Origin of the sequence: Candidatus Cytomitobacter primus (assembly GCF_008189405.1) — a bacterium.
In the GTDB taxonomy this organism is placed as follows: Bacteria; Pseudomonadota; Alphaproteobacteria; order CAJXXZ01; family 1604HC; genus Cytomitobacter; species Cytomitobacter primus.
The window spans coordinates 230,687-346,029 of sequence record NZ_CP043316.1 but is presented as its reverse complement, the minus strand read 5'-3'; the positions used below and the strand labels follow the sequence as shown (position 1 = coordinate 346,029).

Genomic DNA, 115,343 nt, shown 5'->3' with positions numbered 1-115,343 from the left:
GAGTATATGCTGCTAAATAATCGCCATAGGCCATGGGCTTTTCATAATGATATATTTTGGTTATTTAGAGAAGGCAATGTTTGCTTGATTGAAGGTTGTGAACTTCAATTTAATGGAGGATATTTTGATTATACAATTCATGCATCACATTTATTATCAGAGGAAATATTAGGTTATAAATTTATAATGCAAGATAATGTATTGTTGCATAATATACCATATAGCAATAACCAAAGAAAATTATCACAAAAAATACGTAGCAAAATGCGTGAATTTACATCTAATCTGCAGCAATAATAGCAATGTAGTAGAATTTTTAGCAGAAAGTAAAAAAAGAAAAGAAGCAAACATGAAAGAAATGCATCAAATGATGGAAAATATGAATGCAATTTTATATCCTAAGACAAGTCATAGAAATCAAGAATCATCTTGCTCATTATGTGCTCAGATTTGTATTATAGCTTGATGACAAATTGTTGATTAATTTATATGCATAATAAATTATATGTATAATAAAATCAGAATTTTACTATTAGCTCAACAACAAACCATATTGAGTTTGTATGCATAATAGAATAAGAATTTATTTTATAACTAATATAAATTAATAGAGTTTTTGGTTGAATTAATCATACTTAAGACATAGACACCACTTAATAATGCGCATATAATTCTATGTATATGAACGTTGATAATATAGACAAACCCACACAAAAAGTTTTTGAAGATGAATTACAATCTTCTTATTTAGATTATGCTATGAGTGTGATTGCTAGTAGGGCAGTTCCAGATGCGTATGATGGATTAAAGCCAGTTCAAAGGCGAATCTTATATTCAATGATTGAAACAAATTGTGTGCCAGAAAATCCCCATAGAAAATCTGCTCGTATCGTTGGTGATGTTCTTGGTAAATATCACCCTCATGGTGAAGCTGCAATTTATGATGCAATGACTAGAATGGCTCAAGATTTTTCTATTTATTCACCATTAATTGATGGGCAAGGTAACTTTGGTTCTATTGATGGAGATAAGCCTGCTTCTATGCGTTATACTGAGGCCCGTTTATCAAAAATAGCAAAATATCTTTTGGAAGATTATGATAAAAACACAGTTGATATGCATCCTAACTATGATAATACATTAGAAATTCCTGAAGTATTGCCTGCACGATTCCCAAATTTACTTGTAAATGGTGCTAGTGGAATTGCTGTTGGTATGGCTACATTTATCCCAACACATAATTTGTCTGAAGTGATTAATGCTACATGTGCATTGATTGATGATAGAACGTTAAACTCAATAGATTTAATGCAATACTTGCCAGCTCCAGACTTTCCATTAGGTGGAATAATTTTCAAAAATAGTGGTTTGATTGATGTTTATACAAAAGGCAGAGGAAGCTTTACTGTAAGAGGTAAAATGCATCATGAGCAAGTAAACAATAGAAATGCATTGGTTATTACTTCAATTCCATACCAGGTAAATAAAGAGAATTTGATGGATAAGATTGCAGATTTAATGCAAACAGAGATTCTTGGACCTATTCACACATTTCGTGATGAATCTAATAAAGATGGTATGCGTGTTGTTTTGGAATTAAAAAAAGATGCAGAACCAGAATTAATTATGAATAGGGTATATAAATTTACTCAAATGCAAATTGCAATGCATGTAAACATGCTTGCTTTGCATAATCATAAGCCAAAGCAAATAAGCTTGAAGAGCTCTCTTAACATTTTTCTTGATTATAGAGAGCAGGTCTTAATTAGAAAAACAAAATTCTTTTTAAATCAAGATAGAGTTAAAGCACATGTAATATGGGGATTATCTTTAGCTGTGAAGAAGTTGGATGAAGTTGTTTATTGTATAAAAACATCTCAAGATTCTCAAGAAGCACAGTTGCGTTTACAAAAAATGGAATGGTCTTGGGATGATATTAAGGGTTATTTAAATTGTATTAGTGAGAATTGTGAACCTGTAGATAAATATTTCTTTTCAGAAGAGCAAGCCAAAGCAATATTGAATTTAAGATTAAGCAGATTGACAGGATTAGAAAGAGATAAACTGTGGAATCAATTGCAACTGCTTGGTGAAAATATTACAAAATATTTGCATATACTAAATAATGAGAGTGAAAGATTTAAAATTATCAAAGAGGATTTAGAAGAAATAAATAGATTGTTTGGTACTCCAAGAAGAACTGAATTAGAAATTAATTTGGAAGAAACAACTGATGAATCTTATATTAAATCTGAAGAAATGGTTATTACATTGAGTACTAAAGGGTATGTAAAAAGCATGCCATTATCATCATATAAGCTGCAAAAACGTGGAGGAAAAGGAAAAGTTGGTATGGATTCTGATGATCCTGTAGAACATATGTTTGTAGCAAACACTCATCAAGAAGTTATTTTCTTTAGTAGTTTTGGATATTCATATTCAATGAAAGTTTATAAACTACCTGTAGTAAATGCTGGTCAGAGTAAAGGAAGGGCGCTTGTGAACCTATTTCCTATTGATACTAATGAGCGTATTATGAGCTCACTTGCATTGCCGTTACAAATTGATGATAAACAAACAATTATTTTTATTACTTCTAAAGGATATGTACGAAGAAACACAATTAAAGATTTCCAAGGCATTAGGTCAAATGGAAAAATTGCCATGAAGTTGGAAAGTGATGAAAAATTGATTTCTGCTATGATTTGTAGTGAAGAAGATGATATTCTATTAACTTCATCACAAGGTAAAGTTGTAAGGTTTTCTATTAAAGATGTAAGAGTATTTAATAGTAGATCTTCACATGGTGTGATTGGTATGAATTTAAGTGGTATAGAAGATAATACAATTGTATCAGCAACACTTATTAATGAAAAAGACAATTCTATGATTTTGACAATTAGTGAAAATGGATATGGTAAACGTAGCACTGAAAGTAACTATAGAAGATCCAAACGTGGAGCAAAAGGTGTTTCTGCATTAGATGTCACTAAAAAAACAGGAAAAGTGATGGGTGCATATAGAATTGATAATGATAGTGAAATTTTAATGATGACTGAAAATGGCCAGATCATTAGATGTAATTCTGATGATATACGTGTAGCTGGTAGAAAAACACAAGGGGTACGCTTAGCTAGATTAGATGATGATAAGTTATTTAAAGCTGTAGCTATGAATGAAGTGGATACTGAAGAGGAGGAGGATGTTTCTCAAGAAACTTAATAGAATATAGATAAAAGCTTCTGGCATATTTTATATAATAAAATGTGTTTAAAGCTGTAGCTATGAATGAAGTGGATACTGAAGAGGAGGAGGATGTTTCCCAAAAAACTGAATAGAATATAGATAAAAGCTTCTGGCATATTTTATATAATAAAATGTGTTTAAAGCTGTAGCTATGAATGAAGTGGATACTGAAGAGGAGGAGGATGTTTCTCAAGAAACTTAATAGAATATAGATAAAAAGCTTCTGGCATTTATAACATAAACATATTCAAATCTTAGGATAATTGTTGACAAACGGAAGCGATATTGTCGAATAAAATAATGTAATGATGAAGTTGTGTGTATTTTATAATATTCAAATGATCGGTGCTTTCAAATTAATAATTGCTGAACTTTGCACTAAATTGTTAATCAAAATTATGTGAATATGCAATCTGAAGAAGCTACTAATCATATATTTTATATTCATTTTTCAATTTCACCTGTTATGCTAATCGTAGTGTATTATTATTTCTTCTCTTGATTGTATTATTTAATAGATTTTTTTTGCTGCTATATAAGGAAAATAATGAACCTTAATTATAGGACAATCTATAAGCATCAAGCCCATTACCATTAAAATATTTAATAATATAGTTTATGTTAATCATATTTAGCTCTTTTGGAAGAGGTTGCATGTAATTTAATATATAAATCATAGTAAGAAATATGAAGCTGTAAGGAGTAATGCAGTATATCCCATCATGTCAGTCATAGCAGTTAAAAATGATGCTGTGCTTAATGCCGGATCTAAACCCATTTTATCTAACATCATTGGCAAAACCATTCCTATTAAACTGGACCATACTATGTTAAGCATGATCGCTATACTTAGTACGAACGCAATTTGTTTGGATATGAAAAAATATGAGATCAATCCAAATAGAATTGCAAATATAAACCCATTATGTAACCCTACTAATACTTCTTTTCGTAAAACACGCCATACATTAATCGTGCTAATCTGTCGGTTGGATAATGCTCTGATAATCACAGCAACAACCTGCATACCAGAATTACCACCCATCGCAGCAGTCATTGGCAAAACAATACTAAGTTGATGATGAGTAGATATTACGCCTTGGAACATACCAATAACACTAGATGATAACATTGCTGTACAACTAGATACAAATAGCCACTTAAATCTTGCTCTTGCAGTTTCTATGATATTTGCATGGAATCCAGTGTCTTCCACACCAGCCATATGCAGAAGATCTTCTGCACTTTCTTTAAAGATAATATTTACAATTAAGTTTGCATTGATCACACCAACGATTCGTCCATTCTTATTTACAATAGGGGCATTAATTGCAGAATATTGCTTGAATAATAAAGCCAATTCTTCTTGATCTGTATCTGTAGATGCTTCAAATAAAACATCCTCCATACAGCTAGATAAAACAGTTGATTTAGCATATCTGTAAACATCCTGTAATTTTATAAATCCTACTGGCTTATTAAAATTATCCACAATAAAAATAGAATAAAACTCTTCTGGAAGGTGCTTTGCTTTGGCTAAAAATGATTTTGCCTTTTCCATAGTCCAATACTGAGGCAGTGCGACAACTTGATAACACATTAAACGTCCAGCACTTTTTTCTGGATAGCTTAATCCTTCTTCAAGAAAAATTCTGATTTCAGGACTAATTGACTTTAAAATTGCTTTTCTTTGTTCTGGATGCAATTCAGATAGAATCTCTAAAGCGTCATGTTCATTTAATGAACTTAATGCCTTACCTAACTGATCATTAGCCCAACTATCTACAATTTCTTCACGAACCTCATCATCTAAAAATGCTAATATATAAGGATCAAAATCTGAACCTAAAATATTGATTAACTTTTCTCTCTGAGATGGAGATAAAAAATGCAATACTATAGCAGCTTCAGAAGCATGTATATGCTTGAAAATATTTCTAGTAGTAATTACTGAATTGCTATTTAAGCTAGATATAATAAACGCTATTCGGCGTTGTGCAGTTTCATATCTATGAATCTCAATAGGTAATTTTGACATTTGCAATACCACTTAAAAGCAATGTAAGGTAGGCTATATTTCTTAATCCTGGTTTGAATTCCATTTTTAACCCCTCATTTAATGAAATTCTACCACAAAAATCATTTCTTTTTTCTAAATCTCTACATTGTTTTATATCTACTACTGGAATATGTGGCATGTTAGACAAGCTTAATATTGATCTAATATCCTTAATTATAGAATTTTCACTAGTGCTATATGCTATCCAAGGATTAGATGATTCTAGGCCAAAAATCCAAACCAATTTTTCACCATTACAAGATTTTTCCATAGGTTTGATAACATATTGTGAATTTGAATCTGATTTGATTGGAGTTTCCCATGCATTTAAAAATGATTGAATATCCGTTTGAATGTTATCAATATTTATAGGATTAGATCCATTATATATATTAAAATATCGCTCTGAATTTATATTAAGCATTTTCTCTATATATCTTCCATATAAATTAGGCACTGATTTACCAGCACCACTTTCAATTGCTGCTTGAGCGACAGCGTTTGATACAATCAAGCCTAATCTTTCATCTAATGAATTAGGAATTATATGACTAGTACCAAAGCTTTTATCATTTCTTGCAATTTCAGCAATTGCTTTGATACATGCTTTTTTCATCTCATTATTAATGCTTTTTGCTTGAGAGTCCAATGCTCCTCTAAAAATATATGGGAAGCATAAAATATTGTTGACCTGGTTTGGATAGTCAGATCTTCCTGTAGCCATTATGCAATCTGGTCTAACTTCTTTTGCTAATTCTGGCATTATTTCTGGTTCTGGGTTTGCTAGTCCAAAAATTACAGGATCTTTTGCCATATTTACTATCCACTCTGGTTTTAATGCTTTTGCTGCGGACATTCCCAGAAATATATCAGCACCATTTAATGCTTCTTCTAATGTGCATGATTTTTTATTTATAGCATATTTCTGCTTATATTTGTTTAGGTCAGAACGTGTATCATTAATCAATCCTTTTGAATCAAAAAGCATAATATTGTTAGGATTTAAACCCATATTAACCATAGAATCTAAGCATGCAATACCAGCAGCACCAGCACCATTTGCCACAACCTTAACAGAGCCCCATGACTTTCCTGATAGCTTTAATGCATTTTCAATTCCAGCTGTAGCAACAATTGCTGTCCCATGTTGATCATCATGAAATACAGGAATATCTAAATCTTGTAATGCTTCTTCAATTATAAAGCATTCAGGAGCTTTAATATCTTCTAAGTTAATTGCACCAAATGTAGGAGAAATTTTTCTAATAATCTCAATGATTTTATCTGAATCTTTCTCATCAACTTCTATGTCAACACCAAAAACCCCTGACATCTTATTCATCAGAATGCATTTCCCTTCCATCACAGGTTTTGATGCAAGTGCTCCAATATTTCCCAATCCTAATACCGCTGTTCCATTGCTAATAACAGCAACTAAATTTTGTTTTGCTGTATATTCTTTAGCAGTTTCTAAATCACGCTCAATTTCTAGGCAAGGATCAGCAACTCCAGGAGAATAAGCTAATGCCATATCTTGCAAAGTTAAAGGTTTAGTGGCGTGCATTCCCCATTTCCCTTTAGGAAAATTTGAATGATATTTTAAAGATTTCTTAATTTGGTCCATAGGGTTCGTTCTCCTTCTAATATAACAACAATACAGTAATATCTTATTTACACAACACTTATCAAAATCATTAAAACAAGTATACGTAAGAAAATTGTATTTCTAAACTTAATACGGTTAAGAAGATTTGAACTTCCACGGATTTTCATCCACAACGACCTCAACGCTGCGCGTCTACCATTCCGCCATAACCGCTCATCCAATCATATTATATTTATCAATTAATTAGAATAATTTATCAATCAATTAGATAAAAACACACTTTATTTTCCTGCAACAAATAAGAAGGTGAATTTTAGAAACATATACACTTTAATGGAATATATGATTTATTTTAACGCTATGGATTAATATATAGCTTTAATGTACGTTTTACCAATTGTTTTTTTACTATGAATTTGTACAATATATATGTTACAGCTTGTCTGTAAATATAGTGATAAACATTAAACTGACTAAATTTAGCGGACTCGGGGGCGGAGCCCGACATCTCCACCAATGGGGATGAATTAGGATCGACGTAGGTTGAAAGGTTTGATTTTTACTCGGTGTTGTTTGCCGTAATAGAACTAAAAAGATAAATGCAAATAATAACGCATTTGCACCTGCAAATGGTAATAGCTTACAAGCTGTTGCTGTAGGTGCATAATTTATAATATCTATATAATTTAAAATTATATTTTTATTATAAATGAGCGGCTTGTAGGGTGCCGGGCAACAGAAACCTTACGCTTCTTTTGTAGATTATTCATATATTTTTATATAAATTAATTTATTTGGCTTTTTGATACGTATCACTGCAGTGATTATTCTGTTTGATTAGTTTCTATTTCAAAGAACTTCAGAATTATTTGATGATTAAGAAATAATTGAATGATATCAGGTCAATTAATCATTAATCGCAATAGGCATTGCTATGTATAGCAAATTTGCGTAATTTTCGTGCCTCATTAATATTGGTTTGTTTTGCCCATGATATTCTAATTTGATATTTCCATCATCAAATAATCTAAGAAAATCCAGCCAAATATTACAGTCTATTCCGAAATTGAATTCAGATCCTTGGTATGTTCCAGATAACACTTCTTCTCCAGATCCATAAGATAAATTATCACACTTTATAGTAGATTGATCTGATAATTTCACAGTAACAATTTTAGATAATTGTGATGATAAAATAGAAATTCTGTCCAAAGATTCTTTAAGATTATCTGTACTATCTTGAAAAATACCATCTATTGAATTAGGTATCAGATTTTTGTAATTTGCTGGGAATGCTCCATTTACTAGTCGGCTAATAAATGAAAAATTCTTTGATGTAAAACGAACTTGATTGTTTTCTTTATAACATTTAATTTCTTCTTCAGAAGTGATCAATGCACATAAAGTTTCTACACTTTTTCTAGATAAAATCATATTAAATTCAGAGAACTTAGATGATTTTGTAAACATAGCCATTCTGTGTCCATCAGTTGCTACAAATCTAATTTCATTTCCATCACTTTCAATGTATATTCCATTAAAATGCACTCTAATTTCATCATTGGCCATAGCAATCTTAATCATCTTAATACAATCTAGAAATTCCAAAGCACTAATATGAAAAGCTAAATTTTCAGAAATTTGTGGTATTTGAGGGAAAGATTCATAATCAAGAACGCTTAGCTTAAATGTTCCAGACCCATAATCAATAGTTACAATATCTTCATTACATTCTAGCGATATAAATTCTTTATTTGACTTACGCACTAAATTATACAAAATATGACCAGGCAATGTTATTATACCTTCTTCAATTATTTCGCAATTGATAGCATATTGTAACATGAGATTTCCGTCAGATCCTTCAATATTCAAGTTTTTCCCTACATTTTGTTTGTTTGCAGTTAATTTTACATGTGAAAATATTGGCTGAGTTGCTTTTCGATCTATCACAGATTGCTGACATCGAAGTGCTTCCATAAAATCTGTTCTTTTGACTTTGATTTTGAACGACATACGTAATTTTAAACTATTTTAAATATAATTGCTAATATTACATGAATTTTGATAGAATGTTCAGATAAAATTTAGTTGATTATTATGTGGAAAGTAATGTTCAGATAACTTAATGCTATTTTAAAATATATTTGTTTAATGTTTGAAAAGTTAGATTTAAATTATTTTATTAACCATTTAAAGTTTAACCAAGCTTATTTAGGTGTGGAGGAGGGCATGGTTTTGTATTTTGTGCAGATGCAGATTGTCGTACTGGACTGACATATTCATTATTTGTTTTATTGTTTATGTCCATAATCCTATATAAATGGGCAAAGCCTTCTGAGTGCTGCTTGTTTCTAAATAAGGATATAGCTTCTTCAATATCTTCATTGAGAGCACGGCTTGAAGACTGTACATTTTTATAAGTTTCTACAATTTGTTGCAATTTTTGATTTTTGTTAGCAAGTCTATTAATCTCTTTTCTTTTTAAATTATTCTGGATATGATATTCAAATTTCAATTGGATCTTAGAATATTCAAGGTGATATTCGCTTTCAATTTCTTGTCTAGATAATACTTCATCATGATCATTTTGAAGGTGTGCTATTTCATCAATTTTATCTTTTTGTGCTTGGGCAGCAGACTCAATAGCTGTTTGCATATTAGATTGAGATTCACTTAATTCACCTTTCAGTGCATTGGTTTCCGTAATCTTATTTTCCAAATTTGTTTGTACAGCATTTAAATCATTTTGAAGTTTTTTTATTTCTGCTTCTGCATTTTTATGCATCGTAACACTAACTTCATCTTGTCTAATAGAATCAGCTAACTTACCTTCAAGTTTCTTGGTTTGGCTATGCATAGCAGCTATTTTATCTTTTGCTATTTTAGCAGTAGATTCAATATTAGCTTGATCTTGAGTTGATTTTTCTTGCATTGTTTTTATTTGAGCTTCAAGTTCAGATTTTTCTTGTTGTGTCGTATTTAGTTGAGTTTGCAGTTGAATTTTAGTATTCTCAATATCTTTAATGCTTTTCTGTAAGTTATCTCTACTCATGCCTGCATTAACCAATAGATTATTAAGCTTATGCTGCTCATTTATTGCTTTTTGTATCGCATCTTCACGTGCAGATAATTGATTTTGAGATTCTAATAACCTTTCATTTTCTATAGTATCGAGTTTATTTTGAAGCTCTATCACTTGATTTTGCAGTTCATTCTTTTCTTCAGCATCTATATTAGAAGCAACTTGCATATCAGATTCGATTGAATTTACTGTTTCTTGCAGTTCACTCTTTTCTTGCATTATACTTTCTAAATTTTCTTGTAATGTTACTTTTTCAGTATTTGCAGCATTTAGTTTGAATTCAAATAGTTCATTTGCTTTTGTTATTATATCTATTGCATTTGTAAGTTCAGATTTTTCACTCTTAAGCTTATTTATATTATTTTTAAAATCTGTTTTTTCTTGCTCAGCTTGCTGTACGTTCTCTTTATATGAGTTTAGTTTTGATGTAAGCTCAGTTATTGCAGCATCTTTTTGGTTCAAAGATTCTTCTAGCTCTTTTTTGATTTTTTGCATATCATCGATGTTTTCTTGCGTAGTATTCACAGAACTTAATTCGTTTTTTACTTCTTCTACTTCTGATTCTAGTTCAGCTTTTTTATTTTTCAAAGTTTCTAAAGCACTCTGAAAATCTATTACTTCTTCAGCTTTTTCCTTTTTAATACGATTTAGGTTTTCCTGCATTTCTTGCATTTTGATTTCAAGTTCATTTTTTGCAATATTATCAACTGCAGCAGTATTTTCCAATTCTTTGATTTTATTTTTAGCAATAGTATTTATGTCGATAGTTTTAGAAAATCCTTTAGTAATAGATTGTAAATTATCTTTGAGCTCTTGTTCAGTTTTCTTCATATTCTCAATGACATTGAATTGACTAACTTCATATCCACATAACTCTTGATCAGCAATATAACCTACTAATGTGTTTAATCCACTCTCTAACATGTCATCTATTGCTACTTTTAACTCAATGCTATCTTTTTGCTCTTTAGTTATTTTATTCCATATATTTTGATTTAATTGATATATTTTAACCTTTTCACTACCTTGTAAAATGTATTTTTCTTGCATTAGCAATTGAAATAAATCTTCATTTGCTAAATCATATATACTATTTTTATCTACAAATACTTTATGTTCTTCAGAGTAATATCCAACAATATTCACATTTTGTTTTCTTAGAATATTAAAGTTTTTTGTATGAGATTCAAGAAAATCAGTTGAAATATTATTAAGAAAATCTTCACCCTTAAACTTATCCATAAGCGAACTATGAACGTCACCATCAAATTTTAACATTGCTTCGTTAATTTTTTTATCTTCTGCATTAATAACAAAAGAAAAAAACAAAACAGAAGCTAACAAACTACTTTTCATCGTTGTATTGTACTAAAGAAAATTTAGTTTTTCAATGTTTTTATTTGAACTTATTATGCTATGTGTTTATTGCTTGATTATATTCTTGATCAATTTATGTACGAACTAAATGTTTGGAGCATTGATTTTTTACGTGCATTTTATATTATTTTTTATATTTTAAGTTTGATTTAATTTTGAATCTGAATTTTATATAATTCTTGGTATAAACCATTTTGTAAAATCAAAGAATCATGACTTCCTTGTTGTACTATCTTTCCATGCTGGAACACTAGAATATGGTCAGAATTTTTAATTGTATATAATCTATGTGCAATAATAAACTTAGTTTTACTAGAATCTATTTCTTCAATTGCATTTAAAATATCTTTTTCTGTGATTGTATCTAATGCTGATGTTGATTCGTCAAAAATAAACACTTTTGCATTTCTTAACAACCCTCTAGCAATCATTAATCTCTGTCTTTGACCTCCAGATAATGATGTATTTTTAATCATAGTTTCATATTGATCAGGCAAAGTCATTATAAAATTATGAATTTGAGCTTTTTTAGCATACTCAATTACTTCTTCTCGTGTAGCACTAAATGAACCATACCTGATATTATTAAAAATTGTATCTTCAAACACTTTAGGGTCTTGAGGAATTAAAGCAAAATTTTCTCTGAGATCATACTCATTCATATATTTTGTGTTGTTTTGGCCAAGAAAAATTTCTCCTTTTTGCGGGTACTCTAAACCAAGCATTAGTTTTACAAATGTACTTTTACCACTTCCGGATGATCCAACTAATGCAATTTTCTTTCCTTGAGGTATGTTTAAAATACCATCATGTGAAAAAACCTCTTTATCACTATATGCAAATGATATGTTTTGAATTTTTATATCATGATTTTTGAAATTAATTTTTTGTATTTCACCATTTCTTTGTATAGAGTCACTTGTGCTCATATCCAAACCTTGTTTGATTCTCCCTATATCTGTAACTAACCAAGAAAGATCTTGTGCAAATTCCCATAAATTATGTGAAATATGGTGGATAGTTTCTCCAACTAATAAAAAATCACCAGGAGTAATAACTCCCTTTTTAAACAAACCAATCATATATAAAAATGCAATTCCAGTAATTCCAACAACAACAGATCCTTGTACAGACATTACTTTGAATATATATTTAGAAAGTTTTTTATCTTGATTCATTACATCAGTAGAGTTTTTCTGATTTTTTGCTAATTCATTTTCTGATCCATTATACACAAACACAGAATCTATATTATCAAATGTATTATTCCACTTAGCAGATAATGAACTTCTTAAATCTGCAAGCTTGTATGACATTGTATGTGTTTTTTTAGATAATAGAAATCCAGCAAACATCCATATTGCAATCCAAATCAATCCTAAATAACCTAGATATATATCTACATAAAACAAACTAACACATGCTAATGAAAGGCTAAAAATAGTCTTAAGAAAATCTACAGCATAATCTATAAATATATCTGCTGTTGATTCTGAAGTTTGAAGTACAGCATATACAAATTTAGCTGGTGTAAAATTTTGAAAAAAATTATAAGAATAAGCAAAAGTTTTCCCTGATAAAGAATCTATGATATTTTTTTTCATTTTTGGTATCATCTGTAATTGTAAGTATTCTCTCAATCTAGCAGAAGTTTCATAAATCATAATTGTTGAAATGACAAATATAGCATATTTATAAACATCTCCAATTTTAGACATATCTGTAGAACATACAGTTAAAGCATCTACTAGATATTTCATAAACCAAAAAAAGCTGTATACAGATAGCGAAGTTATCCCAACACATATAATAATGCCAAAAAACACCCATTTAAATGGCCTAATAATATTATAAAAAAAACTCAGCATATTAACTTTATTTTTTATTTTCACTTTTTTCTCCTCAATTCTTCTGACTTAAAATATACATTCCTAACGCTGCTGCAACTGATGCATTTAGCACAGGAAATTCTGGATTTGTATCTATTTTTATAAATCCATCACATTCAGATCTTACGCGATTTCTAATTCCTTTTCCTTCGCTACCTATTACAAGTACAAATCCATCTTTTGTTAGATTGTTAAAACAGTTACTTCCGTGTTCTTCAAGTCCAAAACACCAAAATCCCTTTTTCTTCAAATATATTAAACCATCAGCCAAATTTGTAACTTTTATAACATGAATTTGCTCAAGAGCTCCACATGCATTTTTAGCAACAGTTCCATCAAGAGATGGAGAATGATCTTTAGTCATGAGTAAATGCTTGAAACCAAGTGCTGCCATTGATCTTATTATTGCTCCAACATTATGCGGATCTTTAATATGATCTAATGCTATTATTTTATCTGTTGGCTTAATATGTGTACATAAAGACAATTTGCAACAAGATAATGAAGAACAAGTTAATAAAATACCTTGATGTTGAACTTCTGGTAATTTTCTATTCAAATAATTTCTTGTGACGGTTTCAATGTTAATATATGGATTTATATTCATAACTTCATCTTTTACTGATTCTATACATTGTACGTTTATAATTTTCCTTGTGCCATGTTTAAGCGCAGAAAACACTGCATGCTTTCCCCATAAATTGACATAACCGTTCATGGTAAATAATATAACATTTTTATACTAATGTATAAAGCTGATGCATAAAGTTATATAAATAAATAGGTGAAAATTATAGAATATTTTAATGAGTATTATTCTAACAGGAGATAGACCAACTGGTAAATTGCACTTAGGGCATTATGTTGGATCTTTAAAATCACGTGTTGAATTACAGGAAAAGCATGAACAGTATGTGATGATTGCTGATTTACAAGCCATGACAGATAATAATGCAGATATTATATCAACAAATATCTTAGAAGTTATGAAAGATTATATTTCTATTGGATTAAATCCAGACAAAACTACTTTCCTACTGCAATCTGCAATTCCAGAGCTAACAGAGTTAACATTTTATTATATGAATTTAGTGACCTTAGGTCGTTTAGAGAGAAACCCAACTGTAAAGACTGAAATTCAACAAAAGAATTATGAAAATTCATTGCCTATGGGATTTTTATGCTATCCAGTAAGTCAGGCAGCAGATATCACGATATTTCAAGCTGATTTTGTGCCTGTGGGAAATGATCAGATCCCTATGATTGAACAAACAAATGAAATTGTAAGGAAGTTTTCTGCAACTTATGGTGAAGGAATTGTGAAAGAAGCTAAAGCAGTTCTAAGTAATACGCAAAGATTGGTTGGTATTGATGGTAAGGCTAAAGCAAGCAAATCTTTGGGTAATGCAATTATTCTGTCAGATTCAGAAGAAGAGATAAGGCGTAAAGTTTTTGAAATGTATACAGACCCAAATCATATACATGTTAGTGATCCAGGAAAGGTTGAAGGTAATGTTGTTTTTGAATATTTAGATGCGTTTTATGAGGATAAAAACCACCTAGAAGATCTAAAAGCTCATTATGCAAAAGGTGGGCTAGGTGATGTGAAATTGAAAAAGCTGTTAAATCAAACATTGCAAGATTTCATCGCCCCTATTAGAGAAAGAAGAAATGCATTAAATGATGCTGATATGAAAAATATCCTATTATCAGGGACAAAAAAAGCAAGAGAAGTTGCAGTGCGCACAATGAAAAATGTAAGAAGCGCTATGAAAATCAATTTTTTTGAACAACACTAACTATCTAATATTATAATAGAATTAATTAATATGAATAGAAGAAGCGTAAATGGTCGCATGTGAAATATATAAATAAATCATGCAAAGTATAGCAGAGAAAACATAATATATGTAAATTCTTAAATAGAAATAGAAAACCTTAAGAAGAATTAAAGCCATATTTATTTGCATTTAGTTGTTTTGAAAATTCTGATTGATTTTTCTTTAATGCTGGATAAGAATAATGCTATGTCTTTACCCAATGCAATTACAATATTTCGTATAATTATAGCTCCTATAATTTGTGTATTAATTTCTTATGAATTATCAATATATGCATGTGTATGTTTTATTGCTGCATGTACTTCTGATTTTTTTGACGGATATACTGCAAGATTATATAAGCTTTCATCTAAATTTGGACAACATTTTGATTCATTTGCAGATAAGTTTCTCATTACATCTATATCTATTGCTTTGGTACAAAATCAAATTGTAAGAGGGGTTAATGTGGTTCCGATATATGTTATAGTTTCTAGGAATTTAGCTATGTACTTCATTAGAAATTATGTGAATGAAGTGAAACACAAAAATATTATTGTAAATTCATTTGGTAAGTTTACTACATTTGCGCAAATGGTTAGTATATCTTTATTGATTGTTGGATTTGCACAAATTGGTAATTATATTTTATGGTTTTCAATGATTAGCTCGCTGTATAGTTTTGGGATATATTTTTATTCTATTTGAAGGATTGTTCATAAATTTTATAGAAGTAAGATTATGATTCAATAGAAGATTTTGCTATAATTTTTTCATGAAAATAAATATAAAATTACTAAATAATAAATGCATGCCTATTCAAGCAACTGCTGAAAGTGCAGGTTTTGATTTATATGCTAGTATAGATGAAAATGTGACTATCAAGCCAATGCAAAGAGTGTTGATTCCAACAGGATTTTGTATAGAATTACCTGAAATGCATGAAGCTCAAATTAGGTCTAGATCTGGGTTAGCATATAAAAATGGAGTTTGTGTATTAAACTCACCAGGAACAATTGATTCAGATTATAGGAAAGAAGTTAAAGTGATTTTGATTAATTTTAGTGATGCAGAATTCATAGTTGAACCATATTTTAGAATCGCGCAAATGATTATTAATAAGTTGAATTCATATAAATTACAATCTGGAGATATAGAATTGAATGATCGAGGTGGATTTGGCTCTACAGGAATCAAATAATGTGCTTCATTCATTAAATAATATGTTTAATTAAAAATCATATGCAAATCACTAAATAATCCATCATTTTACATGCAAATTAATGTAATGGATGGCAAAACTTTAATAAATATTAAAAAAAAGTTGATTTTTAATATCTAAGTATGCTATGTATGTAATCATGAACAAAAATAATATATTATTAGGTGGTTTATTGCTTGCTTCTTTATATGCAAAAGTAGACATTAATGAAACAGTTAATAAAGCGGTTGAATCATTTTTTCAAGAAGACAATCTTAAGAAATATAAAGGTGTTGATGCTGTTGCACTATTTATTCAAAGTGCAGATAAAAAAACTAATTATTTATTGAATATTAATAAAAGCGATAATGCAATTGGTGACTTTGCTTTAGGAGAGTGCGTTGAATTAACACAAGAGCAAACAGAAGCATTAAAAAATGCTAAAACTTCAAAAAATGAATTAAGTTATGCAATTTCAATTAGCAATCTTGTAGATATTATTAAAAATTCTAAAAAAATAGAACAAAAAGCTTCTGTAGTTGATAGTATTAAAATGCATGATGAGATAAAAGATGCTCAAAAACTATCTAATGAAGATGTGGTTAAGTCATTAGCATCAGATGATACAATTCTTGCTAATGAAATTAAAATTACTGAAGAGGATGTAAAATTATTTGCAGGGTTACAAGTATCAAAAGAAGAAGTGAGTGAAATTATTGAGAAAGGTGCCGAAAAAGGAACTTTGGCAAGCATTGTAATTGGTTTTTTTGATTCTTTTAAAGAGAAGAGTTTTGATGGAAACTTAGATGAACAAGAAGTTTTTGATGTATTAAATTCATTCAAGACTGTGACTGAATCAGATAATGAAAAAGAATCATCATTAGAAGATCATGAAGGGACAGAATCACCAAAAATAACTCCTATTGAGACTGTTTCAGAAGAAAATCTAAGTGCTGAAGATATTAATAATATAGAAGTTAATATAGAAAATGATAAACAATTTATAGCTGAAAAAGAAAAAAAATTAATTAATTTGAAAAGTGCAATAAATAAAATCAAACCAAATGATCGTAATATAAATAATACAAAATATCAAAATGCACAGAAGGAAGTTGTAGCATGTGAATTATCAATTGCAGAATTGAATCTAAATATAAGTGAAAAACAAGAAAAAATAGCAGGATATAATTTGAATCATGCAAGTGATGCAGATAAACCTAATCTTGAAGGTCAGAATACAGAAGCGAAAATCACAGTATTAGAAATGAAAAAAGCACTTGAAGTTGCCAAGAAAAAATTAAATGATATACAAAAACTTATTCAGTAAATTCTGATAGGTCATATGATCACCTATTATTTTTTGTTATAAACTCCCAAATACTAAAACACTAAATATTGAATCAGAAATATTATTGATTTTTAAATTTTAATGTTATAATTATACTATGTATATGTATAATATTATTATCAGTTTGTTTGTTGTGCTTATATTAAATGCTAAGGTAAATATTAATGAAACTGTTGATAGAGCAATTGAATCATTTTTTCAGGAGCACAATCTTGAAAAATATTCAGGTAAAAATATCGATGCTTCTGCATTGTTTATTCAGAATCCAAATGGTAAATCTAATTATTTATTAAATATTATTAAAGAATATGATAAAAGTATTGATCATTTTTTTTCTTTGGGTGAATGTATTGAACTTACAGAAGAGCAAACCAAACTATTAAAGAGTTCAAATGTGTCAAGAGATAAATTGTACTATGCAATTTCAATTTCAAACCTTACGAATATAATTAAAAATTCTATAAAATCAGATCAAAAGGCTTCTGCAATTGAAAGTATTAAAATGCATTATGAAATAGAAATAGCTACGGGAATATCTGATTTAGAGACAATTTTATTAATTTTAGAAAGGAAAGTTAAATATATTCAAATTACTGAAAAAGATATAGAGATTATTTATAGTATAGTGTGTGAAAATATAAAAAATCAACAAATAATAAGTTCACTTTGCTTAATTAAAGTAGAAGAAGGAACTTTATGTGAAAATATTATTAATGCTTTCCAATGTTTTTCTTTATTTAATTTTAAAGAATTAAAAAATATTAATCAAAATAATATGAAAAATATAGTGAGTGACAGTGTATTAGCATCACAAGAAACAAATATTATTTCTGATGTAGATAATAATATGTATGCAAAGTATAAAAAACTCCAACAAAATTCAATTAAATCTAAAATAGGTTATGAAAAGATGATTAAGGTGAATTGTAGCAAAGCATATGATATGACATATAAATTTAATACGATCATTCATAATATTAAAGTAAGTTTTTTGATTTTAAATATAATAAAAGCATCTAATGGTCAATCACAACATAATAATATATTAGAAATTATTTTATGTAGTATTAGATCTCAACTGCTATATCTAAGTGAGTATATTGATGATTATATAGCACTTGATAGTTATTATGTGATTGATTTGCATGATTCCAAACAAAACAATGTTACATATGCTAACCAGCATTCTAAATGTATTGATAGGTTTATGAATGAATATAATGATTTTATAGAACAGTGTAAAAATTCTATTGAATATAATGAATTGATTGATAAGCATGAAATATTTCAAAACAATGCAATAATAGATATACAACAACTCATAAATATATATTTAGAAAATAAAAGTAGTTATAAAGTGAATCAAAAAAATGCATATAACACATATGATGATTTGCAAAATCATGAAATTATACAAGAAATCAAAAGAACAATACAACAGGAGCATATTGCTAAAATTCTGTTATTATCTTGTGAATCTGTAGATATGAATTTATATTTTAATGCTTTGAATTTAAAGATAGAGAAAAAATCAAACTAATTACTAATTTATATAAGAATTATATGAATCTTTTGCAATTTATCATAATATAAGCTCAAACCTAGATTAGAATGGTTCTTTGAGTTAAAATAAGCTCATGTCTATTTTTAGTAAAGAGAATATAAAATTTGCAAAGAGATGGATAAAAAATCCTAGTAGGATGGGGACATTTTTACCTCTGTCACCAAAAGTAGGGAAAAAATTAATAGATAATATGCCAGAGATTTCAGATAACGGATATATACTAGAAATTGGGAGCGGATCTGGTGCTCTGACAAAATTTTTATACCAAAATGAAAAAATTAATAAAAGAATTATTTGTATAGAAATTGATAAAGAATTATGTAATATTTTACATAGTAAATTTCCAGAATTATCTATAATTAATCAAAGTGCTGCTGAATTAGAACGCTATATTGATCATGATTTATTAAATAAAGTAGAGATCATTGTTTCATCAATTCCTTTTTTATCTATAAATAAATCTATTACAAATGCAATAATAAACTCATGTGTTAAAATAATGAATTTAAATCATGGGAAAATGCTGCATGTTTCCTACACCCCATTTGTTCGTATTAAATCTTCAAATTATGGTATGAAAAAGATATTTTGTAAACCTATTTGGGGGGTGCCAATCACTTATTTAAATTGCTATGAAATTAATAATGATTCATAAGAAAGCAAGCAAAAAACTTTATAAAAAATAATTAATCAAAATAAGTAATAATTTCATAAAAGCTGATCATTCTGCATTTTTGACAGAAATATTGTGATTTGGTAAAATATCTTGTGAGTAAGAGAATATTTCTAAAAAAATGGTTTGCAAATCCATTTAGAATGGGGTCTATAATTCCTAGCACATCTTCTGTTGGGAAGTGTTTTGCTAAAAATATAAATCTAAATAAAGATGGCTTTATAATTGAAGTGGGATCAGGAACAGGAACAGTTACAGAATCATTAATCAAACATGGAGTGCCAGAAGAAAAAATTATTTGTTTTGAAATAGATAATGAGTTTTGTAGCGTTTTAGCTAAAAAATTCCCAAAGGCTAAGGTTCTAAACAGAGATATTTTACATATTGATGATATATTGGTGGAATTAGGTATAGATACAATTAATAGCTTTGTTTCTACATTACCATTAATATCATTAGGAGCTGAAAAATCAACACAAATCATGAAATTATTTGCTAGATTTGTAGATTCTGGTGTAGATTATTTACAAATGTCATATAGTCCATTTTTTAAAAAGAAATCAAAAAAATATGGGTTAAATGCCAATAAATGTGGATATATATTGAATAATTTCCCACCTGCTTATTTATATTTATGTAATAATACTTAAGTATTACATATAAAATCATCTAACTTTAGCTTATGCTTTGTATAATCTGAAGAAACTATTTGTAAATCGCCATTTTTATCTATATTTTGTATTAGAAAAGGTATATTTTCATATTCTTTCTTTTTTTGCCTGATTAGTGCTTGGATTTGGTTTATAATATAATGCTTCCCAATCATGCTAATTTGGTGCAATTTAAAGTTCATTTGTTCGCATAGTTTAATTAAGATATGCTTATTACTTATTATAGATTTTATTTTTATTTTAACTATTTGCATACTATTCACACTTTGAGTATTACATTGTGCAATAATTTTATTTTGGATAACTAATTTATTTGGCCAGATTAATTCACACTTTATATTTATATTAGATAACAATTTATGTATGGAAATAATAGATATAAATAGCAATTCTGATTTAGAAAATCGATTAAATGCAAAATATACCTCTAAATTATTATGGTTTTTTAATGCATCTTCAGAAATAAACACAGTATTATTTTCTAGCTTATTTGCATTTGCATATTCTATAATATTATTATTGATTATCAATTGGAACCCTAAAGGTAAGTTAATAGACATGAGTTATAATATCAATGTTAATTTAAAATTATACTAAAAACATTTAAATTTTATTTTACTTTATTTAAATGTATCAAAATTATAATAAGTATATTAAATGATATAAAAGAGGGCATAATTATGGAAAGAAAAGGTTTTAATATATTATTAGAACATATTATTAGATTAAATAAAGTTGTGTTTAGTACTATGAAAAATAATATAAAAAATATTAATATAAATGATCTATCTGCTACACAAGCTGTACTATTATTATTTATATCAGAAAATAAATTTGGATTATTAGAACTATCAAATAATTATTTTTTACCTAATATTCCATACAATATTAAACAAATGAAAAAGTATGGTTATATCAAACAAGAAAAATCTAAATATGATAAAAGAGCATATGAAATTACATTGTCAAAGAAAGGGTTAGATACTCTTAATAAATTACAATATGAAATTGATAAATACCTAGAAGGATATGAAAAATTCCTTACATTATCTTTCAATGATTTGATCTTATCTATGCAGCAAATTGAAGATTTATTCAAGCATTCTAAAAATGGATAAATTATTAAAAATACCCATAATCAAATAAATAATTTTATTTATAATAAAGCTTCAATATATAATTATGCAAATTATTTGTTAGCTCTATATTTTTTATGCCTGTATCAAGTTATATAAACTACCTTGTATTAGAAGTGGTATTTATATAAGTTACTGTAGTACATTCCTATATTGCTTAATATAAGTTCAGCATTCTTATAAAGCCTTATTGGAGATTCGCTATCTGTTACACCTTCACCTCCTATAACTTCAATTTTATTAGCATCATAATTTGAATATGTATTCCATTTAGATTTATAGTATGGAATTGTAGGGTTAATTTGAATATCAATTGCTTTGGTATTATAATTATCTTCAATCCAATTTTCCATTAATTGATTAATTGATTCTTGTTTAACATAAAAGTTTATCTGCTTAGATAGTGCAGGGCTAATTTTCATTTGTTCCAATATGTATTTTACAATTTCAAGATCATTGGATGGTTTATATGATGATTTATCTATTTTGATGTTTGTATTAATTGGAAGTTTTTTTGATTTATTATTTAAGATTGAAAGGGTTTCAAAGCTATAATTTTTCATTTTCGAACTAACGATAATATCAATTTTGTCCCAAGAATATCCTTTTGAGTGTAATGTTTCTAAAAATATTAATTTAGCTCTAAATACTTCGATATTTTGATCTTCATCATATAATAAAATAGCTTTATCATATTTACGATGCTTAGGGTAAACCTCTCCAATCATATTAGATTTCTCAAGGTTTCTTTTATTTGCATTATATTTATATATAAATCTTTTTACCGTATCTGTTTTTGCAGATTGTGCTAATCTGTTTATTTCATATTTTTTAGTTGTGATTAAATCTAAGATACATTTATTGAGATTACTTTTTGATTTATAACAATTTTTATCATGAACCACATCAGCTATTACGCGTGCAATATTTCGATCTTCTGTATTTTTTTTGAAAAATGGAAAATGTGATAATAATATAATTAGCTTTTTACTAAATTGCATCCCTTATAATATCTATAAATTGGTTAATATATGATTGAATTTTATCTATAGTGGGCCCAATCCAAAATCTCCAACATGGAGTATCTTCAGGATGTCCTGCTATATCAAATATTCCGAATTGCTCAGATTGTTTGGCAACTTTATGTATGATTCGCCATTTTTCTTCATCTATTATATTTTTACTTATTTTATCACTATATATATTATGATTAATGAGATTATTTCCCCATTGACTCATTTCCATGCATAAAATTGCATTTGCATTATGATTTGTATTGATGTGATTGCAGTTTATACACTGTAATGTTGGAGATAAAATATCCATAATTTGACTTTGATTCAACTTGCATTGCTTGATTGCATTTGGTAACCCACCTTTATTTAAAAAAATGCTTAAGTTAATCGCAATATCATTTAATGAAATAAGTGATGGGGTATTATTAAGCTTTCCTTGGAAAATACTATGATTGATTTGTAGAAATCGTGGGGTTGGGAATTTAGGATTATGATTATTCATATGATCGATAGCTTTAGGGCTTAATACAACACATCCTATTCCAGCTTCTGCACCTAATGCTTTTTGAAATGAAAAAGCAGTATAGTCTAATAAATTCCAATCTATATTCTCACAAAAGACTGCAGAGGTTGCATCACAGAACTTTAATCCTTGAATTTTATTTAAAACATTTTTATCAAACCACCTAGATCCATTTGTGGTTTCTACCATAGTAAATACGAAATCATAATTATAATTGAATCTGTTATTTAGAACATTAGGACCATAATTAGTATTATTTAGATTATCAAAATTATTTTGATATGAGTTAGTTTGCTTGATTAAGTTGATGGGCTGAATTGATTTTCCAGGGATTTTTAGTACATTAAATATCTCATTTCCCCATCTTTTACTAAATACTCCAGTCTCTAGCACATGACATGGTTTTGAACCTAAAAAATTCCAAAACAATGAATCTATTGCTGCTGTTGCTGATCCATTGATAAACCCTATTTGGTAATTATCTGGGATTTGTAATGATTTTTTAATTAAAGAATATATATCTTGAATTTTATTTTCCCATAAATCAGATCTATGAGATCTACCTAAACCTTCTAATAAATTATAGGATGAAAATTCTGCATATTTTTTTGTTGGGCCAGAGCAAAACATAAAATAATGTTATATTGTAAGGTATCTAATAGCAATATTTAGGTAGGTTTTATTTTTAGTAATATAAGCAATTAATAATAAAATACAGCAAAATATATGCTAAATTTACATAATGTTAATAATAAACTGTTTTAATTTATAAAAATATACGGAGGAATAATGAATAATAGAAAATTATTACCATTGCTAACTATTTGCATGTTGCAAACATCATTTGCAAGAAAGGAACAGCCTACTGATTATAGTAAGCTAAGTACTTGCCCTGGTTTAATAAATAATGAATCAAATTGCTTGAGATCTTGGTTACATGGTATGGATAGCGATGCAATTAAAAACTTTTTAATCAAAGATGAAATTGAATTTGATGGAATTAATTCATTGGAATCTAGATCTACTGGATATGTTGCTTACAGATTAAAGTGTAATAGGAATGGGAAAGCATTTGATGAAGTTTTTAGCTATGATTATACAAAAAATGAATTACATCACTTTGGTAACAATTTTAATGTCAATACAGATTTGGCAGATGTGCAAGATGATGATATACATCATGTTGCAAAAGTTGATCTAACAACTGATCATCTTGTAAGAGATTTACTATCTGATAAAAATAAGTTATCTGATGATCAAAGATCTTACTACAAAGATGCTGATAAATTTTTCCATATTCTTAAGTCTTATAAATTACAAATTGCATTACTAAAAGATAATAAATTAAAAAGTTCACTTGATGATACACATAATGTAGATACAATGAAGCGTATTTGTTTGGAAGTGAATTCAAGGCATTCTATGAATGATTCTATAATCAGTATTATATCTTTTGCTCAATTGCAACATAATTGTGCAAATCTTAATATACTTATACGCCCAGAAAGAAATCCAGAAATCTTAGGTATTGTAGGTGAGTATCAAGTTAAATGGTTGAATGAATTACAAGATGGAAGTATCTCAGCTACACAATTCGTGAATCATTATATTTTTGATAAAAGAAATAACCCTGTTCCAATTGAATCTTCAGTACATGCAATGTGGTTAGTAAAAACTATTATAGAGAAATCTTCATGTGGTTTTACAAATCCATCTCAAAATGTGATAGATGCGATTACGATGATTATCAATAATATTTCTGATGATGAAGCATCAATTCTTAATGATGATAATTTTGATACATTATACTCTGAATTTATGCTTGGTCAATTTAATCAATTTCAACAACCTGAACGCAGAGTGCTAAGTTACCGTAATGATCGAATTAATCTACAATTTGATAATTTAGCATCTGATTATCTAAGATACATGATGCCATTATGGTTCCCAACTCTTGAATCATTTACTAAAGAAAATATGCTGAAGCATGATGATTTAAAAAGCATAATGTCTGCTAATATGTACCTTGCTGATCCAGATAAACTAGAGCTGATTAACGATACAATACATCATATAACTAGAAGATACTCTATTTTAAGTTCAGATATTAATAATATATCAGAAATATATGCTTTGCTTAATGGTGCTGAATTTAGTGATGGCAACCCATTTGTAATGCAGAATAAATATATCTTCCCTATGGCTTCTGGAGTTGTTAATGCTCACTTAGATAAAGGGCTTATATCTAATTATAAAGATATTAATGGTGGGGATTTACAATTATCTATAAAACATGTTGCTGATATATTTATGAGTGAAGAATCTAATGAGATAGGTAAACAAGAAATCAGATCTGAAGTCACAAAGTTTGCAATTGCTTTTGCTCCAGATATTATGCAATTATTTAAAGGTTTATATAATGAAGATATGAATATAACACCTTATGAAGATGGCAATGCAAATAAAAATGATTACAATATTGTGATTAATACACTAAGTGGATATGCTAATGGAATAGATAGTGTATTTAAATTAAGAGCATTGAAGAATAATTCAGTTGTTTTTGAAGATATAGCTCATAATGATGACAATAGACAAAAACGAAGAGAAATTTTGTCTCAAATCTTCAAATATGGATTCTCTAATTCAAATGATGATGTTGTATATGATAGTAGTGGAAACAAACAATCTGATACAGTATTAAAAATAGATCATATGTTTTCTCAAAGCTTTACAAGTAATGATAATGATATTAATATTGCAAAAGCATTAACTAAAAAACAAGCAATTGACTTAGCAGTCGCAATAATGAGAAATAAAGACACTTCAGATCTAGAGGCAAATAATTTGGATAATATATACGATAAAGTATTAACAAAATTATTCAGTAAAATTGCAATCGAACCAAATATGAATACAGCATTGTTTTTGAAGCAGTATGACAGCGAGCTATTCTGCTATATGAAAAAACAGATTGCAGAATTTGGAGAAAATAATCATCCAGCATATTTACATTTATTAACATTTGTTACAAATACAATTATGGATTATGAAAATATTAATATTAATAATAACAGCTTAAAATATGAGGCTGGATGTATGGTTAGAAAATATATGTCATACATAGCACAAAATGAAAATGTATTAAGATTGTTAATAAGTACACAGTCTCAATTCTTACGATTTATGCACATATACTTGATAATGAGCCCTTTCCCAGGATCTGAACATGCTTTATCAATATTAGAGATAGGAAATGGAGGTGGAGATCCTGAAGAAATCCCTATGTAATTTGATTGTTTTATCTAAAAGATCAAATATTTACAAATAGCGCCATGGCGTATAATGCCTGAATATGTAAGTTTTATATTATGTTGGTTAATTTCAATATAATTATGATCAAGTAATTTATTAATTTTATCTTGGGAGGTAATAGTACTAAATTTTACTTGAAATCTAGATTCAAAATCTAAAATACTAAATCCATCAGTGACTCTTAAACCCATCATGATAAACTCTTGGATTTGCGTATCTATATCAATATTTTCAAATACTTTTAACCCATTGTGTTTGTTTTGTACTTTTTCAAGCCATTTTTCAGGTATCTTTGAATTTTCTATTGAGTAGTAATGAGATTTTTTAGATGTAATTTCATTGCTATATGAATTATATGAATTTTTGGATTTATTTAATTCACTTTGCGGAATAATTGTAAAATCTGCAGATTGGTTAGAAGAGACATTTTTATTTACACTGGTACTTTCATTTATATTAGTAGAAGTTTGCATAATACTATATAAATCATTTTCATTTTCTATAAAAATTCGTCCATGTGCTCCAGGTCCAATGCCTATGAACTGCTTACTATGCCAATAATTTTGATTATGCCTACTTTCATAGCCAGGCAAAGAGAAACTTGAAATTTCATATCTATTATACTCATGTTTTTTACAACTTTTCAAAATCAATTCATATTCATTAGCAATTTGCTCATCGCAAGGCAAAAACAATTCTTTATTTTCAATTTGGTGGTTAAGTAATGTGTTTTTCTGAAGAGTTAGTTCGTAAATAGATATATGATGAATATTAAGCTTTAATAAATTATCAAGTGTGCTTTGTAAGGTTTGTAATGTATGAGTAGGTAGTCCATACATAATATCTACAGAAACATTATTGAATATGTCCAGGCTTGATTGAATGAACTTCAAAGCCTCTTCTGCATTATGCGTACGATTCAATAAATGTAAAATGTCATCATCCAATGATTGGACACCAAAAGAAATACGATTTATACCTGCATTTTTGAATTCTCGCAATGAATTTGCTTCCAATGATGATGGGTTAGTCTCTAATGTAATTTCTATTTCATCATTTTTATATAAATTATCTATTTCTCTACCCTTATATAAATTATTACTGCCTATATATAAGTGATTATTTTTGCTATTAGTATAAGGTTTCCATAATGTTTTTGCAGTTTTAATAATTTTTTCTATATTTTTAGGCTGTATTAATGATGGAGTTCCACCACCAAAAAAGATAGTTTCCATTTTATAGTGAGCAGTGAATTTATGCCAATAGTGCATTTCTTTGATTAGCCCATCGATCCAAACATTTTCATCAATAGAATCGCGTACATGGCTATTCAAATCGCAATATGAACATTTTTTTCTACAAAATGGCCAGTGTATATAAAGTGAGAATGTGTTTTTATTATTCATCATTATTCTACTTGTTCGTTGTTATGCTTATCTAATAAATTATCATATTCATTTAGTTTGAGCATATAATTACTTAATCTTAGCACTGATTAATTTCATACTCTCTTCTTTGCCATATAATTCAAAAAATGGACCTAATCTTGGTCCAGTTTCTTCACCAAAAAGAACTAAATATATTGTTTGAAACCATGATTTTAAATCTATAATATCTTTATTTTCTACTGCTTCATTCCCTAAAGCATATAAATTAGTTTGCATTTCTAATCCTGTAGAGAAACCATCCATATTATCAATAAATTTCTGCAAATATTTGATCATCCATGATGGGGCAGGGTGAGATTCAGTTTTATGGTGCTCTGCAAATTTATATATACATTCAACCAATTTTTCTTCAGTAGAATTAAGCTCCCCATGTTGCTTAATAATAAAATTACGAAATGTTTCATAATTAGGACTACGTAAACCTTTTTGTAAGTTTAATAAAATTGCATAAGATAATTCTGTAGGAGGAGGTAAATCATTTTCATGTGTATAGAAAATTGGATTTTCATATCTAGTTTCATCATTTTCTTTGATTTGATTATGATATCTTTGTAAATCTTTTAGGTATGCATCAACATAACGATGTAAGTCTCGTATATCAAGTTTTTTTGCTCTTTCAGGATGTAAGAATAGAAAATGCTTCATACTAGCAATTGGAGTGAAATTCATCCAATCATCTAAGCTCACACCATTTCCTTTTGATTTAGAAATCTTTTTATTATCTCCATCTAAGAATAATTCATAAACCATATTTACTGGAGCTTTTGACCCTAATGTTTTGCAAATTGGTTTGGAAACAGAAAATGAATCTATTAAATCTTTTCCATACATTTCATAGTCAACGCCAAGTGCATGCCATTGCATTCCCCAATCAACTTTCCATTGTAACTTACACTTTCCATTTATAACTTCAGCTTCTACTAATTCTCCCTCATCATAAAATGTAATTTTACCTTCATCAACTTTATATTCTTCAATTTTTACTTCTAGAACTTTACCGCTTTTCTCAGAAATTGGTAGAAATGGGCTATATGTTTTTTGCCTTTCTTCTCCTAAAGTAGGTAACATGATTTTGAGAATTTTTTCATGATTACGCAAAACATTTAGCAATGCATTATTGAATTTGCCAGATAAATACATATCACTTGATTTGATAACTTCAACATGATTTGTTAAATCAAATTGTGCAATCAGCTTGTTTAACTCATTAATATTATGATCAGCAAAATTTTCACAACATCCAAATACATCTGGTACTTTAAATAGTGGTAGTCCTAAAAATTGAGATAAATAATCTTGTTTTGGTAAGTTTAAGGGAACTTTTCTAAATCCATCCATATTATCTACAAATACTATAATTTTAGCTTCTTTACCTTGAAATTCAAGTGATTTTTGTATCATTCTTGTTCTGATGATTTCTGCAATTGTACCTAAATGTGGCAATCCAGATGGGCCATATCCAGTTTTTAAAATAATGTCATTAGAATTTCTATCAACTACTTTTTTTGCATTTTGCATTGGCCAAGAACGTGGTAACATAGGCAAATTATATTATATATATAGAAAAAAATATACAGAAAATACGAATAGAATACTATAAATAAAATATAAAAATAATTATAATTGAAAGCATATTTTCAAAACTGTTAAAGTTATTTATTAAAAATATTTCTAAAGTTAGGTAGGTAAACTCTGAAAATTAGTAGTAGGCAAATAAGCGTATAAAGTGTGATTAATATGATGTTTAAAAATTCTACAATATGTTTGAAAATTCTGTAATGTTGTGTTTATATAAAGCTGATCCGATCACAGCTCCGTTAATATTTTGATTAATATTCTTCAATTTAAGTATATTAGGATTAATTCCTCCATCAAGTATAATATTTGCTTGGGGAAATGCTGTTCTAAGTTGCTGTATCTCTTCTGTTTTATTATCTATAAATTTTTGACCACATTTGCCAGGTATTACTGTCATGAATAGTAAATTATTAATTCTTTTTCTATCTATTATATTTTGTTGTAATATCTTATTGTATTTTTCTATTTCTCCAAAATTAGAAATTGCAATTCCAATTTGAATATTATGATTATGTAAAGCTTCAATGATTTGATCAGGATTTTTAGTTGAGTCAAGGTGAAAAAAAACTAATTGAGGGCGACATGCAATTATTTCTCCAATATAAGTATCAATAAATGCCATAGCATGTATGTGAATAGGTTTGCTTGTATACTGTTGAATCATTTTTATCATATAAATTGGAAATCCAAAATTATTTGCATATTTACCATCAATAATGTCTATATGTAATCCACTTGTGATTTGGTCAAATTTTTTGATCTCATTACCAATATTCAAAGTTTGGAATGCAAAAATAGATGGATAGATTTCTACTCTATTTGGATTATGAATATTTTGACTGTAATAATCATGCTTATCGTTCATATAAATATCACTCTATCGTAAATTATTAGTTTTTTTTTAACAATACTATAGTGCGACTTCAAACAAAAATCTAGTAATTTAGTCAAACTCTTTGAATATATTATATTAATTTATAAGTTTTTAATTATGATTTCTATATGCATGATTAATCATTGTATAAATCACGAATTGCATTCATTCCTATATTAAAATGATGCCTTACTTTTGTTTGATAGAAATTCTTCGCCATTCCTCTAAGTTTTAATTTACCATGTAATGGCATATCAGAAATACATAAAAATGCAGCACATGATACAGAAAACCTAAAAGCGTTTGTTGCGATAGTTCCAGATTCCATATCAATTGCAATTGCTTTAGAGTCTATAAACTCATTAACCATATCACAATCTAATTCCCAATTCCTATCAGCAGTTGTTATTACTGTGCCTTGATAAACTTGCTCTCCATTAAATTTAAATTTCTTAACATTTTTTTCTAATTGTTTAGTTATTGCTGTTGAGCTTGGTATTGGTATTTTATTTGAAACATATTTATCCAGCACATTATCATATCTTGCATAATTTTGAGCTATTACATAATCACCAAGCTTTTGTGTGTTCTTTAATCCAGCACAATGACCAAGCATAAGCCATGACTTTGAGGGCAACACAGCCAAATGATCTGTAATATTTTTTGAATTACTAGGGCCTACACCAACATTAATAATAGTAATTCCATCTCCATTAGCTTTCTTTAAATGATAAGCAGGCATTTGTGGTAGAGATATGTTATCAGCAAAGTGATTCTGTGATTTTGAATACTCTATATCTGGCCCAATAATACAATCATATATTCCTTCATCAACCCATTTCTTACCATCTTCTATAAAAAAATCTATATACATCTTATAATTTGTAACTATAATATTATTTTGAAAATGTTTGGCATGTGAGCCGCAGTAGTGGTGTAGCCTATTTAAGCAATAATCAATATGCTCAGCATGAAAAAACCCAATTCTATTAATATCTTTACCATGCTCTATTTCTTGCATCCCTTTTCTGATTCTAGCGATACATGGCATGCTAATAGTTTTTTCTATTTTTAAGCTATTAAATAAATCTTCACATACAAAAGCTAATGACATAGGATAATACGATTCTCCAATTAAGATTTTAAATTCTGTATTTTGCTTGATGATTTTCTTAATTTGATTTAAGTATGCTTCTTTTAGCATAACTGGGTGTGTGATTGTATTCCCATAATAATGTGAATGATCACCATCTTTGATAATTAATCCGATATATGGGTAATGCACTTGTATTTGAGTATCAGGATCCTCGTTCGTACTTTCAGTCAGTAAGTTTGTTTGCTTATTATAAAAATCCGTACAATATTCAAATGCTTGCTCTATATCAGCAAATTCTTTAGCATTTTTAATGACTTGATCAAATAGTAACCCATCCATTTGATCAATAATATATACATTTTTCAGTTTTGACAATTGTTTGTAACTTGAAAATATAATATATAATCTTTATTCCTAAAACTATTAACTATTAATAAACTATTATGTTTGTTTTCTAGTATATTTATAAGTAAATTATAATCAAAATTTAAGTAATTTTATTTAAAATTATAATAGTTTTTATATGAATTTATATACAGTGAGTTATATATTAATTTTTGTGTAAAAAATAAGGAGTGAAAATGCATTGTAATAATAAAATACTTCCTTTCATGGTTATATGTATATTAAAGGTTAATAGTGCAGTTTCTGCAGAAGATTTAGAAAAAATTCAAATTTGTACAAATTTAATAGAAAATTCTACCCCATGTTTGCAAGGGTGGGTAGGCCTAGATAGCCATAAATTAATAAATTTAAATGGAGTTGTCTTTGATGGTTTATCATCTCATCTGCAAAAACAAAAAGGAATTGTTGCGTATAGACTACGATGTATTAGAAATGAAAAAGATATAGATAGGGTGTTTTCATATAATTACTCTAAAGGAGTTATCCATGAATTCGATATTGATCCAATCAGACATTTAAATACAATACAAGATGGAGAAAACCATCATGTTTTAAATATTAATGTGTCAAATCAGCAGCTTATAGAAAAACCAATTCATGGTGATTTAAATAATGATGAATTTACATATTTACAAGATGTAGTAAAGTTTTTTCAAATTATAAAATCATTAGCTATGCAGTATAAAGTGCTTGATGATAGTGGTTTGAAAAATGCATTTAGCACTGAAGATCGTAGAAAAGATATTATGGATTTTATTTGTCATGAAGCAAAAATAGATGAATCGATAAATAATTCAATGAGTAGTATTTTAAATCACTATAACCAAGAAGAAAATAAACGTGAAATTCTAGAAGGTGTTACTAATGTTAATCAGCAAAATGAAGCTATTAAATTAAGTATTAAAGAATTATCAGATAAAATAGGGGAAATATCTGTAGATAAAATGGGAGAGATTTTTGGTGATTTAGCAGAAATACTCACAAAAATTCAAAATAACAAATCTTTGAATGATGAAATATTATCAGCATTAGAAAAGTGTTGTGGAGAAATCAAGGGATTTTTTACTGATGGTATAGAAGGTCAAAATATGTTGAAAAACATGCTAGAGATTTTAGAAGGAAATGATAATGATAAAATTATGCAAGATCATATTAAAGCAGCTTTAGTTGCATTTTTCATACCTAATGGAGGTGATACAATTGATTTCCAAGCTATACTAAATCAAATATTGCGTGAGGTATCTAATATTAATGACCCAAAATTACTTAAAGGGCTTGTAAGTGAAACTTTGAAAAGAGTGAATGAGTTGCATAATAAGGCAGATGCCACACAGACAAAAGTTAATACAATATCTATAAAAGTAGATGATACGAATACTGTAGCAAAAGTAGTAAATGGTAAAATTGCTCAAACAAATACAAAGTTAGATACAGTCAGTGGAAAAACAGATAAAATAAATGAGAAGGTAACTTTCATATCACAAGCGGTAAGAGCTGGAGGGCCTTTTGATATCGCAATTAAAGATATAAGTTCAAAAGTTAATAATATTGATACACAAATGAATCCAGATCCATACTCAAGCCAAAATCAGATTAAAACTTTTAGAGAAATATTAGAATATGTACAAGATCAATTAAATAAAGAAAAAGATGATACACTAGCAAATCAAGTTGATTGTATTAAGAAAATACTAGAAATTGATGGTGATATTGGAAGCAAAATGAGCTTGATACTTCAAGCATTACAGCCTAATGGTGATATTAATGCAAATATTAATCAAATAAAAATGGACCTTCAATCTGATGGTGCATTAATGGGAGTTGCAAATTCGATTAACTATAAAGCAGGAAAAATATTAAAAGAAGCAGAAGAAATTGATAGGCATGTTGATTCTGCTTTTAATAAAAATAAATCTGGTAGCATAGCTAATGAAGTTCGTTGGATCAAAGGTGAGATGAGTAGGCCAACTGGTGCATTAAAGTTAAGGGAGTTAATTGTTGATATACGCGATCGAATGATATATGGAAATGATGCGTTAAGTGCTTATGCGATAGGTGAAAGCAAAAAGAACAATATCAATTTTACATTCACAGCATATACTGTAGAGCATTTAAAAAAATTAGGAACCAACTATATTGAACCAGAATATGCAATGAAAATAATTAAGCATATTATAATGTTGTCAAATTGTAAAATAGATAAAATAAATAATGATGCATTAGATGCAATTATGCATATAAATAGCTATGTGAGCAATGCAAATCATCAGAAGTTAGCATATGATTATTTCAGTTATATAAGAGAAATATATGGATCACAACCAATATACTCAGATCAGTTATTTAGGATTATTGCACCAGTTATAATAAGTAGCGATCTAATTAATAATGTAAACAATGGATTTATATATATTGAAAATATTTGGGATAACTATTCAGAAAGCATTTTAGAAGCATTTAATACACAAAATAATCAAATTTCTATTAAAAATTTAACTACACACCATAAAACACAATTAGTATGTGAATTAATTAATAGGGCTTTAAAGTTACATGACCAAGAAAATAATCCACCAATTTCTCAAAAAGCATTTATCACAGAATTAGCTATACAGTTAGTCGTTGGACTTGAAATGTATGAAAACATTGAAAGTAATCAAAATCAATATTTAAGGGCATTAATTACGCGAAATATAGATATAGATACTAATATTATAGCTAGATATGTGAATTTGCCAGAAAACAAGCCAAATATTGCTGGATATACAACTATTAAAGATTATAATTTACTGAAAAACATTTGTATAACCCTTTATTATAATAATTCAATCAATGACATAAGAGAAGTTGTTGAAATATATGTAAATAAGTTTAATAGTTTAGTGAATGCTAATAATTCTCAAGATTTAAATAAACAAGTAGTAGATTTATTTATTAAATATGGAGCTGTTAGTTATGATGATAGTTTGAAAAAATATCTTGCTGTTTCTACTTTTGATTTGAATGAAATATCTAGCTCTGTAACAGACTTAAACTCATTAAGTATGAAATTAGGATGGTTGGATTATATGCTTATTGATGAAACTAAATCAGAAATGTTAAACAATATAGTATCATTTTTATTCACACAATATATAAGCTCTATCCAAAATGAAAACCCTTCTCAACAAATAAGTTCATCACAATTAGATCAGCAAATTAATCTATTACAATTCATTGTTAGATTTTCTAGAAGTGTAATGAAAAAATATGATCAATATGATCCACTTACTCAGAATGCTTTTTTAAAATATGCAATGAACGGAAATGATTTACTAAATAATAACGAGAATTTCTTATTTGCACTTATTAACAGTATTGATGCCCTAGAAAGATCTTTTAGGAATAATACATCAATTAGTGAGGATAAAAAGATAGGTCACATTGATTATATAATGAATGCATATTTTGAATATTTCGAATTATTTTTATGTAATACTAAAAAGCAAATTGATCAAATGAATAGAGTGAATATTTCTGATGAAATGTTTAATGCATATAAGCAGAAGTTAGCGCTAATTCTAATGAATTATTTTAGTATTTATATTTTCACTACATTATCTGATGGAGAGGGATTAGGTTTGAATATAACAGATAATTTCAAAATTCATATGATATCTAAGCTGTTACATAATAGCAATAAGATAGTTTCAACATTATCTGAGTTTGTGCAATATATACAGAATCCTGCATTACTAAATGCTGCATTTCAATTTATTAATGAAAAAAGAAGTTTTGGCGAAGGTGGATATGGCCCTGAAACTTCTAATGGTACTGATATATTGTTAAATCAACATGGAACATTAGAGTATTTCGCTCAATTATTAAATCATATATATGATGAAAAAGTAGTTGATCCTGGCTTATGGACTGTATGAAAATCTTAAGTGTTAAATAATTAATTTAATAACAAGTTATTTTTAGGTAGTTTAATTATATTATAAAAATGAGTGATTTATTTATTGTAAAAAATTATTATATTAAAACCATTAATACATAAAACTATCAATATAAAATATGAAACACATTATGTAAAAACAGTTTGTTGTATAACAAATAATTTTTATATAGATTTTTACTTTTGCCTTTCCCATATAAACTTATTGATTCAAATGGTACAGTAATATAATGAATAAAAAAGTTGCACAAATTGCTATTATAGGATCTCCTAATGTTGGTAAATCTAGCTTATTAAACTATTGGTTAGATACAAAAGTTAGTATTGTTTCTTCTAAACCTCATACAACTAGAAATGCAGTTTTTGGATCGATCACTAAAGATGATTCACAAATTGTTTTCGTAGATACTCCAGGATTCGCAAGACCAAGTGGGGTATGGGGTAAACATTTATCTTCATCTTTAAAAAATGCATTAAAAGATGTTGAAGCTATTTTATTAGTAATTGATGCTGCAAAACCACTTAAAATTGGAACTGAAATATTATTAGAATTGGCATTGAAATCTGAAAAGAAATTATTTATAACAATTCATAAATCAGATGCTGTGAAAAATGCTGATTTACTTAAAATCACGCAGTGGATTAAAGATAAAGGGTATACTGATGGAGTTCATCTTACCTCTACAAACAATCAGCATGGAGTTGATGTTTTGCTAGAAGATATGTTTAAAGAAGCAAAAGATGGAAATTGGCTGTTTGATGAAAATGAAAAAACAAACTTAACTAAAGAGTGGATTGGTGCAGAGTATGTACGAGAAAAAGCATTTTACTTGCTTCATGAGGAAATTCCATTTCATTTAGCTGTTGTGCCTCGTAAGTGGAGTTTTGACAATGAAAAAGCTTGGGAATTGTATGTAGAAATAATTATATATAATAAAAATCATAAAAAAATTATTGTAGGCAATAGAGGAAGCATGATTAAAGAAATTGGATCTGCTGCACGTGCTGAGCTAATGACTAAATGGGGGAAGGGTAGTTTGTTTGTTGAAGTAAGCGTAGACCCAGATTTCAAAGAAAATATATTACATATTTACAAATAAATGTTTATACCTAAAGCTTTAACGAATTATGCTAGTGTTTATAGCTTTCATACTCCACTCTTCTTTTATAATTTTTATAATAAATAGTGCTAATTATAAATTATATTTATACACAAATTTAAACATTTGATTTAATTTTTCTAACTAACTGTTTCCCTTATTAATTTTTATTTCCCAAATTATTATTTTATTTGGCTTATTTTATCTACTCTCCTGCTATATTTAGCATCATTTCTGAATTCTGTATCGATAAACAAATTAATCATCTCGATAATCTCATCATTATCATTTTGAGCACCTAAAATTAATACATTGGCATTATTGTGGCTGCGTGCTGATATTATATCATCACTATTTTTACAAATTGCTCCTCTAATATTTGGAAACCTATTAGCACAAATACTCATTCCAATACCAGTTTTACAAATTAATATTCCAATAGAGTCATGTGCCCATTTATCAATCATATCAAACACAATATCAGTAAAGTCTATTTCTTTATTGTCATAACATCCTATATCAATCATTTCTTTGTTTTGCGGATGCAAATCATTTTGTATAACCTTGTTTTTATTTTTTATAATATATTCTTTTAACTCAAATCCTCTATGATCTGACCCTATAATAATATTTGTTATAATAACACTCACTACAAGATTATAAATGGCATTCTTTGTATTTCCTAGCCTTTCTAATTTTATATGGATTTATATACATAAGCTATTATATGCATCAGTGAAAAAATAATTGAAAGTTAAATTTTTCTTGCAATATTAAATTCTAAGTACATAATATAAGTATGATGATTTTTATAGATTCTGCTGATTCACAAGAGATATATTCTCTAATTGATTCAGGTTTAATATCTGGTATAACTACAAACCCTAAATTATTAACAAATGATAATATGTCTCACGCTTTAGAACTATATAAAAATACAGGGTATAAAATAAGCTATCAACCAAAAACAACAAATCCTATAATGTTTGCTAGTCAGATTTCAAAAGTATTTGAGCATAAAGATAAGTTAATTCTAAAGATACCTCCATGCATAGATTGTTTTGGATATGCAAGTCAATTTATCAAAAAAGGGCTAGATGTTAATGTTACTTTAGTATTCAGCGTAAATCAGGCAATCTTAGCTGGTAATATAGGAGCAAAATATGTGTCTGTTTTTGTTGGAAGGCTAGAAGATAGAGGAGATAACCCATTTGAAATCATACAAGATATACGCAAAATTTATGATATGAATAATATTAAAACAAAAATTATTGCTGCATCAATACGTAATGTGGAGCATGCACAAAAATCAGCAGTGGCTGGTGCACATATTTCAACCATATCTCCTAAGATCATTAGAGAGCTTTTCAATCATGAATTAACAGAAAAAGGTATTGCAGATTTTGCTAAGTAAGGAATTTATTTCCAATCCTGAATATGAAAAAATATTTAAAATAATTACATCATTTAATACAAATGTGGATTTTCATGATAAAATGAAAGAGTTTGCATATAATTTAATTTATATAGAAGCAAAACAGATTAATACAGTCATGTCATATTTATATGATATTAAGTTGTCTATCGATTTTTTTATTCAATATAGAAATGAAAATATCTCTTTAGATATATTGAAAAAATTAACGAGGTTGGATTTCAGAGCTTTATACTCTGAAAGGCGTAAGATAAACTTAAGTCCATTTTCACAAAGGAGACTAATTTCAGCGTGGAGAAATTTATTTAAGTTTCTAAATTATAAAGATATTTTTATAGCATTGAGTATTAAAACTCCTAAAACATTTCCAAAATCTGTACCAAAAAAAATAATAGAGGATCTTTGTAAAGTTGATCAAACTTGGATTTCATATAGAAATAGAGCCTTATGGGGATTGTTATATGGAAGTGGAATGAGAGTGAGTGAAGCATTGAATTTAAATATTGCGGATTGGGTAAAAGCAAAAGATAATTTAGAAATTAATGGAAAAGGAAAGGTTATTAGAAAAGTGCCTATTTTTGCAATTATAAAAACATGGATGACAGAATATTTAGAAAGATATCCTATGAAATATGATCAAAAAAGCCCTTTATTTATAGGGAAACAATTGTTTAAAAGGCTTGGCTCTCAAACATGTGCACATATTCTTGCAAAATGGAGAATCAAACATAATATAGATCAAAAGATTACTCCTCACAGTCTTAGACATAGTTTTGCATCACATGTTTTAGCTAATGATTGTAATTTGAAAGATTTACAGCAAGTTCTAGGGCATAAAAACCTTGATACAACAAGTATATACACTCATATTGAAGATAAAAAATTAGAAAAATCATTTATGGATATCATGGAATAGTGATTTTATTTTTAAAATATGCTAATAATTAATTAGTTATATGCATGTATTAAATTTTGAAGAAGGGTTATACGAAATTGAGAAAAAGATTTCTGAGCTGAAATCTATTACTGATGGTGGAGATACAACATTTCTAGAAGTTATAAATTTAGAAAAACAATTGATCAAAAAATTAGAAGAATTATATAAAAACTTAACTCCATGGCAAAAGGTGCAGGTTGCTAGGCATCCTAATAGGCCTCATGGATTAGATTATATAGATACTATATTTGAAGATTTCTTTGAATTATGTGGTGATAGGTGCAATGCAAATGATAATGCTATTATAGGTGGGATAGGCAAAATTGATAATCAATCAGTTATGGTTATTGCACATGAAAAAGGTCATGACATAAAAAGTAGAGCTAAACATAATTATGGTATGGGATTGCCTCAAGGATATAAAAAAGCTTATAGATTAATGGAAGTTGCCAATGAATTAAAAATTCCTGTATTAACATTAATAGATACTAGTGGTGCATATCCTGGAGTTATTTCAGAAGAGCAAGGGCAGGGGCATGTTTTAGCTAAGTGTTTAGAATTATGCTCCAGTTTAGAAGTGCCGAATATTAGTGTTATTATTGGAGAAGGTGGTTCTGGAGGTGCAATATCTTTAGCGCTTTCTAATGTTGTTTTAATGCTAGAACATTCGATTTATTCTGTTATTTCACCTGAAGGGTGTGCTGCTATATTATGGAAAGATCAAAATTTTAAAGAACGCGCTGCAGAATCACAAAAGCTTACAGCTCAAGATTTGCATAAATTTGGCATGATTAATGAAATCATACCAGAGCCAATTGGTGGATCTCATAAATTCAGAGATCAAGCTATGAATACAACCAAAAAATATATTATGAAGCATCTTAAAAAACTGATTAAACAAGATGCTTATATGCTTAAAAAAACTAGAAGGCAAAAATTTTTAGATATGGGTAATAATATTCCTGTGCATAAAAAGGAATATTGAGGTTAATCTAAAATGAAAGAATCAATGGAGATTAATTAAATTCCAATGGGAGTAGGATAAAATTATGAAAGTAAGGTTTATTATTAAATTCGCATTTCAATTTGCTTTAATTATATTTCTTGTAATGCAGAATATTAAAATTAACTCATCAATCAAATTTACAAATACAGCGATTCATACTATTAATATAGAATTAAATAAAATAAAAAATGAAATATCACATGTAAAAAATCATATTTCACTTATGCAGAGTAATGATATTGATTTACTTGAAACTAAAGCAATGTGGACATTAGGTTATTCACCTAAAAATGCAAAAATATTATTACATTAATCTTAAAATATGGAAAATATAAACATTCAAAAGGTAAGCATGAGCAGTAGTATTAAGAAAATTAATGTTAATAATAATCCATATAAAAAAAATACTATTATCAAGCTATTACAAAAAATATGTTTTGGGTCTGGGATTGCTTGCTTAGCAAATACAGAATTTTTTAATTTATATTATACAGTGCCTATATGCTTATTTTTATATTTTTACCTCTCGAATAAATTTTTGTTTTATATAGTTGGATTCTATGTTGCTAGTCAATTTGATGTGAGTGGAGGGTTTACAGCCGGGGTTCTATTTGCATTAGGGTTTAATTTGCAAAATACCTTATCATATCTTCTGGTACAAAAAAGAATTTTATATATAAGCATGGTATGTTTTTTCTTTTCTATGCTTTTGCTTTATAGTCAACTTATTGATATTCCATTTTTAAATCAAAAATGGCTATTTGATGCAGGTGTTGCTTTAGTTATATGGTTTGGTATCTCAATTCTTATGTCAAATAATAATTACTGTGAATCATCTGCAAAAGAAAGTGATTATAAATAAATGAATATAAGCAAAATAAATGAAAATCATATAAATGCCTTAATATACATTATCAATTATAACTTACTATACTATTCATTAATCAATTCACAATTAAAATTGAAGCTGGAAAATAAAATATGTTAAGTATTTTGATTCTAATGTCTTTTGGCATCTACTTTATAAAGCAAAGAAAAACAGCTGCAGTATTGGGTTATATTCTGATTGGTCAATCCATTAACTTATTCCTATTGTACATGAATATAGGCGCAAATTTACTAGAACAATCTCTTCTTTTAACCTCGATTGTGATAAGTTTAGGCATGATAGCGTTATTGATCAAAAAATGATTATTAGTTTATTACTGTTTATTACTTATTTAATAGTTTTATTACAAATAGCTCATGAAAGTAATAAAAGCACTACTTTCAATAAATATTATAAAATTCAATGTGTGTTTATTTTATGTTCAGTATTTATGCTTGTATATGATAAATCTTTATATAATTTTGATAGTAAATATATACAAGTAGTACCACATAATATAGGTGTGTTTATTACAATTTCATCAAGCATATTAACTGCTTTTGCTTTGTTTTTGAATCCTGATTTATCAGTTGGGTTGCTTACTAGTTTATATGGAATATATAAAATCACTTCTACAACAGATTTTTTCAATATGTATGTTGGATATGAAGTGTTATTATCTGGATTTGTATTTTGTTTGATTAAATCACAATATCCTCACTGGAAATTATATTTAAAGTATCAAATGTTAGCGAGTTTTATTTTGTTTTTTGGTGTTTGCTTGTTTTATTTAGAAAATGGTCATTTAGGAATTTTTTATAACCAAAAACCATTTTTCAATGCATATATATTACTACTAGGATTCTTGATAAAAGCAGGTGCATACCCATTCGGATTATGGATTGCTCTATATTCAAAAATACCAAACCAAATATTATTCTGGGCATCTGGATTGATTACAAAAATCTCAGTCTACTCTATATTAGTATTAATGCCATGGTTATCAAGTGGAATGTATAATTTATCTAATAGTGTTAATAAAGGATTAAGCAAATCAATAGTAAACCCAATCATAATATTACTTTCAAGCTTATATAATAACCATACTAAGCATAGTGATATTATTATGCATAATCATGAGAATCTTTATGCTAATACTTCAACTATCCTAAGCTTATTATGCAGTGTTGGATTAGGAGCAATTAGTATTTTGAGCGCAATTATTGGTGCAATCTTAGCTTATAAATCTTTAAATAGTAAGAAAATTCTTAGCTTTCATATTATGAGTCAAATAGGAATTATTTTAAATATAGCAGTTTTTGAATTTCATAATCAAATGAATTTTGGCCTTACAATTTTATATTTGACTCATCATATTTGGACTAAATCAACTCTTTTTCTTATGGTTGATGATAAGCAGTCGTGGCTTTGTAAATATGCAGCATTATCTTTAATAGGTTTCCCAATCACACCAGGTTTTATTGCAAAGTTCTCAGCACTATATTTCATGATACAAAAACATTATTACATTGGAGCAATGAGCCTAATATTATCTAGTATAATCACTGCATTTTCAGTAGAAAAATTTATGAACAGTTTTGAAAAACCCACCAAAAACCTAATAAAAAATGTAAACTTAAATAATGATTTATACAAAACAAATATATATAAAAACGATTTATATAAAAAACATACTTTATCTATAATTTCATTAGTAATTCATTATATATTGATGTATTATATAACTAAAATATTTATTATTTGCTCATGATTTATGTATAAATATGATATATAATTGAGTTGAATGCATAAATATGAATATTATAATGATATATTAATTTTAAAGGGTGTATGGACTAATTCAAGCATTCCATTACTTTTAAAAATAATACAAAAAAGCAAAAAAGTAGAAAATCTTGGAAATGTGTCAATTAACGTCCAATATATTATTGATAAATATAATTCTAATGATCAGTCAAAAATTAATTATGAAAAGCATCAAATTATAAAGCCTGTAGAACATAGCTTTATGATGAAAATTATTAAAATGCAAATTAAACTACTAAAAAAAATCAGATTAACTGTTGCGCAAAAAGAAGCTTTTAAAGATTATTTTATTACAGATTTTACAGAGCTTGGGATGAATAGTGTTCTTTTGATTTCTATTATGTGCTCTGTTTTAGGAATTGCTATTGTGTTAGAAAGTTATGCACAACTTCATTATCTAGGTGTTGAAGCATTTACAATGCATTTCTTTATATCCTTTGCTTTGAGAGAAATGATGCCTATAATGACAGCAATTTTAATAGCTAGCAAATGTGTTACATCTATTACTGCAAAAATTTCAGCTCAAAAAATTAATTCTGAGCTAAAAATGCTAGAATTAATGAATATTTCAGAAAATATTGTATTAAAACCAAAATGGCTTGCTTGCATTTTGATTATGCCATTAATGAATATTTATGCATTATTTTTCTCAATTTTATTTGGAACAATAGCATATTCAACTCTATCTAATTATAATTTAATTTTTGCATTTAATCATATTATGGAATTTATCAATATGCCTAATTTTATTATTTCACAAGCTAAATCTATTATATTTGGATGGTGGTTAGGGCTTACAATGTGCTCTGCTGGAATATTATATGAATTTGGAACAGAAAATTTAGGAAAATCTGTTGTAAAAGCTGTAATATATTCAATAAGTGGAATAATTATATTTGATATGATTGTTATGTTTATATGTACGAAAATGGGAGTATAATATAATGAAATCTTTGCTAAAATGTGAGCAAATCACAACATATATGCAAGATGAAATAATTCATCAAAACTTAGATTTTACAATTAATAAAGGTGAAATCATTTCATTAATGGGTAGGTCAGGGTCAGGAAAAACATCTTTTGCAAATATATTGCTTGGTTTTATTCCAATACATTCTGGAAAAATATTATGGAAAAATGAGCCTTTTGATTTATCAAATATTAAATTGAAAATGGGGTTACAACCACAAAATAGTGCTTTATTAAGTGATAAAACTGTTATTGAAAATGTTGCAATGCCTTTAAGGTATATTTCAAATTTCAGCTGGCAATTAGCATTTGAATTAGCATTAAATAAAATATTATTAGTAGGTTTATCTGAAAAAGATTGCTATAAATACCCTCATATGCTTTCAGGAGGAATGATGAAGCGTGTTGCATTAGCTAGAGCATTATCTATAGATCCAGAACTATTAATATTAGATGAGCCAGTTTCAGGATTAGACGCAATAAGCTCTAAACAGTTTGAAAATTTAATTTGGAGCTTACCAAACTCAACTTCTGTTATATGCATAACCCATAATTTTATTAAATCTCATAAATATTATGTATTAGAAAATAAAAAAATAGTACAATTTGATGAGCAATCAATTAAGGAAAGTGATTATGTTAAATTTTAATAAAAATTTTTTGGATAAAAAAGTATTAGCTTTTATCCTATTTGCAACCGCACCGATTATACTTTATTTATTAATTAATCTTCATTATTTTCAAAAGAAATCACTATATAATATTAGTTTTGATGAAAATATTAGTGGGTTAGAAATTGGATCTTCTATACTATTTAATGGTGTAAATATAGGGCACATAAAAAATATTTCTATTAATTATGAAAATGATCAAATAGATATTAAAGCTCTAATACATAATAAAATGAATGTAGAAAATAAAGTTGCTCAAATAGAATCACAAGGATTTTCAGGACATAAATACGTTAATTTAGTTCAATCTAAAGAATATAAATTAATTCATAAAAATAATACATTGTGCATACCATCTAGAAAATCTGGAATGGTAAAAATAATGAATAATGCCCCACTAATTGCTGACCAATCATCAAGCTTAATTAAGAAATTAAATGCTATTGATTTAAAATTATTGAATAATATTCTAAAAAATATAAATAATATATCAAATAAATTTGACAAACTCATAGATAACGCAAATAAAGCGCTTGATAAAACAAACAATATATTAGGAAATATGAACTATGCAATAAAAGATAGTAAATCAAATTTACAAGATTTCTTTTTGGTTTCTCTCCCAAAATTAAATAATAGTATAAATAGTTTAGATGAGTTATTAATAGATTCAAATAAAATAATGAAAAAGTTCAAAGAAAAACCAGTCAAGTTTTTACTAGACTGGTATAATTAACCTAGACATATTCTATTTTAGTAGTAGAATTAAATATGATCGTTTTGAAGTTAGCAGTAATTGTATGGATTTAAGTAATAAAATTATCAGTGAGTCTAAAAAATTTGTTTGTTTATTGTCTATTATAACTTTAACGCTATTTAATAATGCTGTTTTAAGAGTTATTAAAGATACATTATTATTTTCAGATAACTCTAGTATTGAAGTTGTGCATTTTATAAAATCATTTTTAGTTATGCCTATCTCTATGGTTTTTGTATATTTTTATACAAAAGTGAGCCTTACAGTTAAAAGTAATAAAATCATTTATATAATCATGTTTTCTTTCATGCTTTTCTTCACATTATATGCTTTTTTACACCCTGTAAGAATGCATTTACATCCTGATCCTAACTCAATAAATTTATTAATAAAAAATAATGAACACTTAAAATGGCTTTTAATTTTATATGGATCTTGGTCTAACGCATTATTTTATATATTTTCAGAATTATGGTCATCTGTAGCATTAAATTTAATATTTTGGCAATTTGCAAATAATATTAATACAATAAAAGAAGCTAAGAAAAACTATGTTTATTTTGGAATATTTGGAAGTTTAGGAATGGTTTCAGGAGGAGGCTTAGTTTCATACCTTTTTTCATCCAACTTTCAATATAAAATATCTTTAATGAGCATAATAATATCAATTAGTATTGTGTGCATTATTTTATTATATAAATTTATATTCACAAAAGTACTACATAATACTTATGATGCAATTGAAATCAAACCAACTAAATCTAAATTTAAGTTTTATGATATGATAAATATTTTCATTAAATCAAAATATTTAAGGTATATGATGGTATTAGTTTTTTGCTATCACATGACAAGCAATTTAATTGAAGTAACATGGAAATCGATATTAAAACTATCAGTTGGAAATGCAGAATCCTATGCTAGCTATATGGGGATAATTTATATGATATCTGGCATACTATCAATACTATTATTTTATTTTCCTAAACAATTAATGAAAAAAGCATCTTGGAGAACTATCGCAATGTTAATCCCTGTTAGTTTAATAGTATTAACAACAGTCTTTTATATAGCATTATTTAATTCTGGTATTTATATGCATATATTTAACAAATCAAATTTAAGAATAATTGCAATTATAGGTGCAATTTACTATATATGTAATAGGTTTTTAAAATATGCTTTGTTTGATCCTATCAAAGAAATTGCATATATACCGTTAGGAAAAGAAGAGCGACTAAAAGGAAAAGCAATGATTGATGTATTTGGTGGAAAATTATCTAAAGCAACAAGTGGATATATTCAAGCTTTATTATTAATGATTGTTCCTTCTGGAAATCAAATATATATATCCTATTACACTATATATATTGTAGTATTTTGCATGTTAATTTGGATTATATCTGTACATAATTTATCGTATGAGTATGAGAAAATTGCAACTAAAGACTAAATATGATACATTATATGGATGAGGTTTTTATCTTTTATTTTTATCTTTTTAATTTCCTTCACTAGCGCTAAAAAGAATAACTGTATTTCTGAGCAAGAGGAATTAAATGAGGTATTATTATTAAAAAAAAGTTTTATTGATGGAGATTGGTTTGCTAAATATGTAAAGGGGTATTCTACAAGAATAATGGTCGAATATTGCCAAAAAGCTTATAAATCCTATTTAAAAGATTTAATAATGATAAGATTATTTGAATTAAATGAAGTGAGTGAAAAAACTTTACAAAATCAGCTAGATAATACTAGTCATAAATGTAAATTATGCCTTGCTTCCATTAAAATTGCATCTGACAATAAATTCATACAAGAGCATTGGATTAAATTTATCCTAAAAAATGATCAGAAAAAGCTCAATCATGCTTAGTAATTATATTAAAGCCTCTACTTGGTTTGTAATATCAATTTTATGTGGATTTTTTAATGATTTTATTTTAAGGTATATTTCTGTAAATGAAGCAATAGATATTAGTGCATTTCAAGCTATTTTTCTAAGATTCATATCAAGTGCTATGATATTATTTCCTTTTTTTATGATGCAGAAAACACGTCATATAGATAGTCATAAATTAACCAAGCACGCTATCAGGTCTGTTTTATTATTTATACCAATGGTTTTATGGACTTATGGGGTTGATAATGGAACTTTAATCTTTGCAACATTCATGGAATTTTCTATACCATTGTTTGTATCAATTATTGCATATTTATTTCTTGGAGAATCATTAAAAGGAAGATTATTATCTATATTATTAGGTATTATTGGAATTAGTATTGTTGCTATACAGTATATAGAATTTATAAATATATTAGTTATCATAGCAATGGCATTAGCTGCTATTTTATATGCTACATCTGATATCATTAATAAGCATTTATTAAATGATAATGAAGGCATTACTAATTTATTGTTTTTTTCATCAGTTGGAGTTGCATTAATCAGTTTGCCATTTGCTATTACATTATGGAAATGCATTTCATCATACCAATTACTGCTTTACTTTATTCAAGGTGTTTTAGGCAATTTATTAGTGTATTTCATATTAAAAGCGTATGAACTAACAGATATTTCTTCCTTACAATCGTTAAGATTTTTATCATTTCCAATTTCTTTATTTCTTAGCTTAAAATTAGGAGATAAATTATGTTTTAAATCATTATTCATTGGTATATCTCTATTAATTATTTCATTAAGTTATAGTATATATAATGAAACTAAAAGTAGTGATTAATAATATATTAATTATCAAGTTATAAAATAAAATTATGTTATTATTGTTTTCTATTATAGCATTTAGTAATCATGCTAATATGCAAAAACACATTCGCATAAATCCATGGTGCAAAACACATGTAGAACGAGAAATGGTTGATTCATTAAAAAGATCTAACCCATATTTAAAAATGTCATATTAATTAATATATAATATCAAGCTAATTTATTCTTTGAATAACTGAGTAAGCTTTAAATTGCCGATATATTCCAACGTAACTATCAATCATTTAAAATTAAATTAACTATTAATACAATAACTTCATAAACAAAATATTATATGATATCATGCAATTATGCAAAGATTATCATTTTTAATATTGATTTTATGTATCAATAATTTGGATGCAGTTGATACTCCTACTGCTATACCAATAGGTGCAAGAGTTCAATCTGACATGCATATGCAATCATCTGATAAAACAGATAGAGAGTTATCGTATACAGATGCACAAGATGAGCCTATACAAGAAGATCCTGAAACTCCTATTTTACAAAGATCAACTCAAACTGAACAATCTGGTCAAAGTCAAACAGTGACTCCAACTCCTGCTTCAGCTAAAAGTTCGGTGCAATTTCATACTCCAACGCAACCTATACCTACACCAGTTTCTGAAACTCCATTACAAGCATTTGCAAAAAAACAAAGTAATGATTTGCCAGATGCTAACGAATTCATCAGAATAATTGGACAAGATAAGTTTGACCAAATGGTTAATAGATTCAACGGTGGAATAAATGGATTTAATGATTTAAGAAATCCTTATATTGCGCCTGATGATCAAGCTAAAAGATTTAATTTTAAAGGGATGAGCAACTACCTAAATAGTTTATCAAGGTATAATACAAAATCAACTTTATTTGAATTAAATGGTAAAGTTAATGCATTAAAATATGAAATGGATGAGATTCCAGAAATATGGATTAAGAAGCATACTGAAGATTATTTTTCAAACTTATATAAGGGATGTAGTGTGAGTTTTCAAGAAAAAAAAGATGGAGTTCAGCTTGGGTTCAAAGCAATAGTTTCTCTACAAAATGCTGATCAAATAAAATATCATGTAAAAAGCCATGCTGCTGGATGGGCTAAAAATGAAATGGGATCTATTAATTCAACTGCAAAACCAGCAGAATTTGATGAAGTTTTTATTTTTCATGCACTTTCTATTCTAGGTAATAATGGATCATCTATAGGGCCTAATGATATACATTTTTATGGTAGAGATATAAAAAATGTATGTATAGCAACTAAAGATATTGATGAGTTTCAGACATATGATTGTATTGCAAAAAATAATGCTCTTCAAGAATTAGTTGGAAAACTGGTAGAAGAACTTAGAACTGAAAATAGGTCAATTAATAAAAATGATGATCAGTTTGAGCCAGATGCAAAAAAACGCAAGACAGCAGATCTTTTTGAGTTAACAGAAATCCCATTTGTTAATGAAAAGCAAGTTAGAGAAATTGAAGAAGATATAATTGCAAGAAATTTTTTATATGAAATGACAAAAATGGATGTTATAAATAGAATTTTTTCATTAAGAGATGTGTATAATAACACTGGCAATTTTGGATTTGTTTTCAAAGATGATAAGTGTAAATTAAAAATTATTGATTTTCGACCATCAATACATTTAAATCAAGATAACTATAATGCTGTTGTACTCAAACATGGTCATGAAAGCTCTGAATTTGATTATTTTGCTATTGGAAATGGCATTTTTCAAGGCAGTAAAGATAATATAATTCAATATGCATTCAAGCTTAGACCTGTGCACTTAAGAATAAAAGATGCTAAAAAAATACTTAATGAAATATTTAGTGATTTTGATAAAAAATTAGATGAAATTATAAATAAGTCTACTGTTCAATATAGACAACTTAAAACAGACAAAGAAGCAGAAAACCATGCTATCAACATTTTAGATAGATCATGCCGTATACTTAAAATTATAATAAAGGCAAATTATCAGAGTATGTTAGATGGTGTAAACAATGATACTATAACTTTTAAAAACAATGATATTAATACAAATTACTTAAGAGATTATTGCCGTGATGTTGAATAAATAATTACAATAAAAAAACACTTATAGAATTGCTATATGAATATCATAAATTATTGCGAAATATGTGTTAATGTTATAGAAAACTGTTACTCATTATACAAGTTTTACTAATCTATTTAATATATACCTTAAAATTGAGAATTTTAATTAATTTATTAACAATAAATTTGTACATATAAAAATATAAATTAATCTATTTTTCATTTATATATAAAACAACAGTTTTTAGGTTAATAACTTAGCTTTATATTCTTTATTACTCTTAAAAAACTTATTCCAATTTGCAATGTCTGAATCATTTACCTCAACTCCAGATGCAAAATCTTTCCATGCGACTACACTAGGATTTGGTCCTCTATTTAGTTTCATAGATTTCAAATAATCATCATTTCCACACCAAGTTCCAATAATCAAATTAGGAGTGAACCCTATAAACCAAAAATCACGATACTCTTGAGAAGATCCACTTTTTCCAGCCGCAGGGTAGGGTAATTTTATACTCTTTCCAGTACCACGTGGTGAAATAACTTGCTTCATAATAATGCCCATTTCTTTTGCAATATCAGATTTAATAATAATTTCAGCCTTACTATCTGGAATATACTTAAATAATACCTGATTATTATCTTTATCTGTAATTTTTGTAATGCCAAATGATTTGAATTTTTTTCCTTGATTTGGTATTATACCAAATGCATTTACTAATTCTAACAAGCTTGCACTTGAACTACCTAATGAAATAGATAGATTATTTTCTGTTGTATCAGACAAGCCCAAATAAGATGAAAGGCTAGTAATGTTTTCTATTCCAATATGGTTTGCTAATCTCACAGTTATTCCATTAATAGATTTAATAAACCCATCTTCCATAGGCAAAAACCCCATTTCTTTATGGTAATAATTGCTAGGAGACCATCCATTTATATTAGGGCATGAATCATCAACTAAAGTCCCAGGAGTAATATTATTTTGTAAAGCTGATAAATATACAAAAAATTTAAATATAGATCCAGTTTGCCTAAATGCTTGAGTTGCTCTATTAAAACCACCACTAGAATATTCAACCCCACCAATCATCGCTTTGATTTTACCTTGATAATCAGATGCAATTAATGAAATATGTTCAAAATTCCAATTCTCACTATTATTATTGTAAATTTGAGATGCTATTTTATCAGCGTGCTGTTGTAATTTTATATCAATAGTAGTAATTATTTCTAAATTTACTTTCATATCTGAAATCCAACTTGGTATCTGGTTTCGTACAACCCAATCTGTAAAATAATATATAGATTTATAGTTAATTTGATGAATCAATTTAGATTTATTTAATAACGCAACTTCTTTTTGATTTTCAGTAATATAACTTTGATCTACCATATTATCTAAAACATAACTGACTCTACTATTCAATTTTTCTGCGTTAAATGCATATTTTGATGGAGCTTTTAGCAAACTTACTAAGCATGCAGATTCATATAAAGTGATTTTGTTAACAGATTTTCCAAAATACTTCCAGCATGCAGCATTGATACCATATGTTCTGCTACCAAAATATACTCGATTCAAATAGAAGTATAAAATTTCTTCTTTAGTAAAATAATATTCTAATTTTAATGCTAATAAAGCTTCGCGTATTTTTCTTGTATAAGATCTAGCTGGAATCTTTCCACTTTGATGTAACAACAGATTTTTTGCTAATTGCTGTGTAATTGTACTTCCACCTTCTACTATTTTCTTTGAGGTGAAATTTTTAAATATAGCTCTAAAAATACTAAAAATATCAATACCATAATGATTCCAGAATCTACGATCTTCCAGAGCAATTAGAGCATTTGGTAAATTATCTGGAATATCTTTTATATCTATATCTGGATATTTAATATCTCCATAAGTAGCAATTAAATTGCTTTTTTCATCCTTAAAAATAATATATGGCTCAAATTTCATGTTAAACACATCGGTAACATTAGGTAAAGTTATGTTTATTACTAATAAAAATATAGTTATTCCAAAGATAGAATTAATTATAAATTTCCAAATAAGCCTCATTTGGACCTACGTAATACCTTCAGAATTGCTTTTTGAGGAACTGCAACTTTCCCTGCCATCATTTCTTTCATTTTCTTTTTTCCTTTTTTCTGTTTTTCTAATAATTTACGCTTCCTGCTTACATCACCACCGTAACATTTTGCAGTAACATCTTTTCTTAAAGCAGATATAGTTTCTCTTGCAATTATTTTGCCACCAATTGCTGCCTGTATAGGAATAGGAAACAAATGTCTTTCCAAAGAATCTTTTAATGATTTACATACCCATCTTCCATAAGATTCTGCGTTGCTCTTAAAAATCATAGTTGCAATTGCGTCTACTTTCACACCATCAACCAGAATATTAACAGGAACAATATCAGCTTCTTCGTATTTATCATCTTCATATTCAAAGCTTCCATATCCCTTAGTAATAGATTTTAATTTATCATGAAAATCAAAAATAATATCTGATAATGGGAATCGATAATTTAATATACATCTCTTAGAACTTTCATTTAACCCTTCTAAGTACTCTATCCCAATTTGTTTTCCTCTTTTTTCATCACATAATTTCATAGTAGGGCCAGTATATTCTTCATTAATAATAATACTAATTTTTACCCAAGGTTCTTCAACTTTTTCAATATAATTCTTTTCAGGCATCTCAGAAGGGTGGTTTACAAAAATTATAGATTCATCAGTCTTAGTAATTTTATATTTTACAGATGGAGAGGTCATAATCACATTTAAATCAAATTCTTGTTCTAATCTTTGCTGTATAACTTCAAGGTGCAACAAACCTAAAAACCCACATCTAAACCCAGATCCTAAGCTAGGCATATTAGTGTTTTCAACTAATAAGCTTCCATCATGTAGCTTCAATTTATCTAAAGCTGTTTTCAAAAGATTATAATCAGAGCTATCTACAGGATAAATACAGCAAAAAACAACAGGCTTTACCTCTTGGAATCCTTCTAATGGAGTCGTAATCTTACTATCTTTTTCTATAATAGTATCTCCAAGCATTACATCAGATAAAGTTCTAATATTAGCAATAATAAATCCAACCATGCCAGGACCTAAATGAGGTAAGTTTTTCTTTTTTGGAGTAAGAACACCTAGGTGATCTATAGTGAAAACAGCGTTTGTATGCATCATTCTAATATTCATATTAGGTGTTAATTTACCATCAATTACTTTTACTAATAAAACAATTCCAAGAAACTGGTCAAACCAACCATCAACAAGCAACGCTTTTAGCTCATTATTAATATTTCCAGATGGAGAAGGTGCTTTTTCTATAATTTTATGAATCACTTCATCAATCCCAAGTCCTGTTTTTGCTGAAACCTGTAAAGGGGTATCATCAATCCCAAGCACATCTCTAACTTGAGCACTCACTCCATCTACATCAGAGGATGGTAAATCTACTTTATTCAATACAGGTATTAATATTAAATCTTCTTCAATAGCTTTATAAATATTTGCAATAGTTTGCGCCTGTACACCTTGGCTGGCATCAATTAAAACTAAAGCAGCTTCACATGCTTTTAAAGACCTTTTAACTTCATAGCTAAAATCTACATGTCCAGGAGTATCAATCAAGTTTAAAGTGTATAACTCTCCATTTAAAATATAATTTAATGATACAGCTTGAGCTTTTACAGTAATTCCTCTTTGCTTCTCTACATCTAAAGAATCAAGCATTTGTTGTCGCAAATCTCTATGCTCAACACCTTTACAAAATTCAATTAATCGATCAGATAGCGTGGATTTCCCATGATCTATATGAGCAATAATAGCAAAATTTCTAATTTTTCTAGGATCAGTATATTCTATTTTCTTATTCTTGCTAATTTCATTACTCATATTTACACCCTAACTCTTCTACTAGCCTTACTAGCTCATTACATTTTTCTTCAATTTCCTCAGATGTTTTAGTTTGATCTAATTCTTCCCAAATCATTCTAATTCCTACTGATTTTTCTTCAGCAAGCTTATACGTAGGATATACATCAAATATCTTTATGCTTATGCTTTTATCAAATTTCATATTAATTATATTCATAACCATTGCAACTGGTAAATCTTTTGGCATCCTAAATGATAGATCTTTATGAATAACATTACAATTAGATAGAATATTATTTTGCATACTATTTCTATGATCTAATATAATTAAATCAAGATTAATTTCAAAGATGAAAAGTTTTTGCTTTATCTTAAAATGTTTTGCCATTTGGTTATCCAATTCTACCAACTTACAAACAGGATTGCTATTAATATGCCATTCACATCCATTTTGTAGATTTACTTGATTCTCATATTTTATATTTGCAAATTTTAAAAAGTCTTCAACTTCTTTTTTACATTCGAAGAAATCTTTTGGCTTCTGATTCCAATCATTTAACTTTGGCAACCAAACACAACTTAAATAATTATATTGTTTATCTTGTATAAACACTTTGCCAATTTCAAATATTCCATCACATTGCCAATTATAACGTAAATATTTACTTGATAAATGCAATAACCCAGAAATTAAAGATGTTCTTAAGTATGTTTGCTTAGATGTCATGGGATTATTTAATTTGATCAACCCATGGTCAAAAAACAAAGCATCTTTTTTATCCATAAATGAATTATTGCAGACTTCATATAATCCATTTTGAATCCAGAATTTACGAAAAATAAAATGCATATCATATGCAAATTTAACCTTTATATTATTTAAAGTTTGAATAGGAATATTATCCACACCATAGTATCGTATGACCTCTTCAATTAAACACGAAGAGTCAATTATATCATTCTTTCTCCAAATTGGAACTTCAACTTTAATCATGTTTGGTGTCTCAGATAAAATATTAAAATCCAGATTTGATAACGCTATTTTCACTTCATCATTAGAGTAATCATTTCCAGAAATTTCTCTCACTTCAGCAAAATTAAGTTCAATCTGCTGATTAATAGCATCATTAACTTGTTTATACCCATTTATAAAAGCATACCCACAATATTTTTCCAATAAATCGATTAAGTAATTTATAGCAATTTTTATATTAGATATATCCCCATAAGAATATTTTAAATTCTGCTCTTCATAATTATTAATAAATAAATATAGTTTTAAATTACTTATCATTGTCTCATCTATTTTAATTTCAGTTTGACAACCTAAAGCATTATTATTCAAACTATTACCATTTAGATTATTTCTATGCTCTAAAATGTCAGATTCTGATTGCAAATTCGTAATAAAAAAATTGTATCCAAATATATATTGAACATAATTTACAATATTTTCTAAACAATTTGAACTTATATTTATGCCAACAGAACTTAATCTATTAATAATAAAAATTGGAGTTTCAGGCTTTTTGCCATTAAGAGTATTTTTTAATTCTGCAAATGCAATATCATAATCTTTGCCAAAATCAGATAAAACATTTTCTCTATTTTCTAATATGTACTTATTTTCATAATGATCTATTTTTGAACCATTTTTAATCCTAAATCCAGCTGATATTTCTCTAGCAATACCAAAAATATTTAAAACATCTTTTCTATTAGCCGTAACTTCAATATCAAATAATTCCCCATTATCTAATAAATCCGATATAGATACATCTAAACTTATATCATGTAAATCTAAAATCCCATCAGATTTAATATTTAACCCTAATTCATCTGCAGAGCAAAGCATTCCACAACTTTCAATCCCACGAATATTAGCTTTTTGTAAAACCATACCTGTTTTAGGTATTTTAGATCCTACTGTTGCTAAAATCACTCTCATCCCTATGTATAGATTGGATGCTCCACATACGATATTATATGTTTCATTATTATATGTTTTTACAGTACATAGGCTTAATTTATCAGCATTGGGGTGTTTAGAAATTTCAATTATTTCTACAGATTTAAAGCCATCAAAATCACAAGAATGTTTCTGACATTCTATTTCAAATCCTCTATCAACTAACCGTATATCTATATTAGTCAAATCAAAATCATAAAAATCTTTTATCCAATTTATTGTAAATTTCATTAATTAATTCTCCGTAGAATTTCCATATTGTTTTAACCATGGGTAATGATTATCAGTTAAATCATGAATATTAGTTATTCCAAACTTAATCATTGTAATTCTTTCCAAACCAATTCCAAATGCAAATCCTTTTTTATATCCATATTTAGATAAAATATTTTTTCTAATCATACCAGCTCCAAGTATTTCAAGCCATTTTCCATTTTCGAACTTAACATCAACTTCAACAGATGGTTCAGTAAAGGGGAAATATCCCGGACGCAACCTAATTTCAACATCATCCTTTTCAAAGAACTTCTTCAAGAAATCTAACAAAAAACCTTTTAAAGTAGAAATAGAAGCAGAATTATCTATAATAAACCCTTCAATTTGGTGAAACATAGGCAAATGAGTTGAATCATCATCTCTTCTATATACATCTCCAATAGAATAAATTCTAAATTCATCTACATATTTTTGAGATTCTAAAGCTCTTATTTGCACTGCAGTAGTATGAGTACGCAATACATCATCATTTATAAAAAATGTATCTTTCTCATTACGAGCAGGGTGGTTTTTAGAAATATTCAAAGCATCAAAATTATAATATTCTTTTTCTATAGAAGGGCCATCTTCATATATAAATCCCATCTCTTGCATAATTTTGTGAATATATTCTTTAGATAATGATAGTGGGTGCAAATTACCTATAGCACTAGATACAGGAATAGAATAATCAATTTGATCTGTCGGTATTTGTTTGTTTTGAAAAGCACTGATTTTTTTTCTGTAAAAAAGGTTAAAAAAATCCTTTAGTTGATTGATTTCAAACCCAATGCTTTTTTTGTTTTCATTGCTTAATTCTGAATTTTTTAAATATTTTTTTAAGTAAGCATTTAAAATACCTTCTTTTCCAATAAACTTAGATTTTACTAAAATGAGACCTTTCATGTCTTTACATGATGAAATCTCTTCTTCAATATTTTGTTTTATACTATTAATTTCATTTTCATGAAGCATTTTGTGCAGGAACAACCTTTTTCACTAAATCTGCAAAATGATCAGGATTCATAATTGCTAATTCAGATAATACTTTTCTATTTAGCTCTATACCAGCAGTTTTCAAATGATTCATAAACTTACTGTAATTAATACCAAAAGATTTTACAGCAGCATTAATTCTTTGAATCCATAAAGATCTATAAACACGCTTTTTGTTTCTTCTGTCTCTATAAGCGTATTGCCACCCTTTTTCAACTCTAGATTTTGCAACACGATAACATGTAGATGATCTACCTTGATATCCCTTAGCAGCCTCTAAGATCTTCTTATGTCTTCTCTTTTTATTAGTTCCTCTTTTTATTCTTACCATTTTTTACCCCTTCACTTCTGCTGATTCTATAGATCTAACTCTTTTTGCTTTAATCTTAATGTATGGAGCCAATTTCTTGATCATCCTCTCATGAGAAGGATGTACATCAACTAAATCTGTAGCCTGCCTTTTCATATTTGTTGTTCTTCTTCTTAAGTTATGCCTTTTAAAAGCATTTCCTCTTTTTAGTCTAGTTGCAGATACATTAAGTCTTTTTATTAGCGCCTTTTTCGTTTTTAATTTCATATGAATCTCCGGTTCTATTGTCAATATTTAACACATTTTCTAAATTAAATCAAACTTTCTTTATTAATTAAATTTTCTTGTAAGATTATTAATGTTGCAATCCATTAACACAATTAGATAAACTAACGATAAAATTTTATGCAACTTTCTGCAATATGTAATTTTTACAAAAAAAATCGTATGATACATGCACAGGAGGTATTTTATGCATAAAGTAATAGCGATAAATGCTGAAAATATAAATAAATTAACAGAAGCGTCAGAGTGCATTGTGGATTTTTGGGCTGAATGGTGCCAACCTTGTTTAAATTTTATGCCTACTTTTGAGGAAGTTTCTAATGACTTTAACATTCCTTTTTTTAAAATCAATATAGATGATATGTCTTCAATTGCACAGAATTATGCTATCAGAAGTATCCCAACTTTAATTATTCTGAAAAAAGGTGAAGAAGAAGCAAGGCATTCAGGTTCTATGAGCTCTACTGACTTATCAAACTGGATCAAAACTATTATTTAATAATAAATTGAATTCAAAATTCAAACTACGTTTTAATATATCATGATTTTATAATCAACTATTTGTAAATTGGTCATAGTTATTCAATTGATCCTAATATTATTTTTATAAAATGATCCTAGTTATTATTCTATTAATATAATAATAATCAAATCACTACATCAATCTATATCTATGGTTATTTTTCATCAAATGCATTTATAATGCGTTATGGGATTTGCTTGTGGTTGTGTAGGTCTTCCTAATGTAGGAAAATCGACCTTATTTAACGTATTATTAAAGAAAGCTGTTGCTGAAGCTTCGAATTATGCTTTTTGCACTGTAGAGCCAAATAAGGGGCATGTAGCAGTATCTGATGCTAGATTAGAAATGTTATCTAAAGTGGAAGGTTCTAAAAAAATCATTTTCCCAACTCTGACTTGTATTGATATTGCTGGACTAATTAAAGGGGCAAGTGAAGGGCAAGGGTTAGGTAATAAATTCTTAGGCCATATAAGGCAAGTTGACTTAATAATGCATGTAGCAAGATGTTTTGATGATAAAGAAATAACACATGTAGAGGGCAAAATTGATCCAGTAGCTGATATTGAATTAGTAGAAACAGAGCTGATTTTAGCTGATATTGAATTACTTGAAAAATGGTTGAATAAAAAAGCAGATAGAAATTTGCGTACTAAAGAAGAAATGAGTTTAGCAAAAAAAGCAATTGACTTATTATCTAAAGGGATTTATTTATCTAGCGTAGAATTTGAAGATAAAGATAAAAATTGGCTGAAAACAATGGGAGTCATAACTATTTTGCCTAAATTTTATATTGCCAACCTAGCAGAAGAAGATGTTCAAAATGGTAATAATCATTTAGATAGTTTAAAAGCTGCATACCCAAATGAAATTATTATTCCTGTGTCTGCTAAGCTAGAAGAAAGCTTCTTAGATCTTGATGAAAAAGAACAGCAAGAAATGTACGAAATGTATAATTTAAAAGAAAATGGATTGAATTACGTTTTAAAAACAGGGTATAAGATGCTAAATTTGCAAACATATTTTACAGTTGGACCAAAAGAAGCAAGAGGATGGACAATAACTAAAGATTCTACTGCACCAGAAGCTGCAGGTGTAATACATACAGATTTTGAGCGAGGGTTTATTAGCGCAGATGTAATATCTTATGAAGATTTTATAGAATGTAATGGATCACAAGAAGCTAAAATTCAAGGCAAAATAAGACAAGAAGGTAAAAAATATATTGTTCAAGATGGAGATATTTGTAATTTTAAATTTAATGTTTAGTACAATACAAATCACAACCAATAACCATATCACACTATAATCAATAAGATTTATTCATTAAAAAAATCTGCATATTTACACTATATTATTAATAGTTTTACATAGATATAAAATTAATAATTACACAATTTTATATAAATATAAAATTATTTTAAACACTTTTTAGTATTTTTTTTAGATATCGATGGCAATATAGAAAAAAAAATGGAGGATGAATGAAATATAATAATAAATTCATATTATCAATAGCTATGGCATGCAGCATTAATGCTGATCAAGTATCTGACATGGCATTTTTACGACATGTAGTAGAGGTGGATATGTTTAAACATGTATCTAAAAAAGAATATACAGATAAACAAAATGCATTCTTAGCAAACTCAGATGCAAATGAAGTTAGCGCTATTATGATTAATGAGGGTGGAAGAAGTGTATACATTGAAAATAATGGAAGCGATGCATATTTAGTACCAAATACCATTCAACTTTCCTATCATACAAATCACCTACCACTAACCCCAGATCAAATTAATTTGATCAAAGATAGCAAATGTCATTACACAAATAATAATAGAATTGCTACAGTATTTGAAGCAGTGAAAAATGATCCAAATAATAACATTACAGAAAAAAAAGTTGCACGTAAGCTAATTTCTGATTATTACAATGGTGTAAACAAATTGTCTGAAAGTGCATTAGTAGCTATTATTATATCTGCTGATCTGTCTAATGATGGTGATGATAGTGATATATCAAAGATCAAATTATTAATTAATGATACAAGCAAGCATGCTTTGTTTGATAATCAATATGCTATTGCTACTAATACAGCTCAGAGAGAATTATTATTTAAAAAAGACGCAGCTATGTTTAAATTGCAAAATGCTATGGAAGCAAAATTTGGTCAAAAAGGACATGATGATCTAGCTAAATTATTAGAATATAAACCAACTGAATTGGTAGAATCATATGAGAAAATTGCAGAATATGAAATGATTGCAAATCAAATTAAAGATTTAGAGTACCTACTTGAAGAATTAAAAATATTGGAAATACATGAGAATACATCATCTAATTTATATAAAAAATTAGATGATTTGCATTTGAATGATAGTAATTCAGATTTGAATCCACAAGAAAAAGTTAAAAGGTTAAAAGATAAATTTGCCCAATATACTGTAGATGCATTCAATTCACTTAGATTAATTAGAGTGAATATAGATAGTGTCAAAGGATTTGGTGTTCTCAAAGATGAATTAGATGCATTTATAGATAAAGCTGATCCCAAACTATATCAAACTGCGCAAGCAATATATGATGCAATTAAGATTACTGCTGATGATACAATATTTAACGCAATCAAAGCAGATACAATAAAGGATATGATCAATAATCTACCTTCAAGTGATGATTTATCCACCATGTTTAAAGATTTATACACAACTATGGTTGAATCTGCTAAATATTATGAAAATATGATGATTGCAGGTGCAATTGACTTTAGCAATGATTTAGTTAAATTAAAAGATCAAGATACCAATGAATACTACAATAAATTATTTGCAGATTACTCAAGTTTCAATAGTCAAGAACTAACTGCACTAACTGCACTAACTGATGAAATACAATGTTTCATGAAAAAAGATAATCTAGAAAATTCAGGATTAGCCAAATTAAATAAAGCATTTGAATTGGCTAATAGTGAAAGAATTGATGAAACTAAAGTTGGATTCTATTACAAAAACACTCTATTAATTGACGAATTAGTTCAACAAGCTGGAGATATGCGTCATGATGAGGATGGAGCAGTACTAGGAGCATTTCATATTAATACAAATGGCATTGAAACATTGAAAAAAGAACTAATTGCACATTTTGACAAATACATTGAAAGTAAAAAAACTGTACTATTAAAAGAAGCATATATAGTGAACAATGCATTACATGCCAAGATCGATGAAATGACAAATGTTATATGGCAGATAGAAGGCACAAAAGAACCAGGTGGAGGCGAGGATCATCCTATTTTAAATATTATTAAAGATGAATTTACTGCTCTTTCAGATACTCTGTCAAGTGAAAAAACTTTTGATGGTGTATCAAATACAATCAGATCGATCGTATTTAATACTACTGGTGATCTTAAAAGCGTTATAGATGGTTCAATAGATCAATTAAATATAAATATGATTAACAAAGTAATAGCAAATTATAAGAGCATTACAGATAGTTTAAAGGCATTGGAAACTGAGAGTGTAAATCATATGAAGACTGCAAATGCTAGTACGCAATTATTAGATTCTGCTACTACTTCTTCTGCTTTATTATACAAAAGTGAATTAGAAAAGATGTTTGCAGATGCTAAGGAACTATATTCAGATGTGGCTAATGATATTAGTGCTCCAGATGGTGTTAAAATAGAGATAGGTATAAATTTACAAAATAATTTTGATGCATTATTTAAACAGGTCCCATCAAGCATACAAATCAACTTAGAGCATATGATTAATGGGCATTATCAAAATTATTTTCTGAATAGTAATATTCATGAATATATTGTAAAGAATGAAAAGAAAACCATAACAGAGCAAAAAAATGCTGTTCAAATAAAAATTGATCAATTAGTAGTAGATAGAGATGCTCTAGAAATTCTTACGAATGTAGTAGTAAAGCAAGCTAAAATTAGATCTTTATCATCTGTATCAAACTATATTAATACTGAAGATGCAGATATAAACAAACTAGCAGAAGAGTATGAAGATGCAAAAGAAGAATTTGATGCAACTCGTACCTCTATAATAATAACTAAACAAGTTACACAATAATCTGAATCATTAAGCTTTCGCTTAAAGTATATTGTTTGCTCCTAAAACATACATAGCATATCTATACTATGCAATAATTATACAATATTACAAGATTATTTAGATAATTCTATAATATTAGTGATTTGTTTGCGAATATATAGTATAATAAAGCAAAAGGAGATTGAGCAATGCAATTTATTAAACGCAGCATTATAGCCTTAGCACTATTCGCTTTATTGTACATTGGCTTTAAGGTAGGTAAACAAATAAAATCAGGGAAACCACTTATTGAATTAATCAAAAAACAAACCAATATTCAAGAAAGCAAAGCATTAAAAATCAGTAGCAAGCAAGCAAAGCCCTCACAATCTCCAGAAAAATCACAGGAATACTTATATAATAAGTCACTACAAAATCAATCGGGTGACGTGGATTTTAAAAATGTGAAGTTAATACCAAAATCACACAGTATTATATTTCATTCTACAACTCCATATATACAGTCTGCGCCATCATATAGCCCCACAATATATCCTTCACAGCATTCTTTTACTAGCAGACCAATACAAACACACACAAACCCGGCCAAATCCACTACAACATATCAAGAAACACAACAAAACACGCATGCCAGTGCTGAAATGAATCATAATATTAATAATAAAACGCGTGGAAGAGCAAAAATTATGAAGCAAAAAGCACGTAGAAAAGCAAAAAGCATAAAACAAAAAGCAAAATATATGAGAAGAAGAGCAGTTATAAATAATAGAAATGGCAAAAGAAGAGAAGGGTTAGCAAATCCTCCATATGTTTATGGCACAATTCCATCTGCTCCACTTTCTCCAAGAAATGATATATATACGCATACCATGCCACCAACCCCATCTGCTCCACCTTCTCCAAGAAGTGATATTGATACTACATCAAGCCACTCATCTCTAGGCAAGCATATTAATCCTATATACGCTGGAAGTGTAGCACCAATTCCATCTGCTCCACCTTCACCATATACTTCACCATATAATAGTCATATATCAAATTCACCTATACCACCTTCAAACCAAAATACTCAATCATCTACAAGTAGTGCACCTTCGAACAGTACACCACCTTCTATATCTCCAGACTATATACCATCAACTCCACGCAAAACTCCTTCTTCACAGCGCATCAATAACCCATCAAACAAATCACCTTCACCATATCCTCCACAAGGCAAATCAATAGATCAGCCTGCAAAACAAAAAATGGATTACTCTGCAACCAGAATCCAAGCTATATTTAGAGGAAAAAGATCTAGAAAAGAAGTTGCAAAAATAAGGTCAACATCTAATAATCAAATTGAAGTTCCAAATACTATGAATAGACCTACATATGTTAATGATTTCATATTTAATCTGATAAATGATTATATGAAATTTGAAGGTAAATATAGTGCTCAACTACAAAATAACAGCCTATCACTTTTTGAGGCTAACAATTTATTAAAACTTGCACAAACAAATAAAAATCAGTTTATAGATCGCGTAAAAAAACATTCTGAAACAGTATCTCAAATATCCACTGTTGATCTAAATAAGTATGATATTGAATATAATAATGTAATAAAAATGCATGATTACTACATAAATGAAGTTAAAAAAATCATCACTAAACTAGAGAAAGAGTTAAGCGCTCTGTTTGCACACTATACATTGCTAGGGAAGGGGTATGAGCACCAGATTACACATGCATCTTCAGTTAAGGAAATAGATATTATAATAGAATATCTTTATACTAATTTAGATCAATTTCTCAAGCAATTTAATAAGGTATCTGGAGATAACACATCATGTTGCATTGAACAATATAATAAAGTTGTTGGTATACATCATGATTATATAAAAGCTGCTCAAAAGAAACAAAAAGATAATTATGCAACCAAAATTCAATCTAGATTTAGGAGGAATAAAGCGAAAACAAAATTTGATAATATAAAGAGCGAACAAAAAAATAAGCAAAACAATGAAAATGAACAAGCTAAAGATCAGGAGCAAAATAAAATTGCAACTATATTACAAGCTGCACTTAGATCAAGAAAATCTGCAGCAATACTTGCTCAAAAGAAAGAATCGCAATATATATCAGAACATCCTTTGAATAGCAACAATGCAGATTTTCAAGAAATACCTCAAATACCTAGAAAGCGTAGTGGATCTATCAGGTCTAATTCTTCAGGATCTAAATCTATTGATTTAAGCTATTCTCCATATGATAAAAATTATATATACAATGTAATTATACAATTAGCATTACCACAAAAAGATGAAAAGGAATCAGAATACAAAATTCAAATTCAAAAATGGATTGATGAAATAATAAAGAATAAAGAAGAGAGGAATAAAGAAAAAAGTAAAATTAAGAAAGATATTTCACAACTCACAGAAGAAATGCGTAAAATAAATCAATTAATAAAACAAGATGAAGGTAAAATTCAAAATTTAAAACAGCAAATAGGCCTTAATGGTTCTAAAATATCAAATCACCACAAAATTATTAATAGCAAAAGAAACATAAAACAAGAAAAAGTAGATGATTTAAACAAAAAAATAGATGATTTAACCCAAACAAACCAAAATCTACATATTGAACTAAATACAAAAAACACACAATTAATAATTAATAAGAACACATTAGAGGAAATTATCAACAAATTATCCATCAAAAAACAAGAACAAGATAGTCTACAAAAACTGATCAATCAATTAGATATTGACCAATTTAATTTGAAGAAATTATTAAATATAAAAAACAAACAATCTCGAGATATAGCATTACAAAACTATATGAATAATCACCAAAATATAGTACGTAGATTAGCAAGCAAATTCTCATGAAAACACTTACCTAAAATCTAAATTTGCAACTAAAGAATAAAATCAATTTCTATATCAGAATTATTATAGGCTTATAAGCATTCAATTCAATATGCAAAACACAACTAACATATGACACTTATATAAGTAAATAAAAATATTTAATTTTTAACAGTCAACTTTTTCATATCTAAGCATTGCATATGAGACATGTGATATGTACAACAACCCAATAAGAAGGGCAGTAAGCCATATATATGTAGTTGCTAACACAATTAATGACGCACAAATACCAAATACTATATGACTCATACCGTGTTTTACATTGATTTTATTTAATGCAATTGTTTTGAATTTTCCAATCATACCAAATGATACAAATAATAAAGTAATTGAAAAAAAGGCAGGACACAATGATATTTTCAATACTTTTTCTACAGCAAGTGGAGTAAAAACTAATAAACCTGCAGCTGGAGCAGGAATACCTGTAAATGCCTCACTATCAGACTTATCACTAGAAAATCTTGCTAACCTGAATGCCATACATAATACAAAAAATATACAGCAAGACCATCCAAAATTAGCCCAATTTTGCAATTTATAAAAATATATTACTAAAGTAGGTGCTATAGAAAAACTTAGAAAATCAGCTAATGAATCTAATGTTTTCCCAAATTCTGACGAACTATTTAAATATCTAGCAATCCTACCATCAATTCCATCAATAAATGCTGCAGCGCAAATACATAGTACAGAATATTCAATTCCACCATTAAATATCAAATATATTGCTTGCATACCTAAACAAACTGAAATAGACGTAACAAAATTTGGAATAAAAAAAATTCTATTTTTAAAAAAATTTCTTACTCTCTTTGGTTTTTTTAACATTACCTTTTTCGAAATATGCTTCTTGTTTTTTAGCTCTTCATTATGAGTCTTATTCTTCTTAAATGCATTCTCATTATACATTACTTCAACTCATTCTTACTTGCTATAATTGTTTCGCCAGCAACAACTGTCTGGCGTTTTTTCACATGCACAATCATATTAGATGGGAAATATGTATCCATTCTACTACCAAATTTTATCATACCATATGTTTGCCCTATTTTAGCTTCATCATGCTCTGTAACATCTATAACAATCCTCCTAGCTATAAAACCAGCAATTTGCACAACAATACAATCAATGAACCCTTTAATAAATATAGCTAATCTCTCATTTTTCATATGAGTTTTCTTACCCCACGCAAATCCAAATTTTCCTTTTTCATATTTCATATCCATTATTTCACCACCAATAGGAAATCTATTTACATGCACATCGGAAAGCCTCAAAAACACACCAATTCTTGTCCATTTTTTATCAGGAAAATCTGGAGACTCAACTTCTTCTTCAATATCCACAACTATTCCATCAGCTGGACTCAACACAATCTCACTCTGATCTGGAATCACCCTATCTGGATCCCTAAAAAACCATATGCAAAATGCTGTTAAAAATAACCCAAATAACCCTAGATAATAGCTATAATAAAAAAATGCTATTGATGACAAAGCGCATATAATAATAGTATTATATCCATCAGACCTTACTTTATCCATAAAAACTCTCTTTATCATATTAATTTACTCTCTTTTCTTTCTTCTATATTTTCTTCGATTGATTTTTTTAATTTTTTAATTAAAGGAGTTTCACTTGCAATCATTTTCTGTCCTTCAGAAACACAAATTTCCAAATCTTGAGGAACATATACCTCAACAGTAGCTCCAATCACATTATTAGCGTAGGTAGACCCAATATTTAATATATCATTGCGCTTTACCTTACAAGAAACAAAATGGAAAACTGTATCAACTGAATGAGAAATTATGCATTTTATATCACCTGCAATAACCCATGAAATTTTCTCATTTTGCTTATATATATACTTATCACGAGACTCACCTGGAGAATATATTATATCTTCTATTTTGCCTTTTATAGGCATTCTGCTCACATGTATATCTAATATACCATTCAAAATTGTAATTTTATTCCATTTAATATTTTGATACTGATCTGATAATGTAAAATCAACATCATTATCTATAGATAGAATAATACCATCACAAGGTGATAACAATGCACTTGGGTTTGTTATGACTCGATTTTCATCTCTAAATAAAACAAGCAATCCAATAGCTAAAAATGCAATAAAACTCCCTAACACAAAGCTTAAAACCAATCCTATTGCAATGATTTTTGCTATTTTTGTTCCATCTTGACTAAGTTTAAACATATATAATATTCATACCATAATTGAATATAAAAACATATGTTGACTTTCAATATCCTATGATTTGTAATTTAAAATATTCAGTAAATTAACAGTTTCTGCATATCAATTGATTTAAAATTAAATTATGCCTTAACACTGTAATATATACTATAATTATACTAACCATTACAATTATATATTCAATATGACATAAATTAATATTTAATTTTTATATAACACAATCAAAACATCATACATTTTAGTTGATTGATTTAATATACAACTCATATAATCCAATTAAATTTTCCAAAAATTTAGATGTCATTTCTTTTGCATTATCTATTGTGGACTTCTTATCTAATGATTTTATCACTTCTTCCTGAAAGCTACCCAATAAATTTGCAAATCTTTCTCTAAACTGTGAAATCTCTCTACTTTCTTGAACAGACTGTAATTTGATATATGCATTTTTTAATTGCTGTTCTGCTATATTCTTCAATTCGATACCACTAGTATATGTTTCAACAGCTTGATTCAATGGCATTGTACCTTGCTCTAGCTGCATAGTAATTTTCTCTAACTCTGCAATGATCTCTTCAAAAGTCAAATTACTCTTGTTTTCCGTAATATTATTTGATGTCATAATCTATTTCTCCTATCTGCCATAAACATTCCTTGCTCTCACCATGCAATCTGCTTAATACAAAAAATAAATCTGATAATCTATTCATATATTTTGCAATATGATCACAGCGTGTATCTTCATCAAGCTTCCAAAATAAAATTTCAACACGCCTTATAACACATCGTGCTATATGCAAATGGCTAGATAAAATTGAACCACCTGGCAAAACAAAATTATTAGCATTTTCTAAAGCTTTAAAAAACTCATTACTCTCTGCTTCAACCCATGAATGATACTTATCATTTATCTCAATACTACCACCACTTATAAACCCACCAATATTTAGTAGTTGATTTTGAATACTCATTAAAGTTTTTTTCAAATTGTCTGGAGCATAATTTACAATTAATCCAATATATGAATTAATTTCATCTAAACCACCTAAAAATTGAATTAAATCAGAATTTTTATACACCCTTTTATTCATAATAGATGTTTTTCCTTTATCTCCTGTTTTAGTAATATATGGGCAGTTCATAACCTATTATTACCAAATAATTTACTAATATAAAAGCATCCATGATATTAGAATTGCAGGAACCATAGGAATATTGTGATTATTTGTTAATTTCTTATACAAAACAGATATCAGTAAATGAGAAATTGCAATCAAAAAGAAGAATAAAGAAATATTAGCAAAAACAATGCTAGAACCTGAAATCAATAAAAGTATATAATCACCTAACTGCATATATGCTTTTTTACTGAACTTAGAAAGCAAAAGAATCAAGCTAAGAAAAAAAATCATAAAACTAAATGATATTAATTTGAATTTGCAATAAAAAGATAATAAAATCAAAGATATCAAATGAATTTCCAGGTTCACTATGTCATAAACTATAGAAAAAGCACAAATTGCATAAAAGAGAATCGCCACTGCTAATTAGATCGCCTTATTCGCCTATCAAATACCATGATCTTATCACTAAACTTTATTACCCAGTCACTACTTTATTAGTTTGTCAAATAAAATAGTTTGTAAATATGATAAAATATTACTCCAAATCATATAAAGTATAAAGGCAGATGAATAACCTGATAGCATTATCGCTAGTATTAATGGAAATATTAGAATAAAATTATCTTTCTGATTCTTAAATGTGTTCCATTGTTGTAAAAGCATAGTAAGTACAAATAATATTGATAGTATTGATATATTAAAAGGTAATGTTTTAGATGTGAAACATTGCATTAACGCATTTAAAGAATACGGATCAGATGCAGATAAATCCTTGATCCATAAAAAGCCTGATGTTGTTGTATCTATACTAATAGAAACAATTGTATATAAAGGAATAAATAATGGAATCTGAAATAGTAAAGGCAAGCATCCACCCAATGGATTAATAGATTCTTTTTTATATAAAGTTAAAATAGCTTGCTGTATAGCAACATTATCTCCTTTGTACATTTCTTTGATTCTATCCAGCTGTGGTTGTAATTTCTGCATTTTAACCATAGAAATATGAGACTTATAAGAAAATGGAAGTAAAATAATTTTCATCACTAATGTCAACAAGAATAATGATATAATAAAACTTCCACAAATATTCATTATATAAGATAGAACTATAAATAATGGTTTTGTTATAAATGACATGAATCCATAATCTATAGCATTATCAAAATTACTTATTCCATATTTATTAGAATATTGCTTTAACAAACTAAGTTTTTTTGGACCAACAAAAATATAAAAACTCCAAGAAACTGATTCTTTCGGATTGATTTGCTTATTTACTGTATTAATTTTCATTGTTTTATTACTAAAATGATATGAATTATTAATAGAATTATGATCTGGAATAATAAATAATCCAGCGTAAGTAGATTCAAATCCAAACCAAGAATCTATATTTCTCATGTCACCAGATTTTGAACGTATAATTTTCCCATTTTGGTGATATAAAGGAGTGTTATTAGCAATATCAGCGCTTAACCATAGCCCTATATTAACCACTTTGTCTAATGCATTAAATACAGAATATTCAACTTTAATCATATAGTCATCAATGATTTGCATGCTTTGTATAAATATCGAACCATCTTTATTTTTCCAACTTAGGATCAAAGGTTTATCTTTTGATAATGTATTAGAATTGTATTCCCACTCAATATCTTTAGGAATGCATATATCATTAGATTTCCATATAAATTTTAAAAATGACTTGTTTTTTAATAAATCATAATTCTTATCATAGTACTTAACACTTAAATCAATAAATCTATTGTGTTGTAAGTCTATTTTACCATTTATACGTGAATCACTTATTGCTAAGCCATTCCCTATATAATGATCTGGCAACTTCGATTGTGTTTCAATTTGCGCGCAATTTACTTTGTTTTTTGTGCTGGCATTATATTTATTATAAAATGACCATATTAGCCCAAAAAACAGAAAGATATTTATATAAAAAAGATATTTTTTCATGTTCCTCAATAGCACCAAGATTATCTTAAAGTGCCAATATTTTCAATGAATAAATAAAGAGAGATGTTTTCAGCATACAAATTTCACATTTATTTAACATATTTTTTGTTTATAATATCAGTATGCTTTTGGTCTTATTATTATTTTCTATATCTATTAAATCAAATATAGATTCAAACTTTGATACAATAAAAGAATGCATAAATAGTTTGTGCAAAGATAATGCTATTTCTGATCAAGAAAAATCAAAACAAATTCAGAAAATAGATGAGATTCAAAGTGTCATTAATCATGCAGAACACAAAATCAAAACCAAAAAGAATGGATATGATGTTTATATAGAAAATATTCTTGGCTATATTCCTGTTATACAACATGACAATAATATGACAAGAAAAGAGTTTAATTCTAAACGAAATAGTGCAATTAAATATCTGGCTCAAGGAAACTTCAATAAGGCATATAAGCAATTTCAATATTTATCTAAAAATCAGAATTTTGACCCATGTATACATTATTATTGGATGGGAGTTATTGCTCTAAAACAAAAAGAATTCTTAAAGTCTATCTTACATTTTGGACAATTTTATAAATCTATGCATAAAAACAAAGGTACGCCAATTTATAATGAGAACTTAGATAAGATGCCAAGAAGTATTTTGAATATAGTTGAGTGTCTCTTTCATTTAAAACAAAAAGATAAATCTGCATTAATGTTAGACTTTTTTCATTCAAAATATAAAAATCATAGAAAAAGCATGCATGAAAAATATATTTCTCAACAAGTTCAACAAAGCCAGTATTAATCAGAGTTTTCAAGGCTATTTTATATTCTTAAAATAAAAAAACTTGAAAGTAGTAGCCTTAGTTTAGTACAACAGAAAATGTAGGATGCATTTACTTCCTACTTTCAACTCACTCAAAGGAAAACAATCAAAATGGAAAAAAACATATGAGTTTTATGCAAAATTTATATAAAAAATTCAAACCAGATAAGCAAAAAGTAATGGTTTATAATAATGAAAACTTTAACTATACTTTTTCTGATCAGGAATCATATGATGATTTATATTCAAAAAATGTAATTATATATCGTTGCATTAATCTAATAGCAAAAAATATAGCAAATATTCCTTGCAATTTGAAAAATGAAGATGGAATAATATTACACAATCATGACCTACACAAGCTAATTAAAAAGCCTAATAAACATAATAATTGGTTTTCATTAATAGATTCAGTAATCACAGACCTTTTATTATATGGAAATATATACTTGTTTAAATCATATGATGAAGTAATAAAATTGAATTCTAACGAACTAAAAGTAATTAGTGACTCTGCTGGCAATCCATATAAATACAAATATGGCAATAAAGAACATGGAGCAAATGATGAACAGTTATTACATATTAAATTAACTAATCCATACTCACCATGGGAAGGTATGAGTCCAATTGAAACGATTAAGAAATCAGCATCACTGTATGATACAATCACAAAATATAATAAATCTATATTAGATAATGGTGGAAGAATCTCAGGAGCTCTTATCTTCGATGAGCAATTGACAGAAGCGCAAAGGCAAATACTAAAAGATCAACTTAACTCTAATTATACTGGATCAGATAAAGCTGGGAAGGTTATATTATTAGAAGGCAATGCAAAATGGAAAGAAATGAGTATTTCACCCAAAGATATAGATTTCCATCAAGGCAAACTCAATTCTGCAAAAGAAATAGCTTTAGCATTTGGAGTGCCTCCAGTAATGTTAGGAATACAAGATTCTTCATTTAATCACTATAAAGAAGCAAGGTTGCATTTTTGGGAGGATACAATCTTACCACTTGCGAACATGATTCTAAATCAATTGCAAAGCTGGTTAGTACAAGAAGATAATCTGAAATTAGAATATGATTTTTCCAATATTCCAGCATTATTTGCAAAAACAGAAGATTACAAAAAACACATAGATAGTCTTTCATTCTTATCAGAGCATGAAAAACGACAACTATGTGGATATAAAAAATAAGGAAAAATATGAACATAAAATTAAACACTTACGAAAGAAATAAAGGTCCATTAACAATTAATCAACTAGATGAAAATTGGCTAAATATAGAAGAAATGCTTAATAATTTAGAAAACACATCAAATAGAGCAGAGTTAATACATCACATTCAATCAAAAGATTGGACATATAAATTGAAATCTGGTTTTATAGAAATAAGTCAAGGAGCAGCAATAAAAGCAAAAATTCTATTAGATCAAATATATGATAGAAACAGCATATTAAATCTTCATTTCATTGAAAACAAAGATGAATTTAATGAATCTAAATATAATAATAACGATATAATTCTTATTCCTAGTGGACAACACCTCTACTATTCAGACAGTAGTAAGCAATGGGCGTATGCAGCGTTTATGGCCTATAGTAATGATGATGATGATAAAAAGCAATCAAAATAGTTGCAATATACCAGCAAATTTAGAAATCAAAAGCATTAATAGTGATGGCATATTCGAAGGATATGCAAGTGTATTTGGAAATTCAGATTTGCATGGAGATATCATTCACAAAAAAAGTTTTCAATATTCACTGAAAACTAATATAGATAATATACATATGCTTTTTCAACATGATTTAAGTATGCCATTAGGGAAATGGCTTAAAATTGAAGAAGATGAATTTGGGCTTTATGTACAAGGTAAGATATTTAGAAATCTATATATGGGACAAAAAGTTTGGGAAATGCTCAAATCAAAAATAATATATGGTCTTTCAATAGGTTTTATACCTATAATATATAAAAGAGAGGCACATATAAGGACAATCTTTCAAATAGATTTGCATGAAATATCTATTGTAAAATGTCCTGCAAATCCAAAAGCATATATTAAATAAATAATATTGCAATTTTACATTAAGTTTATTGTTTAAAAGAAAAAAGGAAAAAAAATGAACACAATCAATACAAACGATCAGAACTTTCAAGATGCTTTGAATGTTTTAGGGAAATCTTTTCATGAATATAAAAACAATTCAGCAAAAACAGAAGAGCAAATCAAAGACAATCAACACAAAATCAAGGAAGAACTATCAGAATTGAAAAATAATATGAAAAAGCACGTTAATCTAGAGATAAAATCTATAAATGAAACACACCCAAGCACATGGGGGAATAATAATTCAAATGTAGTAAATCAATTTGGAGATTATGTACGCACAGGAAAATCTACAGAAACTAAAAGTGCAAATCAAGAGGATATGGGAGGGTATGTATGCATACCAAATCTAAACCAATACTTATTAGAGCAAACTAGCTACTTATCTCCAGTAAGAGCATTTTCATCAACTTATAAAGTATCTAAAGGCAATTCATTTGAGTTAATGTTTATGGATTCATTTAACGTTCAGGAACAAAGCATTGACCATGAATATGATAATGAAAACTCAACTACTGTATCATTTCAAAAACACCTCATTGAAATGCATGCAATCGAAGCATGTGCAAATATCACACAAGATATGATGTGCCAACCAAGACCATTGAATTTTAATGAATTTGTAATCGCAAAAGTTGCAAATGATATTTCTAAAAAAGAAAGGCAATTATTTGTAGATGGTGTGGAAAATAAAATTGATAGTATTATTCCATCAGATGACAAATACATTGTGAGAGGTAAATTTGGATATGAAGCAGCAATGCAAATGGTCAGTAAGCTTCCAGAAGAATTGCATGATAATGCAAAGTGGTTAATGACTAGAAGTATGTACAATGAATTTCTAAAACTCAATGATAATGCTGGAAGGCCACTTATTAGGATAGACTCTAATCATCATTCTTTCTTGAATTACCCAATTCATTTTATGCCAGAATTAGAAGGAAAAGAGTGCAAACTGATTTTCTGTAACCTAAACAGCGGTTATGCAATTGCAGAGCATGAGCATTTGTTTGCATTACATGATAAATACAGCAGGAAACCATTAATTCAAAATTATGTTAGAAAACATATTGGATCTAAAGTAATTAGACCTGATGCATTTGTAGGGTTTATAGATTCAAAAGAATCTGGAAAAGAATAAGAGTAAATTAAATGTCTTACTCTTTACAATTACAGAAAGAAAGCTCTGAATTACCTGTAGATTTAGATTTGATTAGAAAGCATTTCAATATTCCTCCACAACAGAATGATGAATATATTGAGAAAATCTTAAGAATAGCAATTAGTCAAGCTGAAACATATACGGATAGGTCAATTGTGCAAAAAACATGGTGTTATATTAATAAACAAATCAAAGTTTATTTGCCAAAATCTCCCATCACAAACATTATTTCTGTTGAAACATGCAATAGTAATAGCAGTAATTTCAGAGCGACTAAATTTTTTGATCAAATAATACACACTGATTATCGAACTATCATATTAGATAAAAGGTTTCTAAATAAAAAAATTAGAATTACATATGATGCAGGTTTTACAAAAGAAACATTACCTCAATCTATATTGCAATATATATTCCAGCAATTTGATGTAATATATAGTGGCACAACTGTAATTGAAGATCAAATCAAATATAATAGTGTATTGTTAAATTCATATAAAAGCATGAGTAATAAATTTTAATGAATACTAATAATCGCTCCAAAAAATGGAGCTATATTATGCAAGGTAATGTGCCACGGTTAAGAGAAATAATTGAGCCAATCAAGATAAGTGAAATGTTTTTACATGGAAAATATGTACAATCAGAGCATAAAAAAGAACCAATATGGTGTCACGTAATACCATTAAACTTACACCAAAAGCAAAAAGGGTTAATACATAATTTTTTTGGCATTGTTTGCAATATTAATGTAGAAATATTTGATATAGGTGTATGGAATAATAAATATATTAAAATCAATTCTTCATTACAACCAATTAATAAGAGATATGGATATTTTTTTGCAAAAGAAATTACTCAAACCACACTATTAAATACTGAAAATATACACATCACAAACAATAATCAAGGAATATAAAACATGAATCAAAACATACAAACATACAATCAAATTATTATTAATATTGCTCAAAGTATATTTCCATCATCATATATAGGATTAGAAAATCATAGTGCACAAAATGCTCTAAACATTGAAATATCTGATTATGCTGAAGATTATGAAGAAATATCTATAAGTTATCATGCAACATTACGCAAATTTAAAATCAACAATACATATTATGAAGACTTTCTTAAATTACAAAGCGCAATATGCAAAATAAAAGGATGCCAATATTGTAATATTGATATAAAAAAATCAACTATACAATTTAAAATCATTGCTAAAAAACTACCAACAAAGGATATATATGAAGCTAAGTTTAAAATATAAAAATGACCAAAGTGGTAAAAGCCTTCTCACAAATAACTGTTACCAAACTTTAGAAATCAATAACCTGATTAGAAGAAGTGCAAATGGAGAAGCAATCATACAATATGGTACTGGATTAAAATACAAATCTACTATATATGGAACAGGGTATACCCCATATATTAAAATGCATGAAATATTATGTTTAGAATGTGAAACCAGAATATACCAAAGCGTCAGAAAAGATGAAACAATACATGTTGAGCATAAAATTGTACCTAATTCTCTGTTTTTCCAACCAACTGAAGGAGAAATAATTCCATTTAGCCTCATAAATCACATTCACCAATTAGAAGATGGAGAAATAAGCTATAGGCCATTATTAGAAGTAGTAGCAACAAACCTAACATTTGAAACAAAAAACTTAAATTCAGTTTGGCAATTACAGTTGGAAGAAGTATGAAGATAACTTTTCTTGGGATTAAAAATGAAACTAATCTTCACAGCATAAGTAACCATACAGCACAAGAAAGTACGTTTCAAATTAAATCTATCAAAATATCACAAAATGTAAATAATAAATCTCAAGCAGTTATTATTATATATATACGCAATATTGAAGAAATAAACTTATTAAGATACTGCCATCTTATATATAAAAACAATATCATATTTATTGGGAAAATTCTGAATAAAAAAATCACTGAAAACTGTGTAATATTTACTGCTATATCAGAGCCTAATCAGGACAAAATAAAAAAAGAATTTGAATTAGATCCAATCAACGAGGTTTTCAACCCTGAAAAAAAACCATTAAATGATATATTAAGATTTAATTCTGTAATGCAAGTATTTAACATAAATAAACATAATGATACTAATTATCAAACAAGTGTGGTGAATAATACTATATATACCAAAGAATATATATTACCTAACAAAACACAAACTTCAAAATGTAATATTAATATTCACTGGACTAAATATAAGCCGCAATTTATAGACATAATCAAGTGCATGCCATATATGACTGATCAAATAATGCAAAATATCAGAAATAATTTGCCAAAGAAAAATAATAAAATAGGTAAATATATTGTAGATCAATCAATCGTATTGGCAGATAAAGAAGAATATATATTAAGAACAATAGAGAAAATCAAAAAATCTGAAACGTGGGAAATAAGCACCCATATACAAAATATAAAAAAATTTGATATCCATTTAAAGGGTGATCAATATATTCCACAATATAATAAATGGAAGCAAAATACCTATTATGAACTATATGATAAAGTAAATAAAAACAATGTAGTATATGAATGTATACAAACTCATTATTCTGATAAAAATGGCAATGATGAATATTGGGTTAAACACTACTCACAAATTGCATTGGCAAATAATAATGGATTAAATGATACTTTATTTAATAGTGAAATTGGCCAAAATATATTTAAGCAGCTACTAAAGATCCTTAATTGTTATATCAAAAAAAATGCATATGATTATATGGTATCAGTAACTGGACCTTGGGAATATTGGGCTTTCATCGAAGTTATGGATAAAGTTCAATTTATAGACATAAATAACCAAATGAGATATGCTCACGTTTTCTCTTATGAAAAGATATTTCAATATGATAAGAAAGAAATTAAATTTATATTGTACTTTTCTGAACCTAAGCAGCCTATACAATCTGAAATAAGTGGATATACCATGGATGATAAGCAGTATTTCGCAGAGCAATATATTAATCTAACATCCATAGAGCATTATGAGAATTTTGTTCTACAAAGAAACTATGATCAAAATGAAATTGAATTAGATGCGAACAAAATGAAAGTGCAATATATAAAAAACAACAATCAAGAAACAGGAATACAAATTATAAATACAGCAAATTATAACAAACAAAGTAAAAAATTATGCTTTGAACTATATAGAAAGGAGGGCATATGAGTATTTTAGATACTTTTGATACCATTGAATTAGATGAGCCACAACAATCTGAAATTACGGTCATATTGCTACTATGATCAATATATCAATCAAATTATTTCAATTTATTAGATCTGTTTTTTCATTTATATGGGGATTTTTTTCAAAAAAGCAGACAGGACAAAAATTCTTTTTCTCAACAATATCAGATTTCATGAAATTTATAAAAAATTCAGATAAATCTTCATTCATACATAAATTGACTGGAGAACAGCATGTAAATATAATACTCAAAAAAACTATTGAAAGTATTATGAAAGAAGATATACATCATAAAGATAGGAAAAATGCACGTAAAAGGAATATACTACTACATAAAAAAGAAAAAAGAAGGAAACATTTAATGCTATTCTTAGCATTTTTTGGCCTATCATTCTGCTTGACTATCTTAAGTGTGATTTCTAACTTATCATCTGAAATGATTTGTATTCTTTCAACTGCAGCTGGAATATTTGGATCATGCTTAAAAGATGCATATGTATTTGAATTTGGATCACGCCCTGATAAATCAAACGACTACCATGAATAAATGAACAATCAAACAGTAGTAATATAATATAATTTCATGCAAGTTCATCATATAATCAATATAACTCTACCTAACTTCAATACTACTTCAACTTTCTATCTGATCTAGCAATGCTTATTTAATGTGCAATCATACTTAAACATTAATCATAAATCTCATATATCATATATCATAAATATACTCATTTAATCCATAATAAATTCAATAACTCTCAACAATTCAGCAAATAAAAACCAAAATCATATTTATTTTCATATTTATTTGATTTACCATATAATTATAGGTAATTTAGAAGTACATGCATAAATATATAGTTATGAAATTCGGAGGGTCAACACTATCTGACATTAATAAAATAAATAATTGTGCAAATAAAATTATTTCTAAGTTTAATGATTATTTTCCTATAGTTGTGGTATCAGCTATGGGAGATACAACACAAAATTTATCAAATTTAATATCTAAAATCACATCACAGCCCACTAGTTTAGTTGATAGCGCAAATCCAATCATGTCACAATATAATCAACATGCTAATTCAATAAAATCAACTACTATACAATCTAATATTGCAACAGATCTCATATTATCTACTGGAGAAATGGTTAGTGCTGGAATGCTATCTTTAAGTTTAAATGCTAAAAATTACAAATCACAACCAGTATGTGGATGGCAAATGCCAATGATTACTAACAGCAACCATGGATCTGCTAAAATTGAAAAATTATCAAAAAATTATATAAATTCTTTAATCCAAAACCAAACAATACCAATAATCACTGGATTTCAAGGGGTTTCTCCAGCAAATAATATTACAACTTTAGGTAAAGAAGGGTCCGACCTTACTGCGGTAGCACTTGCAGATCAATTTAATGCTCATTGCTATATTTACAAAAGTGTTGATGGTGTTTTTACATGTGATCCTAACTCAAACCCTGGTCAAAAAATCAATCAACTTAGCTATGATAATATGCAAATTGCATCAGAACATGGAGCACAAGTTATTTATCACCGTGCTGTAAAGTATGCAAAAAAACATAATGTAAAAATATTCATACAATCTGCATTTACTAAAGCAAATGGCACTACTATATCTAACTCACCATCAAATCAAAATATTATTACAAAACAAAGAGCATTTCTCACAATTTTAAATCAAAACAACCCTATACCTAATGGTCATGCATTCATATCTTATGACCAGAAATGGTGCCTTTTCTCAAATCAAAAAGAATTACAAAACTACCTAGAAATATGCGATGCAAAGATACAAAACCCTAAACATATTAAAATCACGTTAATACATCCTCAAAAAATCATAAAAGAAAACTTTATTCAAATTGCAAAAAAATATTCATCAATTTATTCATGTATGGAATCATATTCATGGATCTGCGTACAAAGTAAGCATGTCAAAGACTTAGAGCGTGAGCTTCATATAGGCTTCATATAAACCCACACCAATTCATATATACTGATATAAACATAAAGGCATTATTGCATAACGTATTATTAAGTGTTATTACATAAAATGTGGAAAATACATTACAAATAATAGCACAATTAGTTAAATATCAATCTATAACTCCTTTAGGTTTAGATTGTTTGAGGTATATTGAATCAATGTTAAAATCATTAAACTTTGATACTGAAATTGTAAAATATGGCCCAGTGTATAATATGTTCGCAAAATTGGAGAAGCCTGGACCACATATTTGCTTTGGTGGCCATATTGATACAGTTCCACCTGGAAATCTATGGGCAAATGATCCAAACCAACTAACTAGAAATGGTGATGAAATTTCTGGTTTAGGAATTGTAGATATGAAAGGATCGATAGGCTGCTTCTTATCGATTTTACAAAACCATATAGATGAAATAAACGGAAGTATAAGCTTACTTCTAACTACAGATGAAGAAGGCGATGCAACTGATGGCATAAAACGATATATAGAAGAAGGGAAAATCAAAAATGAGCAAATTGATTTGTTTATATTAGGAGAACCAACCTGTAATTCTATTGCTGGAGATTCTGTCAAAATTGGAAGAAGAGGAAGTGTTACTGCAGTTCTAAGTTTAGAGGGATCAAAGGGTCATATTGCATATCCAGAATTTGCAAATAGTGCAATTAACCCTCTTGAAGACTTAATTAGCGAATTTAACAATAAATCTATTGGAGAATCTAATCAGTATTTTGAAGCCACAAGAGTACAAATAACAAGTATAAACACACCAAATCCTGTAGAAAATGTTATTCCTGGAAGCGTAGAAATTGGTTTTGGAACAAGATTTAATTCAAATTATAAGGGTGAAGATATAATCAAAATATTATCTGAAAAAATTGAAAGAATATGTACAAAATATAAAGTGAAATATTCGATAACATGGAAATTGCATGGAGAGCCATTTATTATTAATGATAAAAACATTATAAATTGGTTAGATAAAAACATTCAAGATATCACAAATAATCCTGTGAACTTTAATGCTTCTGGAGCTACTAGTGATGGTAGATTTTTAACAAAGTTAGGTCCTGTCGTAGAAATAGGGTTAGAAGAGTCTGAAGCTCACCAAACAGGAGAAAAAACCACTATCCAAAATATCATGCAATTAAGGGAAATTTTCAAAAAACTATTATTAAACTTAGATACTTTTCCTAAATTTCAGGTATAAAATCAAACTTAGATGCTTTTTCTAAATTTAAATATAAACTACATGTTAATAATATTAACGATATTAATACAAATAAATGCAGTAATAAAATAGATTTATTATTAACAGTAAAAATACTATCAATTGGTTAGATATGAAAATATTCAACAATAAAACTATAAAGTAATTTTACCCTCTATATACTATACTCTACATATATTTTAAATTTTATAACATTTTATAACATTTTATAATAGATTGCTTAATTTCATTGATTAATCATGCTATAATTCAGGAAAATGTATAGGTTTATTTTAAAGATTTCAGATGAAAATATTATAGGGTGCGTTGTTAATGAATTGAACAAAAAAATAGCAACCAATACAATAGATCTAAATGGGTTTAGCAATGGAAACATTAGTGACTTTTATAAGTTTCAAAAATGCATATATGATTTAGTTAAAAATTTAGAACATAATATTAAAGTAAAATTAAAAGATACTGTTATACTATTACCATCAGAACAAATACAAATCACTTATTTTTCTACTAAAATCAAAATGAAATCAGCATTCTCAAAAGAACATATGCAAAAAATGATACATCAATTATATAAAATCTGTGAAAAAAATGAACTTTATCTGATAAAATATTTCCCATGTACAATCAAACTAGATAATCAAAAACTAGATAATCCTATAGGAATGTATGGGAAAATTTGCGAAATAACATGGTCTACTTTCTATATTCCAACCAATATGATTAAAAATTTCAACACTATATTTTCTAATTTATACTTAAAAGTCATTGATTATAGTATACATGATTATGAATTAATAGATTCTATATTAGATTTTGATGAAAAGAAATTAGGTTCAACCATAATTAATATTAAGAATGATCATACTATGGTATTTTCTATAAAGAACAATATACCAATTCAAATTTTAAATATACCAAATGGATATAATAATATAGATCATGAGATGGCAATCAAACTTAATATTACTATTAGTCAAGCTAAAAGTTTAAGACAAAAATATTGCAGTGGTATTTTAAATGAAGATGATAAAAATCACCATATTAAACTATATAAGCGAACTGAATCAGAAAACACAATTTCACAATACGAAATAAATCAAAAAACATTACCATCTATTAAAAAATTAATTTCTAATTTAAAGAATCAGCTTGAAAATAAGGTTGATGAAAATAATAGGTTGTTTTTCATAGGTGAATTTGCAGAAATATCAAGTATAGAAGTTTTATTGAAAAAGTACTTTCAACAGAATATTTATCTATTTAATAATTCTAATATTACTAATTTAAACATGCGTAGTATTCAATCATACATAAACAAGACACAAACACAGAAAAAGAATCCAAATCATTCTTATAAATTTTATCATTATATTTTACTTGGGTTAAAAAAAATTTATGATATGATTAAGAAGTGGTTAATGGAGAAATGATGAAAAAAAATATGAACCTTAGAATTGTTGTGTTAGGGGTTGGTGGAGCAGGGTGTAATGCTGTCAACAATATGATCCAAAACAAATCTGCTAAAGATTCTGTAAAGCAACAATTAAATAATATGCTTAGCGCTAAAGATGAATCTATCAAAGATAGTGATTTATCTGGTATAGCATCAAAAGATTTGAATGAGTCTTTCGACATTGAATTTGCTGTATGCAATACTGATATTCAAGCATTAAATGAATCACCATGTGCAAAAAAGATACAACTTGGAGTAAAATCTGCTCAAGGATTAGGAGCTGGATCAAAGCCTGAATGTGGTAAAAAAGCTGCAGAGGAAAGCTTAGATTCTGTGATGGAATTTTTAGATGGTACAAATATGGTTATAATTACTGCTGGAATGGGTGGTGGAACTGGAACTGGGGCAGCACCAATAATTGCAGAAGCGACTAAAGCAGCTGGCATACTAACCCTTGCAGTGGTTACCAAACCATTTGATTTCGAAGGATCTTTCAGAATAAAAACTGCGGAAAAAGGTATTGAAGAGCTTCAAAGCAATGTTGATACATTAGTAATAGTTGCAAACCAAAATCTACATAGCATTACAACAGGGAACACTCCATTTATGGATGCTTTTGGAATTGCAGATAAATTCTTAGCTGACTGTATTGGTAGTGTAGTGAATATCATTAAAAATCCTGGATTAATTAATGTGGATTTTGCTGACTTATCAACTGTTATAAAAGATAGAAGAAATAAAGCTATGATGGGAAGTGGCATTGCATCTGGAGAAAATAAAGGAGCAAAAGCTGCAGCTACTGCAATGTCTAACTTACTATTAGATTTCGGAGATTTTTCTTGGAAGAATGTAGATCATGTATTAGTTTGTATTACAGGTGGTATTAACTTAAGTATGGATGATGTTTCTGATGCAACACAAAAAATAAATGAAGAAATTTCAAGTGATGCACATATTATTCTTGGAGCAACATTCGAAAATGATATGGATGATGCGATTAGGATATTTATTTTTGGTACAAGTAAAAAAAATGAATATGAAATCAAAAGTGAAAATATAAAATTCAGCAATGAAAATGTCAATGTACATTATCAAGATTCTCTTTTTGTTGGATCACAACATAACTTGAATGAGCCAAACAATGAATTTAAACCTACATATACCAAAGAAGACACTCAACAACAAAATACAAAACAAAAGAGTATATGGTCAAAAATATGGTCAAAAAAAGAAACAAAAGATGATGAAATATCAGTAAAAAATGAAAAGGCTCCAGATTTTTTACAAGATAAATAATAGTATTCCCATTAATTATCTGTATATTTATTCATTTTATAATCCTTCTATTAAGCATTATGTATTTTAATACTTTATATTAAATGTACTCTTCATATTTTTTTCTTATAAAGCAATATAGTGGTTTAAATTGCTTATCATTTTTCTCATAAGAAATTATTTATAAGTTCTATTGCAGTACATGATTTTTTTATCAATGTTAATAGTTTAAAAAAAACAAAAACTTACTTCAATGGTTTGTTACAAAAGTATGAAAATGAAAGTTAGGAAAAATCTCACCTACCAATCTACAAGATATTATAGTAACTAATCATGGAAGCAATAATTAAATATCAAACATAGTAAAAATTATATAACCAATAACAAACTATCATTGCATTAGATCAAAACAGCTTAAGACTTAATACTATTATTATACAAAAAAATATCTTTATAGTCACTTAATTGTTAGGTGCACTTCAAATTATGCTATTCTATAAATCATATAATGGCTAGAATACACTTCACTTTCACTGCAGATAAAATTAGGAATAAACTCATATATTAAATAATTGCTATCTTATAAATGCAATTAAACAACATATATTAATAAAATATGTATTAATTAAACTAATAATATAAATGTTTATTAAAATATCAAATTGGAAGTGATATTTTAATATAAAATAATAAAAGCGCAAGCGCATCGTTCATCTAAACATATTAACAAAGTGATTGATCAAAACTATTTATTGAAATTGTAAAACATAAATATTTAAGCTTTATATTATAATACATTCATGCTTTTTTATTAAATAATAAATATTTCATATCAATTCTGCATAAGTTATGTAGAATTTCCTCTGAATGTTTTGCAGAGTTCTTTATTTGTTTTTCTATTTCTGAATATAGCATATCAATAGATAGCTTTTGAATCTTTAATTCATATTTTTGAGTTGCATTTTCAACATCTGAAAACAATATATTTTCCCTATCTGCAATCATCATATCATACTTATCTGTCAGCTGTTTTTCATATGCGTTTAGTTTTTTTTCCATATTTTTCTCAAAATTCTCATATTCTTTTTCCATATATAATTGATCTAAATGCAAATCTTTATAAATTACAGATTTTTCATGAATTTGAAACTCTAAATCACTCATCTGGTTTACAATTGCATTTTTATATTCAGAAATAAATCGCATAATATGAGGAAAAGCAAATTTTTTAAAGATGACTCCCGCTATTATAAAAGATATTAATTCATATAAAAATTTTACTGACATATTTTTTGAACTACTTTCAATGCAATTTTAGCAATCTCTGGCTTTAATTGATTTGTAAATTCAACTCCCCATTTATCTAAATCATCAGTATGCTTCTTCATTCTGATTTCATTTTCTATATTTCTGCTTTTTATAATTTCTTTATATTTGGTATCAAATTCATTGCTAATTTTCACTAAGTTTTCATCAATTAAAGTGTCCATTTTATACTGGTACTTTTTGATAATATTCTGACTCACAGTGATATCATCGTTCAACTCTTCAATTTTATTTTGTAAATCTTTAATATGAGAATTCCTTTTTATCATAGAGTTCATTATTGATGGTACAAAAAACATATACATCAAAACAATTAATACAGAAAAACTAATAGAAACCCAAAATATTTGACTAACAAACCAATATATATCTATTTGAGGGATTAGCGCCATAATATCCTCAAGTAGAAACTATAAGTATAGCTATAATAAAAGATAATAATGCCAAAGATTCTAACAAACCAGCACCAACAAAAGCTAGAGTACTCATGCTATCTTTAGCTACAGGATTATTACTTATTGCTGAAAATAAAGATGAAAAAAGTCTAGACAACCCTAATGAAACACCTATTAATGGCAACAAAGCTATTGCTGCTGCAAACATTTTAACACTCATAATTAGTGTAAGTATAAAACATCTTTTAAAGAAATACAAGAAAGCAGCACAAAAATATATGCCTGAAAAATTGCAATTGCAAGCTCAAAAAGCAATATTGCTGAATACCCTAAAATAGGAATAAATTTAATCAATCCTAGTGTGACTGAATAATGCAAAATCACTTTTAAAACTATATGCCCTGCAATCATATTCACGCATAAACGTAACGCCATTACAACTGGCTTCACAAAAAACAATGCAAATTCAATTAAGAATATTAATGGCACAATTGCTGTTGGAATTCCTTTTGGTGTGAAAAGTGTGAAAAGCCTCAACCCATGCTTCCTAAACCCAACAATAATAGACAGTAAAAACACATATAGTGCTAACATAAATGTTGTCATAAGATGACTAGTAAATGTAAATGAATTTGGTAGCAATCCAAATAAATTCCCTAAAATTATAAATATAAATAAAGACATAAAAAATGGCACATATGCTTTAGCTTCTTTTTTTAAGTATTGCTCAACTAATGAAGATATAAAATTATATATCATTTCAGTGAAAATTTGAAAATAATTTGGAATTAAATTTAACTTATTTCTATTAAATGAGAAAACAACACTTGATGCTAAAAGTGCAAACAACATGAATAATGCAGAATTTGTAAAAGATACATCTAACCCAAATACTTTGATTGGAATAATGGGCTTGATTATAAATTGATTTAATAAATCCATAATTACATTATATACAAATGGGGGTAAATTTAAATAAGAAGATTAATCAAACATACTATGCATAGTATTTATGGCAAATTTATGATATTTAAGTATATGTGTGCCCGTAGCTCAGCAGGACAGAGCGCAGGACTCCTAATCTTGAGGCCGTGGGTTCAAATCCCTCCGGGCACGCAGACAAGAATTTCAAAAAACTAAATATCATAGGAGGGATTAAGACTATGAATGAAATGAATAGTTAAAACCCTCCGGGCACGCAGACAAGAATTTCAAAAAACTAAATATCATAGGAAGCTACCAAATCAAAACATATAAAATATATTTAAGTATAAATAGTGAAGCTGATGAATTAAAATAAATATATGTCATACCTGACAAAGATAAATTATTATACTACATATACCTCTATATGAATTTGAGATTTTATGATTTTTTGCTTAGCCTGCTAAAAATACTCAGCAATTCATCAAGTTCAATATCATTATTGAAGTGTATGATTAAATCACCATCTTTCCCATTTTTAGTAATATTGACATTAAATCCTATATTTTGAGATAAATTTTCTGCTATCCAAGAATATTCTGACTCATTTACATTGGAAGGTATTACATTCTTCTCTTGGGCAGATTTGCTTTTTGAAGAATGTTGAGAATCACCATTATCTCCCCCTATTATTTTCACTCCCTTTATCGATTTTGTTATAGATTTTTGAATTATATGCTTTCTTTTTGATTCAATATCTTTAACTGAGCCTTTTTCTTCTACAATACGATTTGCATCTTGAATTATTTGATCATAATCAATATTTTTGCTACTATCTATATTTTTTTGTAATAATGCTTTTCCATGTCCAATTGTCAGATCTCCATTTATGATTAAACTTTGCACTTCTATAGGAAGCTTCAATAATCTTAATAAATTCGCAATATGACTTCTACTTTTTCCTACTTTTTTAGATATTTCTTCTTGTGTCAAATTATATTCTTCCATAAATCGCTTATACGCATTTGCTTCCTCAACACCATTCAATTGATCACGTTGAATATTCTCCAAAATATTAGCATTTAGAATTTTTTCTTTCTCCCAATTTACTATTCTAGCTGGTATAACATTCAATCCAGCAATTTTAGATGCACGAAACCTTCTTTCTCCTGATATAATTTTGAATTTTCCATTCTCTTTATAAACAGTAATTGGCTGCAATACACCATTTGCTTTAATTGTTTCTGCTAACTCTTCAATTTTTCTTTGATTAAAATGCACTCTAGTCTGCATTTCACTTGCTTCTATTTGGGTGATATCAATTTCCTGAAAATCTTCTAATGAATTACTTTTCTTTTTTAATAATGATTCTAAACCTTTCCCCATACGTAATTTGTTCATTTGGTTTCCTCAGATTTTGTACTTTCAACTCTATTCATTTTAATTCTCCAGGTACATTCATTTTATCTCTCTAAAAATTCCTTTGCCAATTGCAAATATGCTTGAGATCCTGAGCAATTTATATCATACATTATAACAGGTTTCCCAAATGATGGAGCTTCCGATAATCGTACATTTCTTGGGATAATCGTATCATATAAATAATCTCCGAAATGCTCTTTCACATCTTTCAAAACATTATTAGCTAAAATATTTCTTTTATCGAACATAGTCATCAGAATTCCTTCAATTTTCAAGTCTTTATTTAATTGACTTTGTACAGCATGAATAGTTTCTAATAGCTGAGCTATACCTTCCAATGAATAAAATTCACATTGCACAGGAATAATCAAAGAATTTGATGCTACAAATGCATTTAGTGTAATCATATTCAATGCTGGTGGACAATCAATAAAAATATAATCATAATTATCTTTGATATTTTCAAGTGAATGTTTGAGAATATATTCTCTATTCTCTGTATTAGCTAACTCTATATCTAATGCAGATAAATTCTTACTACTTGGAATACAATACAAATTTGGAATAAATGTTTCAATGTGATTTGGGGCAAATTCTTCAGAATGCTTAACACTTCCAACTAAAAGATCATAACTATTATTATCACTATCTTTATCTACGCTTAAAGCTGTAGTTGCATTGCCTTGCGCATCCATATCAATCAACAATACTTTTTTACCAAGCGCTGCTAAAGCAGTTGATAAATTCACGCATGTAGTCGTTTTTCCAACTCCACCTTTTTGATTTGTTACTGATAAAATTTTAACTTCTGACATTTTCAATTCTTACAATTGTCCCTTGCATATACCTTTTGCATATATTATAGTCAAATTTCCATCCATTTGCTAATGCAAAATCAATTTCTTCTTGAACACTATCAGATTTGATAAACAATCCTTTTTTATTTCTTCGCCATAATTTTGATGTAGCGCTCAAGCACTTCTCTAATGGACCAAATCCTTTTGCTATAATCCATGTTTCTCTAACTGAGCGTAAGTTCCTAATTGAATGTGGAATTACTTCAAGCTCTAAATTTAGATCATTCACTAATTCATTCAGAAATACAACTTTCTTCTTATGAGAATCAACTAAAATACCTTTAGCTCCCATTATACTTAAAACTGCTCCAGGAAATCCATTACCAGACCCAACATCAACTATTGTTGGATCATCTTTAATAAAAGGCCATAAATATGCGCAATCTAAAATATGTGTATCGAGATCTGCTAAAGCTTTATCGCTAACCAAATGTAATTTATCATGCCATTTATGCAACATGTCTTTATAATAATCTAATTTTTTTATTTGTTCCGGATTGAAAAATTCATTTAACACAATATAACGCTAACATTTACTTACAAATATCAAAAGGCATTCTTAAAATTAGTATGAAAAACAGCAAAAAAGATTAATACACCCTATGCAAAACAATCAATTATTAATATGATTTTTTCGTAATATATAACTAGAAATACATTTAGAAATCAGAATTAAAATAATAATCAGAGCAGTACCAGAAATCATCAGATATTTCAAATTAAAATCTAATGTTTTAGTAAATGATCCAATCAGGTAACCAATGGCACAACTTACAACTGCCCAAATCAAAGAGGCTATCACATTTAAAATCATATATTTTCTTGGGTCAATTTTAATAATGCCAATTAATATAGGGCTTATAATCCTAATACCATAAATAAATCTAAAGGATAGAATATAAGCATTTTGGTATTTGATTGCAATGGGCTTTAACTTATGGAATAGTTTTCTGCTTACTTTCCATTTTTCTAAAAATCCAGGACCAATGTAATATCCGAAATTATATAAAAGTTGGTCTGCAATACATGTACCTATGAATGAGAGAATACAAATCTTATAAAATGAGAGAATTCCATGAGCTGATAACATTCCTGCTGTCAACACAATAGACTCACCTTCAATCATAGATCCAAACAACACTATCCAATACCCATAACTATGCACTAATTCTAAAAACATTAATTTTATTATAATATACAAATGCTAATTGTTGATATATTAATAGTAAATTTTATGTTTTGCCAGATCAGTATAACAGTTTTTAAACTATTTTCACTATTACTGTTTAGAGATTTTCACCATATATTGCTTAATCATATCAATTCATCAACTTAATCAATTGGGTCAGCATACATTAAAGTATAAATATATGTTTTCTACTTCAATTATTATTAGGATGCATTTCTACTATATTTAACTGTTATATATTTTTTGTACTAATAATGATCCATCCTGAAATTCAACTTCAAATTTCTCTGGAGCATCTGCTTTGTACTTTATCAATTTCCCATCTATAGTAGCTCTACAAAAACCTCTTTTCAATGTATCTTCATATGATATATTTTTCATTGTATCAATTAGTTTATGCATTTGATTCTTTTTTTCTATCATGAATTGCTTATACTTCTCATTAATTCTATTTAACCTATATATTAAATCTTGCTGTAATGGTTGTATATTTAATTTACATTTTTCTACAGAATTAATTATATTATGTTTTTCATTCCAATATTTGCTATATGCATAATCTTTTCTCATAATTTGCGATTGCAAACTCTGCTTAATAGGTAAAATAATTTCCTTTGGTGATTTTATTTTGAGATTTACAAGCTTATTCTTAAATCTGTTTTCTATGTAAAACAATGTAGACCCTTTGATTTTAGAGTCATAATTATTTAATTTTGTACATAATTCTTTACGATCAGGAAAAGCTAGTTCTATAGCAGCAGTAGGGGTAGGGGCTCTACATGATGATGCATAATCAGACAAAGTAGTATCAGTTTCATGCCCAATTGCTGTGATTAATGGAATTTTTGTATGTGCAATGACACGTACTAATTCCTCATCTTGAAATCCCCATAGATCTTCAAAGCTTCCACCACCTCTTGCAACAATAATCAAATCAACTTTATGATTTTTTTGATTACGCTGATCATCAAATTTACTAATTTCAATTTCTTGAATATTTTTCTTATTTTCTTGAATATCTTTTTCAACATTTTCAGTATTATTTTCAACAGCATTATCACTCTCCATTTTTTGCTCTATTTCTTGTATTTTATACTCATTTTTGCATTCATTTGCAAATGAATTAAAATAATTTATAGCGGAAACTACACTTGAAGCCGTACCTGCCCCTTGTACAGAGACAGGATAAAATAATATTTCACATGGATATCTATCTCGTAATCTATGTAGCATATCATGTAAAACTGCACCGACTGGAGATGTGATTATTCCAATTTTTCTTGGATATTTTGGTAATTTTAATTTTCGAGCTGGATCAAATAATCCTTCTTTTTGTAATGCTAATTTACGCTTTTCTAAAACCTGTGAATCTCCAATATGCTCAATTGATAAAACTATAACTTGATATTTTGATCTACCTGGATAACTTGATATCCTACCACAGCAAATAATTTCCATATCATGCTGCGGCTCAAAAGGTAACTTGACATTTGCCCAAGCCACACAATCTATCACTGCATCTTCTTCTTTTAATGAAAAATATAAATGATTCATACGTTTTGGCTGACTAATCTGACCTTTGATATAAATTTTACTATAAGAAGATTCTAACATTTTCTTAATTGAGATTGATAAAGACTTTACACCAAAAGTAGGGTGACTGCTGATAGATTTGCCAATAGACTCATTCATAGATATCCAACTACTTTCCCATCGACACTAATAGGATTGATATTAGTAAATGATTTATTTAATTCTATATTATAACATGATGAATCATGAATTTTCATTCTTAAACGAATATCTTTTTCATAATCAAAATCAGAACTTTTACCTTTTACATATTGCGTAGATTGATTATCATTTGCTAAATTCTCTGATATATATTTGTTTTCTGATGCATGCTTATTTTCTTCTACATATTTATCTTCTGATTTATACCTAGTATACGGAGTTTTGTAATTACTTGTTTTAATATCTTCAGCTTCGCTTGGCAATTTGAATATTCCATCATGAGTTTGTTGTTTAATATTATCAATCATATGCTCATGCAATATATTATCTTGTTCATAAAAAATACATGGTACATTATTCTGTACAAATTCGAATTGCACTACTTTATTATATTCATTCTCCATATTGTATAGCATGTCTCTTTTATGGTTCAAAATATAATATGCTAGGTTTGAATCACACTTGATCATTACCTTTTCCACATAATCTTCTTTAATTAAATGTGCAACTTGTCTTAAAACAAATGATGACCAGACTGAATCTTTTTTAACAAACCCAATACCTTCACAGTGCAAACACTTCCTGTGCATTGATATAAAACTATTCCTACGTAACTGTTGTCGTGAGATAGTAAACAAGCAAAATCTATCTAATTCTCCTAAATTATACTTAGCTTTATCATTTTCCATGTTTTTTGCAATTTTTTTTGTGACTAATTCCATATATTCTTTTTGGTACATATCAATAAAATCAATTACGATCAAACCACCAATATCTCGTAATTGCAATTGTTTTGTGATTTCTACTGCTGCTTCCATATTAGTTAGCAAAGCTGTTTTATCGATAGAGCTTTCCTTTTTACAAACTCCAGAGTTAACATCTATAGAAGTCAACGCTTCAGTATGCTGTATAATTATATAACCACCTGATGGCAGATTCACTCTTTCACAAAAAATAGACTCAATTTGGTTTTCAATATTATGAAATTTAAAAATTGATTCTATTTCATTATGTTTATTTGCATATTCTGACATATATTGTGGAATATTACCCTGAATATCTCCTTCAACATATATCTGTGTATCTGGTTTATAGTAATCTGTAATTATTTTTTCTATCATCGAAGGAGCTTTCAATATAAGACGAACTGTTTTTTCTTTCGCAGCATTAGTGATATATTCCATTGTTTGGTTAATGTTTTTAATATCATTTTCAACCTGACTATATTCTTTATTCATTACTGAATGACGGAAAATAATGTGACTATCAATATGAGAATCTAATCTTTCATACCATGATTTAATCAATTCTCTATCTGTTTTTGCAGATATTTTCTTAGAAACAGAGCACCCTTTATTTTGATTCATCAAACCAACCATCAACATACTTTTAATTTCAATAAAAGTAGTTAACATTGCACCTTTATTTTCTTTTTCATCTTTAACAATTTGTACAATTATATATTGCCCTTTAATTAAATTTTCTTTTGATGCTGAGAAAGACAAAAATCCATTTTTATTACCACCATAATTTATAAAATAAGCTTGTAATGAATTTTCCACATGATCTACAATCCCTAAATATACATTTCTGACAATTGATTCATTCTCATTAGACTCAAAAAAGAAGTTTACTAACCGCTCATTTTCTGTAATTGCTATTTGTATGTTAGATTCATCTTTAGAATCTATTAGCATTAATTTATTCACTTACCTAGATTGTATTACTTTGATTTTAAACATTCAACTCTATACAATATATACAATATGAAGAATCTATGGAAAACAGATGGATTACCTAGCAATGATATCAAAAAAGCACATATGATAGGTGTTGCAGGACTTGGGATGCAGTCACTTAAAACCTGGCTTGATACTAAAAATTATCAAATCACAGGGACTGATGATTATCAACATAAATCATGGATGCTCAAATCAGATCAAATGCCAATTGATACTGATTGTATAATTGTGTCATCCGTCATCAAACCAAATCACCCACAATGTTTATGGGCAATTCAGAATAACATTCCAATTTTCCATAGAGCATCATTTGCAAAGTATTTATTGTCTAAAGAATCAATTTGCATATCTGGATCTCATGGGAAAACTACAACTTCAGGATTAACTACATGGATTCTATATAATGCAAATTTAAATCCATCATTTATGTTGGGAGATCAAATACAAAACCTCAAATCTTCTGCACAATATAATGCTCATGATATCTCTATGCATAACAAAGATTTTCAGCATATTTCTAAACAGAACGGAGATTCTGAATATAATAACAAAGCAAATCATAAACCACAAAATATATGTGTAATTGAATCAGATGAATCAGATGGTTCTATGCAAAAATTGACAGGCAAAACTAATATCATTACAAATATTGATGAAGATCACATGGATTACTATAAAGATCGTAGTAATTTATTATGCTCATTTCAGAATTTTGCTGATCAATGTGAAAAATGCATATGCCATATAAATGTGAAAAATGCTCTTAATATTCCAAATGCGATAACATATTCTATTCAAAATGATACTAGCAACCCTATAAATGCTCAGCACCATACTATAGGTTCGAATTTACATGGTTCAGATATATATGCAGAAAACATTAAATTCCATAAAAATGGCATGCTATTTGATGTAAAAGGATTAATTAATATGAAGGATGTTTTTTTAAACATACCTGGAATATATAATATAGAAAATGCATTAGCAGCTATAGCTGTAATTATTCAGTATAATATCTCTGAAGAAACTTTACGAACAAGCTTATCAACTTTTAAAGGGATGAAAAAACGAATTGAAACACACAAACATAACGATATAGATTTTATCTTAGACTATGCACACCATCCTCATTCTCTCAAACTTTTACTTCAAACATTATCAAACCAGAAGTATAACAATATATATTGTATAATCGAAATACATAAATATAGTAGGTTAAAAAAGGACTTTGATAATTTTGTAAAACATATCAGTACAATGAAACATGTCGCTTTGCTACCTGTGCATAATGTCAACGAATATGAAGATAGTGATTTATTTGAAAATTTCTATCAATCTATCAAACGACACCAATCTGCTGAGCAAAACATTAAACTGCACCAAAACTTTCAGATTTCCACATACAATACATCTTGTATAAAAGTAAAATCAATACAAGATATTCAGCAATTCATACAAAGTGCACAAAAAAGTGATGCAGTACTATTTATTGGTGCTGGATCTGTATGTAAGTTATATTATGACTTAGTAAATATTCTTAATTAATACATGTGAACATATTTATTTATATACCACAAACCTCAACCTAATTCAAAATTTCAATTTTACTATATAGGTATGATTATTTAGAAATTAGTACTACTTAATATTTAAAAGATAAAGAAGATTTAGAGATTCTATTTGAAATGCTATTATTTAAAACTATTTAGTTTTTGAAAGTATCATTTTGGAAATCATGAAATACTTTCACTTTCAAGAATACAGATAATACTGCTTTCCACTTATTTGAATCTTTTAATGAATTAAACTTAACACCTTTTATATTCTTTAGACCCTTTATATCCTTTATATTAAGCTTTAATAACCTTTTCATCAATTCTTCATTTGCAAATGCTTTATTATTGAATTTCACAAACTCTGCTTTAGTTCCAATAACAAAATTTCTCACAGGAACTGCAAATCCAGCTGTAAAAATATCTGATTTTGCATGAATCACTTTAGAATCTTGTGTCCATTCAGTTTTTCTATTTCCATGCATATATGATGCGTATAGCTCTACATTTTTCAATGGACCGGAAGGAACTGTAAAAGACACAGTAGGGGATACAACATACCCACCATTTGCAGCATTTGTATCTCTATTAAATTGCGCATCTTTTATAGTATTTGCAAAATCAACATCATATGATTTAATATTTCTATTTAATACAATTCCGTAATTCAAACCAAATCCAAAGTTTTTATACATCATATTATTACCAATTGATAAACCTTGTACATTATTAAACTTAACTTGCTTAGATTCATTACGCTTTGAATGTGCAAAAGTCATAGAAGTGCAGCTTTGCAAATTCCCAACTTTATTATTAAATTTCAATCCAAAGCCAAGGTGATTTTTCATTTCTGTAAATACATCTGAAACTTCTTGGATAGATTGTGATCCTTTATTCGGAACAGTAGGGGTATAGCTCACACCAAAAATAATGTTTGAATTTTTATTGATGATTCTTTTTGCTTTAAACATTCCTTTTATAGCTTTTCCACTATTTGTATCAATTCTAGCACTTGTCATAACTCCAGGTATGAACAACTGATCTGCCATACTGTACATACTTGATGTTCTACGTACGATTCCATAACTCAAAGTTTCTAGTTTTTTATCAGCTCCATAAGAATATCCAGCTCTAAATGATAGCTTTAATTTCATTGGTTTAAAGTAATTTTTCAAATAAATACTAGCTTGATCAACTTCAAAATTACCTGGATTCGCTTTAATCGCAAATTGAACACCAGTTTTTGCTGTACCTCTTACTTGTTGTAAAGTAATACCTAATTTCGCACTTGCAAGCTTTGCATTATTGAATGGAGTTAAGTTTTTTACTTTTACATCAGAATCAGTAACTTTGAATTCATTATTATTAAGAACCCATGATTCTTTTTCTTGCTTATCATAAACATGATTAGATAAGATTTCCATACTTCCTGTAAAGTTAAAAGGTGCCTTACCTCTATATTCATAATCATACTCATCTGAAGTGTAATTTGAATCTTTAGCATTCAACGACGCTGCAATTATTAATAAATAAAATAACATATACTAAGAATATATGAAATTTCATCAATTTTATAGAAATTGATTTTAAATAGTAAATATAATATAATTTTGGATTGTGTATATACTAAATATATAAAAATGAGTATCCCAAATTCTGCTCAATCTAAGCTTGTTAAACTTGGCAAAATATGTGATTTTTTTTGTAAAAATCTAAATCTTCTTTTTCTATTATAATCACGATTGTAAGAATGGTCTATTATTGTAGTTTGTTTGTTTTCTAAAACATCAATCTCTTGCTTTAATACAATGATTTGTTGTTTTATCTTTGTTAATTCCAACAGATCTGAAATTCCTCTCATATTATTTTCTAATTCATTTTTGTGCACAACTAATTTTCTCAGTTTTTTATGTTTATTATTGATTTTATTTTGAATATTAACTAAATGAGCCTTTTCTCCATGATTTAATTTTGCATCTATAGAGCTAAAAGCAAAAAGTGATACAAACATGCATATTATTTTTTTCATTATGTATTATGCACATACAACACTCAATATATACTTAATATTTCTATATTTATATTTCCTCAATACACAAAGAATAATGAACAACATATAAAATGATTACTGTATACATAATGCATTAAATATATTTTTGTAATGGTTTATAGCTTTTTCTATGATGTTTAGTGACTCCATATGCTGCAATTGCATCTCGATGTTTGATTGTGCCATATCCAACATTAGAATTCCATGAATATTCTTTATATATTTTATGTAATTCACACATATATGCATCTCTAGTTTCTTTAGCAATAATTGATGCATATGATATCATCAAGTTATTTTTATCTCCATTAATGATACTTTTTACATTATGCTCTGTTTTAGGAATATATTTACCATCTATAACAATATCTAATAATCTTTCACCAAAAAGATTTGTTTGTACATTTAACTTATACCTACTTAACAATATGCTCCAAGATTGCACTATGGCCTTATCAGTAGCTACACGTAATCCAAATTTATCTATATCAACAGCATGTAACCATGCAATCGCAAACATATGTTTTTGTTTAATCACATGTAATAGTTTATACCTTGCATTTTTAGTTAGAGACTTAGAATCTCTTATAGAATCTTTAATTTGTGCATTTGCTACTTCTTGAGATAGAACACTACAAACCACTACAGGTCCAGCCCAAGCACCGTAGCCTACCTCATCGGTATATATACAATATTTCTTAATACATTACCTTCCTAACTTTTCTTGCGCTCTTTAAATGGTTTGTTTGGCCTATATGGTCTATACAACCTATTTAAAAATCTACTTAACTATTCATTATTCTAAAAAAATGCTCATTATCTTTTGTACTATGCAGTTTATCTAATAGGAATTCTAAAGCTTCAACTGTATTCATATCAGATATTATTCTGCGAATAAGCCAAATTTTTGATAACTCATCTGCATCTCTAAGTAACTCTTCTTTTCTTGTACCAGATTTAATAATATCTAATGCAGGGAAAATCCTTTTATCAGCTGATCTTCTATCAAGAATTATATCAGCATTACCAGTACCTTTGAATTCTTCAAAAATCACTTCGTCCATTCGTGATCCAGTATCAACCAAAGCAGTTGCGATAATTGTAAGTGAACCGCCTTCTTCTACATTTCTAGCTGATCCAAAGAATTTCTTAGGATATTGCAGCGCATGAGCATCAACACCACCAGTTAAAACTTTACCAGATGATGGAATCACACTATTATAAGCCCTTGCTAAACGAGTAATGGAATCCATTAAAATCACAACGTCTTTGCCATCTTCAACCATACGTTTTGCTTTTTCTATTACAATATCTGCAACTTTCACATGACGAGAAGCAGGCTCATCAAATGTTGAACTAATCACTTCACCGTGCACAGACCTTTTCATATCTGTAACTTCTTCAGGTCTTTCTCCAACTAATAAAACCATCAATTCTACAGAATCTTTATAGTTATGATGAATCGCATTAGCAATATTTTGCAGCAAACTAGTTTTACCAGTTCTAGGTGGAGCAACAATCAAAGCTCTTTGACCAAATCCTATAGGAGCAATACAATCTAAAGTTCTTAAGCTTAGATTTTCTCTATTAATTTCTAACTTCATTTTTCTGTCTGGATATAATGCTGTCAAAGAATCAAATGATGTTCTTCCAAGTATTCTTTTAGCTGGTTTACTATTAATAGAAATGACTTTTTTAACAGAATAATTTTTATTGTTTTCTGGAATTTTAAGTAAAATTTCTACTACATCTCCAGGCTTTAAATTCAATTTTCCTATAAACTGCTGATGTACATGCACATCATCATCTGAAATTGTATAATCTTCGGCTGCAAATCTTACAAAACCGTATCCTTCATTAATAACTTCTAAGGTTCCTTCTGCTTTAATATCATATCCACGATTAGAATATTCTCTAATAATTTCTAATAATAGATCTTTATTCTTAATATCATCTAAATTCAAATCAAGTGATGTTGCAATCTTAACTAACTCTGTATTTTTCTTGCCTCTTAATTCACACAAATTTATCATTAGATTATTTTCAGCTTTACTTTTTACCACTGGTGATTTGTTTTCAACTTTGTTCTTTATCATAGGCTTATTCTTAGTATCTTTGTCACTATACTTAATAGAATCTTTATTATTAGATTTAATAGATTTATCTTCTGATGAGATATTCATAACGAAGGCTTCTCCTAAAATTGATTATACAGATCATAGTTTACAATTTATAAAATGTCTATAAGCTAACATATAAAATGAGAATCTATAGGCTCATACTAATATATTCGCATAATATAAAGTATCTATAAATTAACGCTAATATGAAAAAACAGCTAATATACAAACAATTCAGTTGGCAAAATATAAAATAAATATCATAATAACATAATGATTAAGTACTTTCTGATTACATTGTCATTTTTGCATATTAATTCTATGAAAATAGGAAATAGGTGTGTCTCAAAACAACAATTGCAAAAAACTGCATTATTTCTTAACTCTAAAGAATTGCAAGCTATATACCAAATCAAATTCAATGATGCCAAAGAATATATTATAGATTTAGAAACTTTAAAATTTGTCTTTAAAAACAAGAAAATTCCTATAAATACAAAGCTATTTGCGCATATTTTATCTAGTTTGCCAAATAAAGATACGCAAGAAGCAAATGATCTAGCTACTTATTTAACACTATCATATCAAATCAAGAACAGTGCTAAATATTCTGATTCTTATGCAAGCAAAGAGCTGTTACAAAAAATCAAACAAAACTTTATTAGAAGCTTTATAGTTTGGAAAATATCAAACAAACAAAAATCAAAAGCAGAAAAAATAAGGAACCAGTTAGATTTAGTTAATAAGGATGAATACAAAATAATTGCCACTGCATCTGATAATTTCACAGAGTTCAAAATGCCTATTATGAATTTCCAATTAAACACAAAATCCTCATATGCTATTCAAAGTACTATTAAAGGCAATTTCAGTGATATTATATTTGAAAATGGAGAGTACACATTTTTCTATATAGTGGACAGCATTATCATAGATAGCGACCAATATTTAAATTTAATCAAAGAAGAATATAAAAAACAATTCATGCAAGATCAAATTAGGTTATATAAACCATGCATATCGATTGAAGGGTAATATGAATAGCCGTAATGACAGCTATAAAAAAGATCATTATTTGAAACGCAATAATCAAAGCAATGCTAATGTTATAGCACCTAAGAAAAATCTTGGACAACACTATCTTATAGATACTAACAAGTTATCGTACATTGCATCTTTCGCGAATCAATTGAGTGAATCAATTATAGAAATAGGCCCTGGTACAGGGCAATTGACAAAGTACTTATTCGAATATGGTTGTAAGAAATTACTTGCAATTGAAAAAGATAAAAGGTTTATCGTACATCTAAATTCCTTATTTTCTAATCAAGATTTTACAATATTTAATAAAGACATACTAAACACTAATTTTGATGAGTTGCCAAATTATATTTTAGTAGGGAATCTCCCATATAATATATCAGCACCAATTATAATTAAATTTATAAACTTTATAAATAAATTCGAGCATGGTATTTTCCTCATACAAAAAGAAGTGGCAGATAAAATATGCGCAAAGTGTAATGACAGATCATATGGCCGAATATCTGTTTTTATACAAAGCGTTGCTAATACAAAGAAGATCCTAACAGTTCCTCCTGGCTGTTTCTCTCCACCTCCAAAAGTATATTCAGAAGTTATATATATTACAAAAAAGAATAAAGGCAATATACACGCCAATAATGAGCATATAGATCAGAGTAATAAGGATAAAAATAATGAAAAAATTGATTTAGGCAAAGTGGATACAGAAAATATTGATTTAGAAAAATTGGATATAATATTAAAAGCTGCATTCTCAAATCCACGCAAAACGATTCGTAATAACTTAAAAGGTTTTCCTAAAGCAGAAGAAATTATTCAAAATAATGGCCTAGATATGAGCGTAAGACCTAATAATATTCCAGTAGAAATTTATATACAATTATCGAAAATAATTTGTTAAGTCAAATCAACCATAATTAATAATATAAAATATAGTAACCATAATAACATTGAAATCAAGAAAATTGAGTAAATAACAAGATATATTAATCAGATTTTTTCATACTTACTTTATATTTTCTATTTTATCTAAAATTTTTGCTAATTTTACTATTTTTCACTCTCTACTTAATTTGCTTTTTACTATCTATTTAATTGGAATTTGAATTAATTTACCATTCCTAATAACAGATAATGTTAATGTATTTCTTTGCTTAGTTCTAAGAGATGTATAATTAGAATGTAACCGTAACATTGTTGCAGGTTCATGATTAATTAGCTTAATAATATCTCCATATTTCAATACACTATTATTTTCTGTATCTAAAACTAAAATACCAGACAGCATTTCTGCTTCAGTTTTGTATTTATTAAACATTCTTGGTAATTTCTGCACAGATTTCATTGCATATTCTTGTAATTCTTGTGGCGTATTCTCAATACCTTGTAAGTATGCACTATTATTTCCATTCATAAAGACATAAGCATCAAGCTTAATATGATAATTTGTTATAGGTTCGCTTAAACTAACATTTTCAGATAATACTAATCTAGTTTCAGGTGCATGCTTTATACCATTATGATCTGTAAATTCGAAATTAATTTTCAATATTTCTCCAGGCTTATATTTATCCAGATCTGCATTTTTTGATACCAATTTATCATTTACCTTTTTGATTATAAAACCTTCTGTTAAGCCAGCTGCTTGTGCAGGGCTGTTTTTTTCTACAGAAATAATAATACCATTCTCAATTTGCATTCCATGAAACGCCTTAATTACCCTGCCATATTTTATAATTTGGGAAATGATGTTTTTTAATGCATTAATTGCTATAGCTTTTTGCTGATATTCTTCTTTATTAGATATAATCATTCCTAACAATTCATTTTTATTATTAACAACAGCACCTCCATATATATGCTGAGGTAACTTTCTATCTATTAGGAAGGCTGTATTTGATATGGATTGAGATACCATAGCTCCAAAAACACTATTAGATCCCATAATTTTAATATTATCGCCTAATTTAGGAGAAGCAAATTTATTATATTTGATATTAATTTTTGCATTTATTTTGAAAACAGCTACAGAAGTGTTTTCATCATATCCAACTTTTTCTAAAAGTATTCTTTTTCCGTTACGCATCATATAAATATTTTGCTTAGATTGGATAGAGTTCAAATCTGTAATAATATAATTATCAAATATAATACCTGTGAAATGGTGATTTTCTACCATATTTTTCAATGCTTTTCTATTTGTCTCATCATTTTTTGCAACATTATAATCATTTGGATAATAGTTCGATTGCACAATTAAACGTACAATATGATCTGATATATTAGACTGTTTTATAACTGCACTCTTGATTGCATCATTATTTTTCTCAACTGTTTTATTATTAGCATCTACATACATAGACATCATAAGAAATAGAAATATTTTGTTGTACATGACCACATAATATCATACATATTAAAACACATCAAAATAACATGTTAATACACTGTATTATGGACTTTTCACAATATAAAACATATAATTGTATTCCTATGAATGAAAGATTAGTTAAATGAGTTCTACTTCAATTCAATTTTATGGAATAGTAGAATCTATATGTGCTGGTAGAATAATAGTTTTATTGCAAGAAGAAGTAAAAACAAAAACAAAAGTAAAAGAAAATACAAGAATTGCTGCCTCACTTTCGGGAAGAATCAAAAATAATAAGATTCGTATCACAATAGGGGACAAAGTACGCCTTAATGTAAATTCAGATAATCTACAAAAAGGTATTATTGTCTTTAGAGAAAAATAGAACATCATAGTTTAATCATTAATTAATATAAAACAATACAATTTTACCATTGATTTAATATGAGCATAAATTTATCATTACCTTTCTTAACTCGTTATCTAAATTATTCCATTGATTAGCATGCAAATTACTAGTATCGTTTAAATAATGAAATATGCGTTAATTTCACTTTTACTATTTGGATGTACTAAACAATTGGAGAGACCAAAGCATTTTAATAAAGAAATAAGCAAAGGCAAACCAATAGTGAGAAAGAAAGTAAAAAAAGTGATTGAAGTACCATCTGGATGGAAAAACAAAATCGATATGTCCATCCCTAACCATTCTGCAATTGATCTTATTAAGAAATTATCTATGCAAAATCAATTAGTAGTAAATTTTGAACATGAGTTAGAGGATAGAAATATTTTTTTCACATGTAAAAACATTACTGTATTAGAGGCAATAAAGAAAATATGTGAATTATCTGACCTACGTATTCAGATTCAAGGTTACGAAATTAATATTATGCATAATGACAAATACGAACATTTCCATGAAATAACATTTTTGTCCAATGTACGAAATGCTACAACATCAACAAATATTAATTCTGGAGCAAAGGGAGGGCTTAATATAGGATCTTCAACTAATTTAAACAGTACTCATACTAGTGATTTATGGAAAGAGATAGAGACAAATCTAAACTTTATACTTAGTGGAGCAAAGAAGAAAAAGTTAAGAGTCATAAAACTTAATGATAATACTCAACCTAATGAATCTAGCAATTCTAACAATAATTCTAATGGCGCTTTGAGAAGTAATGATAGTGATAGCTATAATAGTAGTTATAATCATAATTATAATAAAGCTGAATCCAATAAAAAATCAACAAATCATGATAAGCCTAAATATACAATCAACAAACAAGCAGGAATTTTAATTGTACGAGGCACACAATTACAGCATAGAAAAGTTCATGAATTTTTAATTCATATGCATAAAAGAGCTGCAAGCCAAGTTTTAATAGAAGCAAAAGTACTTTCAGTAGCTTTAAATCATGAATTAAAGACAGGAATAAATTGGAACTCACTAAACATATACAAAAGCCTCAAAAACAAAGCTGATATTGCACTTAGCTCTGAAAAACCTGATTCTAACGCATTCAAAGTACTGATTTCGGAAAATGGAAACAAAGAAGAGTTAATTAATTTGTTAGAAAATTTTGGTGAAGTATCGACCGTATCAAACCCAACCACAACAGTATTAAATAATCAGTATGCTGTATTCAAGGTTGCACAAAATAAAATATACTTCAATTTAAAACAATCATACTTATCTCATAAATATGGATTAGATACAAATGGTGTACAACAAACAACTAGCACATTTAGTAGTGAAATAAACACTGTTCCAGTTGGTACTATATTATCTGTACAACCATCTATAGATTTTAGAAATAGAACAATCACTCTATCTATCCATCCAACCATTTCAGATGTTGCAAAAACTTTACAAGATCCAGCTGTAACATTAATGTCTAAAAACAAAAACATTACTTCTGAAGTCCCTATAATTTCAACTCAAGAAATGGACAGTACTATAAGAGTTGATGATGGTGATTTAGTAATTATTGGAGGGTTAATTAAGAAATCAAGCGATAGAAAGAAAAAGGGAATCCCAGGAGTAAGAAAAGCACCTATATTAGGGCAAACAAACAATGAAGAAATTTATGAAGAAACTGTAATCATGCTTAGGGCATACATTATAGATACTCCTGATAATAACTTAATCAACTCTACTAAAGATTATGAATTATTCACATTGTCTGCATAAAATTAAATCAGTATATAAATTAATACTAATATTATAAAATTTATCAAAATTTCATGACTAAAACTCTATGATTATATGTGTATTTTTGCGACAATTTACATATGTCATTAAGTCAATATTATAGATATCCAGTAGGTCATAAAGATAAAATTTATATGGTTTCTCATGAAACATTATGGTCATGGTCTGAAAGTAATGGTTTAAATAGGTGGGCATTGCTAAAAAACCCTGCACGAGATTTAGCATTATCACCAAATGGACAATATTTAGCTTTTACAGGATCAGAAGATAGTAAGGCTGATGTTTATATAATAGATGTCAATTCACACAAGCCAATTAGAAAAACATTTTATGGAAGTTCTACATATGTTATAGGGTGGTTTGATAATAAGACTGTTGTATATGCTACTAGTTACGAGCAAGCATTTAGAAAAGAATGCAACATTTTTAAACTAAATATTAATAGTGGAGAAAAAGAAAGAATTCCTTGTGGATATGCAAATTCAATTACATGGAACAGCAAAAACATCCCTGTAATTCAAAGGTTCGGATATGGATATCATAATTGGCGTGAGTATAAAGGTGGAACTGTCGGTGATTTATGGATTGGGAATAATTATTCCTCACAAAACACTTTAAACATTAATAATATTTCACAAGATACAAATAATGATTCTGCTGAAAACCATAATACCAATCAAAAAACAGATAGCAATTTTATTAAATTGCCTTTTGAAAATAGCAATGCTCTAGATCCAATATGGGTACAAGATAAATTATATTTCCTAAGTGATCATAACGGAATTGGAAATATCTACCAGTATAATATGGAAGAAAAAACATGGACTCAGGAAACAAGTCATAATGATTTTTATGTAAAAGATATTTCAAAATATAATGAAAGTAATATTTTATATAGTAAAGGTGGGGATATATATTCTTTTAACTCTCAAACTAAAGAAAGTGAAAAGTTAAATATTGAAGGAGCAAGTTACAGTTTCGAGCAAGATAAATTCTATTCTGAAAATAACTATGACTATATTACAAGCTTTGATGTGAATAATAATGGATCTGAAATTACATGTGCGATTAGAGGTAAAATATATTCTAAATCCCTATGGAACAAAGGATATAAAATACGAAATAGTAATGTAAGATGCAGAATATCTTTATGGAATAAAAATAATGAATTGATCACAATTCAAGATAATGAAGATAATTCAACAATCAAATTACATCAGTCAAAGAATTTACAAATTCAAGAAAAGGATAATAATAAAGCAGACAATTTACATAATAAAAGCACTGATAAACACCCATATAATAATGCAGGAAAAAACAAAATTCAGGGGGCAATTGAATTTACGGCAAAAGGCATTGGTAGAATCCAAAAATGTATAATTTCTAAGGAAAATGTAATTGCAGCTATTAATAATCGAAATGAAATGTGGATAATTGACCTAAACAATCAATCATCTAAAAAAATATTAGAAGATGGAAACAGGTTCAGAGGATTTGACTGGTCACCAGATGGAAAATGGATAGTATATAGTAGAAATATCTCTGATGAAATATCTGCATTATTTATATATAACATTGAAAAAGATGAGAAAACCCAACTTACTCCATCTGAATTTAAAGATACATCCCCAAGCTTTGATCCTAAAGGAGAGTACATATACTTCTTATCATTTAGAGATTTGAAAACTGAGTTTGATCCATTATCGTTTAATTTATACTTTAAACATGGAGCAAAACCTTATGCTATTGCGCTACAAAAAGATTTAGAGAATCCATTTATTGATTGGGTTAGTGATGATGACGATGATGAAGAATCAAATGATGACAAGAAAAATAATGATCATAAAAATGCAAATAGTAAGAAAGATAAAAATACAGAAAACAATAAAGATTCTGATTCTATTGATTCAAAAAATGAGAATGAAGATGAAATCACACAAATTGATTTAGAGGATATTGAATCAAGATTATTTGGATCAAAAATCACTGCAGGAAAATACCATAAATTAATTGCTATAGAGGACAAACTATTACTTTCATCAGATAAAAAATTAGAGGTTTTTAATTTCCAGAATCCAAAATTAGATAATATTGCTTCAGATGTTGTAAGCTATACATTATCATATAATAAAAAGTGGATATTAATTGCAAATGATGAAAAATTACGAGTAGGATTATCTGGCTCTAAATTTGATGATAGTGATACTTCATATAAAAAAGGTGGCTGGATTTCAATAGATGATATTGAAGTTGAAGTTAATCCTACTGAAGAATGGAGCCAGATCTTGAATGAAGTATGGTGGTTAACAAAAGAGCATTTCTGGAACTCAAATATCAATAATATTGATTGGGATTCTATCAAATCTAAATATCAAACTTTGATACCAAAAATTAAATCAAGAAATGAGCTTAATAAAATACTTGAAGATTTAATAGGAGAGCTAAAAACCTCTCATGCATATGTGCTTGAGCCAGGAGATGTATATGAAGTAGAGCATAAGACCCAAGGATATTTAGGTGTAAATGTTGAAAAAGTTTCACATGGATTCAAAATAAATGAAATATATTCAGGTAAAAATTACAAATCACCATTGCACCTTAATGCACGTGAAGGTGATGTGATCACGCATGTAAATGGACATGATATGTCTGATAAAGAAAATTTAAACATTTATTTAATTAAAGGGAATAACACATTAACAATAAATAATAACGAAGAGATCTACATCAAACCTCTATCATCTTGGAGCGCAATCGCATACCAAAAATGGATAGAAAAAAATGTTTCAACCATACACAAACAATCTGATAGCATAGGGTATGTACATATTCCAAACATGGTAGAAAGTGGATTCGCAGAATTTTATAGAAGGTACATCTTTGAACATAGAAAGAAAAGCTTAATAGTAGATGCTCGATACAATAGTGGGGGATTCCTTTCTTCATTAATATTAGATCGTTTACAAAGAAAAAGATTAGCGTATTCAGTCCCAAGACATGGAACAAAAGAACCATATCCTAGCGAATCACCTAGTGGGAAAATGGTATTATTATGCAATGAATACACTGGATCTGACGGAGATATTTTTACTCGAATGTTCAAAGAATTAAAACTTGGGCCTGTAATTGGAAAAAGAACATGGGGTGGGGTAGTAGGAATAATGCCAAGATATTACCTAATCGATGGTGGATTAACCAGTCAACCAGAATTTGATACATTGATGAACGATGGTGATGGAATGGAGAATATTGGGGTTGATCCTGATATTGAAATAAGCATATCACCTAAAGAATATGAAGAAAATTATGACCCACAACTAGAATATGCAATTAATTTACTTAAGTAAGTTATCAATCATAATTAGTTTACTCAATTACTAAACAATTTATATTAAAATTAGGACAAGGAGAAATGCCAGAGTGGCTTAATGGGGCGATCTCGAAAACCGTTGTATAAGTTTTACTTATACCGTGGGTTCAAATCCCACTTTCTCCGGGAGTTAACTCATCCTAAATAAATAATTCGCTAATGTAGCATTAAAACAATTCTCATTAATGTATAATTCAAATCCATATAAATTAAATACTTCAATCTCTAATGAAATAATCCTAAAATTTACACTTAGTGGATCAGAAAAGAAATAATGATATAGTGATACCAAATAATTTAGTATTAAATCGTATAGTAAATAAAAATAATAATAGTTAGAAGTGATGATATTAAATTTATTATTATAAAATATCATTGATGATTACATCCTACTAAATTTCAAGACTTTTACATGAATGCTACCTTTCAAAGCTCATAAACTTTACTTGCTATAAATCAAGAAAAAGTGCACAATATTTGTAATGGCGGAGTAGCTCAGCTGGTTAGAGCAGCGGAATCATAATCCGCGTGCCGGGGGTTCGAGTCCCTCCTTCGCTATTAATTTATTATCATGAATTATCATGAAATTTCTTTTGGATTTTTTGCTTATTAAAATTATTTTTGAATCAAGGGTAATAAATTTGTTTATATAATTATTATTTATATTTTATCAGTTCTTGATTTTTTATATTTTTGTTTTATCATAACTTTTATAATAAAATCATTATTTCCAACTTTTAGCTTAAATTATTTTTCACGTACATTTTTTAGCTTCTTACCTCAATTTTCACTTTATAAAATATATTTTACTTATAAAAATTATCAAGCTTTAACAAATTGTTTTATAAGGGTAAATAATGAAATAATAGACTTTAATACATCATATAGAAACACTAAAAAAAGCACAAAAACATAATATATAATAATTGAAATGGTGGGTCGTGACAGGATCGAACTGTCGACCTCCTCGGTGTAAACGAGATGCTCTACCGCTGAGCTAACGACCCACATCAATTGTAGTGTTTTTCTCAATATATTGCAATATTTAATTAGATGTATTGTATTTGGACTTATTAAGATAAATACATTAAAATTAGGACTAGGAGAAATGCCAGAGTGGCTTAATGGGGCGGTCTCGAAAACCGTTGTATAATTTTACTTATACCGTGGGTTCAAATCCCACTTTCTCCGGGAGTTAACTCATCCTAAATAAGTTTTACATCTCAAAACAATACAAATATAAACTATAGCAATCAAATATTCACCTAGAAACATGCTATCTCTATTTTGTTCTGCCATACTATTTGTTAATAAATCTTATTTTCTATTATCACACTAACAATATGATCTTACCATTAAGTATAAATAATCAACTAATAAGCAATTAATAATAAATCAATATTCAAATAACCCAAACATTAAATCAAAACAAGTAATATTAAAATATGGTATAATCACCCATTACAATTGCTAATATTTAATAATTCTTCTATATATATACTTATCGAAATGATAATTTGTTTAGAAATTTAAAATAACACCTACGAATCACAAAAACAAATTGAGACACGCCCGAGAAGAGTCGAACTCCCAACCTTCAAATCCGTAGTCTGACGCTCTGTCCAATTGAGCTACGGGCGCAATTTTTATACCCTCTGCCGGACTTGAACCAGCACGACCGAAGTCTGCAGATTTTAAGTCTGCTGTGTCTACCATTCCACCAAGAGGGCTACAAAATCATTCTAATCTTTTACACATAAAAAATCAATTAACTTCTATATTTATTTAAAAAAAATCATGCTAGATCATATACTAAATTAATCAAACCCTCTAAGGTGTTTTAAACCTAAATAATTACAATATACTTTAAAGTAGGGTGGAAAATCCAAACAAACTTCTAAGATTAATTAGCAATTAAAGTGAACCCTTAAAGCATCTAATATATTTGATTTCCCGCTTTTAAGTAAGAAATTTTTAGAAAATTCCTCAGATTTATCAACCATATAATCATAAACATCTCTATAATCTTCAACTTGATCTATACTATTTTCAACTTTAGTTGAATTCCTATTTTCATTTGTCATTTGATCTATATCACTTTCATTATTACTGATAATTTGACTGCTTTCTTTCCCAAAATTATAGCTCATAAATAGAAATGTGATTTCCTCTCTTAATTCTATTAATAACCTTTTACGCTCCTCATATTCTTTGCGAGTCACAAGAAATTGATCAAGAACATATGATTGCTTATATGACGTAGGAAAATATACAAATGGCGAATTATATATATATTGCTCAAAATCACCTTCTTGTATGGTAGAAATATCAAAGTGATTAGCATATATAAGAAATTTTATATTATTTATTCTCTCTAAAACATCACTTAAATCACATAATTCATTTCGCACTTGATCACTATTTTGATACTCATCATTTTCATCAGTACAGATTCTATACTGCTCAAAATAAATATTATCAATAAAAGCGTTATTATTATAATTATGCATATTTTCAAAAGGATAGTTTAATATTTTATACTCTAAGTTATCATTCACTGTAGTTATATATTCTTTTGCAAAAAATTTGTACAAAAGGTTCAAATACATCACATAAAGCAAATTATCATGCGCACCATATAGATTCATTGGATTTGCCATCTTCTCTAAAACATTATGATCTGAGAAAACCATTAAATCTCCAAATATTTGCTCTTTCCCTGAGTGACAAATACTTCCATAAAATCCATGCTTACTAATTATTTCTTCTGTACGATCATTTAAAATGCTACTTAGATTTTGTGGAAGTATATTTTCATTGATCAATATAGATGTATTACACTTACCTAACCTAAATAATTCTTTAGCAACAATCATCCTCACTATCATTGCAATTCTGCCACTCTGATAATCTTTGCCATATAATAATCCATTTTTATAGTGATCTAAATCCACAACATTTATATCCTTATATAATTCAATATCATCGGTATAATCGAAAACCAAAGACAATTTTCTCGCATTAATATGAGATTGAGGTTTATTTTTATTAGATATGAAAAAAATATTAATCTTTACATCTTTCCCTTTTAATTCATCTGCATCAAATGATTCAACCATTTTTTTTGCCCATAAATTAATCAATTTATCTTGATGTTTTTGATATTCATGATCTATTCTCTCATATCTATCATATTTTCTATCTATTGGATCTTTTAATACAAATAAATTTAAATATATATCTGCTTTTCTTAGTTTTATTAATGAATCTATATCATTTATGCCAGCAGTCAAACTGCTCATTAATATAATCAATAGCGCCGAAATCAACTTTTTTATCATCATGTAATTATACTGCCATTTTATCAAATTGATGCAATAATTTATTTATTATATTTATGCACATCAAATTTATGTAATAGAAGTGTATTCTAAAATATCAATACCAATTATTTGTTTCCTGCAGACTAACTTAGCCCTCTTAAATCAGCTTAATATTCAAGTCACGTTGAATTGTCTTAACTGCAAGCAACCCTCCATAAATTGGCATCCATTTTCCTAACATTTCAGATTTCTCTTCTAATTCTGTTTTCTTGTTTTCTTTACCTAAAGAATCATATGATTTATTAGATAAATCAGAAGACGATTCACTAGATGCAGAAATTTCATTCACCAAGTTAATAATAAATTTTTTCAGATAATTTGCATTAAACTCATGTTCAGGAACCCACCATCCTCCGCCACTTTTAGCCCACCATTGTGCATTATAAGTTTGATGATTGTCTTTTGCATTACTCCATGGAACTAACAGTGCAGGTCTCATAGAAGCAGTTAAGTCACTAATAGTACCCATTCCTGCTCTAGCAATCACAAAATTACTCCACGGCAATGCCTTGGTTGTATCGATAAATTCATCTAATATAACTTCTTTTAATGAAATATCACTATATGCTTTAGTAAAATAACTTTTATCTTCACCAGCTTGCTGATGTATACGAATTTTTTGTAATATCTCTTTAGGTAAATTATACAGTGCTGAAGGTATTGTTAACTTTAAAAATGCACTAGACAAACTACCTCCTAAAATCAAAATGCGCAATTCATTTTGCAGATTTATAGGGTATGAAATTATATCTGATCTAGGTATCAGCCCAATACATTCTGCTTTTTTATGCTGAATATTATACGACGCAACAAATATTCTTTTTGCAAAATAAGATAAAATTTTATTAGCTTTACCAATAATCTGATCAGCTTGATATAGATATAGTGGGCAACTAAGCATCCACCCCATAATACATGTTGGAATAGAAACATAAGCTCCAAACCCAATAATAACACTGTTTTTATTTTGTTTTATTATCTTCCAACTCATAATAAAGCTTTTGATAAAACTATAGAAATTCAAAACTATATTATTTTTGATTGGAAGTATATATATTTCATCAAATAATGTTTTGTCTATATATTTCTCTCCACGCTTATCGGTAAATATTATTTTCTTTGAAGAAACGTAGTGTGCCATACCATTTGCAGCAAATACATGACCGGCTGTTCCGCCAGCCACAAAAATAGTTGTTGAGTTTTTCATAAAATAGCCTTATTTTTTCAGTATGTCAAAAAATCAATATAGAAGCAATTATTGTATCGAATTAAATGATACATATATTAATTCTAAAGTTAAATTAGCCGGTTGGATTAGAAAAAAAAGAGATCATGGAAATATTATTTTCATAGATTTAAAGGACCATACAGGGGTAGTGCAGTGCACTATTAATATAGATAATAAAAACTTCGAAGGAATTGATAACCTATCACTAGAAAGCGTTGTTTCTATTGAAGGGAATGTAATCGCTAGACCCACAGGATCAATCAACGAAGAACTAGCATCAGGAAAAATTGAGATTGAGATTAGCAAACTTAAAATATTATCAAAAGCTGAAATTCTTCCTTTTGTGATGCATCAAAATGATTTAGGGGAAGAATTAAGATTAAAGTATCGTTTCTTAGACTTACGCAGAGATGAAATGCAATCTAGATTAAAATTAAGATTTGAAGTGATAAAAATGATCAGAGGAATCATGGAAGATAAAGGATTTATGGAAGTTCAAACTCCAATTTTAACCTCTAGTTCTCCTGAAGGCGCAAGAGATTATGTTGTACCAAGTAGATTAAATCCAGGGAAATTTTATGCATTACCTCAAGCTCCACAACAGTTCAAACAGCTTTTAATGGTTTCTGGAGTAAATAAGTATTACCAAATCGCGCCATGTTTTCGAGATGAAGATACTAGAGCAGATAGAGCACCAGGAGCTTTTTACCAACTAGATATGGAAATGGCATTTTCTACTCAAGAAGAGATATTTGAAATATTAGAAGATTTAATGCATAAGGTATTTACAAAGTTCAGACCTGAGATGAAGATTTCAAACACACCATTTATAAGAATTCCATATAAAGAATCAATACTAAAGTATGGGACAGACAAGCCTGATTTAAGGATCAATACACATTATCATGATCTTACTCATTTATTCTTACAGGATTGTCCAAAGATTTTCGAATCTGTCATAAACAATAAAGATAATAAAGGTAAAATTCTCGCCTTACCAATTAAAGGGTTGAGTAAACAAACAAGAAAATTCTTTGATAAAATGCAAAAATTGGCTCAAGATAATGGAGCGGTTGGATTAGGGTATATCTTGTTTGAACCAGAAAAACGTGGACCACTTGCAAAACTACTTTCTGAAGAAGTATGTAATGCTATTCGTGAAAAAGCTGATGGTGCATTTTTGGTTGCTGATACTGAGGAAAATCTAAAAATGTATATGAATCCAATCCTACAACAAGTAGCGATAGAAATGGATTTAATAGAAAAACAAACATATAAATTCTGTTGGATTACAGATTATCCAATGTACGAAAAGAATGATGGAAAATGGGAATTTTCACACAACCCATTTTCAATGCCACAAGGTGAAATGGATGCATTGTCGTTAGATCCATCAGAAATAAAAGCTTATCAGTATGATTTAGTATGTAATGGAATTGAGCTTACAAGTGGAGCTATTCGTAACCATAGACTTGATGTTATGTATAAAGCATTTGAAATTGCTGGGTATGCAAAAGAAGATGTTGAAAAGGAGTTTGGAGCAATGCTTAATGCATTTAAATATGGGGCTCCTCCACATGGTGGAGCTGCTCCAGGAATTGATAGAATGATAATGCTGCTTGCTGACACTGAAAATATCAGGGAAGTAATTCCATTTCCGTTAAACCAACAAGGTCAAGATCTTATGATGGATGCTCCATGTGAAATTTCAGATAAACATCTAAAAGAATTAAATATCAAGCTAGACAAATCCTAATTCACAAAGCGTTGCTTTAAATTTCCTTGCAACCCATATGATTCTACAGTTTAAAATAAGGATTTTACGCTTAAAAGCAGATTTTTAACTATAAATTCTACTGTAAGTCTTTAGATTATTATTATTTTTGGGTATGATGGGTTGGATACATGAATTATACTGTAAATGATAGAAATAATAAGAAGGTTCCTGTTGTTAAAGTTAGGGGTAAAGCTTCTAAAACAATAAGAACAGATATTGGAAAATCAAGTAGTAATCTTTCTACTTTAGAAAAACAAGCTAGAGGAAAAGCATTACAAAATAATTTTAACGATACTTTACCAAGAAGTGGTGTTAATAATTTTAAAAGTGCTGGAAGCTCTAGTAGCAATCCTTCTAATAGGTTAGGTAAGCCTTCTTATAGCAGGCCAGATAGGCCCGTTTATAATCGAGCAGAAAAACCAACTCCTTATAAAAATGCTCTCCATGATAGGAAAGTAGTAATCAATGAAAAGGCTAATAAAGAAAATATTGCTAAGAGGGA

The 115,343-nt window shown here is 27.9% G+C and carries 98 protein-coding genes, 8 tRNA genes and 1 other RNA gene (2 of these 107 running past the window's edge); 60 read left to right on the top strand and 47 right to left on the bottom strand.

The window, feature by feature from the left end; translation table 11 throughout:
* The 3 genes from FZC34_RS01525 to gyrA form a co-directional block, all read left to right on the top strand.
* Window positions 1-297: the final stretch of a hypothetical protein gene (locus FZC34_RS01525; RefSeq protein ID WP_148971707.1), read on the top strand. Its footprint begins 315 nt before the window's first position; the window shows 297 of its 612 coding nt (coding positions 316-612); its start codon lies beyond the left edge, outside the window; it ends in the stop codon at window positions 295-297.
* Window positions 269-466, top strand: coding sequence for a hypothetical protein (locus FZC34_RS01520; RefSeq protein WP_148971706.1), 198 nt, complete (start codon window positions 269-271; stop codon window positions 464-466). Before FZC34_RS01525 ends, FZC34_RS01520 begins: the two co-directional genes overlap by 29 nt.
* Before the next feature lie 215 nt (window positions 467-681).
* Window positions 682-3,222 (top strand): DNA gyrase subunit A, encoded by a 2,541-nt coding sequence (gyrA, locus tag FZC34_RS01515; protein WP_187440002.1) that lies wholly within the window; start codon window positions 682-684, stop codon window positions 3,220-3,222.
* 697 nt (window positions 3,223-3,919) lie between these two features.
* Here the strand turns inward: gyrA and mgtE are convergent.
* From mgtE to FZC34_RS01500, 3 genes are all read right to left on the bottom strand, one after another.
* Window positions 3,920-5,284, bottom strand: coding sequence for a magnesium transporter (mgtE, locus tag FZC34_RS01510; protein WP_148971704.1), 1,365 nt, complete (start codon window positions 5,282-5,284; stop codon window positions 3,920-3,922).
* On the bottom strand, window positions 5,265-6,929 hold the full coding sequence (locus FZC34_RS01505) for a malic enzyme-like NAD(P)-binding protein (RefSeq protein ID WP_148971703.1): 1,665 nt from the start codon (window positions 6,927-6,929) through the stop codon (window positions 5,265-5,267). Before FZC34_RS01505 ends, mgtE begins: the two co-directional genes overlap by 20 nt.
* 112 nt (window positions 6,930-7,041) lie before the next feature.
* Window positions 7,042-7,124, bottom strand: a tRNA-Leu gene (locus tag FZC34_RS01500).
* A 180-nt stretch (window positions 7,125-7,304) separates the two neighbouring features.
* On the opposite strand from FZC34_RS01500, the gene ssrA reads away from it, so the two are divergent.
* Window positions 7,305-7,662: a transfer-messenger RNA gene (gene ssrA, locus FZC34_RS01495) on the top strand.
* A 155-nt stretch (window positions 7,663-7,817) separates the two neighbouring features.
* Here the strand turns inward: ssrA and dnaN are convergent.
* From dnaN to rlmB, 4 genes are all read right to left on the bottom strand, one after another.
* On the bottom strand, window positions 7,818-8,927 hold the full coding sequence (dnaN, locus tag FZC34_RS01490; RefSeq protein WP_148971702.1) for a DNA polymerase III subunit beta: 1,110 nt from the start codon (window positions 8,925-8,927) through the stop codon (window positions 7,818-7,820).
* A 184-nt stretch (window positions 8,928-9,111) separates the two neighbouring features.
* Entirely contained in the window at window positions 9,112-11,352 is a 2,241-nt protein-coding gene (locus FZC34_RS01485) for a coiled-coil domain-containing protein (RefSeq protein WP_148971701.1), read from the bottom strand.
* A 170-nt stretch (window positions 11,353-11,522) separates the two neighbouring features.
* Window positions 11,523-13,265 (bottom strand): ABC transporter ATP-binding protein, encoded by a 1,743-nt coding sequence (locus FZC34_RS01480; protein WP_148971700.1) that lies wholly within the window; start codon window positions 13,263-13,265, stop codon window positions 11,523-11,525.
* A 10-nt stretch (window positions 13,266-13,275) separates the two neighbouring features.
* On the bottom strand, window positions 13,276-13,980 hold the full coding sequence (gene rlmB / locus FZC34_RS01475) for a 23S rRNA (guanosine(2251)-2'-O)-methyltransferase RlmB (protein WP_148971699.1): 705 nt from the start codon (window positions 13,978-13,980) through the stop codon (window positions 13,276-13,278).
* An 88-nt stretch (window positions 13,981-14,068) separates the two neighbouring features.
* Between rlmB and trpS the strand changes: the two genes are divergently transcribed.
* From trpS to FZC34_RS01440, 7 genes are all read left to right on the top strand, one after another.
* Window positions 14,069-15,061 carry a tryptophan--tRNA ligase gene (gene trpS, locus FZC34_RS01470; RefSeq protein WP_222884915.1) on the top strand — a complete coding sequence of 331 codons (993 nt, stop codon included), beginning with the start codon at window positions 14,069-14,071 and terminating at the stop codon, window positions 15,059-15,061.
* A gap of 228 nt (window positions 15,062-15,289) precedes the next feature.
* The gene (locus FZC34_RS01465; protein WP_187440001.1) at window positions 15,290-15,790 is read left to right on the top strand and encodes a CDP-alcohol phosphatidyltransferase family protein; all 501 of its coding nucleotides are present in this window, start codon (window positions 15,290-15,292) and stop codon (window positions 15,788-15,790) included.
* 67 nt (window positions 15,791-15,857) lie between these two features.
* Window positions 15,858-16,283, top strand: a complete 426-nt coding sequence (gene dut, locus FZC34_RS01460) for a dUTP diphosphatase (protein WP_148971696.1) — start codon at window positions 15,858-15,860, stop codon at window positions 16,281-16,283.
* A 160-nt stretch (window positions 16,284-16,443) separates the two neighbouring features.
* Window positions 16,444-17,610, top strand: coding sequence for a hypothetical protein (locus tag FZC34_RS01455; protein WP_148971695.1), 1,167 nt, complete (start codon window positions 16,444-16,446; stop codon window positions 17,608-17,610).
* 118 nt (window positions 17,611-17,728) lie between these two features.
* Window positions 17,729-19,171, top strand: a complete 1,443-nt coding sequence (locus tag FZC34_RS01450) for a hypothetical protein (protein WP_148971694.1) — start codon at window positions 17,729-17,731, stop codon at window positions 19,169-19,171.
* 97 nt (window positions 19,172-19,268) lie between these two features.
* Complete coding sequence (locus FZC34_RS01445; RefSeq protein WP_148971693.1) at window positions 19,269-19,850, top strand: class I SAM-dependent methyltransferase; 582 nt, start codon at window positions 19,269-19,271, stop codon at window positions 19,848-19,850.
* A gap of 113 nt (window positions 19,851-19,963) precedes the next feature.
* A complete protein-coding gene (locus FZC34_RS01440) occupies window positions 19,964-20,518 on the top strand; it encodes a class I SAM-dependent methyltransferase (RefSeq protein ID WP_148971692.1) in 555 nt (184 codons plus the stop codon).
* Here the strand turns inward: FZC34_RS01440 and FZC34_RS01435 are convergent.
* Window positions 20,515-21,099: a hypothetical protein gene (locus tag FZC34_RS01435; protein WP_148971691.1), complete on the bottom strand. Its 585-nt coding sequence runs from the start codon at window positions 21,097-21,099 to the stop codon at window positions 20,515-20,517. The genes FZC34_RS01440 and FZC34_RS01435 overlap by 4 nt on opposite strands.
* A 120-nt stretch (window positions 21,100-21,219) precedes the next feature.
* Between FZC34_RS01435 and FZC34_RS01430 the strand changes: the two genes are divergently transcribed.
* Window positions 21,220-21,657, top strand: a complete 438-nt coding sequence (locus tag FZC34_RS01430; protein ID WP_148971690.1) for a helix-turn-helix domain-containing protein — start codon at window positions 21,220-21,222, stop codon at window positions 21,655-21,657.
* 128 nt (window positions 21,658-21,785) lie between these two features.
* On the opposite strand, the gene FZC34_RS01425 is transcribed toward FZC34_RS01430, so the two are convergent.
* On the bottom strand, window positions 21,786-22,676 hold the full coding sequence (locus tag FZC34_RS01425; RefSeq protein WP_148971689.1) for a hypothetical protein: 891 nt from the start codon (window positions 22,674-22,676) through the stop codon (window positions 21,786-21,788).
* Window positions 22,666-23,844: a PLP-dependent aminotransferase family protein gene (locus tag FZC34_RS01420; protein WP_148971688.1), complete on the bottom strand. Its 1,179-nt coding sequence runs from the start codon at window positions 23,842-23,844 to the stop codon at window positions 22,666-22,668. The genes FZC34_RS01425 and FZC34_RS01420 overlap by 11 nt, the downstream gene beginning before the upstream one ends.
* A 159-nt stretch (window positions 23,845-24,003) precedes the next feature.
* Between FZC34_RS01420 and FZC34_RS01415 the strand changes: the two genes are divergently transcribed.
* Window positions 24,004-26,505, top strand: a complete 2,502-nt coding sequence (locus tag FZC34_RS01415; protein ID WP_148971687.1) for a hypothetical protein — start codon at window positions 24,004-24,006, stop codon at window positions 26,503-26,505.
* A gap of 14 nt (window positions 26,506-26,519) precedes the next feature.
* On the opposite strand, the gene FZC34_RS01410 is transcribed toward FZC34_RS01415, so the two are convergent.
* From FZC34_RS01410 to FZC34_RS01395, 4 genes are all read right to left on the bottom strand, one after another.
* On the bottom strand, window positions 26,520-27,935 hold the full coding sequence (locus FZC34_RS01410) for a coproporphyrinogen-III oxidase family protein (RefSeq protein ID WP_187440000.1): 1,416 nt from the start codon (window positions 27,933-27,935) through the stop codon (window positions 26,520-26,522).
* 69 nt (window positions 27,936-28,004) lie between these two features.
* A complete protein-coding gene (gene lysS, locus FZC34_RS01405; protein WP_148971685.1) occupies window positions 28,005-29,516 on the bottom strand; it encodes a lysine--tRNA ligase in 1,512 nt (503 codons plus the stop codon).
* A gap of 214 nt (window positions 29,517-29,730) precedes the next feature.
* Window positions 29,731-30,420: a beta/alpha barrel domain-containing protein gene (locus tag FZC34_RS01400; RefSeq protein ID WP_148971684.1), complete on the bottom strand. Its 690-nt coding sequence runs from the start codon at window positions 30,418-30,420 to the stop codon at window positions 29,731-29,733.
* A gap of 145 nt (window positions 30,421-30,565) precedes the next feature.
* Entirely contained in the window at window positions 30,566-31,864 is a 1,299-nt protein-coding gene (locus FZC34_RS01395; protein WP_148971682.1) for an AMP nucleosidase, read from the bottom strand.
* Window positions 31,865-32,106: 242 nt separating this feature from the next.
* Here FZC34_RS01395 and FZC34_RS01390 point away from each other — a divergent pair, with 242 nt between their 5' ends.
* Together FZC34_RS01390 and era are read left to right on the top strand one after the other, a co-directional pair.
* Complete coding sequence (locus FZC34_RS01390; RefSeq protein ID WP_148971681.1) at window positions 32,107-35,847, top strand: hypothetical protein; 3,741 nt, start codon at window positions 32,107-32,109, stop codon at window positions 35,845-35,847.
* A 250-nt stretch (window positions 35,848-36,097) separates the two neighbouring features.
* Window positions 36,098-36,967 carry a GTPase Era gene (gene era / locus FZC34_RS01385; protein ID WP_148971679.1) on the top strand — a complete coding sequence of 290 codons (870 nt, stop codon included), beginning with the start codon at window positions 36,098-36,100 and terminating at the stop codon, window positions 36,965-36,967.
* A 182-nt stretch (window positions 36,968-37,149) separates the two neighbouring features.
* Here era and FZC34_RS01380 read toward each other — a convergent pair whose 3' ends face one another.
* Window positions 37,150-37,617 (bottom strand): RpiB/LacA/LacB family sugar-phosphate isomerase, encoded by a 468-nt coding sequence (locus FZC34_RS01380; protein ID WP_187440072.1) that lies wholly within the window; start codon window positions 37,615-37,617, stop codon window positions 37,150-37,152.
* 149 nt (window positions 37,618-37,766) lie between these two features.
* Between FZC34_RS01380 and FZC34_RS01375 the strand changes: the two genes are divergently transcribed.
* The 14 genes from FZC34_RS01375 (at window position 37,767) to FZC34_RS01315 (ending at window position 50,288) form a co-directional block, all read left to right on the top strand.
* Window positions 37,767-38,381: a transaldolase family protein gene (locus tag FZC34_RS01375; protein WP_148971675.1), complete on the top strand. Its 615-nt coding sequence runs from the start codon at window positions 37,767-37,769 to the stop codon at window positions 38,379-38,381.
* Window positions 38,362-39,318, top strand: coding sequence for a tyrosine-type recombinase/integrase (locus tag FZC34_RS01370; RefSeq protein WP_187440071.1), 957 nt, complete (start codon window positions 38,362-38,364; stop codon window positions 39,316-39,318). Before FZC34_RS01375 ends, FZC34_RS01370 begins: the two co-directional genes overlap by 20 nt.
* Before the next feature lie 40 nt (window positions 39,319-39,358).
* Window positions 39,359-40,324 carry an acetyl-CoA carboxylase carboxyltransferase subunit alpha gene (locus FZC34_RS01365; protein WP_148971672.1) on the top strand — a complete coding sequence of 322 codons (966 nt, stop codon included), beginning with the start codon at window positions 39,359-39,361 and terminating at the stop codon, window positions 40,322-40,324.
* Between the two features lie 64 nt (window positions 40,325-40,388).
* Window positions 40,389-40,658 (top strand): hypothetical protein, encoded by a 270-nt coding sequence (locus tag FZC34_RS01360; RefSeq protein ID WP_148971671.1) that lies wholly within the window; start codon window positions 40,389-40,391, stop codon window positions 40,656-40,658.
* A 39-nt stretch (window positions 40,659-40,697) separates the two neighbouring features.
* The gene (locus FZC34_RS01355; protein WP_148971670.1) at window positions 40,698-41,207 is read left to right on the top strand and encodes a hypothetical protein; all 510 of its coding nucleotides are present in this window, start codon (window positions 40,698-40,700) and stop codon (window positions 41,205-41,207) included.
* A 433-nt stretch (window positions 41,208-41,640) separates the two neighbouring features.
* The gene (locus FZC34_RS01350) at window positions 41,641-42,984 is read left to right on the top strand and encodes a proton-conducting transporter transmembrane domain-containing protein (protein WP_187440070.1); all 1,344 of its coding nucleotides are present in this window, start codon (window positions 41,641-41,643) and stop codon (window positions 42,982-42,984) included.
* Between the two features lie 33 nt (window positions 42,985-43,017).
* Entirely contained in the window at window positions 43,018-43,980 is a 963-nt protein-coding gene (locus FZC34_RS01345) for an ABC transporter permease (protein WP_148971668.1), read from the top strand.
* Between the two features lie 4 nt (window positions 43,981-43,984).
* Window positions 43,985-44,659, top strand: a complete 675-nt coding sequence (locus FZC34_RS01340) for an ABC transporter ATP-binding protein (protein WP_148971667.1) — start codon at window positions 43,985-43,987, stop codon at window positions 44,657-44,659.
* Window positions 44,646-45,416 carry an MlaD family protein gene (locus FZC34_RS01335; RefSeq protein WP_187440069.1) on the top strand — a complete coding sequence of 257 codons (771 nt, stop codon included), beginning with the start codon at window positions 44,646-44,648 and terminating at the stop codon, window positions 45,414-45,416. Before FZC34_RS01340 ends, FZC34_RS01335 begins: the two co-directional genes overlap by 14 nt.
* Before the next feature lie 64 nt (window positions 45,417-45,480).
* The gene (locus FZC34_RS01330) at window positions 45,481-46,890 is read left to right on the top strand and encodes an Npt1/Npt2 family nucleotide transporter (protein ID WP_148971665.1); all 1,410 of its coding nucleotides are present in this window, start codon (window positions 45,481-45,483) and stop codon (window positions 46,888-46,890) included.
* Between the two features lie 18 nt (window positions 46,891-46,908).
* Window positions 46,909-47,313 carry a hypothetical protein gene (locus FZC34_RS01325; protein WP_148971664.1) on the top strand — a complete coding sequence of 135 codons (405 nt, stop codon included), beginning with the start codon at window positions 46,909-46,911 and terminating at the stop codon, window positions 47,311-47,313.
* Window positions 47,306-48,178: a DMT family transporter gene (locus FZC34_RS01320; RefSeq protein WP_187440068.1), complete on the top strand. Its 873-nt coding sequence runs from the start codon at window positions 47,306-47,308 to the stop codon at window positions 48,176-48,178. The genes FZC34_RS01325 and FZC34_RS01320 overlap by 8 nt, the downstream gene beginning before the upstream one ends.
* A gap of 34 nt (window positions 48,179-48,212) precedes the next feature.
* Window positions 48,213-48,362, top strand: coding sequence for a hypothetical protein (locus tag FZC34_RS02820; protein WP_187440067.1), 150 nt, complete (start codon window positions 48,213-48,215; stop codon window positions 48,360-48,362).
* Window positions 48,363-48,515: 153 nt separating this feature from the next.
* Window positions 48,516-50,288 carry a hypothetical protein gene (locus FZC34_RS01315; protein WP_148971662.1) on the top strand — a complete coding sequence of 591 codons (1,773 nt, stop codon included), beginning with the start codon at window positions 48,516-48,518 and terminating at the stop codon, window positions 50,286-50,288.
* Between the two features lie 225 nt (window positions 50,289-50,513).
* Here the strand turns inward: FZC34_RS01315 and FZC34_RS01310 are convergent, their stop codons facing one another.
* From FZC34_RS01310 to FZC34_RS01285, 6 genes are all read right to left on the bottom strand, one after another.
* Complete coding sequence (locus FZC34_RS01310; RefSeq protein ID WP_187440066.1) at window positions 50,514-52,238, bottom strand: transglycosylase domain-containing protein; 1,725 nt, start codon at window positions 52,236-52,238, stop codon at window positions 50,514-50,516.
* Between the two features lie 98 nt (window positions 52,239-52,336).
* Window positions 52,337-54,190 carry a translation elongation factor 4 gene (gene lepA / locus FZC34_RS01305; RefSeq protein ID WP_148971660.1) on the bottom strand — a complete coding sequence of 618 codons (1,854 nt, stop codon included), beginning with the start codon at window positions 54,188-54,190 and terminating at the stop codon, window positions 52,337-52,339.
* Window positions 54,183-56,372: a YtpR family tRNA-binding protein gene (gene ytpR / locus FZC34_RS01300; RefSeq protein WP_148971659.1), complete on the bottom strand. Its 2,190-nt coding sequence runs from the start codon at window positions 56,370-56,372 to the stop codon at window positions 54,183-54,185. The genes lepA and ytpR overlap by 8 nt, the downstream gene beginning before the upstream one ends.
* A 3-nt stretch (window positions 56,373-56,375) precedes the next feature.
* The gene (gene pheS, locus FZC34_RS01295) at window positions 56,376-57,371 is read right to left on the bottom strand and encodes a phenylalanine--tRNA ligase subunit alpha (RefSeq protein ID WP_148971658.1); all 996 of its coding nucleotides are present in this window, start codon (window positions 57,369-57,371) and stop codon (window positions 56,376-56,378) included.
* Complete coding sequence (gene rplT / locus FZC34_RS01290) at window positions 57,361-57,723, bottom strand: 50S ribosomal protein L20 (protein WP_148971657.1); 363 nt, start codon at window positions 57,721-57,723, stop codon at window positions 57,361-57,363. Before rplT ends, pheS begins: the two co-directional genes overlap by 11 nt.
* A gap of 3 nt (window positions 57,724-57,726) precedes the next feature.
* Window positions 57,727-57,969: a large ribosomal subunit protein bL35 gene (locus FZC34_RS01285; RefSeq protein WP_148971656.1), complete on the bottom strand. Its 243-nt coding sequence runs from the start codon at window positions 57,967-57,969 to the stop codon at window positions 57,727-57,729.
* A gap of 205 nt (window positions 57,970-58,174) precedes the next feature.
* Here FZC34_RS01285 and FZC34_RS01280 point away from each other — a divergent pair, with 205 nt between their 5' ends.
* From FZC34_RS01280 to FZC34_RS01265, 4 genes are all read left to right on the top strand, one after another.
* A complete protein-coding gene (locus FZC34_RS01280) occupies window positions 58,175-58,486 on the top strand; it encodes a thioredoxin family protein (protein WP_187440065.1) in 312 nt (103 codons plus the stop codon).
* Between the two features lie 210 nt (window positions 58,487-58,696).
* Window positions 58,697-59,776 (top strand): redox-regulated ATPase YchF, encoded by a 1,080-nt coding sequence (gene ychF, locus FZC34_RS01275; RefSeq protein WP_148971654.1) that lies wholly within the window; start codon window positions 58,697-58,699, stop codon window positions 59,774-59,776.
* A 215-nt stretch (window positions 59,777-59,991) separates the two neighbouring features.
* Window positions 59,992-62,601: a hypothetical protein gene (locus FZC34_RS01270; protein WP_148971653.1), complete on the top strand. Its 2,610-nt coding sequence runs from the start codon at window positions 59,992-59,994 to the stop codon at window positions 62,599-62,601.
* Between the two features lie 170 nt (window positions 62,602-62,771).
* A complete protein-coding gene (locus FZC34_RS01265) occupies window positions 62,772-65,459 on the top strand; it encodes a hypothetical protein (RefSeq protein WP_148971652.1) in 2,688 nt (895 codons plus the stop codon).
* Between the two features lie 147 nt (window positions 65,460-65,606).
* Here FZC34_RS01265 and FZC34_RS01260 read toward each other — a convergent pair whose 3' ends face one another.
* The 6 genes from FZC34_RS01260 to yidC all read right to left on the bottom strand — a co-directional run bounded on the left by FZC34_RS01260 (window position 65,607) and on the right by yidC (window position 70,817).
* Window positions 65,607-66,410, bottom strand: a complete 804-nt coding sequence (locus FZC34_RS01260; protein ID WP_148971651.1) for a CDP-alcohol phosphatidyltransferase family protein — start codon at window positions 66,408-66,410, stop codon at window positions 65,607-65,609.
* Window positions 66,410-67,063 carry a phosphatidylserine decarboxylase gene (locus tag FZC34_RS01255; protein ID WP_148971650.1) on the bottom strand — a complete coding sequence of 218 codons (654 nt, stop codon included), beginning with the start codon at window positions 67,061-67,063 and terminating at the stop codon, window positions 66,410-66,412. The genes FZC34_RS01260 and FZC34_RS01255 overlap by 1 nt, the downstream gene beginning before the upstream one ends.
* The gene (locus FZC34_RS01250) at window positions 67,060-67,722 is read right to left on the bottom strand and encodes a phosphatidylserine decarboxylase (protein ID WP_148971649.1); all 663 of its coding nucleotides are present in this window, start codon (window positions 67,720-67,722) and stop codon (window positions 67,060-67,062) included. Before FZC34_RS01250 ends, FZC34_RS01255 begins: the two co-directional genes overlap by 4 nt.
* A gap of 238 nt (window positions 67,723-67,960) precedes the next feature.
* Window positions 67,961-68,344, bottom strand: a complete 384-nt coding sequence (gene xseB / locus FZC34_RS01245) for an exodeoxyribonuclease VII small subunit (RefSeq protein WP_148971648.1) — start codon at window positions 68,342-68,344, stop codon at window positions 67,961-67,963.
* A complete protein-coding gene (locus tag FZC34_RS01240; RefSeq protein WP_148971647.1) occupies window positions 68,331-68,864 on the bottom strand; it encodes a cob(I)yrinic acid a,c-diamide adenosyltransferase in 534 nt (177 codons plus the stop codon). Before FZC34_RS01240 ends, xseB begins: the two co-directional genes overlap by 14 nt.
* Window positions 68,865-69,332: 468 nt before the next feature.
* Window positions 69,333-70,817 carry a membrane protein insertase YidC gene (gene yidC, locus FZC34_RS01235; protein ID WP_148971646.1) on the bottom strand — a complete coding sequence of 495 codons (1,485 nt, stop codon included), beginning with the start codon at window positions 70,815-70,817 and terminating at the stop codon, window positions 69,333-69,335.
* Between the two features lie 122 nt (window positions 70,818-70,939).
* On the opposite strand from yidC, the gene FZC34_RS01230 reads away from it, so the two are divergent.
* The 15 genes from FZC34_RS01230 (at window position 70,940) to ftsZ (ending at window position 84,156) form a co-directional block, all read left to right on the top strand.
* Window positions 70,940-71,623: a tetratricopeptide repeat protein gene (locus FZC34_RS01230; RefSeq protein ID WP_148971645.1), complete on the top strand. Its 684-nt coding sequence runs from the start codon at window positions 70,940-70,942 to the stop codon at window positions 71,621-71,623.
* 155 nt (window positions 71,624-71,778) lie between these two features.
* Window positions 71,779-72,849, top strand: a complete 1,071-nt coding sequence (locus FZC34_RS01225) for a phage portal protein (RefSeq protein ID WP_187440064.1) — start codon at window positions 71,779-71,781, stop codon at window positions 72,847-72,849.
* 8 nt (window positions 72,850-72,857) lie between these two features.
* Window positions 72,858-73,289, top strand: coding sequence for a hypothetical protein (locus FZC34_RS01220; protein ID WP_148971643.1), 432 nt, complete (start codon window positions 72,858-72,860; stop codon window positions 73,287-73,289).
* On the top strand, window positions 73,234-73,725 hold the full coding sequence (locus tag FZC34_RS01215; protein WP_148971642.1) for an HK97 family phage prohead protease: 492 nt from the start codon (window positions 73,234-73,236) through the stop codon (window positions 73,723-73,725). The genes FZC34_RS01220 and FZC34_RS01215 overlap by 56 nt, the downstream gene beginning before the upstream one ends.
* 54 nt (window positions 73,726-73,779) lie before the next feature.
* A complete protein-coding gene (locus tag FZC34_RS01210) occupies window positions 73,780-74,907 on the top strand; it encodes a phage major capsid protein (RefSeq protein ID WP_148971641.1) in 1,128 nt (375 codons plus the stop codon).
* An 11-nt stretch (window positions 74,908-74,918) separates the two neighbouring features.
* Window positions 74,919-75,449 (top strand): phage head-tail connector protein, encoded by a 531-nt coding sequence (locus tag FZC34_RS01205; protein WP_148971640.1) that lies wholly within the window; start codon window positions 74,919-74,921, stop codon window positions 75,447-75,449.
* Window positions 75,449-75,847 carry a hypothetical protein gene (locus FZC34_RS01200; protein ID WP_148971639.1) on the top strand — a complete coding sequence of 133 codons (399 nt, stop codon included), beginning with the start codon at window positions 75,449-75,451 and terminating at the stop codon, window positions 75,845-75,847. The genes FZC34_RS01205 and FZC34_RS01200 overlap by 1 nt, the downstream gene beginning before the upstream one ends.
* 3 nt (window positions 75,848-75,850) lie before the next feature.
* On the top strand, window positions 75,851-76,204 hold the full coding sequence (locus tag FZC34_RS01195; protein WP_148971638.1) for a hypothetical protein: 354 nt from the start codon (window positions 75,851-75,853) through the stop codon (window positions 76,202-76,204).
* A complete protein-coding gene (locus tag FZC34_RS01190; RefSeq protein WP_148971637.1) occupies window positions 76,182-76,646 on the top strand; it encodes a hypothetical protein in 465 nt (154 codons plus the stop codon). Before FZC34_RS01195 ends, FZC34_RS01190 begins: the two co-directional genes overlap by 23 nt.
* Window positions 76,643-78,145, top strand: coding sequence for a hypothetical protein (locus FZC34_RS01185; RefSeq protein WP_148971636.1), 1,503 nt, complete (start codon window positions 76,643-76,645; stop codon window positions 78,143-78,145). Before FZC34_RS01190 ends, FZC34_RS01185 begins: the two co-directional genes overlap by 4 nt.
* 73 nt (window positions 78,146-78,218) lie before the next feature.
* Complete coding sequence (locus tag FZC34_RS01180) at window positions 78,219-78,713, top strand: hypothetical protein (protein ID WP_148971635.1); 495 nt, start codon at window positions 78,219-78,221, stop codon at window positions 78,711-78,713.
* A gap of 316 nt (window positions 78,714-79,029) precedes the next feature.
* Window positions 79,030-80,166 carry an aspartate kinase gene (locus FZC34_RS01175; RefSeq protein ID WP_187440063.1) on the top strand — a complete coding sequence of 379 codons (1,137 nt, stop codon included), beginning with the start codon at window positions 79,030-79,032 and terminating at the stop codon, window positions 80,164-80,166.
* A gap of 80 nt (window positions 80,167-80,246) precedes the next feature.
* On the top strand, window positions 80,247-81,386 hold the full coding sequence (dapE, locus tag FZC34_RS01170; protein WP_148971633.1) for a succinyl-diaminopimelate desuccinylase: 1,140 nt from the start codon (window positions 80,247-80,249) through the stop codon (window positions 81,384-81,386).
* A 278-nt stretch (window positions 81,387-81,664) separates the two neighbouring features.
* Window positions 81,665-82,837, top strand: a complete 1,173-nt coding sequence (locus FZC34_RS01165) for a cell division protein FtsA (protein ID WP_148971632.1) — start codon at window positions 81,665-81,667, stop codon at window positions 82,835-82,837.
* Entirely contained in the window at window positions 82,837-84,156 is a 1,320-nt protein-coding gene (gene ftsZ / locus FZC34_RS01160; protein WP_187440062.1) for a cell division protein FtsZ, read from the top strand. The genes FZC34_RS01165 and ftsZ overlap by 1 nt, the downstream gene beginning before the upstream one ends.
* A 777-nt stretch (window positions 84,157-84,933) precedes the next feature.
* Here ftsZ and FZC34_RS01155 read toward each other — a convergent pair.
* From FZC34_RS01155 to FZC34_RS01140, 4 genes are read right to left on the bottom strand one after another with little or no spacing between them, the layout of a single operon-like run.
* Window positions 84,934-85,422: a hypothetical protein gene (locus tag FZC34_RS01155; protein ID WP_148971630.1), complete on the bottom strand. Its 489-nt coding sequence runs from the start codon at window positions 85,420-85,422 to the stop codon at window positions 84,934-84,936.
* On the bottom strand, window positions 85,413-85,853 hold the full coding sequence (locus tag FZC34_RS01150) for a F0F1 ATP synthase subunit B family protein (RefSeq protein ID WP_148971629.1): 441 nt from the start codon (window positions 85,851-85,853) through the stop codon (window positions 85,413-85,415). The genes FZC34_RS01155 and FZC34_RS01150 overlap by 10 nt, the downstream gene beginning before the upstream one ends.
* 7 nt (window positions 85,854-85,860) lie before the next feature.
* A complete protein-coding gene (locus FZC34_RS01145; protein ID WP_148971628.1) occupies window positions 85,861-86,076 on the bottom strand; it encodes a F0F1 ATP synthase subunit C in 216 nt (71 codons plus the stop codon).
* Between the two features lie 2 nt (window positions 86,077-86,078).
* Window positions 86,079-86,798 (bottom strand): F0F1 ATP synthase subunit A, encoded by a 720-nt coding sequence (locus FZC34_RS01140; protein ID WP_148971627.1) that lies wholly within the window; start codon window positions 86,796-86,798, stop codon window positions 86,079-86,081.
* A gap of 100 nt (window positions 86,799-86,898) precedes the next feature.
* Between FZC34_RS01140 and FZC34_RS01135 the strand changes: the two genes are divergently transcribed.
* Window positions 86,899-86,972: transfer RNA gene (locus FZC34_RS01135), tRNA-Arg, on the top strand.
* Between the two features lie 249 nt (window positions 86,973-87,221).
* Here FZC34_RS01135 and FZC34_RS01130 read toward each other — a convergent pair.
* From FZC34_RS01130 to FZC34_RS01105, 6 genes are all read right to left on the bottom strand, one after another.
* Window positions 87,222-88,181, bottom strand: coding sequence for a ParB/RepB/Spo0J family partition protein (locus tag FZC34_RS01130; RefSeq protein ID WP_148971626.1), 960 nt, complete (start codon window positions 88,179-88,181; stop codon window positions 87,222-87,224).
* 62 nt (window positions 88,182-88,243) lie between these two features.
* Window positions 88,244-89,017: a ParA family protein gene (locus tag FZC34_RS01125; protein ID WP_148971625.1), complete on the bottom strand. Its 774-nt coding sequence runs from the start codon at window positions 89,015-89,017 to the stop codon at window positions 88,244-88,246.
* Window positions 89,004-89,576 carry a 16S rRNA (guanine(527)-N(7))-methyltransferase RsmG gene (locus FZC34_RS01120; protein ID WP_281284193.1) on the bottom strand — a complete coding sequence of 191 codons (573 nt, stop codon included), beginning with the start codon at window positions 89,574-89,576 and terminating at the stop codon, window positions 89,004-89,006. The genes FZC34_RS01125 and FZC34_RS01120 overlap by 14 nt, the downstream gene beginning before the upstream one ends.
* 96 nt (window positions 89,577-89,672) lie before the next feature.
* Window positions 89,673-90,239: a DedA family protein gene (locus tag FZC34_RS01115; protein ID WP_148971623.1), complete on the bottom strand. Its 567-nt coding sequence runs from the start codon at window positions 90,237-90,239 to the stop codon at window positions 89,673-89,675.
* A 234-nt stretch (window positions 90,240-90,473) separates the two neighbouring features.
* Window positions 90,474-91,940, bottom strand: a complete 1,467-nt coding sequence (locus FZC34_RS01110; RefSeq protein WP_148971622.1) for an exodeoxyribonuclease VII large subunit — start codon at window positions 91,938-91,940, stop codon at window positions 90,474-90,476.
* Entirely contained in the window at window positions 91,937-93,691 is a 1,755-nt protein-coding gene (locus tag FZC34_RS01105; RefSeq protein ID WP_148971621.1) for a ribonuclease E/G, read from the bottom strand. Before FZC34_RS01105 ends, FZC34_RS01110 begins: the two co-directional genes overlap by 4 nt.
* Before the next feature lie 57 nt (window positions 93,692-93,748).
* Between FZC34_RS01105 and FZC34_RS01100 the strand changes: the two genes are divergently transcribed.
* A complete protein-coding gene (locus FZC34_RS01100; protein WP_148971620.1) occupies window positions 93,749-95,269 on the top strand; it encodes a Mur ligase family protein in 1,521 nt (506 codons plus the stop codon).
* Window positions 95,270-95,429: 160 nt separating this feature from the next.
* Here the strand turns inward: FZC34_RS01100 and FZC34_RS01095 are convergent, their stop codons facing one another.
* From FZC34_RS01095 to rho, 4 genes are all read right to left on the bottom strand, one after another.
* A complete protein-coding gene (locus FZC34_RS01095) occupies window positions 95,430-96,818 on the bottom strand; it encodes a hypothetical protein (protein WP_148971619.1) in 1,389 nt (462 codons plus the stop codon).
* Between the two features lie 119 nt (window positions 96,819-96,937).
* Window positions 96,938-97,306, bottom strand: coding sequence for a hypothetical protein (locus FZC34_RS01090; RefSeq protein ID WP_148971618.1), 369 nt, complete (start codon window positions 97,304-97,306; stop codon window positions 96,938-96,940).
* 115 nt (window positions 97,307-97,421) lie between these two features.
* A complete protein-coding gene (locus FZC34_RS01085) occupies window positions 97,422-98,015 on the bottom strand; it encodes a ribonuclease HII (protein ID WP_281284194.1) in 594 nt (197 codons plus the stop codon).
* Between the two features lie 97 nt (window positions 98,016-98,112).
* Window positions 98,113-99,360: a transcription termination factor Rho gene (rho, locus tag FZC34_RS01080; RefSeq protein WP_187440073.1), complete on the bottom strand. Its 1,248-nt coding sequence runs from the start codon at window positions 99,358-99,360 to the stop codon at window positions 98,113-98,115.
* Between the two features lie 360 nt (window positions 99,361-99,720).
* Here rho and FZC34_RS01075 point away from each other — a divergent pair, with 360 nt between their 5' ends.
* Both FZC34_RS01075 and rsmA read left to right on the top strand, forming a co-directional pair.
* Window positions 99,721-100,482: a hypothetical protein gene (locus tag FZC34_RS01075; protein ID WP_148971616.1), complete on the top strand. Its 762-nt coding sequence runs from the start codon at window positions 99,721-99,723 to the stop codon at window positions 100,480-100,482.
* A gap of 1 nt (window position 100,483) precedes the next feature.
* Entirely contained in the window at window positions 100,484-101,392 is a 909-nt protein-coding gene (gene rsmA / locus FZC34_RS01070) for a 16S rRNA (adenine(1518)-N(6)/adenine(1519)-N(6))-dimethyltransferase RsmA (protein WP_148971615.1), read from the top strand.
* Between the two features lie 186 nt (window positions 101,393-101,578).
* Here the strand turns inward: rsmA and FZC34_RS01065 are convergent, their stop codons facing one another.
* Window positions 101,579-102,886, bottom strand: a complete 1,308-nt coding sequence (locus FZC34_RS01065; protein WP_148971614.1) for a S1C family serine protease — start codon at window positions 102,884-102,886, stop codon at window positions 101,579-101,581.
* A gap of 118 nt (window positions 102,887-103,004) precedes the next feature.
* Between FZC34_RS01065 and FZC34_RS01060 the strand changes: the two genes are divergently transcribed.
* The 5 genes from FZC34_RS01060 (at window position 103,005) to FZC34_RS01040 (ending at window position 109,011) form a co-directional block, all read left to right on the top strand.
* Window positions 103,005-103,247, top strand: a complete 243-nt coding sequence (locus FZC34_RS01060; protein WP_148971613.1) for a S1 domain-containing protein — start codon at window positions 103,005-103,007, stop codon at window positions 103,245-103,247.
* 147 nt (window positions 103,248-103,394) lie between these two features.
* On the top strand, window positions 103,395-105,062 hold the full coding sequence (locus FZC34_RS01055) for a type II secretion system protein GspD (protein ID WP_148971612.1): 1,668 nt from the start codon (window positions 103,395-103,397) through the stop codon (window positions 105,060-105,062).
* Window positions 105,063-105,163: 101 nt separating this feature from the next.
* Window positions 105,164-108,430, top strand: a complete 3,267-nt coding sequence (locus FZC34_RS01050) for a S41 family peptidase (protein ID WP_148971611.1) — start codon at window positions 105,164-105,166, stop codon at window positions 108,428-108,430.
* 59 nt (window positions 108,431-108,489) lie between these two features.
* Window positions 108,490-108,579: transfer RNA gene (locus tag FZC34_RS01045), tRNA-Ser, on the top strand.
* A 358-nt stretch (window positions 108,580-108,937) separates the two neighbouring features.
* Window positions 108,938-109,011 (top strand) — tRNA-Met (locus FZC34_RS01040).
* A gap of 374 nt (window positions 109,012-109,385) precedes the next feature.
* Here the strand turns inward: FZC34_RS01040 and FZC34_RS01035 are convergent.
* Window positions 109,386-109,460: transfer RNA gene (locus tag FZC34_RS01035), tRNA-Val, on the bottom strand.
* Window positions 109,461-109,555: 95 nt separating this feature from the next.
* On the opposite strand from FZC34_RS01035, the gene FZC34_RS01030 reads away from it, so the two are divergent.
* Window positions 109,556-109,644, top strand: a tRNA-Ser gene (locus FZC34_RS01030).
* A gap of 376 nt (window positions 109,645-110,020) precedes the next feature.
* On the opposite strand, the gene FZC34_RS01025 is transcribed toward FZC34_RS01030, so the two are convergent.
* The 4 genes from FZC34_RS01025 to FZC34_RS01010 form a co-directional block, all read right to left on the bottom strand.
* Window positions 110,021-110,094, bottom strand: a tRNA-Arg gene (locus FZC34_RS01025).
* Window positions 110,095-110,102: 8 nt separating this feature from the next.
* Window positions 110,103-110,183, bottom strand: a tRNA-Leu gene (locus FZC34_RS01020).
* Window positions 110,184-110,360: 177 nt separating this feature from the next.
* Window positions 110,361-111,794: a hypothetical protein gene (locus tag FZC34_RS01015; RefSeq protein WP_148971610.1), complete on the bottom strand. Its 1,434-nt coding sequence runs from the start codon at window positions 111,792-111,794 to the stop codon at window positions 110,361-110,363.
* A 139-nt stretch (window positions 111,795-111,933) separates the two neighbouring features.
* Window positions 111,934-113,043, bottom strand: coding sequence for a UDP-N-acetylglucosamine--N-acetylmuramyl-(pentapeptide) pyrophosphoryl-undecaprenol N-acetylglucosamine transferase (locus FZC34_RS01010; RefSeq protein ID WP_148971609.1), 1,110 nt, complete (start codon window positions 113,041-113,043; stop codon window positions 111,934-111,936).
* A gap of 22 nt (window positions 113,044-113,065) precedes the next feature.
* On the opposite strand from FZC34_RS01010, the gene aspS reads away from it, so the two are divergent.
* Both aspS and infB read left to right on the top strand, forming a co-directional pair.
* Window positions 113,066-114,820 carry an aspartate--tRNA ligase gene (gene aspS / locus FZC34_RS01005; protein ID WP_148971608.1) on the top strand — a complete coding sequence of 585 codons (1,755 nt, stop codon included), beginning with the start codon at window positions 113,066-113,068 and terminating at the stop codon, window positions 114,818-114,820.
* Window positions 114,821-114,969: 149 nt separating this feature from the next.
* On the top strand, window positions 114,970-115,343 hold the start of the coding sequence (gene infB / locus FZC34_RS01000; protein ID WP_148971607.1) for a translation initiation factor IF-2. 2,617 nt of this gene lie beyond the right edge of the window; the window shows 374 of its 2,991 coding nt (coding positions 1-374); the start codon lies at window positions 114,970-114,972; its stop codon lies beyond the right edge, outside the window.

Coding starts and splice junctions, on each gene's coding strand:
- aspS (WP_148971608.1), top strand. CDS start 113,066: ATGTCAAAAAATCAATATAGAAGCAATTATTGTATCGAATTAAATGAT.
- FZC34_RS01285 (WP_148971656.1), bottom strand. CDS start 57,969: ATGAAATTAAAAACGAAAAAGGCGCTAATAAAAAGACTTAATGTATCT.
- FZC34_RS01140 (WP_148971627.1), bottom strand. CDS start 86,798: ATGGATTTATTAAATCAATTTATAATCAAGCCCATTATTCCAATCAAA.
- dnaN (WP_148971702.1), bottom strand. CDS start 8,927: ATGTCGTTCAAAATCAAAGTCAAAAGAACAGATTTTATGGAAGCACTT.
- FZC34_RS01315 (WP_148971662.1), top strand. CDS start 48,516: ATGCAAAGATTATCATTTTTAATATTGATTTTATGTATCAATAATTTG.
- FZC34_RS01455 (WP_148971695.1), top strand. CDS start 16,444: ATGAACAAAAATAATATATTATTAGGTGGTTTATTGCTTGCTTCTTTA.
- FZC34_RS01345 (WP_148971668.1), top strand. CDS start 43,018: ATGCATAAATATGAATATTATAATGATATATTAATTTTAAAGGGTGTA.
- trpS (WP_222884915.1), top strand. CDS start 14,069: ATGAGTATTATTCTAACAGGAGATAGACCAACTGGTAAATTGCACTTA.
- FZC34_RS01400 (WP_148971684.1), bottom strand. CDS start 30,420: ATGAACGATAAGCATGATTATTACAGTCAAAATATTCATAATCCAAAT.
- FZC34_RS01075 (WP_148971616.1), top strand. CDS start 99,721: ATGATTAAGTACTTTCTGATTACATTGTCATTTTTGCATATTAATTCT.
- FZC34_RS01195 (WP_148971638.1), top strand. CDS start 75,851: ATGAATCAAAACATACAAACATACAATCAAATTATTATTAATATTGCT.
- FZC34_RS01050 (WP_148971611.1), top strand. CDS start 105,164: ATGTCATTAAGTCAATATTATAGATATCCAGTAGGTCATAAAGATAAA.
- FZC34_RS01325 (WP_148971664.1), top strand. CDS start 46,909: ATGAGGTTTTTATCTTTTATTTTTATCTTTTTAATTTCCTTCACTAGC.
- FZC34_RS01100 (WP_148971620.1), top strand. CDS start 93,749: ATGAAGAATCTATGGAAAACAGATGGATTACCTAGCAATGATATCAAA.
- FZC34_RS01415 (WP_148971687.1), top strand. CDS start 24,004: ATGAATAATAGAAAATTATTACCATTGCTAACTATTTGCATGTTGCAA.
- yidC (WP_148971646.1), bottom strand. CDS start 70,817: ATGAAAAAATATCTTTTTTATATAAATATCTTTCTGTTTTTTGGGCTA.
- FZC34_RS01215 (WP_148971642.1), top strand. CDS start 73,234: ATGCAGCGTTTATGGCCTATAGTAATGATGATGATGATAAAAAGCAAT.
- rho (WP_187440073.1), bottom strand. CDS start 99,360: ATGATAAATTTGTGTGAATTAAGAGGCAAGAAAAATACAGAGTTAGTT.
- FZC34_RS01505 (WP_148971703.1), bottom strand. CDS start 6,929: ATGGACCAAATTAAGAAATCTTTAAAATATCATTCAAATTTTCCTAAA.
- FZC34_RS01145 (WP_148971628.1), bottom strand. CDS start 86,076: ATGAGTGTTAAAATGTTTGCAGCAGCAATAGCTTTGTTGCCATTAATA.
- FZC34_RS01155 (WP_148971630.1), bottom strand. CDS start 85,422: ATGTCAGTAAAATTTTTATATGAATTAATATCTTTTATAATAGCGGGA.
- FZC34_RS01280 (WP_187440065.1), top strand. CDS start 58,175: ATGCATAAAGTAATAGCGATAAATGCTGAAAATATAAATAAATTAACA.
- mgtE (WP_148971704.1), bottom strand. CDS start 5,284: ATGTCAAAATTACCTATTGAGATTCATAGATATGAAACTGCACAACGC.
- FZC34_RS01090 (WP_148971618.1), bottom strand. CDS start 97,306: ATGAAAAAAATAATATGCATGTTTGTATCACTTTTTGCTTTTAGCTCT.
- FZC34_RS01420 (WP_148971688.1), bottom strand. CDS start 23,844: ATGTTTTGCTCTGGCCCAACAAAAAAATATGCAGAATTTTCATCCTAT.
- lysS (WP_148971685.1), bottom strand. CDS start 29,516: ATGTTACCACGTTCTTGGCCAATGCAAAATGCAAAAAAAGTAGTTGAT.
- ftsZ (WP_187440062.1), top strand. CDS start 82,837: ATGAAAAAAAATATGAACCTTAGAATTGTTGTGTTAGGGGTTGGTGGA.
- FZC34_RS01240 (WP_148971647.1), bottom strand. CDS start 68,864: ATGAACTGCCCATATATTACTAAAACAGGAGATAAAGGAAAAACATCT.
- FZC34_RS01310 (WP_187440066.1), bottom strand. CDS start 52,238: ATGAAATTTGAGCCATATATTATTTTTAAGGATGAAAAAAGCAATTTA.
- FZC34_RS01185 (WP_148971636.1), top strand. CDS start 76,643: ATGAAGATAACTTTTCTTGGGATTAAAAATGAAACTAATCTTCACAGC.
- FZC34_RS01330 (WP_148971665.1), top strand. CDS start 45,481: ATGGATTTAAGTAATAAAATTATCAGTGAGTCTAAAAAATTTGTTTGT.
- FZC34_RS01015 (WP_148971610.1), bottom strand. CDS start 111,794: ATGATAAAAAAGTTGATTTCGGCGCTATTGATTATATTAATGAGCAGT.
- FZC34_RS01365 (WP_148971672.1), top strand. CDS start 39,359: ATGCATGTATTAAATTTTGAAGAAGGGTTATACGAAATTGAGAAAAAG.
- FZC34_RS01200 (WP_148971639.1), top strand. CDS start 75,449: ATGAATACTAATAATCGCTCCAAAAAATGGAGCTATATTATGCAAGGT.
- FZC34_RS01355 (WP_148971670.1), top strand. CDS start 40,698: ATGAGCAGTAGTATTAAGAAAATTAATGTTAATAATAATCCATATAAA.
- FZC34_RS01110 (WP_148971622.1), bottom strand. CDS start 91,940: ATGAATGAGTCTATTGGCAAATCTATCAGCAGTCACCCTACTTTTGGT.
- gyrA (WP_187440002.1), top strand. CDS start 682: ATGAACGTTGATAATATAGACAAACCCACACAAAAAGTTTTTGAAGAT.
- rplT (WP_148971657.1), bottom strand. CDS start 57,723: ATGGTAAGAATAAAAAGAGGAACTAATAAAAAGAGAAGACATAAGAAG.
- FZC34_RS01220 (WP_148971643.1), top strand. CDS start 72,858: ATGAACATAAAATTAAACACTTACGAAAGAAATAAAGGTCCATTAACA.
- FZC34_RS02820 (WP_187440067.1), top strand. CDS start 48,213: ATGTTATTATTGTTTTCTATTATAGCATTTAGTAATCATGCTAATATG.
- FZC34_RS01205 (WP_148971640.1), top strand. CDS start 74,919: ATGTCTTACTCTTTACAATTACAGAAAGAAAGCTCTGAATTACCTGTA.
- FZC34_RS01210 (WP_148971641.1), top strand. CDS start 73,780: ATGAACACAATCAATACAAACGATCAGAACTTTCAAGATGCTTTGAAT.
- dut (WP_148971696.1), top strand. CDS start 15,858: ATGAAAATAAATATAAAATTACTAAATAATAAATGCATGCCTATTCAA.
- FZC34_RS01340 (WP_148971667.1), top strand. CDS start 43,985: ATGAAATCTTTGCTAAAATGTGAGCAAATCACAACATATATGCAAGAT.
- FZC34_RS01150 (WP_148971629.1), bottom strand. CDS start 85,853: ATGGCGCTAATCCCTCAAATAGATATATATTGGTTTGTTAGTCAAATA.
- FZC34_RS01395 (WP_148971682.1), bottom strand. CDS start 31,864: ATGGATGGGTTACTATTTGATCAAGTCATTAAAAATGCTAAAGAATTT.
- FZC34_RS01255 (WP_148971650.1), bottom strand. CDS start 67,063: ATGATAAAGAGAGTTTTTATGGATAAAGTAAGGTCTGATGGATATAAT.
- FZC34_RS01445 (WP_148971693.1), top strand. CDS start 19,269: ATGTCTATTTTTAGTAAAGAGAATATAAAATTTGCAAAGAGATGGATA.
- FZC34_RS01270 (WP_148971653.1), top strand. CDS start 59,992: ATGAAATATAATAATAAATTCATATTATCAATAGCTATGGCATGCAGC.
- FZC34_RS01410 (WP_187440000.1), bottom strand. CDS start 27,935: ATGAATAATAAAAACACATTCTCACTTTATATACACTGGCCATTTTGT.
- FZC34_RS01375 (WP_148971675.1), top strand. CDS start 37,767: ATGATGATTTTTATAGATTCTGCTGATTCACAAGAGATATATTCTCTA.
- rsmA (WP_148971615.1), top strand. CDS start 100,484: ATGAATAGCCGTAATGACAGCTATAAAAAAGATCATTATTTGAAACGC.
- FZC34_RS01425 (WP_148971689.1), bottom strand. CDS start 22,676: ATGCAATTTAGTAAAAAGCTAATTATATTATTATCACATTTTCCATTT.
- ychF (WP_148971654.1), top strand. CDS start 58,697: ATGGGATTTGCTTGTGGTTGTGTAGGTCTTCCTAATGTAGGAAAATCG.
- FZC34_RS01065 (WP_148971614.1), bottom strand. CDS start 102,886: ATGTACAACAAAATATTTCTATTTCTTATGATGTCTATGTATGTAGAT.
- FZC34_RS01010 (WP_148971609.1), bottom strand. CDS start 113,043: ATGAAAAACTCAACAACTATTTTTGTGGCTGGCGGAACAGCCGGTCAT.
- era (WP_148971679.1), top strand. CDS start 36,098: ATGAATAAAAAAGTTGCACAAATTGCTATTATAGGATCTCCTAATGTT.
- FZC34_RS01180 (WP_148971635.1), top strand. CDS start 78,219: ATGATCAATATATCAATCAAATTATTTCAATTTATTAGATCTGTTTTT.
- FZC34_RS01165 (WP_148971632.1), top strand. CDS start 81,665: ATGTATAGGTTTATTTTAAAGATTTCAGATGAAAATATTATAGGGTGC.
- FZC34_RS01175 (WP_187440063.1), top strand. CDS start 79,030: ATGAAATTCGGAGGGTCAACACTATCTGACATTAATAAAATAAATAAT.
- FZC34_RS01450 (WP_148971694.1), top strand. CDS start 17,729: ATGTATATGTATAATATTATTATCAGTTTGTTTGTTGTGCTTATATTA.
- FZC34_RS01265 (WP_148971652.1), top strand. CDS start 62,772: ATGCAATTTATTAAACGCAGCATTATAGCCTTAGCACTATTCGCTTTA.
- FZC34_RS01260 (WP_148971651.1), bottom strand. CDS start 66,410: ATGTATAATGAGAATGCATTTAAGAAGAATAAGACTCATAATGAAGAG.
- FZC34_RS01320 (WP_187440068.1), top strand. CDS start 47,306: ATGCTTAGTAATTATATTAAAGCCTCTACTTGGTTTGTAATATCAATT.
- xseB (WP_148971648.1), bottom strand. CDS start 68,344: ATGACATCAAATAATATTACGGAAAACAAGAGTAATTTGACTTTTGAA.
- FZC34_RS01125 (WP_148971625.1), bottom strand. CDS start 89,017: ATGTCAGAAGTTAAAATTTTATCAGTAACAAATCAAAAAGGTGGAGTT.
- FZC34_RS01485 (WP_148971701.1), bottom strand. CDS start 11,352: ATGAAAAGTAGTTTGTTAGCTTCTGTTTTGTTTTTTTCTTTTGTTATT.
- FZC34_RS01190 (WP_148971637.1), top strand. CDS start 76,182: ATGAAGCTAAGTTTAAAATATAAAAATGACCAAAGTGGTAAAAGCCTT.
- lepA (WP_148971660.1), bottom strand. CDS start 54,190: ATGAGTAATGAAATTAGCAAGAATAAGAAAATAGAATATACTGATCCT.
- pheS (WP_148971658.1), bottom strand. CDS start 57,371: ATGCTTCATGAAAATGAAATTAATAGTATAAAACAAAATATTGAAGAA.
- FZC34_RS01060 (WP_148971613.1), top strand. CDS start 103,005: ATGAGTTCTACTTCAATTCAATTTTATGGAATAGTAGAATCTATATGT.
- FZC34_RS01435 (WP_148971691.1), bottom strand. CDS start 21,099: ATGTCTATTAACTTACCTTTAGGGTTCCAATTGATAATCAATAATAAT.
- FZC34_RS01130 (WP_148971626.1), bottom strand. CDS start 88,181: ATGAACAAATTACGTATGGGGAAAGGTTTAGAATCATTATTAAAAAAG.
- FZC34_RS01430 (WP_148971690.1), top strand. CDS start 21,220: ATGGAAAGAAAAGGTTTTAATATATTATTAGAACATATTATTAGATTA.
- FZC34_RS01230 (WP_148971645.1), top strand. CDS start 70,940: ATGCTTTTGGTCTTATTATTATTTTCTATATCTATTAAATCAAATATA.
- rlmB (WP_148971699.1), bottom strand. CDS start 13,980: ATGAACGGTTATGTCAATTTATGGGGAAAGCATGCAGTGTTTTCTGCG.
- FZC34_RS01115 (WP_148971623.1), bottom strand. CDS start 90,239: ATGTTTTTAGAATTAGTGCATAGTTATGGGTATTGGATAGTGTTGTTT.
- FZC34_RS01250 (WP_148971649.1), bottom strand. CDS start 67,722: ATGTTTAAACTTAGTCAAGATGGAACAAAAATAGCAAAAATCATTGCA.
- FZC34_RS01360 (WP_148971671.1), top strand. CDS start 40,389: ATGAAAGTAAGGTTTATTATTAAATTCGCATTTCAATTTGCTTTAATT.
- FZC34_RS01335 (WP_187440069.1), top strand. CDS start 44,646: ATGTTAAATTTTAATAAAAATTTTTTGGATAAAAAAGTATTAGCTTTT.
- FZC34_RS01225 (WP_187440064.1), top strand. CDS start 71,779: ATGCAAAATTTATATAAAAAATTCAAACCAGATAAGCAAAAAGTAATG.
- FZC34_RS01390 (WP_148971681.1), top strand. CDS start 32,107: ATGCATTGTAATAATAAAATACTTCCTTTCATGGTTATATGTATATTA.
- FZC34_RS01095 (WP_148971619.1), bottom strand. CDS start 96,818: ATGTTATTTTATTTATTAATAATTGCAGCGTCGTTGAATGCTAAAGAT.
- FZC34_RS01055 (WP_148971612.1), top strand. CDS start 103,395: ATGAAATATGCGTTAATTTCACTTTTACTATTTGGATGTACTAAACAA.
- ytpR (WP_148971659.1), bottom strand. CDS start 56,372: ATGAAATTTACAATAAATTGGATAAAAGATTTTTATGATTTTGATTTG.
- FZC34_RS01465 (WP_187440001.1), top strand. CDS start 15,290: ATGTCTTTACCCAATGCAATTACAATATTTCGTATAATTATAGCTCCT.